Annotated in this window: 80 protein-coding genes and 2 pseudogenes; 48 read left to right on the top strand and 34 right to left on the bottom strand. The window is 65.7% G+C overall.

Annotation, left to right across the window (positions count from 1 at the left end):
- Positions 1–99: 99 nt before the first annotated feature.
- Positions 100–1,851 carry a phospho-sugar mutase gene (locus tag E3O65_RS00770; protein ID WP_134361854.1) on the bottom strand — a complete coding sequence of 584 codons (1,752 nt, stop codon included), beginning with the start codon at positions 1,849–1,851 and terminating at the stop codon, positions 100–102.
- Positions 1,852–1,973: 122 nt separating this feature from the next.
- The gene (locus E3O65_RS00765; RefSeq protein WP_134361843.1) at positions 1,974–2,807 is read right to left on the bottom strand and encodes a purine-nucleoside phosphorylase; all 834 of its coding nucleotides are present in this window, start codon (positions 2,805–2,807) and stop codon (positions 1,974–1,976) included.
- 190 nt (positions 2,808–2,997) lie between these two features.
- On the opposite strand from E3O65_RS00765, the gene E3O65_RS00760 reads away from it, so the two are divergent.
- The gene (locus E3O65_RS00760; protein ID WP_134361842.1) at positions 2,998–4,434 is read left to right on the top strand and encodes an NAD(P)H-quinone dehydrogenase; all 1,437 of its coding nucleotides are present in this window, start codon (positions 2,998–3,000) and stop codon (positions 4,432–4,434) included.
- Between the two features lie 88 nt (positions 4,435–4,522).
- On the opposite strand, the gene E3O65_RS00755 is transcribed toward E3O65_RS00760, so the two are convergent.
- Positions 4,523–6,307 (bottom strand): acetyl/propionyl/methylcrotonyl-CoA carboxylase subunit alpha, encoded by a 1,785-nt coding sequence (locus tag E3O65_RS00755; protein ID WP_134361841.1) that lies wholly within the window; start codon positions 6,305–6,307, stop codon positions 4,523–4,525.
- 109 nt (positions 6,308–6,416) lie between these two features.
- Positions 6,417–7,070 (bottom strand): Maf family protein, encoded by a 654-nt coding sequence (locus tag E3O65_RS00750; RefSeq protein WP_134361840.1) that lies wholly within the window; start codon positions 7,068–7,070, stop codon positions 6,417–6,419.
- 45 nt (positions 7,071–7,115) lie between these two features.
- Between E3O65_RS00750 and E3O65_RS00745 the strand changes: the two genes are divergently transcribed.
- From E3O65_RS00745 to E3O65_RS00730, 4 genes are all read left to right on the top strand, one after another.
- On the top strand, positions 7,116–8,429 hold the full coding sequence (locus E3O65_RS00745) for a class I SAM-dependent RNA methyltransferase (protein WP_134361839.1): 1,314 nt from the start codon (positions 7,116–7,118) through the stop codon (positions 8,427–8,429).
- Positions 8,430–8,490: 61 nt separating this feature from the next.
- Positions 8,491–9,195, top strand: a complete 705-nt coding sequence (locus tag E3O65_RS00740; protein WP_134361853.1) for a response regulator transcription factor — start codon at positions 8,491–8,493, stop codon at positions 9,193–9,195.
- Positions 9,182–10,477, top strand: coding sequence for a sensor histidine kinase (locus E3O65_RS00735; RefSeq protein ID WP_134361838.1), 1,296 nt, complete (start codon positions 9,182–9,184; stop codon positions 10,475–10,477). Before E3O65_RS00740 ends, E3O65_RS00735 begins: the two co-directional genes overlap by 14 nt.
- Positions 10,474–11,514: a hypothetical protein gene (locus tag E3O65_RS00730; RefSeq protein ID WP_134361837.1), complete on the top strand. Its 1,041-nt coding sequence runs from the start codon at positions 10,474–10,476 to the stop codon at positions 11,512–11,514. The genes E3O65_RS00735 and E3O65_RS00730 overlap by 4 nt, the downstream gene beginning before the upstream one ends.
- A gap of 236 nt (positions 11,515–11,750) precedes the next feature.
- Here E3O65_RS00730 and E3O65_RS00725 read toward each other — a convergent pair whose 3' ends face one another.
- Together E3O65_RS00725 and E3O65_RS00720 are read right to left on the bottom strand one after the other, a co-directional pair.
- Positions 11,751–12,050 (bottom strand): acyl-CoA carboxylase epsilon subunit, encoded by a 300-nt coding sequence (locus E3O65_RS00725; protein WP_241985885.1) that lies wholly within the window; start codon positions 12,048–12,050, stop codon positions 11,751–11,753.
- Between the two features lie 8 nt (positions 12,051–12,058).
- The gene (locus E3O65_RS00720; RefSeq protein ID WP_422386390.1) at positions 12,059–13,672 is read right to left on the bottom strand and encodes an acyl-CoA carboxylase subunit beta; all 1,614 of its coding nucleotides are present in this window, start codon (positions 13,670–13,672) and stop codon (positions 12,059–12,061) included.
- A 181-nt stretch (positions 13,673–13,853) separates the two neighbouring features.
- On the opposite strand from E3O65_RS00720, the gene E3O65_RS00715 reads away from it, so the two are divergent.
- Entirely contained in the window at positions 13,854–14,696 is an 843-nt protein-coding gene (locus E3O65_RS00715; RefSeq protein WP_134361835.1) for a biotin--[acetyl-CoA-carboxylase] ligase, read from the top strand.
- 6 nt (positions 14,697–14,702) lie between these two features.
- Positions 14,703–15,260, top strand: a complete 558-nt coding sequence (locus tag E3O65_RS00710) for a PH domain-containing protein (protein WP_241985884.1) — start codon at positions 14,703–14,705, stop codon at positions 15,258–15,260.
- On the opposite strand, the gene E3O65_RS00705 is transcribed toward E3O65_RS00710, so the two are convergent.
- A complete protein-coding gene (locus E3O65_RS00705; protein WP_241985883.1) occupies positions 15,257–15,748 on the bottom strand; it encodes a GtrA family protein in 492 nt (163 codons plus the stop codon). The genes E3O65_RS00710 and E3O65_RS00705 overlap by 4 nt on opposite strands.
- A 122-nt stretch (positions 15,749–15,870) precedes the next feature.
- Here E3O65_RS00705 and E3O65_RS00700 point away from each other — a divergent pair, with 122 nt between their 5' ends.
- From E3O65_RS00700 to E3O65_RS00690, 3 genes are all read left to right on the top strand, one after another.
- Complete coding sequence (locus E3O65_RS00700) at positions 15,871–17,007, top strand: 5-(carboxyamino)imidazole ribonucleotide synthase (RefSeq protein WP_134361834.1); 1,137 nt, start codon at positions 15,871–15,873, stop codon at positions 17,005–17,007.
- An 87-nt stretch (positions 17,008–17,094) separates the two neighbouring features.
- A complete protein-coding gene (gene purE, locus E3O65_RS00695; RefSeq protein WP_134361848.1) occupies positions 17,095–17,562 on the top strand; it encodes a 5-(carboxyamino)imidazole ribonucleotide mutase in 468 nt (155 codons plus the stop codon).
- Positions 17,559–18,920 (top strand): LCP family protein, encoded by a 1,362-nt coding sequence (locus E3O65_RS00690; protein WP_241985882.1) that lies wholly within the window; start codon positions 17,559–17,561, stop codon positions 18,918–18,920. Before purE ends, E3O65_RS00690 begins: the two co-directional genes overlap by 4 nt.
- Positions 18,921–18,932: 12 nt before the next feature.
- Here E3O65_RS00690 and E3O65_RS00685 read toward each other — a convergent pair whose 3' ends face one another.
- The 3 genes from E3O65_RS00685 to rfbB are packed head-to-tail and all read right to left on the bottom strand — an operon-like array spanning position 18,933 to position 21,915.
- Positions 18,933–20,078, bottom strand: a complete 1,146-nt coding sequence (locus E3O65_RS00685; protein WP_134361833.1) for a glycosyltransferase family 4 protein — start codon at positions 20,076–20,078, stop codon at positions 18,933–18,935.
- On the bottom strand, positions 20,075–20,929 hold the full coding sequence (rfbD, locus tag E3O65_RS00680) for a dTDP-4-dehydrorhamnose reductase (RefSeq protein WP_134361832.1): 855 nt from the start codon (positions 20,927–20,929) through the stop codon (positions 20,075–20,077). Before rfbD ends, E3O65_RS00685 begins: the two co-directional genes overlap by 4 nt.
- Positions 20,929–21,915, bottom strand: a complete 987-nt coding sequence (rfbB, locus tag E3O65_RS00675) for a dTDP-glucose 4,6-dehydratase (protein WP_134361831.1) — start codon at positions 21,913–21,915, stop codon at positions 20,929–20,931. Before rfbB ends, rfbD begins: the two co-directional genes overlap by 1 nt.
- 73 nt (positions 21,916–21,988) lie before the next feature.
- Here rfbB and E3O65_RS00670 point away from each other — a divergent pair, with 73 nt between their 5' ends.
- Both E3O65_RS00670 and rfbA read left to right on the top strand, forming a co-directional pair.
- Complete coding sequence (locus E3O65_RS00670; RefSeq protein ID WP_134361830.1) at positions 21,989–22,597, top strand: dTDP-4-dehydrorhamnose 3,5-epimerase family protein; 609 nt, start codon at positions 21,989–21,991, stop codon at positions 22,595–22,597.
- 2 nt (positions 22,598–22,599) lie between these two features.
- Complete coding sequence (rfbA, locus tag E3O65_RS00665) at positions 22,600–23,469, top strand: glucose-1-phosphate thymidylyltransferase RfbA (protein ID WP_134361829.1); 870 nt, start codon at positions 22,600–22,602, stop codon at positions 23,467–23,469.
- Here the strand turns inward: rfbA and E3O65_RS00660 are convergent, their stop codons facing one another.
- Positions 23,470–24,342 (bottom strand): glycosyltransferase family 2 protein, encoded by an 873-nt coding sequence (locus E3O65_RS00660; RefSeq protein WP_134361828.1) that lies wholly within the window; start codon positions 24,340–24,342, stop codon positions 23,470–23,472.
- Positions 24,343–24,485: 143 nt separating this feature from the next.
- On the opposite strand from E3O65_RS00660, the gene E3O65_RS00655 reads away from it, so the two are divergent.
- From E3O65_RS00655 to E3O65_RS00645, 3 genes are read left to right on the top strand one after another with little or no spacing between them, the layout of a single operon-like run.
- The gene (locus E3O65_RS00655) at positions 24,486–25,775 is read left to right on the top strand and encodes a rhamnosyltransferase WsaF family glycosyltransferase (protein ID WP_241985886.1); all 1,290 of its coding nucleotides are present in this window, start codon (positions 24,486–24,488) and stop codon (positions 25,773–25,775) included.
- Complete coding sequence (locus tag E3O65_RS00650; protein WP_198411727.1) at positions 25,714–26,697, top strand: NAD-dependent epimerase/dehydratase family protein; 984 nt, start codon at positions 25,714–25,716, stop codon at positions 26,695–26,697. The genes E3O65_RS00655 and E3O65_RS00650 overlap by 62 nt, the downstream gene beginning before the upstream one ends.
- Positions 26,690–27,667 carry a glycosyltransferase family 2 protein gene (locus E3O65_RS00645; protein ID WP_134361826.1) on the top strand — a complete coding sequence of 326 codons (978 nt, stop codon included), beginning with the start codon at positions 26,690–26,692 and terminating at the stop codon, positions 27,665–27,667. The genes E3O65_RS00650 and E3O65_RS00645 overlap by 8 nt, the downstream gene beginning before the upstream one ends.
- Here the strand turns inward: E3O65_RS00645 and E3O65_RS00640 are convergent.
- Genes E3O65_RS00640 through E3O65_RS00630 form a run of 3 tightly spaced genes read right to left on the bottom strand, consistent with a single transcriptional unit; the run spans position 27,632 to position 30,959 of the window.
- Entirely contained in the window at positions 27,632–28,909 is a 1,278-nt protein-coding gene (locus E3O65_RS00640; RefSeq protein ID WP_134361825.1) for a polysaccharide pyruvyl transferase family protein, read from the bottom strand. The genes E3O65_RS00645 and E3O65_RS00640 overlap by 36 nt on opposite strands.
- Positions 28,906–30,090, bottom strand: coding sequence for an ABC transporter ATP-binding protein (locus E3O65_RS00635; RefSeq protein ID WP_241985881.1), 1,185 nt, complete (start codon positions 30,088–30,090; stop codon positions 28,906–28,908). Before E3O65_RS00635 ends, E3O65_RS00640 begins: the two co-directional genes overlap by 4 nt.
- A gap of 29 nt (positions 30,091–30,119) precedes the next feature.
- Complete coding sequence (locus E3O65_RS00630) at positions 30,120–30,959, bottom strand: ABC transporter permease (RefSeq protein WP_241985880.1); 840 nt, start codon at positions 30,957–30,959, stop codon at positions 30,120–30,122.
- A 582-nt stretch (positions 30,960–31,541) separates the two neighbouring features.
- Between E3O65_RS00630 and E3O65_RS00625 the strand changes: the two genes are divergently transcribed.
- Together E3O65_RS00625 and E3O65_RS00620 are read left to right on the top strand one after the other, a co-directional pair.
- Entirely contained in the window at positions 31,542–31,817 is a 276-nt protein-coding gene (locus E3O65_RS00625; protein WP_134361822.1) for a hypothetical protein, read from the top strand.
- Positions 31,814–34,105 (top strand): hypothetical protein, encoded by a 2,292-nt coding sequence (locus E3O65_RS00620; RefSeq protein WP_134361821.1) that lies wholly within the window; start codon positions 31,814–31,816, stop codon positions 34,103–34,105. Before E3O65_RS00625 ends, E3O65_RS00620 begins: the two co-directional genes overlap by 4 nt.
- A gap of 161 nt (positions 34,106–34,266) precedes the next feature.
- Here the strand turns inward: E3O65_RS00620 and E3O65_RS00615 are convergent, their stop codons facing one another.
- On the bottom strand, positions 34,267–35,037 hold the full coding sequence (locus tag E3O65_RS00615; RefSeq protein ID WP_134361820.1) for a glycosyltransferase family 2 protein: 771 nt from the start codon (positions 35,035–35,037) through the stop codon (positions 34,267–34,269).
- A gap of 181 nt (positions 35,038–35,218) precedes the next feature.
- Here E3O65_RS00615 and E3O65_RS00610 point away from each other — a divergent pair, with 181 nt between their 5' ends.
- The gene (locus tag E3O65_RS00610; protein ID WP_166785608.1) at positions 35,219–36,772 is read left to right on the top strand and encodes a DUF2142 domain-containing protein; all 1,554 of its coding nucleotides are present in this window, start codon (positions 35,219–35,221) and stop codon (positions 36,770–36,772) included.
- Between the two features lie 251 nt (positions 36,773–37,023).
- Here the strand turns inward: E3O65_RS00610 and E3O65_RS17530 are convergent, their stop codons facing one another.
- Entirely contained in the window at positions 37,024–37,350 is a 327-nt protein-coding gene (locus E3O65_RS17530) for a glycosyltransferase (RefSeq protein ID WP_422386389.1), read from the bottom strand.
- Here E3O65_RS17530 and E3O65_RS00600 point away from each other — a divergent pair.
- From E3O65_RS00600 to E3O65_RS17520, 6 genes and pseudogenes are all read left to right on the top strand, one after another.
- Positions 37,312–37,719, top strand: coding sequence for a hypothetical protein (locus E3O65_RS00600; RefSeq protein WP_134361818.1), 408 nt, complete (start codon positions 37,312–37,314; stop codon positions 37,717–37,719). The two genes, E3O65_RS17530 and E3O65_RS00600, sit on opposite strands and share 39 nt — an antisense overlap.
- 466 nt (positions 37,720–38,185) lie before the next feature.
- Positions 38,186–39,136, top strand: a pseudogene (locus E3O65_RS00595) (IS110 family RNA-guided transposase); the annotation flags it as partial.
- Between the two features lie 281 nt (positions 39,137–39,417).
- Complete coding sequence (locus E3O65_RS00590) at positions 39,418–40,662, top strand: lipopolysaccharide biosynthesis protein (RefSeq protein ID WP_134361816.1); 1,245 nt, start codon at positions 39,418–39,420, stop codon at positions 40,660–40,662.
- Between the two features lie 147 nt (positions 40,663–40,809).
- Positions 40,810–41,526 (top strand): DUF2142 domain-containing protein, encoded by a 717-nt coding sequence (locus tag E3O65_RS00585; protein WP_134361815.1) that lies wholly within the window; start codon positions 40,810–40,812, stop codon positions 41,524–41,526.
- Positions 41,411–41,707 (top strand): hypothetical protein, encoded by a 297-nt coding sequence (locus tag E3O65_RS17525; RefSeq protein WP_422386391.1) that lies wholly within the window; start codon positions 41,411–41,413, stop codon positions 41,705–41,707. Before E3O65_RS00585 ends, E3O65_RS17525 begins: the two co-directional genes overlap by 116 nt.
- Positions 41,704–41,805, top strand: a pseudogene (locus E3O65_RS17520) (hypothetical protein); the annotation flags it as partial. The gene E3O65_RS17525 and the pseudogene E3O65_RS17520, both read left to right, overlap by 4 nt.
- Positions 41,806–41,843: 38 nt before the next feature.
- Here E3O65_RS17520 and E3O65_RS17040 read toward each other — a convergent pair.
- A complete protein-coding gene (locus E3O65_RS17040) occupies positions 41,844–41,984 on the bottom strand; it encodes a hypothetical protein (protein ID WP_241985879.1) in 141 nt (46 codons plus the stop codon).
- A gap of 235 nt (positions 41,985–42,219) precedes the next feature.
- Between E3O65_RS17040 and E3O65_RS16940 the strand changes: the two genes are divergently transcribed.
- Together E3O65_RS16940 and E3O65_RS00575 are read left to right on the top strand one after the other, a co-directional pair.
- On the top strand, positions 42,220–42,945 hold the full coding sequence (locus tag E3O65_RS16940) for a Mu transposase domain-containing protein (protein WP_198411725.1): 726 nt from the start codon (positions 42,220–42,222) through the stop codon (positions 42,943–42,945).
- Positions 42,942–43,370 (top strand): ATP-binding protein, encoded by a 429-nt coding sequence (locus E3O65_RS00575; protein ID WP_241985878.1) that lies wholly within the window; start codon positions 42,942–42,944, stop codon positions 43,368–43,370. The genes E3O65_RS16940 and E3O65_RS00575 overlap by 4 nt, the downstream gene beginning before the upstream one ends.
- Before the next feature lie 452 nt (positions 43,371–43,822).
- On the opposite strand, the gene E3O65_RS00570 is transcribed toward E3O65_RS00575, so the two are convergent.
- From E3O65_RS00570 to E3O65_RS00555, 4 genes are all read right to left on the bottom strand, one after another.
- Positions 43,823–44,185, bottom strand: a complete 363-nt coding sequence (locus tag E3O65_RS00570; protein WP_134361814.1) for a DUF2304 domain-containing protein — start codon at positions 44,183–44,185, stop codon at positions 43,823–43,825.
- Between the two features lie 118 nt (positions 44,186–44,303).
- On the bottom strand, positions 44,304–45,545 hold the full coding sequence (locus tag E3O65_RS00565; RefSeq protein WP_134361813.1) for an MATE family efflux transporter: 1,242 nt from the start codon (positions 45,543–45,545) through the stop codon (positions 44,304–44,306).
- 46 nt (positions 45,546–45,591) lie between these two features.
- Entirely contained in the window at positions 45,592–46,662 is a 1,071-nt protein-coding gene (locus E3O65_RS00560) for a UDP-N-acetylglucosamine 2-epimerase (protein ID WP_134361812.1), read from the bottom strand.
- Positions 46,659–47,738 (bottom strand): glycosyltransferase family 2 protein, encoded by a 1,080-nt coding sequence (locus tag E3O65_RS00555; protein ID WP_241985877.1) that lies wholly within the window; start codon positions 47,736–47,738, stop codon positions 46,659–46,661. Before E3O65_RS00555 ends, E3O65_RS00560 begins: the two co-directional genes overlap by 4 nt.
- Positions 47,739–48,066: 328 nt before the next feature.
- Between E3O65_RS00555 and E3O65_RS00550 the strand changes: the two genes are divergently transcribed.
- Together E3O65_RS00550 and E3O65_RS00545 are read left to right on the top strand one after the other, a co-directional pair.
- Entirely contained in the window at positions 48,067–49,713 is a 1,647-nt protein-coding gene (locus E3O65_RS00550; protein WP_134361811.1) for a DUF2142 domain-containing protein, read from the top strand.
- On the top strand, positions 49,706–50,869 hold the full coding sequence (locus E3O65_RS00545; RefSeq protein ID WP_166785607.1) for a glycosyltransferase family 4 protein: 1,164 nt from the start codon (positions 49,706–49,708) through the stop codon (positions 50,867–50,869). Before E3O65_RS00550 ends, E3O65_RS00545 begins: the two co-directional genes overlap by 8 nt.
- Here the strand turns inward: E3O65_RS00545 and E3O65_RS00540 are convergent.
- Genes E3O65_RS00540 through E3O65_RS00530 form a run of 3 tightly spaced genes read right to left on the bottom strand, consistent with a single transcriptional unit; the run spans position 50,845 to position 53,968 of the window.
- The gene (locus E3O65_RS00540; RefSeq protein ID WP_134361809.1) at positions 50,845–51,942 is read right to left on the bottom strand and encodes a glycosyltransferase family 4 protein; all 1,098 of its coding nucleotides are present in this window, start codon (positions 51,940–51,942) and stop codon (positions 50,845–50,847) included. The two genes, E3O65_RS00545 and E3O65_RS00540, sit on opposite strands and share 25 nt — an antisense overlap.
- Positions 51,939–53,096, bottom strand: coding sequence for a hypothetical protein (locus tag E3O65_RS00535; protein ID WP_134361808.1), 1,158 nt, complete (start codon positions 53,094–53,096; stop codon positions 51,939–51,941). Before E3O65_RS00535 ends, E3O65_RS00540 begins: the two co-directional genes overlap by 4 nt.
- Positions 53,093–53,968, bottom strand: coding sequence for a glycosyltransferase family 2 protein (locus E3O65_RS00530; RefSeq protein ID WP_134361807.1), 876 nt, complete (start codon positions 53,966–53,968; stop codon positions 53,093–53,095). The genes E3O65_RS00535 and E3O65_RS00530 overlap by 4 nt, the downstream gene beginning before the upstream one ends.
- A 58-nt stretch (positions 53,969–54,026) precedes the next feature.
- On the opposite strand from E3O65_RS00530, the gene E3O65_RS00525 reads away from it, so the two are divergent.
- On the top strand, positions 54,027–55,196 hold the full coding sequence (locus E3O65_RS00525; protein ID WP_134361806.1) for a glycosyltransferase family 2 protein: 1,170 nt from the start codon (positions 54,027–54,029) through the stop codon (positions 55,194–55,196).
- Positions 55,196–56,230 carry a glycosyltransferase family 2 protein gene (locus E3O65_RS00520; protein WP_134361805.1) on the top strand — a complete coding sequence of 345 codons (1,035 nt, stop codon included), beginning with the start codon at positions 55,196–55,198 and terminating at the stop codon, positions 56,228–56,230. Before E3O65_RS00525 ends, E3O65_RS00520 begins: the two co-directional genes overlap by 1 nt.
- Positions 56,231–56,263: 33 nt before the next feature.
- Here E3O65_RS00520 and E3O65_RS00515 read toward each other — a convergent pair whose 3' ends face one another.
- Both E3O65_RS00515 and E3O65_RS00510 read right to left on the bottom strand, forming a co-directional pair.
- Positions 56,264–57,565: an O-antigen ligase family protein gene (locus E3O65_RS00515; RefSeq protein ID WP_134361804.1), complete on the bottom strand. Its 1,302-nt coding sequence runs from the start codon at positions 57,563–57,565 to the stop codon at positions 56,264–56,266.
- Between the two features lie 18 nt (positions 57,566–57,583).
- Positions 57,584–58,888, bottom strand: coding sequence for an O-antigen ligase family protein (locus E3O65_RS00510; protein ID WP_166785606.1), 1,305 nt, complete (start codon positions 58,886–58,888; stop codon positions 57,584–57,586).
- A gap of 81 nt (positions 58,889–58,969) precedes the next feature.
- Here E3O65_RS00510 and E3O65_RS00505 point away from each other — a divergent pair, with 81 nt between their 5' ends.
- Positions 58,970–60,646 (top strand): FAD-dependent oxidoreductase, encoded by a 1,677-nt coding sequence (locus E3O65_RS00505; RefSeq protein ID WP_134361802.1) that lies wholly within the window; start codon positions 58,970–58,972, stop codon positions 60,644–60,646.
- Entirely contained in the window at positions 60,643–60,921 is a 279-nt protein-coding gene (locus tag E3O65_RS00500) for a metal-sensitive transcriptional regulator (protein ID WP_134361801.1), read from the top strand. The genes E3O65_RS00505 and E3O65_RS00500 overlap by 4 nt, the downstream gene beginning before the upstream one ends.
- Positions 60,922–61,015: 94 nt before the next feature.
- Here E3O65_RS00500 and E3O65_RS00495 read toward each other — a convergent pair whose 3' ends face one another.
- On the bottom strand, positions 61,016–62,194 hold the full coding sequence (locus E3O65_RS00495) for an acyl-CoA dehydrogenase family protein (RefSeq protein WP_134361800.1): 1,179 nt from the start codon (positions 62,192–62,194) through the stop codon (positions 61,016–61,018).
- Between the two features lie 133 nt (positions 62,195–62,327).
- On the opposite strand from E3O65_RS00495, the gene manA reads away from it, so the two are divergent.
- On the top strand, positions 62,328–63,662 hold the full coding sequence (gene manA, locus E3O65_RS00490; RefSeq protein WP_134361799.1) for a mannose-6-phosphate isomerase, class I: 1,335 nt from the start codon (positions 62,328–62,330) through the stop codon (positions 63,660–63,662).
- Between the two features lie 25 nt (positions 63,663–63,687).
- On the top strand, positions 63,688–63,999 hold the full coding sequence (locus tag E3O65_RS00485; RefSeq protein WP_134361798.1) for a hypothetical protein: 312 nt from the start codon (positions 63,688–63,690) through the stop codon (positions 63,997–63,999).
- A gap of 32 nt (positions 64,000–64,031) precedes the next feature.
- On the opposite strand, the gene E3O65_RS00480 is transcribed toward E3O65_RS00485, so the two are convergent.
- Positions 64,032–64,988 (bottom strand): GlxA family transcriptional regulator, encoded by a 957-nt coding sequence (locus E3O65_RS00480; protein WP_134361797.1) that lies wholly within the window; start codon positions 64,986–64,988, stop codon positions 64,032–64,034.
- A 94-nt stretch (positions 64,989–65,082) separates the two neighbouring features.
- Between E3O65_RS00480 and E3O65_RS16530 the strand changes: the two genes are divergently transcribed.
- The 7 genes from E3O65_RS16530 to E3O65_RS00450 all read left to right on the top strand — a co-directional run bounded on the left by E3O65_RS16530 (position 65,083) and on the right by E3O65_RS00450 (position 73,397).
- Positions 65,083–65,226, top strand: coding sequence for a hypothetical protein (locus E3O65_RS16530; RefSeq protein WP_166785605.1), 144 nt, complete (start codon positions 65,083–65,085; stop codon positions 65,224–65,226).
- 84 nt (positions 65,227–65,310) lie between these two features.
- On the top strand, positions 65,311–66,282 hold the full coding sequence (gene galE, locus E3O65_RS00475) for a UDP-glucose 4-epimerase GalE (protein WP_134361796.1): 972 nt from the start codon (positions 65,311–65,313) through the stop codon (positions 66,280–66,282).
- Between the two features lie 168 nt (positions 66,283–66,450).
- The gene (locus E3O65_RS00470) at positions 66,451–66,771 is read left to right on the top strand and encodes a WhiB family transcriptional regulator (RefSeq protein WP_134361795.1); all 321 of its coding nucleotides are present in this window, start codon (positions 66,451–66,453) and stop codon (positions 66,769–66,771) included.
- A 78-nt stretch (positions 66,772–66,849) separates the two neighbouring features.
- Positions 66,850–70,008 (top strand): glycosyltransferase, encoded by a 3,159-nt coding sequence (locus E3O65_RS00465; RefSeq protein ID WP_134361794.1) that lies wholly within the window; start codon positions 66,850–66,852, stop codon positions 70,006–70,008.
- A complete protein-coding gene (locus E3O65_RS00460; RefSeq protein ID WP_134361793.1) occupies positions 69,998–71,449 on the top strand; it encodes a DUF5719 family protein in 1,452 nt (483 codons plus the stop codon). Before E3O65_RS00465 ends, E3O65_RS00460 begins: the two co-directional genes overlap by 11 nt.
- Positions 71,449–72,336: an MTAP family purine nucleoside phosphorylase gene (locus E3O65_RS00455; protein WP_134361792.1), complete on the top strand. Its 888-nt coding sequence runs from the start codon at positions 71,449–71,451 to the stop codon at positions 72,334–72,336. The genes E3O65_RS00460 and E3O65_RS00455 overlap by 1 nt, the downstream gene beginning before the upstream one ends.
- Complete coding sequence (locus E3O65_RS00450; RefSeq protein ID WP_134361791.1) at positions 72,333–73,397, top strand: NAD-dependent epimerase/dehydratase family protein; 1,065 nt, start codon at positions 72,333–72,335, stop codon at positions 73,395–73,397. Before E3O65_RS00455 ends, E3O65_RS00450 begins: the two co-directional genes overlap by 4 nt.
- Positions 73,398–73,541: 144 nt before the next feature.
- Here the strand turns inward: E3O65_RS00450 and E3O65_RS00445 are convergent, their stop codons facing one another.
- Both E3O65_RS00445 and E3O65_RS00440 read right to left on the bottom strand, forming a co-directional pair.
- Positions 73,542–74,756 carry a sensor histidine kinase gene (locus tag E3O65_RS00445; protein WP_134361790.1) on the bottom strand — a complete coding sequence of 405 codons (1,215 nt, stop codon included), beginning with the start codon at positions 74,754–74,756 and terminating at the stop codon, positions 73,542–73,544.
- Positions 74,756–75,499, bottom strand: a complete 744-nt coding sequence (locus tag E3O65_RS00440; protein ID WP_241985876.1) for a response regulator transcription factor — start codon at positions 75,497–75,499, stop codon at positions 74,756–74,758. Before E3O65_RS00440 ends, E3O65_RS00445 begins: the two co-directional genes overlap by 1 nt.
- A 145-nt stretch (positions 75,500–75,644) precedes the next feature.
- Between E3O65_RS00440 and E3O65_RS00435 the strand changes: the two genes are divergently transcribed.
- From E3O65_RS00435 to E3O65_RS00425, 3 genes are read left to right on the top strand one after another with little or no spacing between them, the layout of a single operon-like run.
- Positions 75,645–76,316 carry a glycosyltransferase family 2 protein gene (locus tag E3O65_RS00435; protein ID WP_134361788.1) on the top strand — a complete coding sequence of 224 codons (672 nt, stop codon included), beginning with the start codon at positions 75,645–75,647 and terminating at the stop codon, positions 76,314–76,316.
- A complete protein-coding gene (locus E3O65_RS00430) occupies positions 76,313–76,954 on the top strand; it encodes a TIGR04282 family arsenosugar biosynthesis glycosyltransferase (protein ID WP_134361787.1) in 642 nt (213 codons plus the stop codon). The genes E3O65_RS00435 and E3O65_RS00430 overlap by 4 nt, the downstream gene beginning before the upstream one ends.
- Positions 76,951–77,646 carry a class I SAM-dependent methyltransferase gene (locus E3O65_RS00425; protein ID WP_134361786.1) on the top strand — a complete coding sequence of 232 codons (696 nt, stop codon included), beginning with the start codon at positions 76,951–76,953 and terminating at the stop codon, positions 77,644–77,646. Before E3O65_RS00430 ends, E3O65_RS00425 begins: the two co-directional genes overlap by 4 nt.
- On the opposite strand, the gene E3O65_RS00420 is transcribed toward E3O65_RS00425, so the two are convergent.
- On the bottom strand, positions 77,595–78,107 hold the full coding sequence (locus E3O65_RS00420) for a hypothetical protein (RefSeq protein WP_134361785.1): 513 nt from the start codon (positions 78,105–78,107) through the stop codon (positions 77,595–77,597). The genes E3O65_RS00425 and E3O65_RS00420 overlap by 52 nt on opposite strands.
- Positions 78,104–79,369: a molybdopterin-dependent oxidoreductase gene (locus tag E3O65_RS00415; protein ID WP_134361784.1), complete on the bottom strand. Its 1,266-nt coding sequence runs from the start codon at positions 79,367–79,369 to the stop codon at positions 78,104–78,106. The genes E3O65_RS00420 and E3O65_RS00415 overlap by 4 nt, the downstream gene beginning before the upstream one ends.
- A 112-nt stretch (positions 79,370–79,481) precedes the next feature.
- Between E3O65_RS00415 and E3O65_RS00410 the strand changes: the two genes are divergently transcribed.
- The gene (locus E3O65_RS00410; RefSeq protein ID WP_166785604.1) at positions 79,482–80,891 is read left to right on the top strand and encodes a glycosyltransferase family 87 protein; all 1,410 of its coding nucleotides are present in this window, start codon (positions 79,482–79,484) and stop codon (positions 80,889–80,891) included.
- A 627-nt stretch (positions 80,892–81,518) separates the two neighbouring features.
- Here E3O65_RS00410 and E3O65_RS00405 read toward each other — a convergent pair.
- Both E3O65_RS00405 and E3O65_RS00400 read right to left on the bottom strand, forming a co-directional pair.
- Positions 81,519–82,199 carry a hypothetical protein gene (locus tag E3O65_RS00405; RefSeq protein WP_134361782.1) on the bottom strand — a complete coding sequence of 227 codons (681 nt, stop codon included), beginning with the start codon at positions 82,197–82,199 and terminating at the stop codon, positions 81,519–81,521.
- Positions 82,200–82,408: 209 nt separating this feature from the next.
- Entirely contained in the window at positions 82,409–82,861 is a 453-nt protein-coding gene (locus tag E3O65_RS00400; RefSeq protein ID WP_134361781.1) for a metallopeptidase family protein, read from the bottom strand.
- A 44-nt stretch (positions 82,862–82,905) separates the two neighbouring features.
- On the opposite strand from E3O65_RS00400, the gene E3O65_RS00395 reads away from it, so the two are divergent.
- From E3O65_RS00395 to E3O65_RS00385, 3 genes are all read left to right on the top strand, one after another.
- Positions 82,906–83,145, top strand: coding sequence for a DUF3499 family protein (locus E3O65_RS00395; RefSeq protein WP_134361780.1), 240 nt, complete (start codon positions 82,906–82,908; stop codon positions 83,143–83,145).
- Positions 83,142–84,629 (top strand): phosphohexomutase domain-containing protein, encoded by a 1,488-nt coding sequence (locus E3O65_RS00390; RefSeq protein ID WP_241985874.1) that lies wholly within the window; start codon positions 83,142–83,144, stop codon positions 84,627–84,629. Before E3O65_RS00395 ends, E3O65_RS00390 begins: the two co-directional genes overlap by 4 nt.
- Positions 84,630–84,802: 173 nt before the next feature.
- Positions 84,803–86,269 carry an amino acid permease gene (locus E3O65_RS00385; protein WP_134361779.1) on the top strand — a complete coding sequence of 489 codons (1,467 nt, stop codon included), beginning with the start codon at positions 84,803–84,805 and terminating at the stop codon, positions 86,267–86,269.
- Positions 86,270–86,389: the final 120 nt, after the last annotated feature.

The raw sequence follows: 86,389 nt of genomic DNA, 5'->3' as shown, positions 1-86,389 counted from the left end.
TGGCACGCCACCCGCGCAGCGGCGCAGCACTCGCGCGCGGGCCCGGGCGCGGGGCCCCGCGGGGCCCCGCGAGCAAGGGCCGGCGCCCGGTGACGCCGGCTACGCGATCAGGTCGCGCATGCCTCGGTCCAAGTCCGCGAGGGTCGCCTCGGCGGCGGCCTGGCGCTCGGCGACCGTGCCGACGGTGCTGCTCGTGTCGAGGTAGACCTTGAGCTTCGGCTCGGTGCCGCTCGGGCGCACCATCACTCGCGAGCCGTCGGCCAGCCGAATCCGCAGCACGTCGCTGGGCGGGAGGCCATTGAAACCGGCCGAGAGATCGTCGATGTGGTCGACGGCCAGGTGGCCGACGAACGCCGGGGGCGTCTCGCGCAACCGGGCCATCACCCGCTCGATCTCGGTCAGGTCGGTCACCCGCACGGAGATCTGGCCCGAGGCGAAGTGGCCGAACCGGGCGCTGAACCGGTCGAGGTGTTCCGCAAGCGTGACGCCCTCGGCCTTGAGGTCGCTGACCAGGGAGAGCAGTGCCACGGCGGCGGAGATGCCGTCCTTGTCGCGCACGGTGACGGGATTCACGAGGTAGCCGAGGGCTTCCTCGAAACCGAAGATCAGGCCGGGGGCACGCGACACCCACTTGAAGCCGGTCAGGGTGTCGGTGAAGCGCAGCCCGTAGGCCTTGGCCACGGCCTCCAGTGCCGGGGTGGAGACGATGGAGCAGGCGAGGGTGCCTGTCGCGCCGCCGTCTCCGCTGACCTGCGCGGCGAGCTCCGCAGCGCGCCAGCCGAGGATGGCACCGACCTCGTTGCCGGAGAGACGTCGGTAGCCGCTCGGCGAGCCCTCGTGCGGGATCGCGATCGCGAGGCGGTCGGCGTCGGGGTCGTTGGCGATGATCAGCTCGGCGCCGGCCTCCCGTGCCGTTTGGTACGCGAGATCCATCGCCCCGGGTTCCTCGGGGTTAGGGAAGGAGACCGTGGGGAATGCGGCATCCGGAGCGATCTGGGCGTCAACGAGCGTGGGCAGGTCGAAGCCGGCCGACTCCAGAACGCGACGGGCGGTGTCCCAGCCGACGCCGTGCAGGGCCGTATAGACGGTGTTGACCTGAGCGCGCGGGCGGTGGGCCAGGCTCGCGGTCGCGTCGATGTAGGCCTGCACGACCGACTCGGGTGCGGTCTCATAGGCGGCCCGTGGCAGGTCGGGAACGTGCTCCTCGGCGGCGACGCGCAGAATTTCGTCCGCGATCGCGACGTCGTCGGGGGAGACGATCTGAGAGCCCTGGCTGGCTCCGCCCAGGTAGACCTTGTAGCCGTTGTCGTTGGGCGGGTTGTGCGACGCGGTGACCATGATGCCGGCACCGACGTTGAGGTGGCGCACGGCAAATGCGAGCACGGGAGTCGGAAGCAGGCGGGGCAGCAGGATGGCGCGCACCCCGGCTCCGGCCATGATCGCCGCGGAGTCGGTGGCGAAGACCTGCGAGTTCTTACGCCCGTCGTAGCCGATGACGACCGACGGAACCTGGCCCGGTTCGGTGTTCTTGATCAGGAACGCGGCAAGCCCGGCAGCAGCCTGACAGACGAGTACGCGGTTCATCCGGTTGGAGCCGGCGGCGATGGCGCCGCGCAGTCCGGCCGTGCCGAAGGCGAGGCGGTCGTCGAACCGGGCGTGCAGCTCGGCGAGGGCGGCGGCGTCTTCGTCGGCGGCTCCGCGCAGCAGCAGGCGCAGTTCAGCCTGCGTTTCGGGGTCAGGGTCCTGGCCGAGCCAGGCGTTGGCGGCGGCGATCACGGTGGAGGCGGCATCCGTGGGCGTGGCGTCGGCGGTACCGCCGGCTGGGTCCACGGTTACGGTGTCGATCACCATGGTGTCGGGGAGCACAACCTTGCCTGGGGCGGAGTCGTCCGCGGACGAGTGGCGGCCGCGTGCGGCGGCATCCGTGTTGGTGTTCTCCGTGCCGGTGTTCTCCGGGCCGGTGGTGTCGAGGCTCACAGTGCGGCCACGATCCGGGCCAGCAGTGCGCTGATGACGGGCTCGGCGAGTTTGCCGGCCTCGAGCACCTCCGAGTGGCTGAGCGGCTCCTGTTGGATGCCGGCCGCAAGGTTGGTGATCAGTGACAGGCCGAGGATCTCCATGCCGGACTGGCGGGCGGCGATGGCCTCGAGCGCCGTCGACATGCCCACGATGTGGCCGCCGATGACCTTGGCCATCTGCACCTCGGCGGGCGTCTCGTAGTGCGGGCCGCGGAACTGGCAGTACACGCCCTCGTCGAGCGACGGGTCGATGCTGCGCGCCAAGTCGCGCAGGCGGCGCGAATAGAGGTCGGTCAGGTCGACGAAGGTGGCGCCCTCGAGGGGTGAGTCGGCCGTCAGGTTGATGTGGTCGCTGATCAGCACGGGGGTGCCGGGCTTCCAGGTCTCACGGATGCCGCCGGCACCGTTGGTGAGGATCATGGTCGTCGCGCCGGTGGCGGCCGCGGTGCGTACGCTGTGCACGACCCGGCGCACGCCGTGGCCCTCGTAATAGTGTGTGCGGGCTCCGATGAGCAGCGCGCGCTTGCCGCTGGGCAGCAGCACCGAGCGCAACGTTCCGGCGTGGCCGGCCAGGGCGGGTGCGCTGAACCCGGTGATGTACTGCGCGTCGAGGGTGTGCGTGGTCTCGCCGATCAAATCGGCGGCCTTGCCCCATCCACTGCCCAGAGTCAGGGCGATATCGTGGCGGGCTACGCCCGTGGCCTCGGCGATCTCGGAAGCGGCGGTCCGTGCAACTTCGAACGGGTCCGTTTCTCGCGCGTCGAGCGGATTAATGTCGGTCTTCAGCATCCCTCTACTCTAATTGCCTGCCCATTTCGAAGATGTTCCGTTGGCCAATTCGACGGAGAATCTGCGAATGAGCAGCCGAAAGGGGGTGTGAACGTCCATTTTCGGCAGAATCTCCGTCGAATTGGTGGGCCGGAGGCGGGCGGGATGCCCGGGGTTTGGCGGCAGGTGCGCGGGGCGGGAGAATATGACCATGGCCTACGACTTCGAACGCAAGCAGCGCATCGCTATCCTCGGTGGAGGTCCCGGCGGTTACGAGGCGGCCCTGGCCGGCGCCCAGCAGGGTGCCGAGGTCACTCTGGTCGAGCGCGTCGGTGTCGGCGGTTCCGCCGTGATCACGGATGTCGTTCCCTCCAAGTCCCTGATCGCCACAGCCGAGGCCACGAACTCGATCCACGACGCCACCGAGCTCGGTGTGCAGCTGTTCGTGCGCGGGGAGAAGGACAAGCCCGCCCGCCCCGAGGTGGCCATCAACCTGGCGGCGGTCAACAAGCGGCTCCTGGCCCTGGCTCGGCAGCAGTCCGAGGACATGAAGGCCACCCTGCTGCGCGCGGGCGTGAACCTGGTGCACGGCCACGGCCGGCTCGACGGTGCCAGCGGCGTGATCGTGGCCACCGCCGAAGACGGCTCCGGCATCGACTTCGACCGGATCGAGGCCGACACGATCGTGGTGTCCGTCGGGGCGACCCCGCGCATCCTGCCCACCGCCATCCCCGACGGCGAGCGCATCCTCAGCTGGACCGAGCTGTACAACCTGCGTGCGGTCCCCGAACACCTCATCGTCGTCGGTTCCGGTGTGACCGGGGCTGAGTTCGCCTCCGCCTACCGAGCGCTCGGTGCGAAGGTGACACTGATCTCCAGCCGCGACCAGGTGCTGCCCGGCGAGGACGCCGACGCCGCCGCCGTGATCGAGAACGTCTTCAAGCGCAACGGCATGGTCGTGCTCAGCAAGTCCCGCGCCGAATCCGTGGTGCGCACCGAGTCCGGTGTGCTCGCCACCCTTTCCGACGGTCGCACGGTCGAGGGCAGCCACTGCCTCATCGCGGTGGGCTCAGTGCCGAACACCAAGGGGCTCGGACTCGAGGAGGCCGGCGTGCAGCTGACCGAATCAGGCCACATCCGGGTCAACCGGGTGGCGCGCACGTCGATGCCGAGCATCTACGCGGCCGGGGACTGCACGACCGAGCTGCCGCTGGCATCCGTCGCCTCGATGATGGGACGCACCGCCGTGTTCCACGCCATGGGCGACGCCGTCAACCCGATCGAGATCCGCAACGTGGCGGCGAATATCTTCACTCAGCCGGAGATCGCCACGGTCGGCTGGAGCCAGAAGCAGATCGAAGACGGCCTCACCCGCGGCAGCATCTACAAGCTTCCGCTCGCCTCTAACCCACGCGCCAAGATGATGGGCATCAAGGACGGTTTCGTGAAGCTGTTCGCCACCACCACCACCGGCACCGTGATCGGGGGCGTTATCGTGGCGCCCAAGGCGAGCGAGCTGATCTTCCCGCTCGCCCTCGCGGTCGAGCACCGGCTCACGGTCGACGAGGTCGCTCAGGCGTTCCCGGTGTACCCATCGCTGACCGGTTCGATCACGGATGCCGCGCGCGCCATGCACATCGTGCTCTGACCCTGCGGCTCGCCATCACGACACACGACAACACCCTCGTTCAGCGAACGAGGGTGGTGTCGTGGTGCAGATGACGCGGGGTCAGGCCTCAGACGGTGACGACCTCAGGGTCGACGACGGCCATCAGCACGAAACCAGAAGCCACGGTGGCGCCGACGGTCGCCCCGATGTTGCCGATGACGCCGTCCTTATGAGAGGTCAGCGGCTGTTCCATCTTCATGGCCTCGAGCACGAGCAGCAGGTCGCCTTTGACGACCAGGTCGCCCTCGGCCACGGCGAGCTTCACGATCGTCGCCTGCATGGGGGCGTGCACGGCGTCGCCGGTGGCCGCGCTGACCGCGTGTGAGCCGGTGCGGCGCCGGGGAGCGGGGCCACCCGTGTTCTCGGAGGTCGCGCCGGGCAGAAGGCGAACCGGCAGGCTGACCTCGATCCGGCGCCCCTCCACCTCGACGACAACGTTGTGGCGCTTCGCCGGGCCGGTCAGTTCTTCCGGTGACCCGTTCCAGGGCTCGATGTCGTTGACGAACTCGGTTTCGATCCAGCGGGTGTAAATGGAGAACGGTTGACCGTTCGCGGGTGCGAACGCGGGGTCGCGCACGATCCGGCGGTGGAAGGGGAGCACGGTGGGGAGACCCGCAACCTCGAACTCGTCGAGGGCCCGGCGGGAACGCTCGAGCGCCTCCTCGCGGGTGGCCCCGGTGACGACGAGCTTCGCGAGCAGGGAGTCGAAGGAACCGGAGATGACGTCCCCGGCCGTGACGCCGCTGTCCACACGCACGCCGGGGCCGCCGGAGGGTTTGAAGACGTGCACGGGGCCGGGGGCCGGCATGAAACCGCGGCCGGCATCCTCGCCGTTGATGCGGAACTCGAAGGAATGCCCGATCGGCTTCGGGTCGTCGTAGTCGAGGCGGCCGCCCTCGGCCAGGCGGAACTGCTCGCGGACCAGGTCGATTCCGGTCACTTCCTCGGACACCGGATGCTCGACCTGCAGCCGGGTGTTGACCTCCAGGAAAGAGACGGTGCCGTCCTGGCCGATCAGGAATTCGCAGGTGCCGGCGCCGACGTAGCCGACCTCCGCGAGGATCGCCTTGGAAGCGCGGTACATCTCGCTCTGCTGCGCGTCGGTGAGGAACGGCGCGGGGGCCTCCTCGACCAGCTTCTGGTGGCGGCGCTGCAGCGAGCAGTCGCGGGTGGAAACGACCACCACGGTGCCGTAGGCGTCGGCGAGGCACTGGGTCTCGACATGGCGCGGCTTGTCCAGGTACTTCTCCACGAAGCACTCGCCGCGACCGAACGCGGCGACGGCCTCCCGAGTGGCGGAGTCGAAGAGCTCGGGAACCTCCTCGCGGGTTCGGGCGACCTTCAGGCCGCGTCCGCCGCCGCCGAAGGCCGCCTTGATCGCGACCGGCAGACCGTGGAGGTCGACGAAATCAAGCACCTCCGCGGCATCCACCACGGGGTTGAGGGTGCCCGGCGCCATCGGGGCGTTCACCTTCTCGGCCACGTGACGGGCGGACACCTTGTCTCCGAGTTTCTCGATGGCATCGGGGGATGGGCCGATCCAGATCAGGCCGGCGCCGATCACGGCCCGGGCAAAGTCGGCATTCTCGGCGAGGAACCCGTAGCCAGGGTGCACGGCATCGGCGCCGGACCGTCGGGCTACAGAAAGAAGCTTTTCAATGACGAGGTAGGTTTCCGCGCTCGTGGTTCCGTCCAGGCCGTAGGCCTCGTCGGCCAGATGCGAATGCATCGAGTCGCGATCCTGGTCGGCGTAGACGGCAACCGAGAGGATGCCGTTGTCTTTGGCGGCTCGGATCACCCGGACGGCGATTTCGCCCCGGTTTGCGATGAGGACCTTCGTTATTGGGGGCACAGTGCCCTAGCTTATGGGGCAGAGCCGCACTGCTTTTGGTTCTGTCCCACAAAAACACGGACGATAAAGGTGCGGATGCCTACAATCGGCCTCCGAAATGAGCTGTCGGTCAGGCGTTGCCGCGATTCCACAGGCTCGGCCACGCGTGCCCGAGCCCGGTCACGAGCCGACGCAGCGTCGGCAGCGACAGGCCGACCACGGTGGACGGATCCCCGCTGATATGTGTGATGAACGGCGCCCCGAGGCTATCGATGGTGAAAGCGCCCGCGACGAAGAGGGGCTCTCCGGTATTGATGTAGGCGTCGAGTTCCTCGTCGCCGATGTCGTCGGCGAAGGTGACATCGGCCACGGCGACGGCGCCGACCGCCCGCCCGGCGACACCGTCGGCGTGGTCGATCAGCCAGTGGCCCGAATAGAGCTGACCGGTGCGGCCGCGCTGCAGCTGCCAGCGCTCGCGGGCCTTCGCGGCGGTGTGCGGCTTGCCGTAGATGACGTCGTCGATCACGAAGACCGAGTCGCCGCCGAGCACCAGGCCGTCGATGATGTCGCCGCTGCCGCTCAGCGCGCGGGACACGGCCTCCGCCTTGGCCCTCGCGAGCAGTTCAACGACGCGATGCGGCGTGAGCGGTACGCCGGTGGCCCGGGCGGCCTCACCAGCTACGGCATCCTCGTCGACGTCCGGGGCGACCGTGACGGGCTCGATCCCGGCCGAGCGCAACAGCATCAGCCGCGCCGGAGACGTGGACGCCAGGTACAAGCGCATGGGTTTCCTTCGATGGGGGTGTAAGCGGTGTGGGATCATCGGAGGATGGGCACCAGCAATGACATTCAGGCAGATTCGAGCGGGCACTCCGCACAAGTAGGCGCAGAGCTCGAACTCGACGTCACCAACGTAGCTCACGGCGGCATCTTCATCGCCCGGCACGAGGGCCGCGTGGTCTTCGTGAGCGACACCCTTCCGGGGGAGCGCGTGCGCGCCCGGTTGACCTCGGCCAGCCACAAGAGCTTCTGGCGCGCTGAGACCGTGGAGGTGCTCACTCCGGCACCCGAGCGCCAGCCGCACATCTGGGCAGCAGCAGCCCTTGACCGCGACCCGGTTGACCGCGCCGGCGGTGCCGAGTTCGGCCACATCGAACTCGGCTACCAGCGCGAGTTGAAGCGCCAGGTTCTGGCCGACGCACTGAAGCGGATGGCCGGCGTCGACTCCCCGGTCACGGTCGAGCCGGTTCCGGTCGGCCGCAACGCATCGCCCGGCGACGCCGCCGACGGCACCGGCTGGCGCACCCGCGTGCGGCTGCACGTCGATGAGGACGGCTCGGTGGGCCCGTATGCCGCCCGTTCGCATCGGGTCATCCCGGTCGGGGACCTGCCGCTGGCGGATCGCCTGTTGGAAGCGGCCGCGCCCCTGGACAAGATGTTCCCCGGCGCCGCATCCGTCGACATCGTCGCCCCGAGCCTCGGCACGGTGCAGATCCTTGTGGCGGAGCAGGACGACAAGGGTCGCCGCCGGCACACCCCCAAGACCCTGATCCGCGAGGTCGTCGGCGAGCGCGAGTTCCGCCTCGACGCCGCCGGGTTCTGGCAGGTGCACACCAGTGCCGCCGAGACCCTCTACCGTGCGGTGCAGGACACCATCGACGCGGATGCGTTCGATCCGCGGGCTGCCAACCTGGACCTTTACGGCGGGGTGGGCCTGCTCGCCGCCGCCGTTGGCGACCGGTTCGGCAGCACCGTGCGCATGACCAGCGTCGAGAGCGACCCGCAAGCCACCGATTTCGCGGCCGAGAACCTCGCCGAGTGGGTCGGCGCCAGTGTGCAGACCTCCCGCGTCGACCGCTTCCTGAACGCGCTGGTGCGCGATTCGAGCGCCGCCGACCGGGCCCGCCAGGCGGCCGCGACGGTGATCCTCGACCCGCCGCGCTCCGGGGCGGGCAAGGAGGTCATCGACCTGCTCGGCGCCCTCGGGCCGGCCCAGATCGTCTACGTGGCGTGCGACCCGGTGGCCCTGGCCCGCGATATCGCCCTGCTCGCCGGGCACGGCTACACGCTGCGGCGGCTGCGCGCTTTCGACCTGTTCCCGAATACCCACCATGTCGAAGCCGTCGCACTCCTGTCCCGCTAGCTATCGTTGACCTGTAGACACCGTGAGAATGTAGGAAACCGTGAATCACCCGATAGCAGCTCTGCCTTCGACCACTGATCCCGTCGATACCGCCGACCTGGGCCACCCCGTGCGCGTCGGCATCGCCGACGATCACGAGTCGGTGCGCCTCGGCATCAAAGCGGCCTGCGAGAACGTGGGCTACGAGGTCGTCTTCACGGCCCCCACGGTGCAGGAACTCGTGGACGGCATCGACGGCCGCGCCGTGGACGTCATCGTGCTCGACCTCTCGCTCGGTGACGGGTCCCGCGTCACCGACAACGTGCACCGCGCCCAGAGCACGGGAGCGTCGGTGCTCGTGCACAGCATCGCCGACCGGGTCGCCTTGGTGCGTGAGGCGCTCGCCGCGGGCGCGTCTGGCGTCATCCCGAAATCCTCCCCCACCACCACGGTCATGGCCGCCGTCGCATCCGTGGCCCGGGGCGACGTGCTCAACAACCTCGAATGGGCCACGGCCATTGATGCCGACCGCGACTTCGCCAAAGCGCAGCTCGGCCGCCGTGAACGCGACGTGCTGCACCTGTATGCGTCGGGCCTGCCGCTCAAGATGGTTGCGATGCAGCTCGGCATCGCCCACTCGACTGCGCGCGAGTACCTCGACCGGATCCGGGTGAAATACGTGGAGGTCGGCCGACCGGCACCCACGAAGGTCGACCTGCTCCGGCGCGCCGTCGAAGACGGAATCCTGCCGGGCCTCGACCCGGATGGTGGAGATGGCCGCGGCTGAGTCCGCGGTGGCCGTCCCGCCGCCGCTCGCCGGGAAGGACCCGGGCGGAGATCGACTGGACGCCGATCTGATCGGTGGACCCAAGCAGCCGCGCAACCCGATCAGCCGCACCCGGATCGAAGTGGTGGCGTCGCGATCCGTCGCCGGCGTCGGCGTGGTCTTCGCCCTTCAGGCGATGCCGATCATGCTCGAGCAGGCCCCGGTGCGGCTGCCCGTGATGGGGTCTCTCGCACCCCTGCTGCTCGGACTGTCGCTGGCGGCTGTCGTGGTGGCCGCGGTGACCAAGGTCGGCGTGCGCGCATCCGCCGGCATTGTGGCGCTCATCTACCTGGCGGCACTGCTGGCCTGGCCGCTGCTGATGCGTGATCCGACGGCCGTGCTCGACGGCAAACCGTGGCTCTGGTACATGTGCACGGTCGCGACAGCTTGCGCCGCCCTTGCCTTCCCTGTGCTCTGGGCCGCGATCTACACCTTCGCCGCGCCGATCGTCTACGGTGTGGTGCGGTCGACGCCGTCCGGCGGCGACGCTGACCTGCTGCTGTCCTCCCTTGACGCCGTCTATGCGATCCTCCTCGGTCAGGTCATCCTGATCATCATCTTCATGCTCCGGCAGACGGCGGCGGCGGTCGACAATGCCCAGACCAACGCGCTGCACCAGTACGGCAACGCCGTGCGCCAGCACGCCACCGAGGTTGAGCGCGTGCAGGTCGACTCGATCGTTCACGACAGCGTGCTGGCCACCTTCCTCGCCGCGGCCGCTGCCGGCAGTCCGAAGGCGGCCGAGCTGGCATCGGGCATGGCGGCGGATGCCCTCACGCGCCTCAACGACGCGGCCGTCGTTCCGGCCGGCGACGACAGCACGGTGCCCTTCTGCGAGCTCAGCGCGCAGATCCGTGCCGCCGCGGCACGTTTGCCGGTGCCGTTCACCATCGTCGAGTGCACGATCGACGGGCTCCGCCTTCCAGCGCACGCGCGGGACGCGATCCTCGCCGCCAGCGGGCAGGCCATGGTGAATAGCGCCCAGCACGCCGGCACGCCGGACAGCGAGCCCGAACGCACCCTCACGATGAGCGCGAACCCGCAGGGCGGCTGCACCATCGTGATCGCCGACTCCGGGGTGGGCTTCGACCCCGACGCGGTGCCGGCCGAACGGCTGGGGCTGCGCATCTCCATCCAGGACCGGGTGGCCAGCGCCGGCGGTTCCGTCACGGTGTCCGCCGCCATCGGCCGCGGCACGACCATCAGCATTGAATGGCCGGCCGATGGGGGAGACCGCGCATGATCACCGTCCCGCGTGGGCTCGTGCTCTCCCTGGCAGCCATGTTCTCGGCTTATCATGTGGTGCTCGGGTTCTACTCGCTGGGCCAGCCGCGAACGCCGCTGCCGGCCATCCTTGCGATCATCGTCTACGCAATCGCAACGGTGGTCAGTCTGTGGCCGACCAGCCCGATCCGGATGCCCGTGTGGCTGGCGTTCTTCAACGTCGCCGTGTGCGCGATGCTGCCCCTGCTGGTGGGGAGCCAACTCGACGGTTCCGTCGACAACGGCTACGCCACCTGGTACGTCGCCGCCGTCGGCACTCTGATGACCGTCACCGCCACCCGGCGACGTTCGGGGTTGGCCTGGGTCGGGGCCGCGATCCTGGTCGCGCACACGATCTTCTGGGCTGGCCCGGCCGCCCTGGGCTCGATGGGTGTCATCGGTAGCGTGGTCTGGGTGGCCGTCGCGGTCATCCTGGCGCGGGCCCTGGCGAAGGCGGGCCGCGATGCGCGGCAGTACGCGCTGGCCGAGCAGGAGGCCACCGAGTGGCAGGCAGCCCAGGAGGCGCACCTGTACGAGCGGCAGGTGCGGCTCGCCCAGACCATCCGGCTCGCCGCCCCCATGCTGCGCCGGATCATCGATCAGCACGGGGAACTGAACGCGGAGCAGCGTCAGGAGTCCCGCTACCTCGAGGCCGCCGTGCGGGATGAGATCCGCGGCCGCAAGCTGCTCAACGACGCCGTGCGCGACGCGGTCATGGCCGCCCGCCGTCGCGGTGCCATCGTCACCCTGCTCGACGAGGGCAGTATCGACGACATCCGCGGGGCAGAACTTGAATCGGTGCTCAACGCGCTGGCGGTGGCCATCGGCGGCACCCTGGCCGACACGATCATCGCCCGCACAGCCGGCGACGGATCCGCGACGGCCGTCACGGTGGTCGGCCTCAGCAGCGCGGATGCGCGACTGAGCGCGCTCGGCCAGGAATCGCCCGAACCGGAGGTCGACCTCTGGCTGGAGATCCCGCGCAACCCGGCACTGGTCTCGTCAGTGCCGAACTGAACCGGTTGCCCCGGAAATGCGAAAGGGACCAACCGTGAGGTTGGTCCCTTTCGACTCCGTGCCAGGGCGACAACCCGAATGTCACCCTGACGCGCCCCCACAACCCGACTGCTTACCCTAGTCGACGGGCCGCGGTCGTGAATCTCAGAGAGTTTCACCCGGCATAGGTAATACTCCTCGAACCGGGTCGCCATAAAAAGTCGGCATTTAGGGGGACCGGCCGTCTCGATGCGGGGTCAGCCCTGGAACCCGCGCCAGCGGCCGTTGCCGGCCGTCACGGGCGGACGGATGCCCCGCTGGCTACGCTGCCACGCGCTCTGGCCGCGCGCCGGGGCCAGCCGGAGGTTGTCGGACTCTTCGCGGACCAGGCCGTGCAGCACGGCCGACACTGCGGCCGCCTCGGTGGGCGTGACGCTGCGGGTGACGAAGCGCAGCCCGGGCACAGCCTGCTGGGAGGGATCCGCGGTGGCGTTCTCGGCGGCGTTCGCCGCGGCATCCGCCGGGTGGTTCAAGGAGGAATTCATCACGTGGGTCATGGCGCCGCCTACAGCGGAATGTTCCCGTGCTTCTTGGGCGGGAGGCTGGCTCGCTTGGTGCGCAGCGCGCGGAGCGCCTTGGTGACCGCCACCCGTGTCGTGGCGGGCTCGATGATGCCGTCGAGCTCGCCGCGCTCGGCTGCCAGGAAAGGGCTGGCCACGTTGTAGGTGTACTCGTTGGCCAGGCGGGTGCGCACGGCGGCGACATCCTCGTCGGCGGCTTCGGCTTTCTTGATCTCGGCGCGGTACAGGATGTTCACGGCACCCTGGCCGCCCATGACGGCGATTTCCGCCGTCGGCCAGGCCAGGTTGATGTCGGCGCCGAGCTGCTTGGAGCCCATCACGATGTACGCGCCGCCGTAGGCCTTGCGCAGGATGACCGTGACCAGAGGCACGGTCGCCTCCGCGTAGGCGTAGAGCAGCTTGGCACCGCGGCGGATGATTCCGGTCCACTCCTGGTCGGTGCCGGGCAGGAAGCCAGGCACGTCGACCAGGGTGAGGATGGGAATCGAGAACGCGTCGCAGAAGCGCACGAATCGGGCCGCCTTTTCGCCGGCCGGGATGTTGAGCGTGCCGGCCATGGCGCTGGGCTGGTTGGCGACAATGCCGATGGACCGTCCCTCGACCCGGGCGAAGCCCACGACGATGTTCGGTGCGAACAGCGGCTGCGTCTCGAGGAAGTCTCCGTGGTCGACGATGTGCTCGATCACTGTCTTCACGTCGTAGGGCTGGTTCGGGGAATCGGGGATGATCGTGTTCAGCTTGAGGTCGGCATCCGTCGTCTCCAGCTCGATATCGCTGTCGAAGACGGGCAGGTCGGCCAGGTTGTTATCCGGCAGGAAGCTCAGCAGGGTGCGGGCGTAGTCGAGGGCGTCGGGTTCGTCGCTGGCCAGATAGTGTGCCACCCCGGAAATGGTGTTGTGGGTGAGCGCGCCGCCAAGCTCCTCCATGCCGACGTCTTCGCCGGTGACGGTCTTGATCACGTCGGGGCCGGTGACGAACATCTGGCTGGTCTTGTCGACCATGATGACGAAGTCGGTCAGGGCGGGAGAGTAGACCGCGCCGCCGGCGGCCGGGCCGCAGATGATCGAGATCTGCGGAATGACGCCGGAGGCGGCCGTGTTGCGGCGGAAGATCTCGCCGTACTTACCGAGGGCGACGACGCCCTCCTGGATGCGCGCTCCGCCGGAGTCGAGGATGCCGACGATGGGCACCCCGGTCTTCAAGGCGAGGTCCATCACCTTGATGATCTTCTCGCCGGCAACCTCACCGAGCGAACCGCCGAAGATGGTGAAGTCCTGCGAGTACACGGCCACCTGGCGACCGTGGATTGTGCCGGTGCCGGTGACGACGGCGTCGCCGTAGGGCCGTTTCTTCTCCATGCCGAAGGCGTGGGTGCGGTGCCGCACGAACTCGTCGAGCTCGACGAAGGAGCCCTGGTCGAGCAGAAGATCGATGCGCTCCCTGGCCGTCATCTTGCCCTTGGCGTGCTGTTTTTTGATCGCCGCCTCTCCGCTCGCGGTCACGGCTTCGTGATAGCGCAGCTTGAGGTCGGCGAGCTTTCCAGCCGTCGTGTACAGGTCGGGGCCCGTGAGGGGCGAGTTCTCAGTCACGCGGTTCACTCTACCGGCCAGTCCCTGCCCCCGATCGTTGACGATTCTCTACAAAAACCGGCCGGTTTGCTGGTCGGCTTCCCCACTCCGTGTGGCTAACTCCGGAGAATTCTCGGATTCGGGCTGCAATTGTGCCATTCGAGCCGGTATTCGGGAGAATTACAGGAGTTAGCCACAGGGAGAGAGTCACATGGAGTTTCCGCTCAGCCGCGAGGTCGTGCCGCGTTTCGAGTACCTGGCCGAGACCGGGTCGACGAACGACGTTCTAGTCGCCCATGCGACGGGCGAGGATGCTGCGGCCTGGCCCGACCTGTCGACGGTCGTCACCGACAACCAGACGCGCGGTCGCGGCCGAATGGGTCGAACCTGGCTCGCCCCCACCGGCAAGTCGCTCGCGATCTCGGTGCTGCTCCGGCCCAGGACCGGGGACGTCCCGCTCCCGATTCCGCGCTTCGGCTGGTTCCCCCTGCTCGCCGGGGCGGCGATGACCCGGGCAGTGCGCGAGGTCGTCGAGGCGAGCCTGGTGGCCCGGGTGACCGAGCTGGGCGAGGACGCACCGCGGCACGAGGTCACCCTGAAGTGGCCCAACGACGTGCTCATCGATGGCTACAAGGTGTCCGGCATCCTCTCGGAGCTGCTGCCCGACGCGCGCGGGCTGGTCATCGGCACCGGACTGAACGTCACCCTCGACGAGCACGACCTGCCCACCCTCACGTCCACCTCGCTGATGCTCGTGACCGGCGCGGCCCCCGACCCGGACGCCGTGCTCGCCCGCTACCTCTCCGAACTGCGAACCCTCACCGAGGATTTCCTCGCGGCCGGCGGCGATCCGGTGAAGAGCGGGCTTCTTCAGACGGTGACCGAGCTGTGCGGCACCCTCGGCGGGGTCGTGCGGGTGGAACTGCCCGGCGGCACTGATCTGGTGGGTACCGCGGTCGCTCTCGACGCCAGTGGTCGACTGATCGTCGAAGACCAGTCGAATGGCGAACTGCAGGCCGTCGCCGCCGGGGATGTGACCCACCTGCGGTATTAATGGACTATGACAAATACAGCGGGCTTCGGCACAGCCGAAGTGCTTCCCCCGGCCGAACTGGTCGTGGCCGGGCTCCGGCCGCACGCCAGGGTGCTGTTCTGGCCCACTCTGGCGCTGCTAGCGGTTGTCGGGGCCACCGCATACTTCTTCGGTTCCCTGCCGGAGCCGTGGCAGAACACAGCGCTGCTGGTCGTGGCGATCGTGCTGGTGCTGCTGCTCTGGCTGCTGCCGCTCGCGTCGTGGCTGAACAACCGTTACACGATCACCACCCGGCGCATCATCTTCCGGCATGGGTTCTTCGTGCGCACCCGCCAGGAACTGCTGCACAGCCGCGGCTACGACGTGACCGTGCGCAAAAACTGGTTGCAGTCGATGGCCCACTCGGGTGACGTGCTGATCAACGCTGGGCTGGAGCAGCCACTCGTGCTGAAGGACGTGCCGAGCGCCGACCTGGTGCAGCAGGTGCTGCACGACCTGATGGAGTCCTCACGCACCCTGATCGGCTCACGCCGGCAGGAACAGGCGGCGATCACCGGAGAGACCACGCGCTGGGGATCCCGCTAAGCGGCGAGGGCCCTATCCAGGGCGGCCGCCGCCTTGCGCTTCGGGGAGAACACCCAATGGCGGTAGAGCACGAAGCGGAAGGTCGAACCGAGGAACAGGCCGATCACGTTCGACGAGATGTTGTCAGCCAGCAGGCTGGTGTAGCCGAGCAGGTAATGGCTGACCCACAGGCAGGCGAGGCCGATGCCCATTCCAACCAGACTGACGGCGAAGAACTCGGCCCCCTCGCGCAATGTGCGCGACTGCCGGTGCGCACCGAAGGTCCAGTACCGATTGCCGAGCCAGTTCACGAGGATGGCCAGCGTGGTCGATACGACCTTGGCGTAGATCGGCCCGGCGTGCATCAGCGCCGGGTCGAAGACCGTCGTGCGCAGCAGGTTGAACACGGCGAAATCCACGATGAAGCCGACCAGACCTACGGCGCCGAACTTGCCGAGCTGGCTGGCGAAGGCCATCAGGCGTGCGGACGTGTGAGGAGAACTCGGCATGCATCCCTCCGGATGATGGGCAAAGATAGAAGTCGAGAACCCGAGTCTACGGCGAGGCCCAGCCTGCCGCCTGAGAGAACCCGTACCGGAGAATGACCGGTCGCAAGGATTGTGGTGGAGCGATGAATACGACTGTGGGCGTGATCGGCGGTGGCCAGCTGGCCAGAATGATGATTCCGGCGGCGGTCAATCTGGGCATAGACATCCGAGTGCTGGCCGAGAACGAGGGTATGTCGGCGGATCTGGCGGCGGTGCAGGTGGGCGACTACCGCGACCGCGACGTGGTGCTGGCCTTCGCCGACACCGTCGACGTCGTCACGTTCGACCATGAGCACGTTCCCCAAGAGATTTTGCGCGAGCTCGTGGCCCGGGGCGTGGCTGTGCATCCGGGGCCCGACGCCCTGCTCTACGCGCAGGACAAACTGCTGATGCGGCAGCGCCTGACCGAGCTGGGGCTGCCCGTGCCCGACTGGTCGCGCGTGGAGAACGCCGCCGAACTGGGCGTTTTCCTGGCCGCGCACAACAACCGTGCGGTGGTCAAGACGGCCCGCGGCGGCTACGACGGCAAGGGGGTGCGCCTGGTCACCCACGAGCACGAGGTGGACGACTGGTTCGCCGCGCTCGCCGAAGACGGCAATGACGGTGCCCTCCTGGTGGAGGAGCTCGTCGAGTTCCGCCGCGAGTTGGCCCAGCTGGTCGCGCGCCGCCCGTCCGGGCAGATCGCGGTGTGGCCCGTGGTGGAAACCGTGCAGCAGGGTGGCGTGTGCGCCGAGGTCATTGCGCCGGCGCCGTCGTCGGCGGGTCGCCTGGCCCAGGCCGCGGCCGACATCGCCGTGCGCATCGCCGAGGGCATCGGGGCCACCGGCATGCTGGCTGTCGAGCTGTTCGAGACGACGGATGAGCGCATCCTGGTCAATGAGTTGGCGATGCGCCCGCATAACAGCGGTCACTGGTCGATCGAAGGATCCACGACGAGCCAGTTCGAGCAGCACCTCCGGGCCGTGCTCGATCTTCCCCTCGGCGCGACCGACGCCAGAGACCCATGGACGGTCATGGTCAACATCCTCGGCGGACCGGCCGAGGGTTCCTTGTCCGCTCGCTACCCGGCCGTGTTCGAGGCCTATCCGGCAGCCAAGGTGCACACCTACGGCAAGGATCCTCGGCCGGGCCGAAAGGTCGGCCATGTGACCGTCGGCGGCGACGATTTGGACCTCGCCGCCTATCAGGCGCGGGCCGCAGCGGCAATCTTTCAGGACTGACCAAATAGGATCGAACCCGTGACAGACAACCCTGTGCCCGAATTTGCTCCGCTGGAAGCCGCTGCGACGCCGCTTGTGGGTGTGGTGATGGGCTCCGACTCCGACTGGCCCGTGATGAGTGACGCGGCTCAGCTGCTGCGTGACTTCGGCGTTCCGTTCGAGGTGCAGGTCGTCTCGGCGCACCGCACCCCGGAGAAGATGATCGCCTACGGCCAGAGTGCCCACGCGCGCGGACTCCGGGTGATCATCGCCGGTGCGGGCGGCGCCGCCCACCTGCCCGGGATGCTTGCGGCCGTGACGACGCTGCCGGTGGTGGGCGTTCCCGTGCCGCTCGGCCGGCTCGACGGCCTGGATTCGCTGCTCTCCATCGTGCAGATGCCGGCCGGGGTGCCCGTTGCCACCGTCTCCATCGGCGGCGCGCGCAACGCCGGCCTGATCGCCGTCAAGGTGCTGGCCATCGCCGACGACTCCCTGCGGGTCAAGCTGCTCGGCTACATGGAGATGCTCGCCGCCCAGGTCGAGCAGAAGAACCGGGACCTTCAGAACAAACTATGAGTAGCGCACGCACGCCGATCCGGCATCCGGATGTCGGGTCCGTCTCGGTCATGACCAAGCGGGCCTGGTGGCTCGTCGTGCTCAATTTCGTGCTGCCCGGCTCCGCCCAGGTGCTGGCCGGCAACCGGAGGCTCGGCCGGTTCGGTCTGCGGACGACCTTCACACTGGTCGCCCTCGCGGTCGTTGTCGGCGTGGTCTTCACGCTCTGGCCGGCCGCCGTGCTCACGGTCCTCACGAACTCGATCGGGCTCTGGGCCGCCGCTGCGCTGCTCGTGTTCCTCGGCGTTGCCTGGCTCATCCTCAGCCTTGACACCCTCCGTCTCGCGCGCCTTGTGCGGGCCGCTCCCCGGGCCCGGCCCGTGATCGCCGCCTTCACGACCGTGCTCATGGTCGGCGTGGTCGGCGCGGCCGGCTACGGTGCCTACCTGGCGACCACGGCCAGCGGACTCCTGTCGTCGGTCTTCGTGGCCGGCCCGACCGAGCCGCCCGTGGATGGTCGTTACAACATCCTGCTGCTCGGCGGCGACGCCGGACCGACCCGCGACGGTCTGCGCCCCGACAGTATTTCCGTGGTCAGCATCGACGCGGAGACCGGCCAGGCCAGCATGATCGGACTGCCGCGCAACCTCGAGGACGTGCCGTTCTCGCCGGGGCCGCTCGCCGACCTGTACCCGGAAGGGTATGGCGCCATCGACGGCTGCGAGGTCTCCGCCTGCATGCTTAACTCGGTCTTCACCGAGGTGGAGGTGAAGAGCCCGGAGATGTACCCGGATGCGGTGGCCCAGGGCAGCGAGCCTGGCATCGAGGGCATGCGCGACGCCGCCCAGGGCGTGACCGGGCTGACGATTCAGTACTACGTGCTGATCGACATGCAGGGCTTCTCCGACCTCGTGGACGCGCTCGGAGGGGTTGACATCAACGTCGACCACCGCGTGCCCGTGCACACCGATGAGACGTTCACCGAGGTGGCCTTCTGGTTCGAACCCGGCATGCAACACATGGACGGTTACCACGCCCTCTGGTACGCCCGCTCACGCCACGATACGAGCGACTACGACCGGATGGTGCGTCAGCGGCAGGTGCAGGAGGCGATCCTGGCTCAGGCGAGCCCCGCGAACGTGCTGACCAAGTTCCAGGCCGTGGCATCGGCCGGGACCGAGGTTGTGAAGACCGACATCCCCCAGGGCATGCTCGGCTACTTCACCCACCTCGCGTCGAAGACGAAAGCGCTTCCGATCCAGTCGGTCGAGCTGATCCCGGAGAACGACGTCGACCCGGAGGATCCCGACTTCGACGTCATCCGTAGTCTGATCAGCGCCGCCCTGGCTCCGCCCGTGACGGAGGAACCGGCACCGTAGCACGGGGCGTCGCTACAGGTCGGCGTGCAGCAGCCAGACCCGCTCGGCGGAATCGCGCCAGGTGAAGGCCCTGGCCCGGTCGCTGCCGACGATGCGCAGCCGGTTGGCGAGGGTGGCGTCGGTCAGCACCCGGTTCACGGCCGCGGCCAGCCGCTCGGGGTACCCCGCGGCATCCTCTCGTTCCACGGCCAGGCCTGCGTCGCCGGAGGCTTCGATCAGGGCAGGGGCGTCCGAGTGCACCACCGGGGTGCCCAGGTGGAACGCCTGGATCATCGGGCCGGCGAAGCCCTCTTCCAGGCTGGGGTAGACGAAGACGGATGCCCGGGAGATGACCACGGCCAGCTCCTCGTCGGTCAGCCCGCTCATAGCGCGAACCCGACCCCAGGGGAGGCCGGCCTCGTCGGCCACGGAGGCCATGTCGAGTTCACCCCAGGCGGCAGGCCCGAGCACGATCAGCGGCAGATCCGGGCCCTCCGGTAGACCGAAGGCCGTGATCAGCGCCGTGATCGCCTTGCGCGGCTCAAGCGTGCCGACGGCGACGATGTAGTCGGACGGCAGCGCCAGACGTTCCGCGATGATCTCGGTGGCGGAGGAGTTCGACGGCAGGCGCAGGCCTGCACCGACACCGCCGCCGATCACACGCACGCGGTCGCCGAGGTCGATGATGTCCGCGAGTTGGTGGGCCACGGCATGGCTAGGCACCACGACCGCATCCGCGTGTTTGCGCGCGCGTTTGACCATGACCTTCGTCCAGGCGACTGTGGTGGGGGTCAGCGCCTCCGGATGCGTCCAGGCGAGCACGTCGTGGATGGTGACGGCCACCTGGCTGCCGTCCTTGACGATGTCGTGCCGGCGCAACGGCGCCAGCAGCGACGGGGCGTGGATCATGCCTGAACCGGAGGTGTTGGCGAGGCCCAGCTGCCAGGCCCGGGCCAGCTCCCGCCGGGGGAGCGTGGTCGTGTGCAGGCTGCCCAAACCCGGCAAACTCGCCTCGATTCGGGCGTAGTGCTCCGCTGGAGACGACGACACAATACCCTCGACGTCGCAGTCCGCCGGAGCCGTTGCGATCAGGGCTCGGGTCAGTTCTTCGGTATAGCGACCGATGCCGCCCGGGACCGGCGCGATCATCTGGTCCAGGACGACTCTCAGTGTGGTCATCGGTCCGCGAAGATCCCCTGCTCGGCTGCCGCGGCCAGCGCTTCGCGCCAGTCACGGATGGGGGCAAGGCCCGCGTCAGCCCAGGTGTCGTGCCCGAGCACCGAATACGAGGGACGCGGAGCCGGGCGCACGAACTGCGAGCTGTCGGTGGGGGTGACCCGCTCCGGGTCGAGGCCGGCTGTGGCGAAGACGGCCCTGGCGAAGCCGAACCAGCTCGTCACGCCCGAGCTGGTGCCGTGGTAAATGCCGGCGGGGGCGCCGGAATCGAGCAGGGCGACGATCTGGGCGGCCAGGTCGGCGGTCCAGGTGGGCTGGCCGACCTGGTCGTCGACGACGCTGAGGGTGTCGCGGGCCGCGGCCAGCTTCAGCATGGTCTTGGGGAAGTTCGGGCCGTGCTGACCGTAGAGCCAGGCCGTGCGCACGATATAGCTGCCCGCCGGGTGTTCCTGCAGCACGAACGCCTCACCAGCGGCCTTGGTGCGGCCGTAGGCGGAGATCGGGTTGATCTCCGTGTCCTCGGCGTAGGGCTCGGTGGCGCTGCCGTCGAAGACGTAGTCGGTTGAGACCTGCACGAGCTTGGCCCCGGTGGCGGATGCCGCCAGCGCCAGGTTCCGCGGGCCGGTCGCGTTGATCGAGTACGCGGCATCCTCGTTCGTCTCCGCATCGTCCACCTTGGTGTACGCGGCGGCGTTGATCACGACGTCGTAGCCGGTGACCGCCGCCAGAACGGCGTCCCGGTCGGTGATGTCCAGTTCGGCGCGGTCGAACGCCGTGACGACGCGGCCGGCGAGAGCCGCCTGCAGGTCGCGGCCGAGCATCCCGGCCGCGCCGGTGATCAGGTAGCGGGTCATCAGCTCAATGCCGCACGGGCCTTGAGCGGCTCCCACCAGGTGCGGTTGTCGCGGTACCACTGCACGACATCCGCGAGCCCCTGCTCGAACTGCACGAGGGGTGCGTAGCCGAGTTCGGCCTGGATCTTCGAGATGTCCACGGAGTAACGCAGGTCGTGGCCTAGACGATCGGCGACGCGGTCGACGTAGGACCAGTCCTTGCCGGTCGACTCGAGCAGCATCTCGGTGAGCTCCTTGTTGGTCAGCTCGGTGCCGCCGCCGATGTTGTAGATCTCACCGGCGCGGCCGCCGACGAGCACCATGGCGATGGCGCGCGTGTGGTCGTCAACGTGCAACCAGTCACGGATGTTGTTGCCCTCGCCGTAGAGGGGAACGTGCAGGTCGTCGATCAGGTTGGTGACGAAGAGCGGGATGACCTTCTCCGGAAAGTGGTACGGCCCGTAGTTGTTCGAGCAGCGAGTGATCGAAATGTTCAGACCGTGCGTGCGGTGGTAGCTGCGGGCGAGCAGGTCGCTGCCGGCCTTGGAGGCCGAGTAGGGGGAGTTCGGCTCGAGTGCGCGCTCTTCGTTCCACGAGCCCTCGGCGATGGAACCGTAGACCTCGTCGGTGGAGACGTGCACGAACCGGGCCAGATTGTGGCGCAGGGCCGCGTCGAGCAGCTGCTGAGTGCCGAGCACGTTCGTCTCGACAAAGATCGACGCGTCGCGCACGGAGCGGTCAACGTGGGATTCGGCGGCGAAGTGCACGACCGCGTCCAGGGAGGGAAAAAGCTGGTCGAGCAGTGTGGCGTCACGGATATCGCCGTGCACGAACGAGTAGCGCGGGGAACCGGCCACCGGGGCCAGGTTCTCGAGGTTGCCCGAGTAGGTGAGGGCGTCGAGCACGACGACCTCGGCTCCTTCGAGGCCAGGGTAGGCGTCTTCGAGGGTGCGTCGAACAAAGTTCGAGCCGATGAAACCGGCTCCGCCGGTGACGAGGATCTTCATATGGAGGTAACCGTTCCGTTTGATGAAAGTGCCCCCGCGATTCTACCGGTACGCGCTTGGTAGACTTCCTCGCGTGAAGATCCGTGAACTCTCCATCCCTGATTCCTACGAAATCACTCCTCAGCAGTTTGGGGACGACCGGGGGGTTTTCCTCGAGTGGTACCGTTTCGACCGCCTCGAGGAGACGATCGGGCATCGCCTCGACATCGCCCAGGCGAACACGTCGGTATCCAAGCGCGGTTCCGTGCGCGGCATCCACTTCGCCGACATCCCGCCGAGCCAGGCCAAGTACGTCACGGCCACGCACGGCGCTGTGCTCGACTTCGTCATCGACATCCGGGTGGGCTCCCCGACCTTCGGCCAGTGGGACAGCGTTCTGCTCGACGACACCGACCGACGGGCGATCTACATCGCCGAGGGCCTCGGCCACTGCTTCGTGGCGCTCACCGACAACGCCACGGTCAGCTACCTCGTCACCGCGCCATTCAACCCGGGCCGCGAGCACGGCATCAACCCGCTCGACGCCGACATCGGACTGGTCTTCCCGCCCGAAGCCGGCGAACTGCTGTTGTCCCCGAAAGACACGGATGCCCCGAGCCTGACCGAAGCCGCTGCCAGCGGCATTCTGCCCACCTGGGCTGATGCCCGGGCGTTCTATACGTCCCTCAACGAAGGAAAGTAACAATGCGCGGAATCATCCTCGCCGGCGGCTCCGGTACCCGGCTGTGGCCCATCACCAAGGCCATCTCCAAGCAGCTGATGCCCATCTACGACAAGCCGATGATCTATTACCCTCTGTCGACGCTGATGATGGCGGACATCAACGAGATCCTGATCATCACCACGCCCGAGTACAACGACCAGTTTCGGGCGCTGCTCGGTGACGGGTCGCATCTCGGCCTGCGGATCGAGTACGCCTCGCAGCCGTCCCCGGACGGGCTCGCCCAGGCGTTCATCATCGGTGAAGAATTCATCGGGGACCAGAGTGTCGCTCTCGTGCTCGGCGACAACATCTTCCACGGCGCCGGCCTGGGTTCGGCCCTGCGCGGCAACGCCGACCTGGTGGGAGCCCGGATCTTCGCCTACCACGTGAGCAATCCCACGGCCTACGGAGTGGTGGAATTCGACGACAGCATGACCGCGCTGTCGATCGAGGAGAAGCCGACGAAGCCGAAGAGCAATTACGCGGTTCCGGGCCTCTACTTCTACGACAATTCGGTCGTCGAGATCGCGAAGACCATTGAGCCCAGCGCCCGCGGTGAGCTTGAGATCAGCACCGTCAACGAGCGCTACCTGGCCCAGGGCAACCTGAATGTGCAGGTTCTCGACCGAGGCACCGCGTGGCTCGACACGGGCACGTTCGAGTCCATGATGCAGGCGTCCGAGTACGTGCGCGTGATCGAAGACCGTCAGGGTTTCAAGGTCGGCTGCATCGAGGAGATCGCCTGGCGGGCCGGCTGGATCTCGAGTGCCGAACTCGAAAGGCTGGCGGAGCCCCTCCAGAAGAGCGGATACGGGCGTTACCTGACCGGGCTCATCGCCACGAACGACTGATCAGCCGAGCCGGCCGGTGCGGGCCAAGACGCGGGCCCGCACTGTCAGGCCGAGTTTGAGCGCCCAGCGCACGGGGGCCAGGTAGGAAGCCGAGTACTTCTTCTCGAGGTAACGGTAGGCGCTGTCATGGTGGGCGCGCACCATCTTGCCGGACTCGGTGCTGGTCGAGTGCGCACCGGTGTGTACTACGGATGCCGCGGGGGTGTAAACGTTCGTCCACCCGGCCTTGCCCATCCGGTAGCCCAGATCGACGTCTTCGAAGTACATGAAAAAGCCCTCGTCGAAACCGTTGAGCTCCTCGAACGCGGTGCGGCGCACGAGAAGACAGGCTCCGGACAACCAGCCGACCGGGCGGCGCACGTCGGACCCCTGGCTCTCGGCTCGGTACGAACGGCTCCACGGGTTGTCGGGCCAGATGCGGGCGAAGAGCGCATGCCCCACTCCGTTTCGGAGCGAGGGAAGTTGCCGACCCGACGGGTAGGTGCTGCCGTCCGCGTTGAGAACGCGGGGCCCCACCGCTCCAACGTGGGGGTCTCCGTCCAGTTCTGCGAGCAGTGCGGTGACGGTCCCCAGCCCAAGCTCGACGTCGGGGTTGGAGATCAGCACGTATTCGAAACTCGCCGGCAGGGATGCCACTGCCGCATTGATGGCACCGCCGTAGCCGCGATTCTCAGGAAGTGCGAGCAAACGGGCACCGTGGGACTGGGCAATTTGCGACGTGGAATCGAGGTCTGCCGACATGTTGTCGGCCACAATGACGATGAGGTCGTCTTCCTCGCTCAGCTTGACCGACTCGAGAAAGCCCGTCAGCTGCATGCTGGAGTTGTAACTGACGGTAACCACAACTGTGGCATCGAGAGGAGATTTAGACATGAATGCCAATCATACTCGTGGCAATCACCGTGGCTGCAGCGCATGTCCATACCCGGCAATCGTCACTTGATAGGCTGAAGTCGATACCCGGGATCTGATGACGATGGTTTTTGTGACTGCAATCTAGGAGAGTCTTTTTGAACGTGTTCGGCAGAAGTATTCGCATCCTTCGCGAGCACGGACCACGGGTCTTTGCGAGCAGGGCCACGAACATCGTGCTCCGCCCGGTGCGAGTGATTGCGGCAGAAGGTCCGCGGTCGTTCGCGGCACGGAGCCTCGCAAAGGCCAGTCAGCGGCTCACGAGGCACAAGCCGGTCATCCTCGTGAGCAACGATGATGCAGCGAAAGTTGATTGGACGCAGCCAGCTGATTGGCAGGCAAACCCGATCTCGGTTCAGGACGGACCAGTTGAAATAGCGTGGATCATGTCGCCCCCCGGGTTGGAAAGCGGCGGTCATCAAAACCTCTTCCGCTTCATCGACCTCGCGGAGAAGGCCGGGCACAGGTGTTCGATCTACCTGTATACGACTAGTAACCACCCCGTAAGTATTCCGGAAATCCGGGGGATGCTGCGGTCCGCTGCCGCCTACCCCGAAGTGTCCGCGAGCATCAAAATGTACAATCCGAAGGCTGGAGTGAAGGCCGGGACGCAGGCCATCTTCGCGACCGGATGGGAGACCGCGTACCCGGCTTACCTCGACACGTCGAATGCACGGCGCTTCTACTTCGTCCAGGACTACGAAGCGAGCTTCTACCCCCTTGGTACGGAATCTCTGCTCGCCGAAAACACGTACCACTTCGGGTTCCATGGGATTACCGCAGGCGGCTGGCTTGCCCACAAGCTCTCGACGGACTTCGGCATGGCCACGGATCACTTTGATTTCGCTGTGGACAAGACGCATTACAGCGTGACAAACCTGAGTCGCCGCTCAGAAGTATTCTTCTACGCTCGACCTGTCACGCCTCGTCGTGCGTTCGAGTTCGGATTGCTCGCGCTGGCCGAATTCGCTCGTATAAAACCAGACGTGCGCATCAATCTCGCCGGCTGGGACGTCTCGAACTGGGAGATTCCGTTCGCCTATACCAATCTCTCGAGCCTAGATATCTCCGAACTCAACTCGGTCTACAACCGCTGCGCGGCGGGCCTGGTGATGTCCCTGTCGAACATGTCTCTTCTCCCGCTTGAGTTGCTGTCGAGCGGAGTCACACCCATCGTCAACGACGGCCCCAACAACCGGATGGTGTCGGAGAACCCGTTCATTGAATACGTCCCGGCGTCACCGCTTGCGATTGCCCGCAAGATGGCTGAGGTCTTCGACCATCCGGATGCCGTGGCGCGGTCGATCGCGATGTCCGAATCGGTTGCGCAGAATGATTGGGCAGATTCCGGCATCCAGTTCATGGAAGCGTTTGAGAGGGTCATGCGTGGCTAAGACCCTGGTGATCGGTGGGAACGGGTTCATCGGATCACACCTCGTCGATGCCCTGTCGTTGGCCGGTCACGACGTGACGGCATTTGATCGGTTCAGTGCGTCGGATCCGGTGTTCTCGGCAAAAAACGTCGCGGTGTTGCCAGGTGAGTTCCTGAGCCGGGCGGACCTGGACTCTGCTGTTCGGGGTCAGGACTACGTCCTCCATTTTCTTTCAACGACGACTCCGGCGACTGCGGAGAGTGACCCGACACTGGACATTCGCACGAATATCGCGCAAACGGTCGAATTGCTCGAGTCGTGCGTGGCTGCGGGAGTCAAACGTTTCTATTACGCGTCGACCGGGGGTGCAATCTACGGCCCACAGGGCAAGGCTGATTACGCTGAGACGGATCGCGCATTGCCGATTTCGCCATACGGCATCGGGAAGCTGTCGATCGAACACTATCTCCACTACTTCAGGATCAAACACGACCTGAAGTCCACGGCGCTGCGGATCTCGAACCCCTATGGGACTCGGCAAAAGGCGAACAAGAAGCAAGGCTTGATTCCGATCGCGCTTCGGCAAATCGTTCTGGGGCGTCCCGTGATCCGGATGGGTGACGGGTCCATGGTGCGGGACTACGTCTTCGTCGAGGATCTTGTTCAGATGCTCACCCCGATGGTTGGTGTCGAAACGGAGTTCGATCTCTACAACATCGGCAGTGGGGTGGGGCATTCCGTCAGTGAGATCATCGACTCTCTGCGCCGGGTGACTCAAATCGATTTTGGCATCACGGAACTCCCGATCCCTCCAACGTTCGTCGATCGAGTCGTTCTCAACACTGACCGGTACCGGTCCGAGTTCGGTGCGTCGCGCCTCACCGCGCTTGACGACGGCGTTCGATTCACATTCGAAGAGATAAGAGCTCAGACCCATGACTGATCAGCCACTCGTCACGGTCGCGATCCTGACATACAACGGCGAGGTATACCTTGAGCGCATACTTCAGCAGGTCACAACTCAACACATCGATGGTGACGTCGAAGTGCTAGTTGTCGATTCAGGGTCGACGGACTCGACGCTCGAAATAGTCCGCAAGTTCCCGTCGGTACGCCTGCACGAGATAGCGAACTCAGAATTCGGTCATGGTAAGACAAGGAATCTGGCCGCTCGTCTGGCGCAGGGTGAGTTCATTGCCTTCCTCACCCACGACGCGATTCCCGCGTCGGCGCACTGGCTGAAAGAGCTTTTGGCGCCCTTCGCTTTCGATCCGCGAATCGTCGCCGTCATGGGTAAGCAGATACCGCGCGCCGGCTGTTTTCCGCTGCTCAAGTACGAGATTCAGGGGGTGTTTGCCGGATTCGGCCCCGATTTCGGCACGTCGATATTCTACAAGGATGACTTCGTCCAGAGCGAAGGGGTGCTGAACGCGATCAGCTTCTACTCCGACGTCAATTCGGCGACCCGCCGTGATTTTCTCGTCAACACCTTGCCCTATCGCGACGTTCGGTATGCAGAGGATCAGCTCTTCGGCAAGGATTTGATTGAGGCGGGATATCGCAAGGCGTACTCGGGTCGCGCCGCGGTGGAGCATTCCAACGACCTAACTCTCGCTGAATATCGGCGCCGGATCTTCGACGAGACGGTCGGGCTTCGCCAGATCGGGTTCGATATCCCGGTTCTGACGCGCGCAAACCGGTCACGATTGGTCGCCCGTGGAGTCGTGGGCGACACTTTGAGAATACTGCGCGATCGTGACTTCAGTTGGAAGCGAAAGCTGTACTGGCTCCTGGTGAATCCGGTCTATCAGGTGCAGAAGTGGAACAGCTATCGAGCCTCGACGCTCGTGGACTTGGCTGACGAAGAGGCACTGCGGTCAGGGTCGCTGGAGCATCTGCGTAAGTCTGCGTAGCGCTCTGCGCAGGGGAGCGGGCACGGCTAGGCCGAGGCTCCACCACAGGGAACCGGTAACGGCGGTCAGGGAATCTTCGCTCTGAGCCAGTCGGGACTCAAGGTCGGCGATCCGGGCTTCCTGTGCATCCTCCCGACAAGCCGCGGCCTCTGACGCCTCCTGCGCCTCATGGGTCTGTGCCTCAGTTTGCGTCATCATTGCGAGTCGAGCCGATTCACTGCCGGCCAGGGTCAGGTCGCGATCGCCGATGACCTGCTGTGCTTGCGCGAGAAGGACTTGTTCGCGGATCAGTGATGTCGAAGGACCCTCAAATGTGCTTGGCGCACCTGATTGCCCCTGGTTCCGGCTCAAGATGCCTTCGTAGCGGTCAAAGGCCCGCGAGAGCGCCGCGGAATCGTTCTCAATGGCCCCCGTGAAGTCGAAGACCTCGGTATCCATCCGTTCGATCATGTCCCGGAGTTGACTGCGGTCAGCAACCACATGCGCCGCCAGGCCTCGATCCTCGAAATAGTTCTGAACCTTCTGCTGGAAAATCGAAGCAAATGGGATGTTCTGGCTGTAGGCGAAAATCGAAGCATGCAGAGACGAAACGATGACACGGTCCATCTGCCCTATAACTGAATGCAGTTGGAGGGGATCGAGAGTATCGAGAAAGATCGAATTCGCTTTGTCGAACGGGAGGTGGCGCATAAAAGTGGCATCACCGTTGTAGTGCGTGAACGGGATGTAGACCTTCTTGTGCGGGATGGAGTTGAGCAGTGGAATCAAATTCTCGATCTGACGTAGCGAGTGGGGGACCATGTGAATCCCCACGAGGAGGTCACCGGGGTCGACCCCCGGAATCTCGTAGTGGTTGCTCTGGAGCAGTGTGGTTGCGCACGGGACGATTTCCGCCTCAGGCACCCACCTGCGCAGCACCTCAACTTCACGTGACGACCGCGCGGACACGTAGGCGTAGTCCTTCAAATAGTCCAGTCCGCCCGCAGTGCCCCACACGCCGGCGCTGTTCAGAATGTGGGCACCGGTTTGACGAAAGACGTCGTAGAGACGGTCTCCGGCTGGGCGGATGAGCTCGCCGCCCCCGATTATCATCTGTTCGGGCATCCGTTCGCCGAGTGGATCAACGATCTTCGCTGATATCCCACGCCGGGCGAGGACCTGGGCAGAGGCGATTCCGATTGCAATGTCCCCAGTGTTGAGACTGATGGAATCGAAAAGTAAGTTACCAGTCAGGGGAGTCACTGAACCAGGGGCGCGAGCGTGAGCGTTGGTTTCAACCTGATCAGGCCCATGCCATAGTCATCCGTAGGTATGTCGAATGAGGCTGCGCTGTTCTTCCGGTCGAAGTTCTCGCCGGTGGGCAGGCCGAGGCCGACACTGACCAGATATTTCCCAGAGCCGAGGCGAATGTCGGGCAGAGTAAGTTCGATCACGTGTTGACCGACACTCGTCGGCAGTGTCACGTCCATACCGAAGCTGTCCATCGCGTAGAGGGTCATCCCCAGAGTGGTCTCGATGGATATCCCTACGCCCCATCCGGTAATGGATTCCACTACATTCACCAACACCTTGACAACGACATTGGTGTGACCATCGTCGGTGTTGGTTTCGGCTTCCACTGAGGCGATATTCAAACGTGCGGTCGCCGTGGCGGTGGGCAGCGACCGAATCTTGTTGATTCGATCCGCTTCATAGCCATCGCGCAAGATTCGGATGCCCTCGGCCGGATCCCCGTCGTGAACCATGGAGCCTGCGTGCAGAACAACGACCCGGTCACAGAGGCGACCTACCTGGTCCGAGGAGTGGCTGACCAGGACGATTGTGCGACCTTCTGCCTGGAACTCCGCAATCTTATCCATACACTTCCGCTGGAATGGCTCGTCACCGACTGCCAGTACTTCGTCGACGAGCAGAAGATCAGGATCCACGTGCACCGCCACCGAAAAAGCCAGCCGAACGTACATGCCGGAGCTGTAGAACTTGACCTGGGTATCAATGAAATCTGAGATGCCAGAGAACTCGACGATGTCGTCAAAGTTTCTATCCGTCTCGAACTTGTTGAGTCCGAGGATGGCCGCATTGAGGTACACATTTTCGCGGCCCGTCAGGTCGGGGTGGAATCCCGCGCCCAGCTCGAGCAGTGCGGCCATGCGACCGCGGCGGACAACCGTGCCCGTCGTCGGCTGGATAATCCCACCAATCACCTTCAGCAGTGTGGATTTCCCGGAACCGTTATGCCCAACGAGGCCGACAGTCGACCCGCTGACAATATCAAGGTTCATTTCGCGGAGCGCCCAAAAATCCCGGACGTGCCGACGTGAGCGACCAAACGTGGTCAACCGTTCCTTGACTGACTTGTCCTTGTGCAGAACGAAGCGCTTGGAAACATCTTGCACCCTCACGATAGTGGGGAGATCGTGCATGCTGGCAACTCTTGGGGGATTACTCATAGCTACAACTCCTGCGCAAAATTACCCTGCAGCCGCGAGAATACGCGCTGCCCGACCCACAGCAGCGCGATGCTGATGGCGAGCGAAATCCACAGGCGAAGTGCAAGATCCGGCGGCCAATTCGTCTCAGTTGTCTGTGCTGTGCCGTCGATCCAGAATGCCTTCTGCATGCCGAGCACACTGAGGGTGACGGGGTTCGCCAAGTAGACCTGCTCCAGAAATGTTCCACCGATTGCTTTGTGAACGAAGGAGAACGAGTAAACAATGGGTGACGCCCAGAACGCCACGGTGAGTGCTACCTCGACAAGGTGCTGAAGGTCGCGCAAATATACCGTTGAAGCAGCCAGCACGATGGCCACCGCAGTCCCGAATACTATGACGTTCGCGAGGGCCAGTGGGGCGTAGGCAAGATCAGTCGTCCACGGAAACTTGCCAAGGACAAGAGTCGCCAGAATCAGGATGACGAGCTGCAGTGAGAAATTGAAAAGGGCCCCACCAACGCTAGCGAGAGGGAATATCTCTCGGGGCAAGTAGACCTTCTTGACGAGACCAGAGTTGTTGACAATCGACATGGTGCCGCTCGACACGATCTCAGTGAACAGGCCCCACACAGTGAGGCCGACAAAAACGAAAATTGCAAAACTTGGAATGTTCCGAGCAACGCCCAGGACCTGCCCGATAGCAAAGTAGTAGACGAGGAGCTGGACCAAAGGCCTGACTAAGCTCCACAACACGCCCAGTGAACTGTCCTTGTACCGGGCCCTGATTTCACGCTTCACAAGCAGGGACAGGAGTTCTCTGTGTGCCCAAACGTCCCGCACAGAGGAGAAGGTACCTGTCACGAATCCAGTGGACTGACCAACCGGTACAAGTGGCTCCTGCTCAATGCGCAAAGCACGTTCTTGGGCGCTGGCCCTGATCATAGACAACTTTCGTTCATGTTGATATTAGGAATCCGTCGAGTCTAGGCGATATTGCTGAGAGTGGTGCCGGGGCGGGTGGCAGAAAAATTTAGTGGGCCAGACGTTGGTTAATGGGTCCGACCTCGGCCTGTTATGACTGACCGCGTGCACATCGCTCGCGGGGCCCTGCCAAGCAAGACATTCAGGCCGACGCGAAAATATCCAAGGATTGGAAATATACGTGCGAGTGGTTGACGAGAAACGTGAGTGCTGCCCAGTATTCTTATGCAAGCCGAACAATCGGCCAGAAGCTACGGGGGAAGCGCAATGGGGACCCTTGGGCTTCGTTTGAATGCGGTCGCACTCGCTGCGCTCATTGCGGTGGGTTTGCTGGGATGCACAGACGCGACCATCGCCGGCAGGACCTCTTCCTCGTCTGGCAGCGATCCGGAGACACGGGGCACGGAGGCCAAGGGGAATTCGGAACCCTCGACCCCGGCGCCCCCAGAAGCGGTCATTGTCGTGGCCGGCGTCGATGTCGACGGCACGAACGTGTCCGCCTCTGGATACGTGTCCGGCGTCATCGAGTCAGGCGGGGAGTGCACCTTCATATTCGCCCAGGGTGATTCCGTCCTCAGTGCTGTGAGCGAATCCTCGTTGGACCGCTTGAGCACCTCGTGCGGGACCATCCAGATCCCCAGCGCGGACTTCTCCCGCGGCAGCTGGACCGCGAGCCTTGAATACAAGTCAGTTACCGTTGCGACCACGTCGCAGCCCATGAGTCTGGAGATTCCATGAAACGCCGGCGCTTCATCGGAATGACAATTGTCGCGACCCTGTTGGGTTCGCTTCTCGGCTTCGTGGGAACGACGAGCGCTCAGGCAGCAGACGGCCGCCAGTTCGACCCGGGGAACATCATCAGTGACGCCGTGTTCTTCGACGGCGGCATCATGAACTCAAATGATGTCCAAGCTTTTCTCAATTCCAAGGTTTCGACCTGCCGGTCGGGATACACCTGCCTGAAGGACTACCGACAGGCAACCCCCACCAGAGCAGGCGTATCCGGGGCATGCGCCGCGTACGGGGGCAGGTCGTCCGAAAGTGCCGCGGACATCATCGCGCGTGTCGGCGTGGCCTGTGGGATCAGCCAGAAGGCCCTGATCGTTCTGATTGAGAAAGAGCAAGGCCTGATTACCGATGATTGGCCGTCGGATCGGCAATACAGGAGCGCCACGGGCTACGGCTGCCCAGACACAGCCGATTGTGACACGGCCTATTACGGCTTCTTCAATCAGGTCTATGCTGCGGCACTTCAGTTCAAGTACTACGCAGCCAACCCCACCCGTTGGAATCACATCGCGGGGCGCGTGAACAACATTCGGTTCCACCCGAATGCGGGCTGCGGAACGAGCCAAGTCTTCATTCAGAACCAGGCGACTGCGGGTCTCTACAACTACACTCCGTACCAGCCGAATTCGGCGGCGCTCGGGAACCTGTACGGATCGGGGGATGGGTGCAGCTCCTATGGCAACCGTAACTTCTGGCGGATGTATTCCGACTGGTTCGGGTCTCCCATCAACGCGAGCAGTCTGCTGCGAACCAACTCGAACGCTTCGGTCTACCTGGTCTCGGGCAGCAATAAGTACCCAATCGCTTCCATGGGAGTACTGAATGCCCTGAGCCCGCTGGGTCAGGTCGGGTATGTCTCCCAGTCTTACTTGGATTCATTCACCACGAAGCATGTTGTCGGGAGAAGCCTCCGCGCGCCAGGAGGAACGATCTACTTTTATGACGCGGGCATCAAGCTCCCGTTTACCTCCTGCACTCAGGCGGCCGACTACGGAGCATCCTGTGCTGCCGATGGTTACGTTCAACTCACGCAGCCTCAAATCGACGCATTCCACCCCGGCCCAGTGCTGGGCCCGGTCCTCGGCACCGTCGAGGGAAGCCGTTACTACATCTCGGCCGGGACTAGGCGCGAAATCCTTGACGATCGATCGCAGATCGAAGCGGGCGTTCCCCTTGGCATGAACGTCCTGACTGAAAATGCGGTCGCTCACCTTACGCTGGCAGCTCCGATCGTTCGGGATTCTGTTTTCGTGCAGGCTCGATCCACATCTGACTACAGCATCGTGGCTTCGGGCCAACGGTCCGCCGTTTCAGGCTCGGGTAAGGCCTCAGCTGGGCTGCCTGGTCGGAGCGCCGGGAGCTTGTACGCATCCAGCCTGAACATGGTGCCTTCTTCGGGTGCCGACTTCAATGGCGTGCTGCGGTCGCCCGGCTCATCGTCCGCACAGATCGTCTCCGGTTCCGGACGCTTTGAGTTGACACCGGGGGCAGGTGGGTCTGGATCTCTTCCTTCGACCGCCGTGAGTCAAGAGTTCGTCGATTCCTACGCTCCGTTGGGCAAAATCGACGTCGGATCGCTAATCAAGTCTCCGGACAGTGGCACGGTTTTCCTTGTCATGCAGCAGGATATTCGGCCGATTGATTCCTGGGCCGCCCTGCTGGCTCTGACACCCGGGGGAGGCTCGCCCGTTATCTCCACGGTGTCTAGCGGATTCGTTGCAGCACTTCCTCAGGGCGTCGTTGCCCTGTACCCGGGGGCCTTGGTTCGCTCCGCAAATGATGCGACGGTCTACCTAATTAATGGAGTTACAAACCGCATTCCATTCAGCAGCTTTGACATACCCAACGAAGCGGGTTTCAAGACTTTCGCCTTCGTGTCAAGCGAGCGGCTCGCGGCATACCCGCTGGCTCCGGAGAATATGAGCTTCGGAATCACTTGTGACTCCAAGAACTACGTCGCGGCTGGGGGAAGCCTGCATCCTTTGACGGAAGAGATTGCACCGCTATATCCATTCAAATTCACCGCTCTCGACAATTTCTCCTGCCAGAACACAACGATTGGTTCACCTGCAACCAAGTTCATCCGCACGCCGGATGGCTCGATCTACTTGCTGGATGCCGGTCAGAAGCGCGTCGTGAATTCAATGGCCCGGTTCGCAGAACTTGGGGGATCGGTCGGTTGGTTGAGCGTATTGCCCTCGTTTGCAGGTGCTTTACCTACGGGACCGGTGGCCTAAGGACACCATGCGGCAATGGGCCCGACATGTGAGTGACTCCTCCACCCGCCCGCACAATCGTGCGGTCGGGCGAGGTGGGGCGGAGTTGCGAACACGACGAGCCCGGCGCACCCCTCCTAGTCGTACAGCTCGCCCCTCCTCGGCGGGAGGAAGGCAGAGTCTTAGCTAGCTAGCTGATTCCGCTGAGCGATCCCACTGTCATCCCGTGGCCGGCCTCGGTACACCGCTGAGGGGCGAATCAGTGCAAAGACGAGGGCCAGGACTGCTCGTCCAAGGTACGTGGCCGATCGAAACGGGTTGTGGGAGGGAGTTCCCGCAGCCCGCGGACGCATAGCCACGGGCACTTGGTGGACGGTGAGGCCGACTCTGGCTGCGATCACCAAGGTTTCGATGGTGTCGCCTAAATATTCGGCAGGGTAGTGCTCCGCAAAAAGCGCAACGGCGCGAGGACCGGATGCTCTGAACCCTGAGGTTGTATCGGTCAGACGGGTTCCGGCGACCTTGCTGAGCGCCATTGAGAGGGCGAGCATTGCCCATTGCCGGGGCCCGCTAACCGTGTAGTTGCCCTCACCGGCGAATCGAGCTCCGAGGACCAGGTCCGCGCTTTGGAGCGCAGCCAATAGTGCCGGGATGCTCTCTGGGTCATGCTGGCCGTCGGAGTCGATCTGAACAACGTTATGAAAGTCGTTTTCAAGCGCGTAGCGGAATCCGACCCGCATCGCACCACCCACACCAAGGTTGAATGGCAGCCTTGCCACCCGCGCACCTGCTGTTCGCGCCACCTGACTGGTCGCATCCGCCGAACCGTCGTCAACGACGAGGATGGTGACGCCGGGAGCCTTGGCGAAAACCTCCCGCACTACGTCTCCTACTGAGCCTTCCTCGTTGTACGCAGGCATCACGACAAGCGTGCTTTTGAGTGCAGTGACCATCCCCTGACTCTATCAAGGCGGCCGCTGAGTCCTGCCGTTTGGTCGGGCGTCGGGAAGGCTTCGGTGCCCGGTCTTCTGCCGCCGTGCCGCATGTCGATGCATTTGCCCGGTCGGATGAAACTAAGCTATTGGAGGTGCCGATCTGGTGAGGCAGCGGCGGCAAGCGATGACGGAGTGGGTCATGAAGACACGAACGAGTTTGACAAAGGTATTCCTTTCCGCGCTCATTCCAGCCGCGCTGTTCATCGCGTTGGTTAGCTGGGGTCTGTCTTCTCCCGTCGGTTCTAGCCCGGACGATGACTATCACATGGCCAGCATCTGGTGCGGGCAGGGGATTCGTGAGGGGTTCTGCGAGGAAGGTAACAGCGCTACCGAGAGGCGTGTTCCGGCGGTTCTTACGGAATATCCGCGGTGCTTCGCGTATGACCCTACGCACAACGCTTCCTGCGCGCAGACATCGGCCGCGATCTTGGAGAACACAGATCGAGGCAATTTCAATGGAGGCGCTTACCCTCCCTATTTCTATGCGGTCATGAGCGTCTTCGTGGGTGAAAGCGTGGCTACCTCCATTCTCCTGATGCGGATTTTCAACGCATTCCTTTTTGTGAGCACTGTGACTGCGCTGTTTCTTCTTCTGCCGCGCTCGACCCGTGCCCCACTGGCCTGGGGAACGCTGATTTCAATTGTTCCGCTGGGTATGTTTCTGATTCCAAGCGTCAATCCCAGTAGCTGGGCGGTCTTGTCTGCCGCGACCTTGTGGATATCTCTCCTGGGATACTTCACAGCAACTGAGCGGACGCGGCGCATGGCACTAGGCGCGATTGCAAGTTTGATGACTCTTGTTGGTGCAGGGGCCCGCAGCGACTCTGCTGTTTACGGCGTGTTGGCCATGCTGGTCGTGGCAGTGCTGGCATTTGATACGAGCCGGGTCTATGCGCTCAAGTTACTCCTTCCGCTGGTTCTCTCTGTCTTCTCGGTTGTTCTCTTCCTGAGCGCCGGTCAGGCCGCGGTCCTGGACCCGAACGCTCTGGCCGACACCAACAGAGACGCCATTTGGGCGCTGACAGTGACCAACTTCCGTCTACTTCCCGAACTCTGGGCGGGAGTATTGGGCACGTGGGGCCTCGGCTGGCTGGATACGGACTTGCCGGGAAGCGTGTGGGTCACCATGCTGGGCGTGTTTTCCGCGTTGGTGTTCTGGGGCCTGCAAAAGCTGCCATGGCGAAAAGCCGTCGCGTTCACGATGGTTTTCGGGAGTCTCATCGTCGTTCCGATGTACATTCTCGTGCACGATCGCGTCTATGTAGGCGCTTATGTTCAGCCTCGTTATATATATCCGCTGGTCATTATTCTGGCCGGAATCGCGCTCCTCTGGCTTGGGCGCGACGACTTGCATCTGTCCCGACCCCAGCTGCTAATAGTGGCCGGCCTGGTCGGCTTGGCCAATTCGGTGGCGCTCCACATCAATATCCGGCGGTACGTCACGGGCCTGGATGTTGACAACCTGAACCTCAACGACAAGGTGGAATGGTGGTGGGTATTCCCGCTCCCGCCGATATCTCCGTTCACTCCCTTGGGCATTTGGGCGATTGGAACAGTCGCATTCGTTTCGGTTGCGGTCGGACTCGTTGTATACAGTTGGGTGAGCGCCGCAGCGCAGAGCGATGCGTCGGCTCTCAAGCCCGCCACCCAAGACGTTCGTCCTGGAAACGTTTCGTCGCACAGGCTTCGCTAGCTCACCTGGGTGTGCATGCCCGTCCCGAAAGAGCTGCGGCGTCAGGTGTCAATCATTAGTGAGGGTCGGTCGGGATTCGGACCGCTGCCGCGGGCGGCCCTCGCATCTCGGCACCAGAACCGTGCTGACGATTTTCGGATACTCACCTGCACGTGCTGACCACGACCACCGGGCCTCTAAAATTCCTCGGCTCATGGGCGGGAGTGGATTCTTCAAGGCATCAGCCACAGCATCAACGAGGGAGCGGAGACTCATATCAGAAACTTCACGGATGGGCAACCGTCGGAACTGAGGTAGTGAACTTTAGGTACCGGAAACGAAACGATCTGAGCCCCGGCCGCCGCGGCCTCGAGGAGGGTGATTTGGAACCCCTTGGGCAACCGGCTGCGACTGACCAGGACCGAATCATGGAGGGCGCTCCTGATGGTTTGCACGTCTGCGTGCCCGTAGACGCGAACCGACTTCGCAATGCCGCGTGAACGTATGCGTGCGCGCATAGCGTCGAAGTCCGGGCCATAACCTAATATTTGCACCGCGAATTGTTCGAAACCACGTGTGCAGATGAGTTCGGTGGCCATGTCGACGAAAACCTCCCAGCCCTTGCCGCCGACGAGTCGCCCTGGGCAGGCGATCCCTTCACGCGGATGAACGTCGAAGTCGACCGGTCAGTCCTCGAACCGAAGGGCGTTGTGGAATACGTCCGCGTCAACGTGTTCGAGTTCTGCGACGAATTGCACGCCGGGCTGCTAAACCGCGAATACTCGCGAGGCTTCCCGAAGAACAGTGCGACCAATAGTCAGGTTGACCATTCGGACGGCAAAACGAATGAGCATGGATGGAGAATTCACGAATCCAGCACCGAGTTACGTGTGTATGACAGGGACGTGCCGGCGTTGCGCGGCGCGGAGGCCAACGTAGGACATTGGGACGAACCGGGTGTGAGTTGAGACGACATCCACGCCCTCGGCCGCTAGTAGCTTACTCAGGCGCCGACTTGTTCCCCATGCTGGGGACGAGATGACAGACGCGATCTTGAGATGCATGCGAAGTCGGATCACCTAGATGCCCTCTTCGACACCCTCGGACGCCTGCGAGGCCAAGCAGCTGACCGTGACAGTTGCGCCAAGACTGGGGAGTTCATTGGCCATCTCGAATACGTGACTCTCCAGCCCCCGTTACTTTCTTCGTAGCCCTTGTTCGTGTAGTTATGTGAGGGTGTTGGCCTGTCAGGCCCGGTATGGTTCTTGCCCCCAGTCGCCCATGATCCGGGGGGTGTTGTCACTGGGTCTGACTGGCATCAGGTGATCGCTGATAGGGGCTGGACCGGGACGTGTCCCAGGCCGTTCGTAACGTGGATGTCGAGACTTGATGCCGCGGTTCAGGCCGACTTGTGGAACCTGAGACGGAGGATTCATGATCGAGAGCTACGACAGCGTCGACGTCTTCATTGGCGTGGATGTCGGTAAGGGAGAACACCACGCGGTCGCCCTTGACCGGGCTGGCAGGCAACTCTTCGACAAGGCACTGCCCAATGACGAAGCGAAGCTCCGCGAGCTGATCGGGCAGCTGAAACGACACGGCCTGGTCTTGTTCGTCGTCGATCAGCCCGCGACCATCGGCGCCCTGCCGATCGCCGTCGCGCAATCGGAAAATGTTCTCGTGGGCTGTCTCCCCGGGCGGGCAATGAGGCGCATCGCGGATCTGCACGGGGGCGAAGCCAAGACCGACGCCCGCGACGCGGCGATCATCGCCGAAGCCGCGAGGAGCCTCCCGCATGCTTTGCGTTCACTGCAGCTGGCCGATGAGCAGGTCGCTGAGCTCTCGATGCTTTGCGGTTTCGACGACGATGTCCTCGGCCAGATCACGGCCACGAGCAACCGTATTCGGGGCCTGCTCACCCGGGCGCTGGGCGAGCAGACCGTCGTGGTGACGGGCACGAACGCGACCAGCATCGTGCTCCCCAAGCTTGCCGAACAGCTCGCCGCGCTCCGCCGGCAACGGGACGAGATCGCCGTCGAAGTCGAGCGGCTCGTGGAGGCGCACCCTCTTCACCCCGTCCTGATCAGCAGGCCTGGAGTCGGGGTCGGGACCGCAGCCAGACTCCTCACCGAAGTCTCCGGCAAGGACTTCGCGACCGCCAACCACCTCGCCGCCTACGCTGGCCTCGCCCCGGTGACCAGGCGCTCCGGCAGCTCCATCCGCGGCGAACATCCCTCCGGGCGAGGCAACAAGATCCTCAAACGGGCGATATTTCTCTCCGCTTTCGCCGCCCTCCGCGACCCGGTCTCACGGGCCTACTACGACCGCAAGATCGCCCAGGGCAAGCGCCACAACCAAGCCCTGATAGCCCTCGCCCGACGACGCTGAGACGTCCTCTATGCCATGCTGCGCGACAGCACCATCTATCAAACCGACCATCAAATTGCGGCTTGACAAAAACATACGGGCACCCCCCAGCCTCGGACGATAACTGTTCACGATGATGGCGATGTGCACACGGTCCGGACACGCTAGCGTCACTTCCGCTGCCAATATTCTCCGTGAGTTCGGTCCTGATCGATTCTAATCATCAGCCATCAGCCATCAGCCATCAGCCATCAGCCATCACCCGTTGGCCCTGGGACCTCGTCAGCTACCATTCTCGGGTGGCCTCAAAACTGATGAAGAACGCCGGACTCGCTACCGTCGGAACCTTGGTCCAAGGGCTCTCCCGCTTCGCCTACACGATCATGGTCGGGCGTGCTTTTGGGGCCGAGACCCTGGGACAAGTCAGCGGGTTGATTGCTCTCTCGGTCTTCGTCTCGCTTTTCTGGCCGACGGGTGCTGGGGTCGCTGCCTCGCGGTTTGTCCCCAGAGACGCGGCAACCCTGGCGGGCGACGATTCGTCGCTGCCATACATCGTCCGTGAATTCCTGATCTCAGTGCCTTTCCTCGCAGTCGGGACGTTCGTGGCGGCCCTTGTAATCGTGCCGGACGCCGTCACCGCCTTGGCGGCGGCGACCCTCGCCCTCGCCTTCTCTGCGTATGCCTTCACGCGAGGCGCTGCGCTCGGTCAGGTTCGCTTTCTGCGAATCGCCGTCGCGGATGCAGGGACGTCCGCGCTGTCGATCGCGCTTCTCCTAGGTGTTGTGGTTGCTGGCTTTCCCCCAATGATTCTTTTACCACTCGTGCTCGGTTACGCCATCTTTGCTTGGGCGTGCTGGCCGGTGGGCGGCAGGCCAACACGTCGGTCCAACGACGAGATCACGAGATTCATCTTCTTCAACTCCCTAGCACAGCTTGCCACCGGAGGAGCGCTTCAAGTTGCGATGGTGGCTGCGCGCGTCTATGACACACCCGTAGAAGCAGGCCTTTTTGCCGCGGCGTTCTCGTTGGCGACGCCGACGTCCATGCTTGCTCTGTCGCTCAACCAGGTTCTTGTTCCGCACTTTGCGCGTCTGCATCAGGATGGCCACGAACAAATCCATCGAGTGAGCCAACGGCTGACCCTCTTCGGAGTGGTTGGATTTGGGATCCTCTTCACCGGGCTGATCGTGCTAGCGCCGGTTCTTCTCAAGTTGTTCTATGGACAGGAATTCGTTCCCGCCACGCCACACATGCGGTGGCTCCTCGGGGGAGTATTCGCCTACTCAGTGTCGTTGGTACCAGCCGCGGCGCTCGTCGCCATGGGTCGAGAGCGTCGATATGCAGCTGCCGCAGCAACAGGGTTCTGCGCGACTGTTGTCATCATTCTGATTGGTGGGATAACACTCGGCGTTTGGGCCGCTGTCGTTGGATATGTGGTGGGTGCCTTCTGCAGCGGCGCACTGATCCTGGCGATGGGACTACGTCTCTCCCACCAACAGGCTCCATCCAGCATCAAGTCCCGGCCCGATGGGACCGGCAAGTGAAGTCACTCCCCAACCGGCCAAAAATACTTGGGATGATACTGACTCCGCTATTCATCCTTTCTGGGCTCCTGAGCTGGTCACTGGTATCGCCCGTCGGCGCAAGCCCTGACGACGAGTGGTGACGGTCTGCGCAGTGGGCTCTGCGAGATGGGTTCAAGCGAAGACCAGCGGTTAGTTCCCACTCCCGTTGGTTCTCCTGTTTGCTATGCCTTTATATCGGAGCAGAGTGCATCCTGTCAGGGCGCGGGCTTCAAAACGGAGACCCCCCAGATGGTTGCAGCTGATCGCGGAAACTGGACGTGGGACTATCCGCCAGTCTTCTACGTCGTCATGGGACTCTTTGCAGGTACCGAAGTCTTACTCTCAGTACTCCTCATGCGGGTTTTCGACGTGTGCCTGTTCGTTGGGCTCTCAATTGCCATTTTCATCCTGCTGACGCAGAGCCGGCGCCCATCGCTGACCTGGGGTTTCGCCATCGCGCTCGTCCCACTTGAAATGTTCATCATTCCGTCGACGAACCCCAGCAGTTGGGCGGTGATCTCAACTGGAACCCTCTGGATCTCGCTTCTGGGCTTTTTGGAAACAAGCGGGCGGCGAAAGTTTGGGCTCGGTACTCTGGCTGTAGTATCTACCGTGATCGGAGTTGGCGCCCGTGCGGATGCCGTGCCTTACTCTATTCTCGCGGTTTGTGCGTTTGTCGCGCATTCCTTCACGCTCGACAGGCGGTTCATCTATTGCTTCGTCCGGCCTGCCCTCCTATGTCGCTCAGGTCACCGATTGGGAGCACCTTTTCATCCCGAATCTCATGAACGTTCCAACGTTGTGGGCGGGTGCTCTCGGCCTTTGGGGGCTGGGATGGCTTGACACCACTCTTCCCTTCATAGTCTGGGTGAGCAAACTCGCTGTTTTCTGTACCATGACCTTCACCGGGCTGAGGTTTCTAGGGTGGAGAAAAACAATCGTCGTCGCCGTCTTCGGTGCAGTCTGGCTCATTCCGATGTTAACGCCAACTGAAAACAGGGCCACCAACCATCATGGAAGGTGATCAAATTGGATGATAGGGCAGAGATTCGCCACCTGCATTCGACGGGGAAGCATTCGAAGCGGGAGATAGGGCGGCTGGTCGGAGTGTCCCGGGGAACCGTAGATCGGGCCTTGGCGGTGGATCGGTCGCCGACGTATCAGCGTGAGCCGACGGGGTCGAGTTTCGACGCGTTCGCCGGCCAGGTGCGGGTGTTGCTCGCGGCAACGCCAACGATGCCGGCCGCGACCGCCGCTGAGCGGGTGGGCTGGTCGGGGTCTCCGTCGCTGTTTCGGGCCAAGATCGCCGAGCTCCGACCGGAGTAGGCAGTGCCGGATCCCGCGGATCGGCTGGTGCACCCGCCCGGATTCCAGGTCCAGTGTGACCTCTGGTTCCCACACGAGGACCTGCCGCTTGGCCATGACCAGGCTGCTACGCCGCCGGTATCGGCGATGACGTCGACGTTTTCCGGACTCATCCAGGCCCGCATGTTGCCCTCGCGGACGACGCCGGATCTGCTGGGCGGGATGTAGTCGTTGCTGCAGGAGGCCGAGGCTGTTCCCACCCGGCTGACCTGGGACAACGAGACCGGCATCGGGCGCGGGAAACTCACCGATCCCGCCGCCGCGTTCGCCGGCACCCTTGGAACGCAGATCAAGCTTCTCAAGGCCCGCGATCCCGAGTCCAAGGGCATGGTCGAGCGGATGAACCGCTTCTTCCGCAGCCGCTTCATGTCTGGTCGCGCCTTCACTTCTCCCGATGACTTCAATCAGCAGCTGGCCGGCTGGCTCCCCATCGCGAACAACCGTCTCTCCCGGTCGAGGAGAAGGCGATTAGGAGACCTGGTCCGCATCGATCGGGCGGCGATGCGCGGACTGCCGCCAATGGTGCCGGAGGTGATGTTCCGCAACAGCGTCCGGCTCCCAAGGGATTACTACGTTCGCGCGCTCAGCAACGACTACTCCGTCGACCCGACCATGATCGGCCGGGTTGTTGACGTGGCGGCGAGCCTCGAGCGCGTGACCGTCCACCACGACAGGGTCCGCATCGCCGAGCATCGCCGGAAGTGGGCTCGGCAACTGACCGTCACCGATCCGGCACACGTCCTCCGCGCGGCCGAGCTGCGCGCCCAGTTCCAAGCCCAACGCGCCCGCCGGCCCACGATCACGGCCGTCGTCGAGATGGCCTCACTGGCCCGCTACGACGAGCTCTTCAGCGTTGACATCGACGCCGCGCCGACCGTGTTGGCGGTCGCGTCATGACCGGCTCGGAAGTGGCCTCGCAGATCGAGTACTACGCCCGCGCGCTGCGGGCGCCACGGATCAGCGAAGCCTTCCGACGCCTGGGCGACCAGGCCCGCGACGCGGGCTGGTCTCACGAGGAATACCTCGCCGCGGTGCTCTCCAAGGAGGTCTTCGAACGCGAAGCCTCCGGGGCTGCGCTGCGGATCAAGGCCGCCCGGTTCCCGGGTCACAAGATCCTCGAGGACTTCAACTTCGACCATCAGCCCTCCGCCGACCGAAACCTGATCGCGCACCTGGGCACGAGCGTGTTCCCCACCGAAGCGAAGAATGTCGTCCTCCTTGGACCACCCGGAACCGGGAAAACACGCCTCGCAGTCGGCATCGGGATCAAGGCCGCCAAGGCCGGCCGCCGGGGAAGTGGCCCTGTTTTCAGTCGGCGTTAACATCCGATCTACCTCCTGTTTCAATCGCGGGCTACCATAGGTTCGAGGTGCAGCCGCGCTACTTGTTACCGCTGATCATCCTGCTGGCGGGCGTGACTCTCCTCCAACCCAGAGGCAGGCTCATGGACCTTGTCCGAGGTCAGTCCGTCATCGTCGCAACAGCGCTGACCGGGGCCAATTCGGTAGCGTTGCACTACAACATTCGCCGCTATGTAACGGGCCTTAACGTTACAAGTTGGAACCTTGACTCCGATGTCGAGTGGTGGTGGGGAATTTCATTCTCGCCAATGGCCGTTTGGATCGTTGGGACTGTCTCATTTGCTACAGCGCTTGCCGCGCTTTCGCCCGCGATCTGGTCAAGAGACTTCGGAGAAGTATCCGCTAGCGAACCGTCCCTCGTCATAACCGAACGAGCCGTCTGACCGGTAACCGATCGTGACGGCAACCTACAGCTAGTTGTCGCGGTCTTCAGTCGACTGTCTGAGCATCTCGAGTTCGATCAATGCCACCCGTTCTGCGAGGGTGCGGGTCTTGCTCTCCAACTGCGTCAACTCGGAACTGTATTGAAGGCTCACGAGAAAAAGAATCGCGATGCTGCCGAAGAAAACGAGGTTGATCGGCACCTCGACACCGATCAATGCGGCAGTCCAAGTGAGAGTGTCGGGAAAAACACCCGCCACCAAGGCGAGAACCCCAGCGATCAGCCACCAGATCGCGTGGCGCTCCCGCAGATGACGCCGTCTCAATAATTCGATGACGACGATTAGGACGAGCAACGCCGAAACTATGCCAAAGACATAGGTAGTCAAACTCACGCGGAGGTCCCCATTTGCCATTTCGGTGCGACCTCGGAGGCGTGTGCATGACAGATTCGCATCTGTCGAGTCTAGCAAGCAGCCGTTTGATTACCCGATGGGGGACGATGGAGGGGCGTCAGATGCCCCTTATTTCAGGCCGTGTGCGCGCCAAGTGGATCAGGAAGAGCGCTGCCAACGTTAGTGCACCCAGCGAGCCATTGAAGATCATCATCGCAGGCACACTGGGCAACAGGGAAGTCGCCCCCACCCACTGCGCCACCGCCGCGACGAGGAGCACAATCAGTCCCGCCTTAGACGCCGCTGCCGTGACCCGGACAAGTACTGCCAGCGCCATAGCCCAAGGCAGCCACATGAGTGCCAACCACGGCAAATACGCAACGGCGAGTTCGTAGCCGGCACCGAACAGGATACCCACCAGAGGTTCGCCGGCGACCAGGACGAGCAGGAACATGGCGACGCCGCTCAAGAAAGTCAGGGCAAGCGTCACATTGACTCCCAGCTTCGTCATGGAGGCATCTTCACGCCGGCTGACAAAGCGGGGTAGGAGATAGAGAGAGAGAGTGGCCGGCAGAATAAGCGTCGTTTTCACGAGAACGGCGGCCGCCGCGAAAGAGCCGGCAACGAGTTCCGAGGTGCCAGACCGGACCAAGATAACATCCGCGTTGGTCAGCCACGCGAACGAGATCGTCAACAGAAGGACTACCGAGCTGTCGACAGAGAACGGCCGTCGTGATGCGGGGACGGTGAACCGTCGGGCCTGGTATGACGAACCGACGGTTCCCAGAACGGCGATCAGTAGGATCACGCTGAGAATCCCCACTGCTCCGAGCCCCATGGCCAGAGCAATTACGGTTAGCGCGAGCTGGGCGATTTGCGACCCTGAGGTCCACAACACGACGGAGCGTGAGTCCCCGGTGCCCTGGAGCAAGCCCTGGGCTCGGGAAAAGAGGAAGTAGGGAAGCACTGTTGCGGCCGTCAGAATCAGCGCGAGAGAGTTTGTCTCCAATGAGGTCGTCAGCCACGGGGAGGCCGCCAGAAGGGCTACAGTACAGAGGCCGCCGAGGATGAGTGCCTCGACCATGGAAGCGTCCAGTCGCCTGCGTGCTTGGGGAGCAACTGCACCGAGGGCAACACCCTCTGACGTCACGACGGCAATGGAACTGCGAAGCGCAGCGCTCCCGACTGCGGCCACGTTGATGATCGCGAGGAAGGAGGCCAACAAGCCGAATCCACTCGGTCCGAGCCCCCTGCTGGCGACGATCTGAAACCCGGCGGTTGCGAAGACACCGAAGGCGCTGACCACGCCGATCTCAAGCAGGGCCTTCCCGTGCTGGGCGAACAGGCCTTTGTTCAACATGCCAATTCTCATCTCAGACTCACGCTAGGTCGTGTGGGCGCATCGATCACCGCGCGTAGCCGCGTTCGGTCAAATCGTTAACGATGATGTCCGACGGAGAGGAAGCGGGCACTGAGACTGGGCGTCTGAGGCTCTCAAAGCTCTGCAGGAAAATCGACAGGGTGTCGATTCGCCACTCTGAAAGCACAACATTGTGGCCGAGCCCCTCGCCGCGTTCCGTCGCAATACGGTGTACCAGAGTCGGCACCCCGAGGAGCGCCGCTTCCTCCTGGATCCCGCCGGAGTCGGTCACAATGAACTCGGCATTCTTCATATAGTTGACGAAGTCTTCATGGCCCACCTTTTTTTTCACGTAGATCTTCGTTGGGTCGAGCAGCGGGAGGGCAGATGTCAGGGCTTTTTCGGAATAGTCGTTCACGAAGAGGTGGAACGGCAGAGGGCTCTGCGCGGCCAGCGTCGTCATTGTCTGGGAGACGAGGTTTGGGTTTGCAAGAAGCTCGAACCTGTGCAAGAGAACGACGCCGTACTTCTCTCCGTTCGAGAGCGGCCTTTCGTCCTGGTCCAGGACTGCGTCGATTGCCGTATTGCCACGAGTGAAGACGACGTTCTTCCGTGGTGCGAGGTTCGCCGTCGACTCGGGCGACGGGGAGTAGTGCACCTTCGCCAGCTTGCCGACGATCCGTCGGTCCAGTTCTTCCGGAAAGGGGTGGCGCCAGTTGCCGGATCTGAGACCGGCTTCTACATGAGCAGAATCCACCCTCAGCCATTTTGCGATTACGGCTCCCACGACGCTGGTCATGGTGTCGCCATGAACCAGAATGATGGAGTCCCTAGGAATCGAGCGGCGTAGGTTTCGGGAATTCATCAGCAGCCACTTCCCGATCTGCACAGTCCATCGCAAGACATCGCCGTAGCTCTTGAGGGGCTTTCCATTGACAGTGTTGGCGATGATGTGCTCGGGTTCGCGGAAGCCGAGTTTTGGCAGGGTCTCGATTAGACCCGATGTGTGCTGCAGGGTGAGCCAGTACTCATAAGGGACCTGGCGCTCATCCAGCCGCCTCGCGATGGGTGCCAACTTGATCGCTTCTGCGGTCGTACCGAAAATGAAAATGATCATGGACGTGTCTCTTCCTTCAATTCACGGTGCCGGAGGAAAGACCTTCGATGGACAACGATGCCCCGAGTGAGACCAGCCCAAAAAGCAAAGCCGAATGGGAGAACAAATGTGAGGTAGGAGAGAGTGGCTCGCGGCGGGCACCGCCGTGCTGTGGCAATGAATGCCGGTGTGAGTAGCAAGAGAACTCCCAGCCCGAGAACCGCCCACAGGAGCGTCCAGGCGCCCTGTGATAGCAGCACCAGTGCACAGATCAGTGTGGTAGGAGGCAGCGCCGACAGAGCGATCAGGATTGTATTGCGCAACGCGCTAGTGCCCGCATAGCTGTCCACGAAGAGGGTGCCTCGGATCCAACTGTGCCCCAGAAATTGCTTTAAATTTGTGCGCGGTCGATAAGTTGCCGAAAAACCCGGGTCCAGCCGGATGGGAGTCTGCTCGGCAACGAAACGAAGGATTTTGGTGTCGTCAGACACGAGGTGCGCATTTCCTTCGGGCCAGGAATCCAGACAAGCGCGCTTGAAAATTTCCTTGCGGATGAGGAGGAAGCTCGTGCCCTTGGGGACGCGGTCGAAATTTGCCGCCGTTATAGATGTTGGGCGTGGGTCCGAAAGGTAATCGCCCCAAAAGGCATACGTCGGAACTTCCCAGAATCGGCCTACAAGCGGTGCTGTCTCGTCCGTCACGACGTGGCCGTTCCAAGCGAGTGGTGGCTCTGGACGGGCGAGCTCCTGGCTCAGATGTTGGAAGGTTCGTTCATGGACGAGCATGCGTGAATCCATGATGAGGACATCCTCGTGGCGCGCCTCATTGACGCCGTTCCAGCGGGCGAGAAATCGTCCTTGATTGCTCTGATGCAGCACGCGGAGAGGATAGGGAATCGCGTCAGCGATCTCAAGCAACACCCGGTCCGAACCGTCTGTAGATCCATCATCTACGACGATGATCTCGACGTTCCAAGACGTGAGTGCCAACGCCTTGACGAGTGCCTCGATGGTTGAGGGGAGCCACCGCGAAGAGTTGAAGGTGGGGATGACGACAGACAGACCGTACTGGGTTTCATCCTGGTATTGAGAACTCACACTGCCACTCCGATTGTCATAAAGATGGCTCTATCGCCTCGTTCATGGTAGTTGGTTCTCGAGCCGGTATCAGAAGAGGGGATCGCCTCGAGGGGGATATCCGGTTCGACAGCATGCAGACCGATCCCCGCATTGAGGCGCAACGGTTTCGGCGCAACGGCTCAGGAGAAGCGCATTCTCGACCGCATCCGGGGTGCGGTAGCCTGTGGCAAAGCGCGGGTATCCAGCGCAGGGTGCGGCACCGGCCTGCACGACTTCTCTCACAACAGCAACTCACGACAGGAAATGCGAGTTCGTGCCGAAACCAAGCCTCACGGCGGTGGAACCGATGTCAGCCACGGTCCCTCCTCGCACCCGTTCCGTCTTCTGGACGGCCTTCGCCCTGATGGCGATGCTCACCACCCTGTGGTCGCTGGCCAGCCCGATCTTCTCCGTTCCCGACGAGAACGCCCATGCAACAAAAGCCATCGCACAGGTGCGTGGTGACCTCACCGGGCACGCCGTTGAGGGGGTTAAGCATTCCGTCGTCGACCTGCCGGAGGAGTATTCCTACAGCCAGCAGATCGTCTGCTACCTGTTCCACTCGGAGATGACCGCAGACTGCGGCTTCGAGCTCGGGGACGAGGGCGGCAACGATTCGTTCAACACCTGGGTGAGCGCGTACAACCCGATCTACTACTACCTCGTCGGGTGGCCGACGCTTCTGCTCGACGGGTCGGCCGGGATCTACGTCATGCGCATCGTCAGCGGCCTGCTGTGCTCGGTCTTCGTGGCTTGGTCCTTCCAAACCGCAATGTCGGTACGGCGTTCCCGGTGGCTGCCGTTCGGGTTGGCCTTCCTTGCCGCGCCCATGGTCGTGTACCTCTTCGGTGCCGTGAACCCCAACGGCATCGAGATCGCTGCGGCCGGAGCGCTCTGGATCTCCCTGCTCCGATTGCTGCAGCACTTTGACGGTCGTGACACGGGAACTGTGTCGTCGCTGTCCCGCCGCTACCTCTGGCTCATCGTGACGGTCGCGTCGATCGTGCTGGCGACCGCCCGCGCGACGGGACCGCTGTGGCTCGTGGTCGTGGTGGTTCTGTGCTTCACGGCCACGGGCTGGCGGGCGGTGAAGAAGCTCTTCACGACGGGCTCGTCCTACGTCGGGCTGGCTTTCGTGGCGGCCGGCGGGCTGTTCTCGATGTTCTGGACCCTCCGCGGTGGCAGCCTCTCCGGCCAGGCGGAGGCCTCGGATGCTCCCCAAGTGGGGGCATCCTTCGTGCGAGGCTTCGCCTATGTCATCAGTCTGACGCCCGACTATTTTCAGCAGGCCATTGGGTTCTTCGGCTGGCTGGACACGCCTCTTTCAGGTCCCACCTACTGGCCGTTCGTGGCCGCCCTGGCCCTCCTGGTGACGCTTGCCTTCACCGGGCTGGACCGGCGCAGCGTCATGACCATGGGTGTTGTTGTGGCTGCCGCGGTGCTGGTCCCCGCTCTTGTGCAGGGCTACAGCGTGAAGCAGACAGGCATCATCTGGCAGGGGCGCTACGGGCTCTTCCTCTACGTGGGGGTGTCGCTCGTGGCCGCGTGGCTCCTGTCCGAGCGCGCAGGGCGGAGTCTCGCGTTCCTCTCCATCCGCCTGACCTGGATCGGCCTCAGCCTCATGGCTGCCTACGGCTTAGGGGCGTTCTTCCTGGTGCTGCGGCGCTACGTCGTAGGTACGGACGAATCATTCAGTACAATGTGGGAAAACCCAAGCTGGGAACCCCCGCTGGGGGCTATGACCCTGGTCGCACTCTACGGCTTCGTCTCCCTCGCCTTTCTGCTGTGGTCGGGGTGGCTGGCTGCGCGGTCTGCTCGGGCCGACGATGAAGCCGAAGCCGAAGCCGAAGCCGAAGCCGAAGCCGAAGCCGAAGCCGAAGCCGAAGCCGAAGCCGAAGCCGTCACGGCCACCGGGGCATCCGCCCTGCCGGAGCCTGAGACCGTCCGTGCCTGAACCGCGGGTCGCAGTCGCCTTCGACTGCCTGTTCCCGGTCAATACAGGCGGCGGTGAACGCGTGTACCGCCGCCTGGCGGAACTCTTCGTGGAACGCGGGTGCCCGGTCGACTACGTGACCCGTGGGCAGTGGCCGGCGGATGCGCCCCCGTCGGCGTCTTTCGCCATCGTTCCGGTCTGGCGCGGTGACATCTACGACGCCGGCGGCACCCGCACGCCCCGGAGCGCTGTCGCTTTCGCCTGGGCGCTGTTCCGTCACTTCCTCCGCCGGCGCGGAGACCACGACATCGTGGTCGTGAGCACCCTCCCGGTGCTGAACCTGTTCGCGGTGCGGCTGGCCCTGCTCGGCACGCCCGCGCTCGTGGTCGCCGACTGGCTCGAGGTCTGGCCGTGGCCGAAGTGGCGGGAGTACGCCGGCGCGCTGCCGGGAACGATCGCGTTCCTGCTGCAGACCGTGGGCATCCGTCTCGGTGACGTTCACACCGTCAACAGCGAGTTCACCGGCGCCCGGTTGCGCCGCTATCGGCGCAGCGCCCAGCCGGTCACGCTGGGACTGGTCGATCTCGTCGGCGCCGAGACCGATGCCACGACCGAGCGGCCGGTCGACCCCTACCTGATCTTTGTGGGCCGGCACATCGCCGACAAACGCCTGATCGAGCTCATTCCGGCCCTGCGAGAGGCACGTCACCAGGAGCCAACCCTGCGTGCGGTCATTGTGGGCTCCGGCCCTGAAACGCCCCGCGTGGCCGCGCGGGTGGGCGAACTCGGCCTGGCCTCCGCCGTCGAGCTGCGCGGGCGGGTGAGCGACGAGGAACTCCGGGAGCTCGTGCAAGGCGCTCGGGTGCTGGTCAACCCATCGATCCGGGAGGGCTTCGGGCTCGTCATCGCCGAGGCGGCGGCATTCGGCACGCCCAGCGTGGTGGTGGCGGGCCCCGACAACGCCGCCGCGGAGCTGGTCGTAGACGGCGTCAACGGCTTCGTGTCCGTCTCCGTGGGCCCCGCCGAACTCGGCGCGGCCATCGTGCGGGCCGTCGAGGCCGGTGAGCCGTTGCGCCGCACCACCCTGGACTGGTTCCGGCGCGAGCGGGTCAGTCACGGCCTGAGCGCCTCGGTCGACCAGATTCTGGCGCGCTATCGCTCGGCGAGGGCCCGCTGAAACGACGCCACGGTGTGCCGGGCGGTCCGCGCCCACGAGAAGGTGCGGGCGCGCTCCCGGCCCTGCCCTGACCGGCGGGCCAGCTCGGCCGGGTCGTCGAGCAGGCGGCGCATCGTCGCCGCGAGGGCGGCGGTATCCTGCGGCGCCACGTACACGGCCGCGTCGCCGGCGACCTCGTGCAGCACCGGGATATCGGAGCAGACCATGGGGCAGCCTCGGGACATGGCCTCCAGCACCGGCAGGCCGAAGCCCTCGAACAGGGTCGGGAACACGATCAGGCTCGACTCGGCGTAGAGCCGGTCAAGTTCCTCAGCGCTCAGCCAGCCCCGCAGTGACACCCACGCCTCCAGATCAAGCCTGGCTACAACGGGGGCGAGTGGGTCATCACCGTGGCTGCCGGTGACCGTCAGGTGCGGCCGGCACGCGGCGGGGATCAGGGCGATGGCCTCCAGCAGCAACGGGAAGTTCTTGTGCGGCATCCGGTTGCCCACGGCCAGCACGTGGCGTGGCAATCGGGGGAGGGGTGCCGCGGGCGGGCGCGCATCCGTGTCCTGGCCAGCAAGTGGCACCACGTCTATGCGGCCCACCGGCACCCGCAGGTAGCGCACAATGTCGCCTGCCGAGGCGGCGCTGACGGTGAGCACCCGGCGGGCGCCGTGCGCCGCCACCCGGATCATGGAGCGGAGAATTCGCGAGTAGGCCCCGGGCACGTACTCCGGATGCCGGAACGGGAGCAGGTCGTGCACCGTGAGCACCACAGGCACCCGCGACCAGACCGGGCCGAGGTTCGCCGGACAGTGCACCAGATCGGCGCGTAGCCGCCGGGCCGCCCGGGCGACGGAGAAGAGTTCACCGCGGGCCCAGGCGATCCGGTCCTCGCCGCTGATGCCCGAGTCGACAATTTCGCCTGGGAACCAGGTCGTGTCCGAGCCGGCCAGCTCGCTCGAGGCGAAGCCGATGAACTCGAGCCCGTCGGCCTCCGGCTCGATCCGTCCGTAAACCTCCCGCACATACGACTCCATGCCGCCCTTGCGCCCGGTGAAGAAGAGCAGGTCGACGAGGACGCGCTTCATGCGGCGGCCGCCACGACCAGTGCGGCCGCGCGCACTCGGCGGCGTCGCGCGAGCTCGTACACCACGGCCGACACCAGCTCCGCGATGAGCAGACCCAGGAACACGGCGGACAGGCTGTGCAGCGCCAGGCCGACCCCGGCGAGGGCGAACGCCATCACCGAGACGGCGGCGCGTAGACCGGTGAGCAGCCGCACCTCGCCCATCCGGCGTAGCGCGGCGAACGGAATGGTCGTGGCGAGCGACGCGGCTCGCCAGCCGCAGGCGAGCACAAGCGGCACGATGGCGGCTGAGCTGGTCCAGACTCCGCCGAAGATGAAGCCGAGCACACCCGTGAGTTCGAGCACGACCAGCACCACCACGGCCGCGAGCACCGAACCTGCCGACACCGCGATATCGAGACGGGAGTGCTCCTTGAGCAGGCGCAGCCGCATGAAGTTCAGGGGGATCGCGAGCAGGCCGGACACAGTCGCGATGGCCGTGAACAGCACCGCCTCGCCCGGTCCGATCAGCGTCAAAATCATGGTGTTCAGTAGCGGGTAGATCACCCCGGTGATCGCCGTGTCGGCCACCACCCAGCCCATGACGGCCGGCTCGGGGCGGCTGGCCCGGTGGGTCACCGGCAGGCAGCGGGTAAGGGTCGCCAGGGCGATCCCGGCCACGAGGGCGATCAGCGCCCAGTCCCGACCGGTGAACGCGGCCAGCACTCCGGCCAGGGCGCCCAGGCCCACGAAAACGGATGCCCAGATCTCTCGCAGATCCAGACGCTCGGCGACCGAGACGCCTCGGCCAACCTCCAGGGCGGCGATCAGCACAGGCAGTCCGAGGCAGAGCACAAACGGGTTCGTGGCGTTGAGGGCGATCACGATGGCGGCAATCAGGGCGAGGCCGGCCAGCCAGAGCGGGAACACCACCCGGCGTTCGGTGGCCGCCGAACTGAGTCGGGACTCCAGCACGACCGCGAAGGTGAGCTGGCCGGCGAAGGTGGCCACCATCACCGCCACGGCGATGATGCCCTGCTCCGGCCGGCTGAACAGCCGGGACGAGATGGCGACCGTTGCTGCGGGGATGACAGCCAGCGACACACCCCCGAGCAAGGTGATCAGGCTGAGCGTGGCCCGCCGCAGCCGCAGGGGGGACGGCAGGTCGGCCGTCACCGAGACACCGCGGTGAGCGTGCCGGCTGGGCCGATGGTGCGCCCGAGCATTCCCTCGAGCCGGCCAAGGAACACCCACCAACCGTCGAGGAGGGCGTTCGTGCCGCGATTTCGAACGCCGAAGAACAGGCCGCCGCCGAGGAACGCAAACCGCCACCATAACGGATACCGCCAGCGGGTCACGAGGCGCCCGAGCCCACGGCCGTAGCCGCGCAGTTTGTGGCGGCGTTCCGCGCTGCTGAGCCCGCTCGGATCGCTGATCCCGCCCACCGTGAGCGCGGGCGGTTGCCAGGCGAATCCGGGGTGTTCCCCTGCGCGGATCAGTTTCAGGAGCAGGTCCGTGGCCTCCCCGGCCTGCCACGGCGTCAGGGCACCGGTGCCTATCTCCGGGTCGAAGCCGCCGATGCGGTCGAACACGCTGCGCCGGATCAGGATGCCCATTTCGATGACGCTCCAGACCGACCAGCGGTTCAGGGTCGCGCCCGGCTCAGGCAGCACGAACTTGGGCCCGTTCTCGTCGACCACCGTGAGGGCGCCAGCCCGGAAGTCCTCAGCGAGGAGCCGCATCCGTTGCAGCGCTCCGGGTGGGTACCAGGTGGTGTCGTTGGGAAAATTGAGCAGCAGGTCTCGGTCGGCCGGGAGGACGGCGACGCCCGCGTTCCGGCCCCGGGCCGCCCCGGGCGGCGACGTGGTCACGATGATCCGCATGCTCTCGGAGCGGTAGCCGGATGCGAGGGCCTCCACGGCGGGCAGGTCGCGCTGGGCGACCACAACGAGGGTGTCATTGGCGAAGAGCTGGTCGGACAGGGAATCGAAGAGTCGCTTCAGGCTCTCGACACGGCCGAGCGTTGACACCACCAGTCCAAGGTCCACACAGGACATTCTGTACGATGAGGTGGCTGGACCAACAATGACGGGACTTGCACAACGCATGACAATCACCGAAAGCATTGAACTCTCGATCCTGATGCCGTGCCTCAACGAGGCCGAGACGCTCGCGATCTGCATCGACAAGGCCCACGGGTACCTGCGGCGCAGCGGCATCATCGGTGAGGTCCTGATCGCCGACAACGGCAGCACCGACGGCTCCCAGCTGATCGCCGAGGCCCACGGGGCCCGCGTCGTCGACGTCGCGGAAAAGGGTTACGGCAGCGCCCTGATCGGCGGCATCGAGGCCGCCCGCGGCGCCTACGTGATCATGGGCGACGCCGACGACAGCTACGACTTCAGCGAGCTCGACGGTTTCGTGGAACGGCTGCGGGCGGGCGACGAACTGGTGATGGGCAACCGCTTCCGCGGCGGGATCGAACCCGGTGCCATGCCGCCGCTGCACAAGTACCTCGGCAACCCGGTGCTGTCCTGGATCGGGCGCTCCCTGTTCCGCTCCCCGATCAAAGACTTCCACTGCGGCCTCCGCGGCTTCAATCGCCAGTCGATGCTCGCCCTGCACCTGCAGACCTCGGGCATGGAGTTCGCCAGCGAGATGGTCGTCAAGTCCACCCTGGGTGGGTCCCGGGTGAGCGAGGTGCCCACCACGCTCAAAAAAGACGGCCGCAGCCGGCCGCCGCACCTGCGAAGCTGGCGTGACGGCTGGCGTCACCTGCGCTTCCTGCTCATCTTCAGCCCGCGCTGGCTGTTCCTGATCCCCGGCATCTCCGCGTTCCTGATCGGCCTCGTCGGCACCGTGCTGCTCGGCTTCGGGCCCGTCGTGGTCGGGGAGGTGGGCTTCACCTACTCCAGCCAGATCTACCTGGCCGCCCTGGCGGTCGTCGGCTACCAGGCCTTCCTGTTCGCCCTGCTCACCAAGATCTACGCGCAGCACGAAGGGTTCCGCATCCCCCGCAGCCGCAACTTCGAACGACTCGAGAAACGCATCAGCCTCGAGAGCGGAGCGATCCTCGGGGTCGTGCTGTTCCTGATCGGCCTGGGCATCGCCCTGTCGCAGCTGATCGGCTGGGCGGCCGGCGGCTATGGCGCACTCGAGGCCGGCGCCACCGTGCGGGTGGCAATCCCCTCGGCCCTGCTGATGATGCTGGGCTCGCAGACGGTCATGGGTGGCCTCTTCCTCGGCGTCCTGTCGGTCGGCCTGAAACGACGCTGATGGTTCGCTCCAGCGCTTCCTCCGCTCGCTCGCCCGGGGCATCCGTGCCGCGCGTGTCCGTGGCCCTCTGCACCTACAACGGCTTCGCGTTCATCGAGGAACAGCTGCGCAGCATCCTCGGTCAGACCGAGCCCGCCGGCGAGATCGTCGTCTCCGACGACGGCTCAACTGACGGCACCCCGGAGGCTGTGGACCGAATCTTCGCAGCGTGGCAGGGCGAACATCCGGGCCAACCCGTGACCCTGCGTGTCATCCGCAACCCGGCGCCGCTCGGCGTCACCGCGAATTTTGAGCAGGCGCTCGCCGCGTGCGCGGGCGAGTTGATCGCGCTGAGCGACCAGGACGACGTGTGGCCACCGGAAAGGCTGGCCCTGCTGCGCGCCGAGTTCCGGGCCCGACCCGGCCTGCAATTGCTCCACACGGATGCCCGACTCGTCGACGAGATCGGCCGACCGACGGGCCGCACCCTGCTGGCCACTCTCGGAGTGTCCGCCGCCGAGCAGGCTGCGGAGCATGAGGGGCACGCCTTTGACCTCCTGCTGCGCCGCAACATCGTCACCGGTGCCACAGCGATGCTGCGTCGAGGGCTGGTGCAACGCGCCTGCCCGTTTCCGGCCGCCTGGGTGCACGACGAGTGGCTTGCAATCGTGGCCGCCGCGACGGGGGAGGTGGACCTGCTCGCCCTGCCGCTGCTGGACTACCGCCAGCACGCGGGCAACCAGATCGGCGCCTCCAGCCTCGACGCCGCGGGCAAGCTGGGCCGGCTGCGCGCGCCGCGCACGGCCCGCAACGCCCGACTCCTGGCCCGCGCCCAGGCGTTGCAGGCGCGGGCCGCGCAGCTGCAGCCGTCACCTTCAGCCGACACCCTCGCCCTGATCGACGCCAAGCTGGCCCACGAACGCCGACGCAGCACCCTCCCGCCCCTGCGCGCGGCCCGGGTCGCTTCCGTTTTCGCCAGCTGGCGTGCCGGCGACTACCGCCGTTTCGGCCTCGGCCTGCAAGACGTTGTGCGCGATCTGGCGCAGCCGGTCTGAGCCGCCGCCCGGGTAACTCCGGTTGCGGCGCCGCTACTCCTGGTAGCGGCGCGGGCTGGGCTGCAGCAGGCTTCGCCAGCTCTTGCCCTGGGCTGCCTTGACCGCGCAGATCAGCAGCAACAGCCAGCCGAAGTCCACCAGCACATTGCTTTCCGCCGCCGAGGTGACCAGCAGGATCACCAGCACCAAAGGCGACCACACGTAGACCAGGGAGCGCTTGTCGGAGGCGAGCAGCCATGACCGCCAGAAGGCGAGCAGCACGAGCGCGAGGAAGGACAGCAGGCCGACCAGTCCGACCTGGAGGTATACGTCGATGAACGCGTTCAGGCCGGAGGTCTGCAGGCGCTCGGTGACGAAGCTGAGCCAGCCGTACGGGGTGACACCGACGGGCCAGAGGCCGGCCCACCCCCAGCCCTCGAGCGGGTTGAGCGTGGCCAAGCGCAACATTTCCCCCCACAGCGAGTAGCGGGCCTCGAACTCGCTGCCAGCGTTGAGTTGTTCGACGATGCGTTCCCGGGCCGCGAACACCGTGATCCCGGCGAGCACGGTGGCGCCGAGCAGGGTGATCTGAAGCAGCTTCCGGCTCTCCGCGGGCGTGCGGCGCAGCAACGTGAGTGCCAGGGCGGCGAGGCCCACGAACAGGGCCACCACGAGAATGACGGGGGAGCGAGTGAGGAGCAGGCCGAATACGGCGAGTGCGACGGAGCCGACGCCGAGCCCGCGCCGAACCGACCGGGAGAGCAGCTCGACCGTGAAGGTGACTGCCGCGATCAGCGACACGAGCCCGAACACATTGCGGGAGCCGAAGATGCCCTGCACGGGCCCGAGGTCGGCGATGTTGCCCTGGATGCCGAGGAAGGCGATGGGCATGTCGAGCAGCAGGCCTGACACGACCTCCAGCGCCAGGGACACCCCGAGCAGTAGACGCAGCACGTCGCCGGTGGCCCGCACCACCTGGATTGTGTCCCGGGCCAGGGCGATGTAGATCGCCAGGAAGGTGAATGCGAGCTGATAGAGCGAGGCGCTGATGGTGTGCACGGGGTAGCCGGACCAGATCACCGACAGGGCGCACCAGCCCACGAAGACCATAATCGAGATCGGCAAGAGCCCGTGCCAGTCGACGCCGGCCCGGCGGGCGGTGAGCGAGAACGCCGCCAGCACCACGAGCCCCACGAGCACACCGACCACGCCGGGCGGGCCGATCACGGCCCGCAGCGCGGTGGCGCCGAAGGCGAAGCCGATGATGACCAGTGTCAGCGCGGACGCGAACCGGGGTGAGGCGAACAGCCGCGAGAGCGGCGCCGGCACTGCGGGGGGATTCGCGCGGTAGGTCATCTGGTATCCACGCTACGCCTACGGCATCCGTTCATTGGTGGCCTGTTGGCGCTTCGTGGTGACGGCGAGCACGACCAGTAACAGCCAGCCGGACTCGATCAGGATGCGGCTCTCGGCCAGGCTCTGGGCGATCAGGGCCACCAACAGGAGCAGCGGCAGTAGGGCGGAAGCCGCGAACGGTTCGGTATCGGCGAGCCCGCGCCGCGGTCGGTCGACCGCGAGGAACCAGCACCGCCAGAGCGTGGAGAAGACGAGGGCGGCGAAGACGATCAGCCCGAGGACGCCCAGTTGCAGCCACACGTCGAGCCAAGCGTTGTGCGCCTGCAGATAGGTGACTCCGCGGCGCACAGCGAGCCCCTGGAACGGTTCGACCCAGGGAGCCCAATAGCTCACCCAGCCCCAGCCGAAGACCGGGCGCTCGGCGGCCAGCCCTGCCACGCTGCGCCAGATGTCGAGGCGGCCGGTGAGGTCGGCCGACTTGCCGAGCAGCGTGAGGAGTTGCGGAGTGAGAAGGGCCAGGCCCGTGCCGCTGACGACGACGGATGCCGCGGCAACACCGTAGACCACTCGACGCCTCTCGGGTTCCCGGCGGCGGGTCCAGAGGGCGAAGACCAGGGCGAGGGCCACGGCGGCGGCAGCGAGGGCTACGGTCGCGGACCGGGTCAGCAGGAGCACAAGCACCCCGGTGCCCAGCCAGGCCCAGCCCCAGCCGCGCCCCACGGTACCGGCGGTGAGCTGCACGGCGAACACGATCACGGCGATCAGTGCCACGAAGCCGAGCAGGTTGCGGTTGGCGACGATGCCTTCGATCGGGCCGCCCTGCAGCAGGATGCCGCGGGACCAGTAGAACGATTGCGGCACATCCTGGCCGGAGTAGTCGACCCAGAACGGGAGTACGGCGCGGCGCACGAAGACGGCGACGATCAGTTCGAAGACCAGGGACAGGGCCAGGATCCAGCGCAGCGCGGCGGAAAGGGTGCGGAGCAGCTCCGCCCAACTCAGGCACAGGGCCAGGAAGAGCGCGGTCAGCGTCGTCGCCCACTGCAGGGTGACCCCGATCAGCGAGGCGCCGAGGTAGAACGACCAGGCGAGCGACAGGGTCGCAAGACCGAGGAACGCCACGAGCGACGGGGGGAACCGTGGCCACATCCAGTCGGGCTTCAGCTTCACCAGGGCGACGATGCCGCCCGCGACGACGACCAGGGCGATGGCGCCGTAGCCCCACCAGCCGAACAGGCTGCGCCAGAATTGCCCGGCCAGGGCGGAGAAGAAGACGAGCGTCGCGAAGGCGCGAACGACGAAGCGGCTCTGGACGGCTGGCATGTGTCTAAGGCTAGAGCGTGCCAGGGTGGTCATCGGTCACTTTTCATACCCCCTGGGGTATACTAATCCCGGAGGTTTGAAATGAAAACGATCATTGTCGGTGGAGTTGCGGGCGGAATGTCGGCGGCGACGCGGTTGCGGAGGTTGGACGAGACGGCCGACATCAGTGTATTTGAACGAGGCCACTACGTCTCGTTCGCAAACTGCGGACTCCCCTATTACGTGGGCGGCGTAATCTCCGACCGCGGCGACCTCCTGCTCCAGACGCCCGAATCCCTAGCCGCCCGGTTCCGCCTCGACGTGCGCGTCGACCACGAGGTCACCGCGATCGACCGCGACGCGAAGACTGTCACCGTGCGGCAGACCCGGTCCGGGGCCGAGACGACTGAAAGCTACGATCGCCTCATCCTGGCAGCCGGGGCCCTGGCTCGCACGGGCATCACGCCGGCCGGCCTCGCCACCCGCACCCTGCGCACGGTCGACGACGTCGACCACATCACCGCGCTTCTGGCCGGCGTCACGGGCCAGGCCTCCGCCGTCGTCATCGGTGCCGGCTTCATCGGCCTCGAAGCCGTCGAGAATCTCGTGCACCGCGGCGTGCACGTCACCCTGGTCGAGTTCGGCTCTCAGGTCTTCGGGCCGTTCGACGCCGAGATGGCCGCGCCCATCTTCGACGAGCTGCTCGTGCACGGCGTCGACGTGCGCTTGAACACGACCGTGGTCGCTTCCGCCGACGGGGGAGTCGAACTCAGCGACGGATCCGTCGTTCCGGCCGACCTCGTCATCGACTCCGTCGGCGTACTTCCGGACACCTCGCTCGCCGCCCGGGCGGGCATCACGATCGGGGCGAGCGGCGGCATCCAGGTCGACGGCAGCCAGCAGACCAACGACCCGTCGATCTACGCGGTCGGCGACGGTGTCGAGAAAATCGACGCCATCGACGGCAGCGGTGTCCTGATCACCATGGCCGGCCTCGCGAACCGGCACGGCCGGGCGACCGCTGACAGCATCGCCGGCGAGCCCGGGGAGGCCTCGCCGGCCCTCGGAACCGCCATTCTCGGCCTCTTCGGTCTGACGGCTGCCATGGTCGGCTGGAGTGAGAAACGCATCCTGGGGCAGGGACGCGCGCACCGGGTCGTGCACACCCACCCGGCCTCCCACGCCACTTACTATCCGGGCGCAGAGGGCATGTCCATGAAGCTCCTGATCGACCCGGTGACGGATGCCATTCTCGGCGCCCAGATCGTCGGCGGCAGCGGCGTCGACAAGCGCATCGACATCCTGGCGACGGCCATGACCGGCGGGCTGACGGCATCCGCGCTGACCCGCCTCGAACTGGCCTACGCGCCGCAGTACTCGTCGGCGAAGGACCCGATCAACCAGCTCGGGTACGTGGCCGAAAACCTTGCCGCAGGCACGACCCGCGCGCTGCAATGGCACGAGCTTGCCGCGGCCAGAGACGCGGGCGCGGTGCTTGTGGACGTGCGCTCGGCGGGGGAGTTCGCGGCCGGCAACATCCCGGGCGCCATCAACGTGCCACTGGACGAAATCCGCGAACGACTGCCCGATCTGCCCGACGGCCCGCTGATCGTGCACTGCCAGGTGGGCCAGCGCGGCCACACTGCCGCCCGCATCCTGAGCCAGGGCGGGCTCGACGTGCGAAACCTCGACGGTGGCTACCGCACCTGGACCGCAGGTGTTACCTCGCTCAGCCTGATGCCCACCCGCGACTCGAACTCTGAGAGGATTCCCGCATGATCGAAATCACCCCTGGTCCGACCGAACAGAACCAGAAGAAGATCCTCAACCGGCTGCGACGGGCTCAGGGCCAGCTCGCGGCGGTCATCACCGCCGTCGAGGCCGGCGGCAGCTGCAAGGATGTCGTCACCCAGCTCGCCGCGGTGTCGAGCGCCCTCGACAAGGCCGGGTTTGTCATCGTCTCCACGGCCATGCGCGAGTGCCTCGACAATCCGGAGGGGGAGAACTCCCTCACCGTCGAGGAGCTGGAGAAGCTCTTCCTGACCCTCGCATAGCCTCGCGGCGCAGGTTGCGGAAGCGGGCGCACGCTGGAACGTGCGCCGCGCTCCACAACCTGCGCCGCGACATCCGTCGCAGTCGCCGGCTCGGCTAGACGAAAGCCGCTTGGCCGGTGATGCTGCGGCCCACGATCAGGGTGTTCATCTCGCGGGTGCCCTCGTAGGAGTAGATGGCTTCGGCGTCGGAGAAGAAGCGGGCCACATCGTAGTCGAGCACGATTCCGTTGCCGCCGAAAAGCTCACGGCACCAGGCGACCGTTTCGCGCATCCGCGCCGTGGTGTAGAGCTTGGCCAGGGCAGCGTGCTCATCGCGCTGGGTGCCCTCGTCGAGCATCTGTGAGACCCGCACCACCATGCCCAGGCTGGCCGTGATGTTGCCGAGGGACTTCACCAGCAGGTCTTGCACGAGCTGATGACCGCCGATCTCCTTGCCAAACTGCACACGCTCCTTGGCGTAGGCGACGGCGGCCTCGTAAGCGCCGATCGAGGTGCCCACGGCAGCCCAGGCCACCTCGGCCCGCGTCAGACGCAGCACCTTGGCGGTGTCCTTGAACGAGTTCGCGTTCTGTAGGCGGTTCTTCTCCGGAACGACCACGTTCTCCAGCACGATGTCGGCGTTCTGCACCGAGCGCAGGCTGATCTTGCCTTCGATCCGCGTAGCGCTGTAACCGGGGGTGTCGGTGGTCACGATGAAGCCCTTGACCATACCGTCGGCGGTGTCCTTGGCCCAGATGATGGTCAGGTCGGAAAAAGTGGCGTTGCCGATCCAGCGCTTGGCGCCGTTCAGTACCCAGGTATCGCCCGTGCGGGTGGCCGTCGTGCGCAGGCCCTGCGCGGCATCCGAGCCGGAGAGCGGCTCAGTCAGTCCGAACGCGCCCACGAGCTCGCCGCTCGCCAGGCGCGGCAGCCACTCGTCGCGCTGCTCCTGCGACCCCGTCGCCGAGATGGTGCCGCAGGCGAGCCCATTCTGCACCCCGACGAACGTGGCGACGGATGCGTCCACGCGCGCGACCTCGAGGGCAACGAATCCGCGGAACACCGCGGAGTTCTCGAACGGGCGGGTCTCGGGCCAGCCGAAGGAGTATGCCCCGAGCTGCGCCAGCGGCCGAACAACCTCGGACGGGAACTCAGCGCGCTCCCAGCATCCGTTCACGATCGGGCGAACGTCGGACTCGAGGTAGGCGCGCAGATTGCTGAGCGCGGTTTTCTCCAGATCGGTCAGCAGGTTCTCGTAGCCGTAGAAGTCGCTGGGCAGTAGCTCGAAGGTCATCAGGTGCTCCATTGCAGGGGTGGCGACGGCCTCGCTTGCGGCGGTCGTCTAATCTTTGCAGCCTAGATCGCTGGGTCGACTCGCTGAAAGCGGTTGGTAGTTTGGTCTAAACCTAAGAGTGCAGGAGAGCGCCATGTTTGTGGGCATCACCAATTCACCGCGGGACTATGCCTGGGGTTCGACCACCGCCATCGCGGGTCTGCTCGGCTACGTTGCGTCGGGCAAGGCCGAGGCCGAACTGTGGCTCGGTGCGCATCCGGGATCGCCGAGTGTTATCAAGGACCCTGGACAGGTTGGCGGCCACGCCACTCTGCTGGACTGGATCGCGGCCTCGCCGGAGGTCGCCCTGGGTGCCGCGCTCGGCGCAACGTCTTCGCCGGCCGCGCCACGGTTGCCGTTCCTCTTGAAAGTTCTCGCGGCCCAGAGCCCGCTCTCGCTGCAGGCGCACCCGACCTCGGAACGCGCGCGCACGGGATTTGCCCTGGAGAATGAGGCCGACATCCCGACGGATGCCGCAGACCGCAACTACCGCGACCCGTTCCACAAGCCCGAAGTCATCTTCGCCCTCAGCGAGACCTTCGAGGCGCTGTGCGGGTTCCGTGAACTGACCGATATCCGCGGCATCCTCGGCGAACTGCGGGCTCTCGACGTGGCCTCGGACAACCCGCAGTCCGGCGCGCTCGACGCGCTCGAGCGCCGCCTGCTGGGCGACGACGCGCTGCGGGACACTGTGGACTGGCTGCTGCGCGACGGGCGCGGCGGAGACTCCGGTGAGGTGGCCTGGCTGGTGGAACGGGTCGTCGCGCTCGCCGATGGCGCGGCTGAGCTGGCCGAAGACGGCGCGATCCTCGACTACCCACTGGAACTCGCCACCGTGCGGGACCTCGCGCACGCCTACCCGCGCGACCCCGGCATCGTGATTTCGCTGCTGACGAATCGGGTGTCACTCAAACGCGGCGAGGTTCTGTATCTGCCGGCCGGCAACATCCACGCCTACCTGTCCGGTCTCGGCGTGGAGCTGATGGCCGCGTCGGACAACGTGTTGCGCGGCGGGCTGAGCCCCAAGCACATCGACGTCGACGAGCTGCTCGAGGTGCTTGAATTCACGCCACTTCCCGTGCCATATCTGTCGCCAGTGGTGTCGTCCCCGGGCGTCTCGGAGTTCCGGCCCGACGTCGACGACTTCGCGCTGGTGCATATCGCGGCGGAGGCTGAGGGTGGTGCTCCGGGCGCCGACGGCGCAGTGCCGATGAGGCAGTTCACGCTGACGGGGCCCGCAATCGCCATCTGCACGGCCGGGGGATTCCTCGTGGCCGGTGCGGGGGCATCCGTCGCCCTCAAACGCGGAGAGTCGGTCTACATCACGCCCGACGAGGGCACGCTCACCTTCGCCGGGGTTGGCGAGGTCTTCCTGGCTACGACCCCAGAGTCGTCGCCCCTCACCAATTCGACGGAGATTTTGCTCTAGAACCCGGTATTCAAGGGTCCCATTCGTGCCGCAACCATTCGTCTGCGGTGTCGGGCGTCTCGATGGCCAGATCGGGCCGTCCACCTTTGTCGAGATTGATGGCAAGGACTGGCATGACGATCCGCTTGCGTTCGAAACCGACCGGGAACGTGATCTGTTGGTGGCGATCAAGAACGGACGCACCCTGAGGTTCAGCTCTGCGTTCTTCCGTAAACGGTGGGGGTTGTGTCTAAACGCGATGGTCACGGCGCTTGAGGACGACTACCTGCGCACACCCTCGACGGCGTTCCCGCCATTCCCCGAACGGCTGACGCGGGTCCGACGCCGCGTCGGCTAGCGGTCGGGTTCGGCGGGGGTGGCGAGGGGCGGTCAGCCGACGCGGCGGGCGCCGAAGGTACGGCGGTAGGCCGTAGGAGAGGTTTGCAGCACCTTCACGAAGTGGTGGCGCATCACGGCCGCCACGCCGAAACCGGTCTCGGCGGCGATCTCCTCGAGGCCGAGTGTTGTCTCCTCGAGCATTTGCTGGGCCCGCAACAGCCGCTGCCGGTTGAGCCACGCGGTCGGCGTTGTTCCCAGATCTGCCCGAAACCGGCGGGCAAAGGTGCGCGGCGACATCAGCGACCGCCGCGCGAGCTGGTCGACCGTGAGGTCCTGGTCGAGGTTCTGCAGCATCCACTCGGTCACGGCCGCGAACGAGTCGCTGCGGCACTCAGGCATGGGCGCCGAGATGAACTGAGACTGCCCACCGTCCCGCTGCGGCGCGACAACCATGCGCCGGGCGATGACGTTCGCCGCCGCTGCGCCAAGTTCCTTGCGCACGATGTGCAGCGCCGCATCGATGCCCGCCGCGGTGCCGGCGCCCGTGACCACCCTCCGGTCCTCGACGAACAGAACATTCGGGTCGACATCGGTTTCCGGGTAGGCGCGCGCGAGCGCATCCGTGTACATCCAGTGGGTCGTGCTGCGACGACCGTTCAGGATGCCCGCAGCGCCGAGCACGAACGCCCCGCTGCACACGCTGAGCACCCAGGCCCCTCGGGCCTCCGCCGCGCGCACGACGCGCAGAATCTCAGGGTGGACCGGCTCGCCGGCCTCGTAGGCCGGGATCGCGATCAGATCTGCGTTCGCTGCGGTTGATAGGTCTTCGGTGACGACGATGTCGAAACCGAGCTTGGTGTGGATCGGGCCTGGCTCCGCCGCGCTCACGTGGAAGTCGAACACCGGGCCGCCATGTTCGCTGCGGTCGATGCCGAAGACCTCGCAGATGACACCGAATTCGAAGGGCGCCAGCCCCGGGAGGGCGACGCAGACAACTTTGCGCAGCATGAAAAAGCCCTCACGTTGGAATTGGCAGGAACACGTCGGTCACTGGCAATCCTGCCACTTTCGGCAGGAAGTCTCAATACTTAGAGTTTCTGCCATGACCATTATCATTCTTCTTCTTTCTTTCGGCTCCCTTGCGCTGTGGGGCGTTCTGGCGACGCTCCGGGGTCTGGGCACCGACGGGTACGGTCGCCTGGAAGTCGCGCGGCGAAACATCCGCCCCGACGACCTGCCACGCTGACGACCTACCTGATCGCTCCGTCGGCCCAAGGCTAGGCTTGTGGCGCGGCAATGCTCGATTGCCGTCAGATCCTGCGAGGTTCAGATGGCTTGGCTTGTCACCGGAGGTGCCGGTTACATCGGCTCCCACATCGTTCGTGCGTTCCGCAAGGAAGGAATCGAGGTGGTCGTCATCGACGACCTCTCCAGCGGCCACGCCGATTTCGTGCCTGCCGACGTCCCCTTCGTGCGGGGCACGATCCTTGACCGCGACCTGCTGATGCGCACCTTCGCAGAGCACACCATCACCGGGGTCGTTCACGTGGCCGGCTACAAGTACGCCGGCGTCTCGGTGCAGCGCCCGCTGCACACCTACGAGCAAAACGTCACGGCCATGGCCACGCTGCTGTCGGCCATGCAGGAATCCCAGGTCGGACGGATGGTGTTCTCCTCGAGTGCGGCCGTCTACGGCACCCCGCACACCGATCTGGTCACCGAGGACACCCCGAAGAACCCCGAATCCCCCTATGGGGAGTCGAAGTTGATCGGCGAGTGGCTGCTGCGCGATCAGGCCGTCGCCGCCGGCCTGAGCTACACCGCGCTGCGCTACTTCAACGTGGTCGGCTCCGGTGCCCTCGACCTGCGCGACACCAGCCCGCACAACCTGTTCCCTTTGGTCTTCGACGCTCTGATGGAGGGGCGCACCCCGAGCATCAACGGCAACGACTACGCCACCCCCGACGGAACTTGCGTTCGCGACTACATTCACGTGGTCGACCTCGCCGTCTCGCATGTTGCCGCGGCTCGCCGACTGGATGCCGGCACACCCGTGCTGCCCGTCTACAACCTCGGCAGCGGCGACGGAGTGTCGGTGGGCGAGATCATGTCGACCGTGTCCGCCGTGACCGGGATCGACTTCAAGCCCGTGATCGGCCCGCGCCGGGCGGGGGATCCCGACCGGATCGTTGCCTCCGGTGACCTCGCCGCCCGCGATCTGGACTGGGTCATGCGCCACACCTTGAGCGATATGGTGCACAGCGCCTGGGAATCGCGACAGGCGGCATCCCTCACCCCGTAGCTTCGGCGACTAAACAATTCCGAACGATTTTCGCTCTTGGGCGAGTCGAAACCCTCTAGCGAATATTGAGGGTTTACTATCTGCGACTTGACGGCAGGGAATTACACGGCTGTAATTAGGGCTGACGCGTAATTTTGGGGCACATTTTGCAGTGGGGTGGATGACGATATGGCGCTATCAGAGTCTGGTGCCGGGGTACCGGAGGACTGGTTCGTAGACCCAGTTCGTCTTGGCGTTCCTGGTGTTCGAAAAGATGTGGGCGACGGCGATCCTCTGTCGTGGCAGTCGGATTCGCTGTGTGCGCAGACTGACCCTGAGGCGTTCTTCCCCGAAAAGGGCGGATCGACCCGCGATGCCAAGAAAATCTGTTCCTCGTGCGAGGTGCGAACCCAGTGTCTGCAGTACGCCCTGGCCAACGACGAGCGGTTCGGCATCTGGGGCGGGCTCTCCGAACGAGAACGTCGCAAACTGCGCAAGCGGGCGAGCTAAGCCGGATCTTCAGCAATTTCGAGGCTCACCCTCAAGATTGCCCCTATCCGGCCCGATCCAACCTAGGCTGTTCCCCATATGCATGCCAGAGTCACGACCATCCTTGTCGCCCGTAACGGCGCGAAACACCTCAAGAGAACTCTCGAGGCGCTGAGTCGCCAGACGCGCCAGCCCGACGTTGTGATCATGGTCGACTGTGGTTCGACCGACAACACAGCGGCGCTTCTGGCTGCCTATGGGCCGACTCACTTCATCTCAGCGGATGCCGGACTCAGCTTCGGCGAGGCCATCGCCACGGCCGTGCGGGTCGTAACTCCACCCGAATCCGACCGCGAGATGCTGTGGCTCCTCGCTCAGGACAGCGCACCCGAGCCCGGTGCCCTGGCGGCCCTCCTCGGCGAACTGGAGATCGCGCCATCCGTCGCCGTGGCCGGACCGAAGGTCATGCACTGGGACGCCGGCGACTACATCCACGACTTCGGGCAGTCGTTGACGCCCGGTGGCGCGACCGTCACCCTGGTGGAGAGCGAACTCGACCAGGGTCAGCACGACGGCATGAGCGATGTGCTCGGCGTCAGTGCCGGCGGAATGCTGGTGCGTCACATCGTTTGGCAGCAACTGGGTGGTTTCGACCCTGCGCTCCCGTCTGCCGACGACTCCCTCGACTTCTGCGTTCGGGTGCGGATGGCCGGCTACCGCGTCTCCGGTGTCGCCGCGGCCCAGGTGGCCACGGCCGGTGACGGCGTGGCCGGCGCGAGTGGCTCTTCCCGGGGTCGGGCGCGCCGCAAAAGGCTGCGCACCATGCGGGCTGCGCAACTACATCGTCGCCTGGTCTACTCCCCGAGCTGGATGGTCCCCTTCCACTGGCTGGCGATGGTTCCGCTCGCGCTGCTGCGCTCGGTCGTGCAGCTGCTGCAGAAGGAACCCGGCGCGATCTTGGGAGAGTACTCCGCCGCGTTCGCCACCGCCTTCAGCGGGGTTCGGGTGCGTGCCGCCCGCCGCCGATTCGGGGCCACCCGATCGCTGGGCTGGAGCTCGGTCGCATCGTTGCGCGTTCCCGCGGCCGAGGTGCGTCGACGTCAGGCTCTCCGGCGTGAGGCCAGCCTGACCGGTGTGAACGGTGAGGTGCCTGAGATTCGCTTCCTCTCCGGTGGCGGCGCCTGGACCGTTCTCGCCGCCCTGGTCGCCGGACTCATTGTCCTGGCGCCCCTGATCGGTGCCCGCACTCTCACCGGCGGCGGCCTCTTGCCCCTCGCCGCCACCCCCGCCGAACTCTGGCAGAGCATCGGCTACGGTTGGCGCGACATCGGCCTCGGCTTCGTCGGCGGCGCCGACCCATTCGCCGCCGTGCTGGCCGTGATCGGCTCGCTCACCTTCTGGGCACCTTCCTTCTCCCTCGTGCTGCTCTACTTCCTGGCCCTGCCACTGGCAGCCCTCGGCGCCTGGCTGGCTGCGACCAGGCTTTCCGAGCGCGCCTCCATCCGTGCCATCGCCGCCGTGCTCTGGATGCTCGCACCCACCTTCCTCAGCGCGCTCGCCGCCGGTCGTCCGGCCGCGATCCTCGTGCACCTGCTGCTGCCGTGGCTGTTCTTCGCCGGGTTCATGGCCGCTCGCTCCTGGTCGGCATCCGCCGCCGCCGCCCTCCTGTTCGCGGCTATCGCGGCCGCCGCACCGTCGCTCACGCCCGCACTCCTGGTGGTCTGGCTCATCGCCATGCTCGTCAGCGGCCGCAGCGGTATGCGGTTCATCGGCATCCCACTGCCCGCCCTCGCCCTCGCAGCGCCCCTGATCTGGGATCAGGGACTGAGGGGCAACTGGCTCGCCCTGCTGGCCGACCCGGGCGTGCCCCTGCCGGGACCCGACGTGTCGGTGTGGCAGCTTCTGCTCGGTTTCCCGACCGGGGAGCTCGGCGGTTGGACGCCTCTGCTCGAAACGCTCGGCTTGCCTGGCGTCGACGCGTTCGTGCTTGTTCCGGTGCTGCTGGTGCCGCTCGCAGTGCTCGGCGTGCTCTCTCTGTTCCTGCCTGGTGCCCGCGGTGCGAGCTTCTCGCTGCTGACCGCGCTGCTCGGTGCGGCCACGGCCATCGCCGCCAGCCAACTGCACCTCACCGCGATCGGCGGCCAGACGGCCGCCGGCTGGGCCGGGGCCGGGCTCAGCCTCTACTGGCTCGGTCTGGTCGGCGCGGTGGTCTTCGCTCTCCGCGGGATGCGCCGTTTCGCCATCGCCCCCGCGGTCACCGCGATCGTCGCGCTCGTGATCGTGGTGGCCCCGCTCGTCGCCGCCCTGCCCCTCGGCACCAGCGTCGTGCGGGAGGGTATCGACCGCACGCAGCCCGCGTTCGTCAGCGCAGAGGCGCAGACGGATGCCCGCGTCGGCACCCTGCACATCGTGCCGCAGCCCGACGGCGGCATTCTCGCCACCATCGTGCGTGGATCCGGAGCCACCCTGAACGCCCAGTCCACTCTCAGCAGCACCGACTCGTCCCTGTCCGGACGCGAAGAGGAGCTCGCCACGCTGGCCGGTAATCTCGCGTCGCGCAGCGGGCTCGACGGTGCGGCGGGACTGGCCGACTTCGGCATCCGATTCGTGCTGCTTCGCCCGGCCACCGTCACCGTCACCGGCCCCGGCGCCGCGGACGCGGCCACTCCGGCCGCCGCCGAAACCCTCGGCCGCACCACAACCGCCCTCGACGGCAACGCGGCCCTCGCCCCCGTGGGCGACACGGTCTTCGGCCGGCTTTGGCAGTACGAGGTGACGGATGCCCAGGTCGCCACGGCCGAGAACGGCGCCATCCCGGCGAACGCCGGTGGCACCCTCGGGTTCGTGTTCTTCCTGATAGCCGTGTTCGTGCTCGGCGCCACCGTGCTTCTGTCGCTCCCGACCGGAGCCGGACCGGAAGCGGTGCGGCAGGCCAGCCGGGATGCCATTCGGAATACGGCGAAGGCCCGCACCAAGGAAACCAAGCGCCTCGCGAAGGCGGCGGCCCGCAAGAAAGCGAACCCGGAACCTGCCGTGCCCGCAGACGTGACCGATGTCGGCGCGACTGACCCCGCACCAACCGACCCCCGACCGACAGGCCCTGCGGCCGGCACCGACACGGCCGACGCAGCGACAGACGCAGCAGAAGCCGATGCCGCAGCGACAGACGGTGCAGCGACAGTCGCTTCAGCCGACGACAGCCCCGCAGACCCTGACGCCCCCGCATCCCGTTCGGAGGAACACGATCATGCCCAGTAAACGCGCAGCCGCCCTGTTCGGTGCACGGGCCGTCGCCGGGCTGGCCGGTCTCGGCGTCATCGTCGCATCCGTCGGCGCGGCCGGGCTGATCGCCTGGCCCACCGTGGAAGCCGCACCGACGTCCGTCGTCGTCTCTCCGACTCCAAGCGAGCAGCAGCGGGTGTGCCCGGGCCCGCTCCTCACCCTGGCCGAGGACTCGAGCCAGGCGCAGTCGGTGAGCTCGGTCGGAGCGGCCGCAGCCGTCTTCGGCGCCCGCCCGGCAGCGGCCGATTCCGACTGGATCCAGCCGGAATCCACTGACCTGGCTGCCCCCGACAATGCGAACTCCTCCGGCGCTCCGCTTCTCCTGCGCGTGCCGACGCCACCCGGGTCTGCGGCGGCTCCACTGGTAACCGGGAGCCAGTCCCAGATCGCGGCCGGTGAAACGCTGGGTGGGCTGGCCGTTGCAGGTTGCGGCGAGGCGGCCGGCGACAGTTGGCTCGTCGGCGGCTCCACCGACGTGGGACGCACCAGCCTGGTGCTGCTCAGCAACCCCACTACGGTCGTGGCCACCGTCGACCTGACCGTGTTCGGCGAGACCGGCGAGGTGGATGCACCCGGTTCGACCGGCATTCTCGTGCAGCCCGGCTCGCAGCGCGTCGTGTCCCTCGCGGGGCTGGCGCCCAACCTCCGATCGCCCGTGGTGCACATGCAATCGCACGGCGGCCAGGTTGCGGCCACGCTCCAGCAGAGCATCGTGCGCGGGCTCGAACCCGGCGGCGTCGACCTCATCGGCGCCTCGAGCGGCCCGGCCGAATCGCAGTTCATCGCGGGTGTGATCGTGACGGCGGGAACCGGGGCGGAGGCTGCGACCGAAGTCGGTGGCCTCGCCGACGACGTGACGACCGTGCGGGTGCTCGTGCCCGGCACGGCGGCGGCCACCGTGCAGGTCGGCGTGACGGATGCCTCCGGCCAGGCCAATGGCTCGTCGCTCGAGGTCGATATCCAGCCCGGCGTGGCGACTGAAGTGCCCCTGACCGGGCTCGCTTCCGGCACCTATTCGCTGAAGCTGACCTCGGACGAACCGATCGTGGCGGCGGCGCAGAGTTCTGCGGCAGGTTCCGCCGGCCGCGACTTCTCCTGGTTCGCGTCGTCGGATTCCCTCACCGACGAGTTCCTGGTGGCGACAGCCGACGGCCCCTCCCCGCAACTCAACCTGGTCAACACCGGCAGCACGGGCGCGACGTACACGGTCGCGCCGGAACAGGGCGAATCCTTCACGGTGACGGTTCAGGCCGGCGGCGCCGCTACCCTTGCGATCGCCGCGGCAGAGCGGTACCTCGTCTCCGGCGGTGAGACGACCGTTGCCTCCGTTGCTTTCTCGGGAGACGGACTGCTGTCCGCGTTCGCGGTCAGTCAGGCCGGTCCTCTGGCGGCCCCGATCCGCGTCTACCCGCGCTGATGACCAGCGCTGACGTCAGAATCGCCGTCATCGGCGGATCCGGGCTGTACCGCCTGTTCGACGCGGGAATTGAAGCATCCGTCGACGTGGACACACCTTACGGACCTACCTCGGCGCCGATCACCATCGGCCTGCGGGCTGGGCGCCGGGTCGCTTTCCTGCCGCGGCACGGCGGCGACCACTCCGTGGCGCCGCACTTGATCAACTACCGGGCCAATATCTGGGCGCTGGCCTCGCTGGGGGTCACGGCTGTGATCTCCTCGTCGGCGGTCGGCGGCGTCAGCCCCGATTACCCGCCGGGGCGCCTGGTCGTGACCGACCAATTCATCGACCGCACGTCGGCGCGTGCCGACACCTTCTTCGACCGGGGAACCGTCGCCCACTTGGCGGCGGCCGATCCGTTCGATCCGGCCTTGCGCCGTCTGGCCATCGGAGCGCTCGAGGCGCTGGACGAAAACTTTGCGCCGACCGGCACCTGCGTCGTGATCCAGGGGCCGAGGTTCTCGACCCGGGCGGAATCGCTGTGGTACCGGGCCGCCGGGGCGCACACCGTCAACATGACGCAGTACCCGGAGGTCGTTCTCGCTGCCGAACTCAATATGGGCACCGTCAACCTCTCCTTCGTCACTGACTCCGACGCGGGGCTGGCTCCCGTCCTCGATGACGCCGCCGACCCGGACGCGGTCTCCGCCGACTTGGTCTTTGAGCGCCTTCGGGCCGCTCAACCGCGCATCCTTGCCGCGATCGACGGAATTCTGCACGCCCTGCCGGCTGAATTCGCTCCTCGCGTGCTGATCGCCCCTGAGCACGTGCGCGCTGTGCTCGGCCGCCCGCCGCTTTCCGCCGACGCAGCCCACGCCGTGGGCACCGCCGGAGACCCTAGGTGACCCGGCGTCTGCTCGTCACGGGCGGGGCCGGCTTCATCGGCGGAGCCGTCGTCGCCGGCGCGCTCGCCCGCGGCTGGCAGGTGCGGGTGCTCGATTCCCTCCGCAGTGACGTGCACGGCGGTCTTCCCGTGCTGCCCGCGGGTGTCGACGTGATTGTCGGAGACGTGACCGACGCATCCGTCGTCGCCCTCGCCCTGCGCGACACGGATGTCGTCTGTCACCAGGCCGCGAAGGTCGGCCTCGGCGTGGACTTCGCCGACGCCCCCGACTACGTGCACAGCAACGAGGTCGGCACGGCCGTGCTGCTCGCGGCGATGACCTCGGCCGGCATCGACCGGCTCGTTTTGGCGTCGTCGATGGTGGTCTACGGGGAGGGCAGCTATCGCGGACCCGAGGGTTTCACCCGTCCGGGTCCGCGCCGGGAGGCCGATCTGCTCCGGGGGGTGTTCGATCCCGTCGACGAGGCAACGGGCGAGGCGCTCGAGCCGTTGCTGGTCTCCGAAGACGACCCGCTCGACCCGCGCAACGTCTACGCGAGCACCAAACTGGGGCAGGAGTACCTCGCGTCGGCGTGGGCGCGTTCCACCGGCGGTCGGGCCGTTGCCCTCCGCTACCACAACGTCTACGGACCGGGGATGCCGCAGAACACGCCCTACGCAGGCGTCGCGTCGCTGTTCCGCTCGGCCCTGGAACGTGGTGAGGCCCCGCGCGTCTACGAGGACGGCCGACAACGTCGTGACTTCGTGCACGTCGCCGACGTCGCCTCGGCGAACCTCGCCGCCCTCGACTGGACCGCGGGTGCCGGGCCGTCTACGTTCCGCCCGTTCAACGTGGGCAGTGGTGTCGTGCACACCATCGGGGAGATGGCCGCGGCCCTCAGCCAGGCCACCGACGGACCTGCCCCCGTCGTGACCGGGCAATTCCGGCTCGGCGATGTGCGGCACATCACGGCATCGTCCGAGCGGCTGCGCCGCGAGCTCGATTGGGCGCCCGCCGTCACGTTCGACGACGGCATGCGATCCTTCGCGACCGCGCCCCTGCGTGCAGCCGTAACCCGGTAGCCCCACGCGCCGGGCCCCCGTCGCCCACCCCGTCGTTGAACCAATTCGACGGATATTCCCGTGTGAATCGCCTTATTCGTCGCTTATTGCGCCGATTCGGGCAAAATCTCTCCATCGAATTCGTTCGGCGCATCCGGCGCGAGATCAGCCGGCCGCGACCGGATGCTGCGGCAACAGCACCTCGAACCGGCATCCACCGGCAACGTTCAAGACCCGCACCTCGCCGTGGTGCGCCCGCACGATTCCCTGCACAATCGCGAGCCCGAGCCCGGCGCCGCCGCTGCCCAGAGGGTCGACCGACGGGGTGCGCGGCCCGCTTGCCCGCCAACCGGCCTCGAAGACCCGCCCCAGGTCCTGCTCGGGGATACCGCCCGCGGCATCCGTCACCGAGATCACGGCGTGCTCGGCTGCGGCGAAACCCGAACCGGCACCCGAACCGGCACCGGCACCGGCACTGGAACCCGAACCGGCACCGGCACTTGATGTGACCGAGACCACGATCGGGCTGCCGGCCGGTGAATGCTGGATGGCGTTCATCACGAGATTGCCGACCACGCGGGACAGCTCGCGCGGATCGGCGAGGATGGTCAGGCCGGTCTCTCCGGCGAAGCGCAGATCGAGCGATTTGGTCTGGGCGATCGGCCAAAGACCGGCCACCGTGTCGCTGATCAGGTCGTAGAGCGACACGGGCTGCAAGGTCAGGCGAAGTGTGCCCGAGTGGATCTTCGACAGCTCGAACAGGTCGTCGACCATGCCCGTGAGCCGGTCCACCTGCCCGCGCATCTGCGTGTAGTACCGCTGAGGGTCCTCGACCATCCCGTCTTCGAGGGCTTCGGCCATGGCCCGGATGCCGGCGAGCGGCGTACGCAGGTCGTGCGAGATCCAGGCGATCAGTTCGCGCCGTGACTCCTCGATCTGATTCTCGCGGGCGCGTGATTCGGCCAGCCGTTCCCCGGTTGCGGCCAGTTCCCCGGCCAGGGCCGTGAATTCGTTGTTGCTGTGGCGGTCGGTCGACGCGACCCGCTCCCCGCGTCCGATGCTGGCGGCGGCCGAGCGGAGGGTGCGGCTGTCGCGAGCGAGTTGGCGGCCGAGCACTGCCGCCATGGCCAGCGATACCAGCCCGGCGACACAGGCCACGGAGTAGAAGACCGTTAGGTCGTGCCGGGAGACGTACATCTGCGAGGCGACCGCCGCCATCCCACCGACGACCGATACAACCGTGGCGAGGGCTATGACCATGAGTTGCAGCACCAGGGAGGTGCGGGAGAGCAGCCGCAGGGTGAGCAGGCCGGCGCCGCCGACGACCACCGCGCAGGCCAGCGCGAACAGCGACACGGCGAGGAGTACGTCCGTGCTCATCAGGATCGTCCCGCCGGGGACAGGGGAACCGGGTCGAACCGGTAGCCAACCCCCCAGACCGTGTTGAGCATCCGTGGCTGTGCCGGGTCGGCTTCGATCTTCTCGCGCAGCCGGCGCACGTGCACGGTCACCGTGGAGAGGTCGCCGAACTCCCATCCCCAGACGGAGCGGAGCAGATCCTCCCGGCTGAGCACGTGGTGCGGGCGTCCGATCAGGTAAGCCAACAGGTCGAATTCGCGCGTGGTGAGAACCAACGGCTCTCCGCGCAATCTCACCTCGTGCGCCAGGGCGTCCAGGCTGAACTCGCCGGCGGTGATCAGGCCGGCCGGCACCACCGCTGAGGCACTGCGCCGCAGCACCGACTGAACGCGCAGCACGAGCTCGCGGGGGGAGAACGGTTTGGTGAGATAGTCGTCGGCGCCGGCCTCGAGGCCGTCGATGCGGTCCTCTTCCTGATTGAGGGCGGTCAGCATGATCACCGGGATCTCCCAGTCTCCGCGGATGCGGCGGCACACTTCGATCCCGTCCTGCAGCGGCAGCATCCGGTCCAACACCACAAGATCCGGTCGAAGCCGCTCAGCCATGTCGAGCCCCGCCTGTCCATCCGAGGCCTCGTCGACCAGGAAGCCGGCGGCCCGCAGGTAGCGGCAGACGATTTCGGACACCGTCGGGTCGTCGTCGACGACGAGGATGCGGCGGTCGGCGGTCGGGCGCGAATCGCCCGGGGATAGGGAAGTAGGCACGAGTTCAGGATAGAGCTGACACCGTCGGGAGTGCCCGGGCAGGGCCGGGCGCTGCAATCCTTCCTTACTCCGTAATCTCTTCCGGCATTTTGGCCGGTCTGGCCCCCATAGTGTCGATTCATGACTTCGATCACCAGAGCCGCGTGTGACCACTCCTATCCAGGTTGACCTCGTGCTGCCGTGCCTGAACGAGGCCGGAGCCCTGCCCTGGGTGCTGTCGCGTCTGCCACCGGGATCACGGGCCATAGTCGTCGACAACGGCTCTACAGACGGTTCGGCGGAGATCGCCGCCGCAGCCGGAGCCCTAGTCGTGCATGAAAGCCGCCGCGGGTTCGGTGCCGCCGCGCACGCGGGCCTCGAGGCCGCCACCGCGCCGATCGTCGCGTTCTGCGACGCGGATGCGTCGATGGACCCGGCCGAGCTCCCGGTTCTGGTGGGACCGGTGCTGGCAGGAACAGCCGATCTCGTGCTCGGCCGCCGCCGACCCGCGATCGCGAAATCGTGGCCACTGCACGCCCGCATCGCCAATTCCAGTCTGTCTTGGCGTTTGCGCCGAATAACAGGCGTGAACATCCATGATCTGGGCCCCATGCGGGCCGCACGCCGCATCGACCTGCTGAACCTCAACCTTCGGGATCGCCGCAGCGGCTACCCGCTGGAGATGTTCCTCAAGGCAGCGGAGGCGAATTGGCGCATCCTCGAGGTGGACACCTCCTACTCCCCGCGGGTCGGCCGCAGCAAGGTCACCGGCACGGTGCGCGGAACACTCACCGCCGTCAAGGACATGTCAGCCCTCCTTCGGGAGACGCGCCGATGACGACCATCGTGGTGATCGCCAAGGAATGCCTGCCCGGCCGGGTGAAGACCCGGCTGCACCCGCCCCTGAGCCTCGTGCAGGCTGCCGAACTGGCGGCGGCCAGCCTCGACGACACCCTCGGGGCGCTTGCAGCCCTCCCGGCGACCCGCCGCATCCTGGCTTTCGACGGCGATATCCCGCCGCTCGCCGCGGCCGGCTATGAGGTCCTGCCGCAGGTGGAGGGCACCCTCGACCTGCGTCTCGCCGCCGTATTCGACGCCTGCACGGGGCCGACCGTGCTGGTCGGAATGGACACCCCGCAGTTGACGTCGTCCCTGCTCGAACCCCTGTTCACCGACTGGACCGACGACGTCGATGCCTGGTTCGGCTTCGCGAACGACGGCGGTTTCTGGACCCTTGCCCTGAACGAACCGACCGGCGACCTGATCCGCGGAGTGCCGATGTCCCAGAGCGACACCGGCACGATTCAGCTGCAACGGTTGACGGATGCCGGGCTCCGGGTGAGTCTGCTGCCGACGCTCACCGACGTGGACACAATCGACGACGCCCAGCGGGTCGCGGCGATTGCGCCCGACGGCGGATTCGCCAGGACCCTGGCGGCCATGATGGAGCCGAGCACTCAGGACGGCCCGCGATGACCGCGCTGGCCGCCCAACTCGAGGGGGAGTGGACCCCGGAACCGACCACTTTCGGTGCCGGAGGGGCAGAACCCTATGCCGCTGCGCTGCGGAACTCCGACAACGTGCTCTACCTGCGCCGCGCGGTCTCCGGCGAGCCGGCCACGATCGACGCCGGCCGCTGGAGCGCGGATGCCGACGACACCGACCTGCGCCTGCTCGACGGGATTACCGGACCGGTGCTCGACATCGGGTGCGGTCCCGGGCGGATGGTGCGGGCGGCCATGGGCCGCGGCCTGACCGCGCTCGGCCTCGATGTTTCGGAGACGGCGGTGCGGATGGCCGCCGACGCCGGCCTCAGCGTGCTGCAGGGCAGCGTCTTCGACCCGTTGCCGCGAGAGGGTGGCTGGGCGGCGGCGCTACTCGTGGACGGCAACATCGGAATCGGCGGCGACGCATCCGCTCTGCTCGCTCGCTGCGCCGAGTTGCTGGCGCCGAGTGGCGTGCTCCTGGTGGAGTTGAGCCACGATGCGGCCCGGGACGACAGTTACCTCGGCACGATCGAGGACTCCGCAGGTAGCCGCAGCGCCGTGTTCCCCTGGGCAGAAATCGGCATCAATGGTCTGCGTGACCGTGCCGGAGCGGCCGGCCTGGTCGTGGCTCAGGACTGGCGGCTGGACGGCCGTTGGTTCGCGCGCCTGCTGCGCGCGTAGAGAGCGATCGACCAGAACGTCGCGACGAGGGCCACGCCCAGCCAGAACAGGGCCAGGTTCCGTCCGTAGTCGTGAGGCAGGATGCTCGGATTGTTCGGGGTGATGCCCTGAGCGACGATTGCGGGAACCACGATCAGCGTCATGATCGAACCCACCACGATGGCACCCTGCACGACCAGCACGATCGTGCCCGTGACCCGTCGCCCCGCGCGGCGCAGCAGAATGCCGCAGAGGAAGACCAGGGGCGCCAGCACGGCATCGTGCAGCACGATCGCCGCGCCGACCCAGAGCGCCAGCCCGGGCAAACGAGTGACCCGCACGCTGTCGAACAGAATGAAGAGGCCGAATAGCAAGCCGGCCGAGCCGATCAGGATCAGCGCCCTGCGCGCCACGCGCATCCGTCGCTCATCGTCGGTGCGGGGGAGGGCGGCGCTTGCCGTCTTGACGCCTGCGGTGTTCATGCGGTGATCGCCTCAATCCGGCTCAGCCATTTGGTTTGCAGCACTCCCGGTCGTCCCGGGGCGATCATGCGCGCCGGATAGCCGTGCTGCACGTCGAGCGTCTCGCCGTTCAGTTCGAGCGCCACCAGGGTCAACGGGTCTCGCACGTACTCCGGCCCCATCTCGGTCTGCCGGAAGCTGCCGCGCTCCTCGAGGCTGGTCAGGCGAAAGGATGCCTGGGTGTCGGCAGCGACCAGGTCGGCCAGATCCGACAGGCGAACCCCGCGCCAGACCGCGAGCTGGCTCCAACCCTCGACGCAGGCGATCGGCAGTTCAACCTCGGTCTGCGGCATGGACTCGAGCTCGGTCCGGCTGAAGCTGCGTTCCACGTCGCCGGCAGTGAGCGTGAGCACCCAGCCGGTCGCGAGGGCGCTCGCGGTGACCTTCGCTTCCTCGGCGGTGCGGTTCACCGGCACTCCCTGCTGGCCCACGCCCTTCTTGCGCGGCCCGAACACGTTCAGCGCGTCGAGCGGCGCGAACGTTTGCCCTGCGGTCAGCCCCACGACGGCTGCGCAGGCGACTCCGACGGTGGTGAGGAAGCCCCGGCGGCTCACGGCCGGCGTCGCGGTCGGCTTGAGCGCGGGCGTGGCGTCGATCCAGGCGATCAACCGGCCCGTCACTCCAGACGGTCGACGGCTGCCCCAGAGTCGCACGGCCTCGTCCTCGGCAACCGTTGCATCGTGCTCGTCGTCATCGCGCTCGGCGTCTCCACGGCGGTTCCAGAACCGGGTGATGATCGGCAGCTTGATGCCGATGTGCAGCACGAGCAGTCCTATCAGCACCCAGCCGAGGGCGTAGTGCACCTCGCGAAAGGGGAAGGGCCAGGGGTACCACTGGTACGTGTTGAGTAGCCCGATGGTGATCTGCACCAGGGATGCGCCGACGAAGAGGGCGATCGACGCGCGTTCGAGAAGATGCAGGAATGATTTCACCGGCGGGTACTGGAACAGGTCGGGGAACACGATGTAGAGCTTGGCGAGCAGCAGTGGGAAGCAGGCGATGCCGGCGATGATGTGGGTACCCTGGCTGAACTGGTAGAGCAGGGCGGGCCGGGTCGGGAAGCGCATCCACGGCAGGGGCTCCTGCAGGAAGTGGCTGTACAGTCCAGTGCCGAAACAGACGATGAAGGCGATGCCGAGCAGGCGGCCGATCACCACGGCCATCCGGGGATTGCGCGCCGGGGACGCCAGCGCGCGCTGTGCCTCGTACATCATTCGCCTCATGGTTCCATTGCATCATCCAGGAGTCTCCGGAGGGCTGTTCAATCCTTACGGTCCGGTGACGCGCACCCGAGTCGATGGGGGCCGCATGCGTGGGGTCCGTCAGGATGGCAGAGTGCGAATCGCTGTTGTCTCCCTCCTCCTCGCCGCGAGTGCTGCCCTGACGGCCTTCAGCGTGCTCGCCTACGACCTGTTCAAACCGGGTCGGGACACGGTGCCCCTCGTCCTGTGCACCGCCGGGTTGTGGCTGCTCTTCGCCCTCGCCGTGCTGCTGCTGCGGGGGGTGCGGGGCCGAGCCGTCGTGGTGCTCGTCCTGGCCGGGTCCGTCGGAATCGGGGCCGCGGCTATGGTCGGGCCGCCCAACACCAGCACGGATTCTGCCCGCTACGCCTGGGACGGAATCGTGTCCACTGCGGGGATCTCACCGTATGCGTACACACCGGCGGATGACCGTCTCGACGCCCTGAGGCCTGATTGGCTGTTCCCGGCCCCGGAGCTGACCGAGTCCGGCAAGCGCGAATGCGTCGGCGAACGCATCCAGACCGCGCAGAAGACCGAGTCGGGAGACCTGCTCTGCTCGGCACTGAATCGCACCGGCGTGCCGACGATCTATCCGCCGGCCGCCGAGATCTACTTCGCCGGAGTGCGCGCACTGACCGGCCCGAACGCAGAGTATTGGCCGTTGCAGCTCACGGGCCTCCTGCTCAGTGTGGGCACAACGGGGATGCTGCTGGTCGGCATGCGTCGCCGGGGCATCGACCAGCGCTTCGCCGCGCTCTGGGCCTGGTGTCCGCTCGTGGCCACCGAGGCGATCACCAATTCCCATGTGGACATGCTCGGCGTGGTCTTCACGCTGGCAGCCGTTTTCCTGGTTACCGGCCGACGGTACTGGAGCGGCGGGTTCGTACTCGGTGCCGCGATCGCCACCAAGCTGATCCCCGTGCTCGCGGCCCCCGCGATGCTGCGCCGCCAGGGCTGGAAGGTCACGGTCGGGGCCGTGGCGACGTTCCTCATCCTCTACGTTCCGTATGTGCTGTCCACCGGCATTGGCGTGCTGGGCTATCTGCCTGGCTACCTCTCCGAAGAAGGCTATGAGGACGGCACCCGCTTTGCCTTGATTTCGCTGATCGCCCCAGGCGGTTCGGCCGTGATCGTCGCGGCCGTGCTCCTCGCCGTCATCGCCGTTCTGGTGATCTGGAAGACGGACCCCGACCAGCCCTGGCTGGGACAGCTCGTCATGATCGGAAGCGCTCTGCTCATTCTGAGCCCCCGCTACTCCTGGTATGCCCTGCTGCTGTTGCCGTTCATCGCCCTCAGCGGGCGGTGGGAGTGGCTGCTCGTTCCGATGGCGCTCACCCTCCGTCTGCTGGTGCCGTCGATCCCGCTGACTCGGGTGGCGATCGCCACCGCCATCGTCGTGATCGTGGTCATGTCGATCCACCGCGCCCGTCCCGGCATCGCGCAGCGTGTGCTCAGGCCCGGTTGGTCGAAAGTGCCGGAACCCGGCGACCAAACCGTCGGTTAAGCCCGGCGAACCCGGCGGCCCGCCACGGACCGCCGCTGGGCGACGATTCGTTCGTCCGGCGCCAGGAAGCCGATCTCCATCACGGTGAGCCGTTCGCCCGGCCTTCACCTTCTCCGCGGAGTCGAACCAGACTAGCGACACCGTTTCGTCGGCTTCGGGGTCGACGACCACCCTCCGGCCGGCCACGCATTCTGGTGCCGGGCCGTGATCGACTCATCGAGCGGGGCAGCGCGGGTCGCCGGGGGTCACCGTTAGGGGGTGGCTCTCGGAGATCAGAGTCTCCGCCGACCGCCGTCGCCGGCAGCCAGCGCACGGCCACAACCCCCTTCTGCGATTCCTGCGGCATCCCACCGGGCCAGTGGAACGCCGGCGAACGGGGCATCCGTCACCAGGCCCGCAACGGGCATCCGTCGTCACGCGACTGAGGAGAAATTTGCAAACCGACGGTTGTCGCCGCAGGTGTGTGCGGCGTGTGGTGAAAATCTCCGCATTTGGCGCGGTAACGACGGATGCCCCGGGCCAGCATCCGCACGTTGCCACACCTGATCTCGACACGCTCGAACACCGCGGAGCAACGCCAAAGGGCCCGCTGCGCGACTGCGCAGCGGGCCCTTCAGAAGTGAGTTACTACTTGGTGGCGACCGTGATCTTCGCGATGCCCACCAGGAGCTGGTCAGCGACGGCATCCGTCATGAACGTGTCGTTGAGCAGGCCGGCAGCCTCGGCGGAGATGTGAACGGTGGTGCCTTCGAGGATGGCGTTGTCGCCGTCCATCTGCAGCGGCTTGAGCGTTCCGCCGTACAGGTTGAAGAGGAGGACCTGGGTGGCAGCCGACTCGCCGTTGACGGTGACGTCGCCGAACAGCTTGCTGGTCCCGGGGTCGATCGTGAAGTTGGTCAGCTCGACGACGGTCTCGCCGGCGGTCAGGGAGAAGCCGGAACCCTCGTGCTCGATCGAGCCCTGCACGAAGGGACGGTAGTCCTCTTCGGGGTCGTAGTAGTCCACGTTTCCGCCGGTGATCGGGAAGTGCAGGCTACCGTCGGTCAGCGTCGCGGTTCCCACGGTGCCGGGGGTGAGACCAAGGCTGGTCAGAGCCGCGGCGAAGTCGGCGTCGAGGAGAACGGAGGTGTCGACGCCCGAGAGTGCGGGGATCGAGGCGACGGCCTTGGGGGTTGATTCCTCGGAAGAGGAGGAGGAGTTGCTCTCTGCCGGTGCGGTCTCATCGGCTGTGGTCGAGCAGGCGGCGAGGCCGGCGATGAGAAGGCCTGCAGTGGCGAGGCTGAGCGTGGTCTTGGTGAACTTGCGCATGGGGAAATCCTTCGTGTCTGTGGTTGGGATTTAGCGGTTCTTGGTGCTGAATGAGGTTCGGTCCCCTCCGCCAAACGGTTTGGAATTAGATTAAATTTGTTGCAAACCCTGTCGGGAAGCCCGTGATTCCGCGGTTTCCGGACAAAAAAAAGCGACCGGGAAACCCGGTCGCGCGTGAGGGGGACGTCCTGGTGCAGTGGAAGGCAGGCCTAGAAGTGTCGGAACCGATCCGGCGCCAGGTCCCACGGGTCCTTACCGAGCAGTTCGGCGATAGCACGGAATACGCAACTCTCAATCACCATCCGGAGGTGTAGATCATCGTCGCCGTGCAACCGGGTCAGGCGCTGGATCGGGAGGCGGTAGAACAGCACCCGACGCTCGGCGGGGTAAACGGTCCATCGTTCGACACCGATCCCCGCGAGCACCGAGGACGGCCCCGCGGCCACCTCGAACGTCACATCCGAGAGCTGGTCCGGCAAAACCGAACGCAGGTAGTCGACGGTGGAGGCCACGGCCATGTCGAAGGTGTCGATCCGGGTCTGCAACGGGGGAAGATACGGGCCGGTGACCGAGCTGCGGATGCCTCGGCCGTGCCGGTCGCGGCCGCGACCACGCTGAATGGGGGCGGGGGTCGGCGCTGCGGAGGGGCGTGCTCGAGACATGAACACATCCTAGTTCGGCTGGTCGAACGGGTATCCTGTATGCAATGTCATTCAGGCCCTGTTCCCGCGTCGCCTGCCCGGAGGAATCCGCCGCGACACTCACTTTCGACTACATCGACGCGATGGCTGTTCTCGGTCCGTTGGCCATTCAGCGGGAGCCGCACACGTTCGACCTGTGTGCCCGCCACGCCCGACTCACCACTGCCCCGCAGGGCTGGCAGTTGGTGCGGCTCCGCCCAGCGGGCGAGCAGGCGGCCGAATCCGAATCAGGAGCCGACGCGTGACGCCCCTGACGGATGCCGCCGCTCGCCTCGCCGCCGTCGTCGGCCCTCACCAGGTGCGCGGCACTGCTGCTGCACCCCTGACCGCCGACCTGGTGGCAGCACTGGCCGCCGCCTTCGTCGACGAGGTCGGCGCGCAGAGCCGCGAGGTGCTCATCGGGCACGCCGGGAGCGAGCCGGTGGAGCTCGTGGCCGCCTTCACGCGCGGCGCTCAGTCCCGCGGGGCGACCGTTGTCGACCTCGGCCCGTGCAGCACCGACCAGATCCGGTTTGGCTCAGGCACCCTGAACGCCCCGGCCGCCCTCATCTCTGTTCCGCCGGGGGCCGAAGCAGCGCTGACCGTGCTGCGCGCGGGGGCACTGGAGGTCAGCCTGGAACACGGGCTCGGGGCCATCCGTGACCGCGCCGCCGTGTACCTGAGCGACGGACCGACCCCGGTGACCGTGCCCGGTGGCCACCGTGAGTTCGATCTGCTGCCTGATTACACGGCGGCCGTGCGCGCGCTGGTCGGGCTCAGTGGCATCCGCCCTCTCATCGTCGTGGTCGACGCGGGAGGAGGGGCCGCCGCGACCACCGTGCCGGCCGTGCTCGGTGACCCGAACGCGACCGCACCAGCAGCACCCGCCGCGCCGACACCCACGACGCGCCACACCCTCATTCCCCTGTTTTTCACCGCCGACCCGGATCTCCCGCCGCACCCGGTCGACCCTGCCTTTCCGGCAACGTTGGCCGATCTGAAGAACGCCGTGATTCAGCACGATGCCGACCTCGGTCTTGGGTTCGACACCGACGCCGGCCGCTGCGTCGTGGTCGACGAAACCGGGTCCGTCGTATCCCCGTCCACGATCGGGGCAATCCTCTGTCGGCGGCAGATCGAGCAGGCGCGCGCCGGGAACCCTGTCCAGGATCTGTCGGTGCTGTACGACCACACCGTCTCCCGCGCGGTTCCGGAAATGATCGAGGCTGCGGGCGCCATGGCTTTGCCCACTTCGGTCGGCGGCGCGCTGATGCGGGCCGAGCTGCGCGCCACCGGCGCCATCTTCGGCTGCGGTCACTCGGGTGACTTCTATTTCCCGTCGTTCTGGTCTGCCGACAGCGGCCTGCTCGCGGCTCTGCAGATCCTCGCGGAAATCGGCTCTGCGTCCCGCCCGTTGTCAGAACTGGCGACGGATGCCACGCCCTACTCCCATTCCGGCGAGATCAGCTGCTCGGTCGAGAGCGTGCCCGGGGTCTACGCGCGCATCGTCGACACCTGGATGGGCGCCGCCGATTTCGAGGAGTTCGATGGTCTCACGGTCACCGGGCTGACGAGCGCGGACGAAGCGTTCTGGTGGTTGAACGTGCGCCCGGCACAGTCGGAGGATGCCCCGGAAGCGGGACAGCAGCCGACGGCGGAGTCGGTTCTGCACGTGACCGTTGAGGCTGCCACCCCCGAGGTGATGGTGCGAATCCGCGACGAAGCCCTGGCACTCATGCAGGGTGGGTAGGCGCGCCTGCTCTCCAAGAAACCAGGTCGAAAGGTCTGGTTACGAGCACATTTCAGCCCTCGTGTCGGTTTCGACGCCCTTGTTCGGGTGACATACGCTGACTCACGCATCCCCAACGGATCCAAGCAGACCGCACCGTCGCGGTGGCTGGTTCCCACTGAAACAGGAGTGACATGGCCAATCTGACGGACACAGAACCCACCACCGCGAAGAAGAGCGGGGGAGGTCAGCAATTGGCCCAGACCCTTAAGCCACGTCACCTCTCGATGATCGCCATCGCGGGTGTGATCGGGGCCGGGCTCTTCGTGGGCTCGGGCGCCGCGATCCAGCAGGCAGGTCCCGGCATCCTGGTGGCCTACGCCGCCGCGGGACTGCTCGTCATCCTGGTCATGCGGATGCTGGGTGAAATGGCTGCGGCGCATCCGGAAACCGGATCGTTCTCCAGCTACGCCGACAAGGCCCTCGGTCGCTGGGCCGGGCTGAGCATCGGCTGGCTGTACGCCTGGTTCTGGATCATCGTCCTCGGCATCGAGGCCACGGCCGGCGCCGCGATCGTGCACCGCTGGGTCCCCGAAGTGGACCAGTGGGTCTGGGCTCTCATCCTGATGGTGCTCCTTACGCTCACCAACGTCGCCTCCGTCAAGATGTTCGGTGAATTCGAGTTCTGGTTCGCGTCGATCAAGGTGGCCGCGATCGCGGTCTTCCTGCTGCTGGGCGTCGTGGCCATCATCGGCCTGATGCCCGGGGTCGAGGCACCGGGCATGAGCAACCTCACCGGCAACGGCGGGTTCTTTCCGAGTGGCAGTGGCGCTGTGCTCGGTGGTGTGCTCGTGGTCGTGTTCTCGTTCTTCGGAGCTGAGATCGCAACTATCGCCGCCGGTGAGTCTGAGAACCCCGTCGACGCCGTGAAGAAGGCTGTCAAGTCCACGGTGTGGCGCATCCTGGTCTTCTACATCGGTTCCATCGCCATCGTTGTCACGCTGCTTCCCTGGAACAGTGCCTCGGTGGCCAAGAGCCCCTATGTCGCCGTGATCGAGCTCTACGGAATCCCCGGCGCGGGCACGATCATGGACATCATCGTTCTGACCAGCGTGCTCTCCTGCCTGAACTCGGGTCTCTACACCGCGAGTCGCATGCTCTTCTCCCTCTCCGAACGCGGCGATGCTCCCCAGGTGTGGTCCACGATCTCCGTCCGTGGTGTTCCGCGCGGTGCTGTCCTGTCCTCAACGGTGGTCGGCTTCATCACGGTGGGGATGAACTACCTGTTTCCCGACACCGTCTTCCTCTTCCTGGTCAATACCTCAGGTGCGATCGCGCTTCTCGTCTGGTTGGTCATCGCCGTTTCGCAGCTCATTCTGCGCCGTCGCATGGGCACGGATGCCGCGAGCCGGCTCTCTTTGAAGATGTGGGCATTCCCATATCTCACCTGGGTTGCCATCGCCGCGATCGTCGCCTTGCTCATGGGCATGGCGTTACTGGAACGCACGCGTCAGGAACTCCTGATGTCGATGCTTCTGGCGAGTGTCGTCGTTGGCATCGGCTTGTGGAAATACCGGGGCAATTTGGGTCCGGTGCACTCCCGGGCCGACGAGGTGTCCGAGCCGGTCAATCCCAGCAGTGAAGGGTCGGTCAGGAAGTAGACCGGCGACGGATGTTGCTTGGTTGTTTTGGTTTTCGGGTGTGACACGCCCGGGGTGTTTCTGGTTTTGACGGCTTGGTGTGGGGACCGTAATGTATTCAAACGTACCCCACAGGTGCGG

Origin of the sequence: Cryobacterium breve (genome assembly GCF_004402375.1) — a bacterium.
Classification (GTDB): domain Bacteria; phylum Actinomycetota; class Actinomycetes; order Actinomycetales; family Microbacteriaceae; genus Cryobacterium; species Cryobacterium breve.
The sequence above is the reverse complement of the archived record's forward strand: the minus strand, read 5'-3'. Positions and strand labels throughout refer to the sequence as shown.

Coding starts and splice junctions, on each gene's coding strand:
- E3O65_RS00770 (WP_134361854.1), bottom strand. CDS start 1,851: ATGGTGATCGACACCGTAACCGTGGACCCAGCCGGCGGTACCGCCGAC.
- E3O65_RS00765 (WP_134361843.1), bottom strand. CDS start 2,807: ATGCTGAAGACCGACATTAATCCGCTCGACGCGCGAGAAACGGACCCG.
- E3O65_RS00760 (WP_134361842.1), top strand. CDS start 2,998: ATGGCCTACGACTTCGAACGCAAGCAGCGCATCGCTATCCTCGGTGGA.
- E3O65_RS00750 (WP_134361840.1), bottom strand. CDS start 7,070: ATGCGCTTGTACCTGGCGTCCACGTCTCCGGCGCGGCTGATGCTGTTG.
- E3O65_RS00745 (WP_134361839.1), top strand. CDS start 7,116: ATGGGCACCAGCAATGACATTCAGGCAGATTCGAGCGGGCACTCCGCA.
- E3O65_RS00735 (WP_134361838.1), top strand. CDS start 9,182: ATGGCCGCGGCTGAGTCCGCGGTGGCCGTCCCGCCGCCGCTCGCCGGG.
- E3O65_RS00730 (WP_134361837.1), top strand. CDS start 10,474: ATGATCACCGTCCCGCGTGGGCTCGTGCTCTCCCTGGCAGCCATGTTC.
- E3O65_RS00725 (WP_241985885.1), bottom strand. CDS start 12,050: ATGACCCACGTGATGAATTCCTCCTTGAACCACCCGGCGGATGCCGCG.
- E3O65_RS00715 (WP_134361835.1), top strand. CDS start 13,854: ATGGAGTTTCCGCTCAGCCGCGAGGTCGTGCCGCGTTTCGAGTACCTG.
- E3O65_RS00710 (WP_241985884.1), top strand. CDS start 14,703: ATGACAAATACAGCGGGCTTCGGCACAGCCGAAGTGCTTCCCCCGGCC.
- E3O65_RS00705 (WP_241985883.1), bottom strand. CDS start 15,748: ATGCCGAGTTCTCCTCACACGTCCGCACGCCTGATGGCCTTCGCCAGC.
- E3O65_RS00700 (WP_134361834.1), top strand. CDS start 15,871: ATGAATACGACTGTGGGCGTGATCGGCGGTGGCCAGCTGGCCAGAATG.
- purE (WP_134361848.1), top strand. CDS start 17,095: ATGGGCTCCGACTCCGACTGGCCCGTGATGAGTGACGCGGCTCAGCTG.
- E3O65_RS00690 (WP_241985882.1), top strand. CDS start 17,559: ATGAGTAGCGCACGCACGCCGATCCGGCATCCGGATGTCGGGTCCGTC.
- E3O65_RS00685 (WP_134361833.1), bottom strand. CDS start 20,078: ATGACCACACTGAGAGTCGTCCTGGACCAGATGATCGCGCCGGTCCCG.
- rfbD (WP_134361832.1), bottom strand. CDS start 20,929: ATGACCCGCTACCTGATCACCGGCGCGGCCGGGATGCTCGGCCGCGAC.
- rfbB (WP_134361831.1), bottom strand. CDS start 21,915: ATGAAGATCCTCGTCACCGGCGGAGCCGGTTTCATCGGCTCGAACTTT.
- rfbA (WP_134361829.1), top strand. CDS start 22,600: ATGCGCGGAATCATCCTCGCCGGCGGCTCCGGTACCCGGCTGTGGCCC.
- E3O65_RS00660 (WP_134361828.1), bottom strand. CDS start 24,342: ATGTCTAAATCTCCTCTCGATGCCACAGTTGTGGTTACCGTCAGTTAC.
- E3O65_RS00650 (WP_198411727.1), top strand. CDS start 25,714: ATGATTGGGCAGATTCCGGCATCCAGTTCATGGAAGCGTTTGAGAGGG.
- E3O65_RS00645 (WP_134361826.1), top strand. CDS start 26,690: ATGACTGATCAGCCACTCGTCACGGTCGCGATCCTGACATACAACGGC.
- E3O65_RS00635 (WP_241985881.1), bottom strand. CDS start 30,090: ATGCACGATCTCCCCACTATCGTGAGGGTGCAAGATGTTTCCAAGCGC.
- E3O65_RS00620 (WP_134361821.1), top strand. CDS start 31,814: ATGAAACGCCGGCGCTTCATCGGAATGACAATTGTCGCGACCCTGTTG.
- E3O65_RS00615 (WP_134361820.1), bottom strand. CDS start 35,037: ATGGTCACTGCACTCAAAAGCACGCTTGTCGTGATGCCTGCGTACAAC.
- E3O65_RS00610 (WP_166785608.1), top strand. CDS start 35,219: ATGAAGACACGAACGAGTTTGACAAAGGTATTCCTTTCCGCGCTCATT.
- E3O65_RS17530 (WP_422386389.1), bottom strand. CDS start 37,350: ATGGCCACCGAACTCATCTGCACACGTGGTTTCGAACAATTCGCGGTG.
- E3O65_RS00585 (WP_134361815.1), top strand. CDS start 40,810: ATGGGTTCAAGCGAAGACCAGCGGTTAGTTCCCACTCCCGTTGGTTCT.
- E3O65_RS00575 (WP_241985878.1), top strand. CDS start 42,942: ATGACCGGCTCGGAAGTGGCCTCGCAGATCGAGTACTACGCCCGCGCG.
- E3O65_RS00565 (WP_134361813.1), bottom strand. CDS start 45,545: ATGTTGAACAAAGGCCTGTTCGCCCAGCACGGGAAGGCCCTGCTTGAG.
- E3O65_RS00560 (WP_134361812.1), bottom strand. CDS start 46,662: ATGATCATTTTCATTTTCGGTACGACCGCAGAAGCGATCAAGTTGGCA.
- E3O65_RS00550 (WP_134361811.1), top strand. CDS start 48,067: ATGTCAGCCACGGTCCCTCCTCGCACCCGTTCCGTCTTCTGGACGGCC.
- E3O65_RS00540 (WP_134361809.1), bottom strand. CDS start 51,942: ATGAAGCGCGTCCTCGTCGACCTGCTCTTCTTCACCGGGCGCAAGGGC.
- E3O65_RS00525 (WP_134361806.1), top strand. CDS start 54,027: ATGACAATCACCGAAAGCATTGAACTCTCGATCCTGATGCCGTGCCTC.
- E3O65_RS00520 (WP_134361805.1), top strand. CDS start 55,196: ATGGTTCGCTCCAGCGCTTCCTCCGCTCGCTCGCCCGGGGCATCCGTG.
- E3O65_RS00515 (WP_134361804.1), bottom strand. CDS start 57,565: ATGACCTACCGCGCGAATCCCCCCGCAGTGCCGGCGCCGCTCTCGCGG.
- E3O65_RS00510 (WP_166785606.1), bottom strand. CDS start 58,888: ATGCCAGCCGTCCAGAGCCGCTTCGTCGTTCGCGCCTTCGCGACGCTC.
- E3O65_RS00505 (WP_134361802.1), top strand. CDS start 58,970: ATGAAAACGATCATTGTCGGTGGAGTTGCGGGCGGAATGTCGGCGGCG.
- E3O65_RS00500 (WP_134361801.1), top strand. CDS start 60,643: ATGATCGAAATCACCCCTGGTCCGACCGAACAGAACCAGAAGAAGATC.
- E3O65_RS00495 (WP_134361800.1), bottom strand. CDS start 62,194: ATGACCTTCGAGCTACTGCCCAGCGACTTCTACGGCTACGAGAACCTG.
- manA (WP_134361799.1), top strand. CDS start 62,328: ATGTTTGTGGGCATCACCAATTCACCGCGGGACTATGCCTGGGGTTCG.
- E3O65_RS00480 (WP_134361797.1), bottom strand. CDS start 64,988: ATGCTGCGCAAAGTTGTCTGCGTCGCCCTCCCGGGGCTGGCGCCCTTC.
- E3O65_RS16530 (WP_166785605.1), top strand. CDS start 65,083: ATGACCATTATCATTCTTCTTCTTTCTTTCGGCTCCCTTGCGCTGTGG.
- galE (WP_134361796.1), top strand. CDS start 65,311: ATGGCTTGGCTTGTCACCGGAGGTGCCGGTTACATCGGCTCCCACATC.
- E3O65_RS00470 (WP_134361795.1), top strand. CDS start 66,451: ATGGCGCTATCAGAGTCTGGTGCCGGGGTACCGGAGGACTGGTTCGTA.
- E3O65_RS00465 (WP_134361794.1), top strand. CDS start 66,850: ATGCATGCCAGAGTCACGACCATCCTTGTCGCCCGTAACGGCGCGAAA.
- E3O65_RS00460 (WP_134361793.1), top strand. CDS start 69,998: ATGCCCAGTAAACGCGCAGCCGCCCTGTTCGGTGCACGGGCCGTCGCC.
- E3O65_RS00455 (WP_134361792.1), top strand. CDS start 71,449: ATGACCAGCGCTGACGTCAGAATCGCCGTCATCGGCGGATCCGGGCTG.
- E3O65_RS00445 (WP_134361790.1), bottom strand. CDS start 74,756: ATGAGCACGGACGTACTCCTCGCCGTGTCGCTGTTCGCGCTGGCCTGC.
- E3O65_RS00430 (WP_134361787.1), top strand. CDS start 76,313: ATGACGACCATCGTGGTGATCGCCAAGGAATGCCTGCCCGGCCGGGTG.
- E3O65_RS00425 (WP_134361786.1), top strand. CDS start 76,951: ATGACCGCGCTGGCCGCCCAACTCGAGGGGGAGTGGACCCCGGAACCG.
- E3O65_RS00420 (WP_134361785.1), bottom strand. CDS start 78,107: ATGAACACCGCAGGCGTCAAGACGGCAAGCGCCGCCCTCCCCCGCACC.
- E3O65_RS00415 (WP_134361784.1), bottom strand. CDS start 79,369: ATGAGGCGAATGATGTACGAGGCACAGCGCGCGCTGGCGTCCCCGGCG.
- E3O65_RS00405 (WP_134361782.1), bottom strand. CDS start 82,199: ATGCGCAAGTTCACCAAGACCACGCTCAGCCTCGCCACTGCAGGCCTT.
- E3O65_RS00400 (WP_134361781.1), bottom strand. CDS start 82,861: ATGTCTCGAGCACGCCCCTCCGCAGCGCCGACCCCCGCCCCCATTCAG.
- E3O65_RS00395 (WP_134361780.1), top strand. CDS start 82,906: ATGTCATTCAGGCCCTGTTCCCGCGTCGCCTGCCCGGAGGAATCCGCC.
- E3O65_RS00385 (WP_134361779.1), top strand. CDS start 84,803: ATGGCCAATCTGACGGACACAGAACCCACCACCGCGAAGAAGAGCGGG.